Source organism: Mucilaginibacter sp. KACC 22773, assembly GCF_028736215.1.
GTDB lineage: Bacteria > Bacteroidota > Bacteroidia > Sphingobacteriales > Sphingobacteriaceae > Mucilaginibacter.
This window is the reverse complement of sequence record NZ_CP117883.1, coordinates 922745-1038087: the sequence shown is the minus strand read 5'-3', so window position 1 is coordinate 1038087 and position 115343 is coordinate 922745. Positions and strand designations below refer to the sequence as shown.

Sequence of the window (115343 nt, the reverse complement as noted above, 5' to 3'; positions counted from 1 at the left end):
AGCATGTGTTTAAAAACCTGAATAAAATGGTTGTTAAAAAAACCAACGGCAGCGGCGGTTATGGCATGCTGATGGGACACGCGGCATCTGAAGAGGAAATTGAAGAGTATAAAAAAGAAATTCTGAAAGATCCCCGTAATTTTATAGCGCAGCCTACCATCAGCCTTTCGGCAGCGCCATGTTACATGCAGGGCTCATTAAAGCCCCGCCGTATTGATTTAAGGCCCTACGCATTGTACGGACCCGATGGCATTGAGATTGTACCCGGCGGCCTAACCCGTGTGGCTTTAAAAGAGGGCTCATTGGTAGTAAATAGTTCGCAAGGTGGCGGAAGTAAGGATACATGGGTACTGACGTAGGTTAAGACGAAGGAAAAAAGACAAGGGAAAAAGACTATTAACACCGAACATCGAATTTTGAATAATGAACATCGAAGTAAAACCTATCTTCATTAATAATTTAATTCATCATTCGATATTGGACATTCGATATTCATTATTAAAAAATCATTCCCCCTTCAGGGGGTTAGGGGGCTAATATGTTAAGCAGGGTTGCAGCAAGTTTTTATTGGTTAAGCCGTTACATTGAGCGCAGCGATGGTATGCTGCGGATGCTCAAAATTAATTATGCTTCGTCGCAGGATACTGTACAGGAATTTACCTGGGAGCCGGTGATCAGAATTTTTGCCGGAATTAAAGAGGCGGAAATTGATAAGCTGGAAAATGACAGCCGTGCAGTTTTAAAATACATGGTTACGGGTAAAAACAATCCTAACTCGATATTGAACATTATAACCCTGGCAAGGGAGAACGCACGTGGGGTGCAGGAACACATCTCCAAAGATCTTTGGCAATGCCTTAACGAGTATTACCATACCGTAAAAGATCCGCGCCTGGAGCGTTCCTTACAGCGTGAGGACCCTATCGGCGTACTTGATATACTGATAAAACAAGTAATGCTTTACTACGGTACGGCCGAGATCACTATGGAGCGTGGCGAAGGGCGCAGCTTTATGAATATCGGCAAGTACCTGGAGCGGGCCATTCAATCGGTAGATATTTTGGATACCAAATTCAGTTCGGTAAGTGATAATCCGGATCTGCTGACAGACACCACCTATTGGAAACATCTTTTACTTTCATTAGGCGGGTATGAGCTGTACCTGAAAACATACCGCGAGGGATTTGAGGCCGAAAACGTATTGGAGCAGGTTGCTTTGAATAACGACTTTCCCCGCTCGGTTATCTATTCGGTAAATAACATACACCGATATTTTGACAGGTTGAAAAATGACAGCAATGTAGATACCTTCCGCGAAATGTCATTCCAGATAGGCAGGTTGCAAAGCCGGATCAAATACAGTTCGGTAAAAAGCATCCGCGATGAAGGCCTGCATTTGTTTTTAACACAAACCCGGAAAGAGCTTTATGGAATTGGTAACTCATTAAATGAATATTACTTTGCAAACTCATAATCTTAATTTGAGAATTTGAAGATTTGAGAATTTGAAAATTGCTTGTTTAAAAGATTACAAATGATGATTTACATCAAAGTCATTTTCAAATCTTCAAATTCTCAAATTTTCAAATTGTCTCAGTCCTCAAATTAACTAATTCAAAAAAACATGCCCGACTTTAAGATACAGCATATTACCAAATACAGTTACGAAGGGATGGTACGTGACAGTGCCAACCAAATTGTACTATACCCGATAAAGGACGAGTACCAGGAGGTAACACAACATGAGTTATCAATAACCGGCAGCCCTGTTGTTGATACCCATATTGATTATTATGGAAACGAGATAGGTAGTTTCACCTACAGCGAACCGCATTCGGTGATGGTTATCAATTCAAAATTAAATGTAACCACCAGGCAACGACCACTACCTGTTACAGATATTTTTCCCGATCAGCAGTGGGAATATCTTAAACACATCCAATACATGGTGCCCTATATCGACTTTTTGAAGCAGGAATATTTTGAAGGCCTTCCCGAACTACAGGTTATTGTTGAGCAGGAAAGAGCATTGGATGATACCCCGTTCCAGATAGCATTGCGCTTTTGCGGCTATGTGTACCAAAATTTTGAATATATTAAAGGAGTAACCACTGTTGAAACCACACTTGACGAGGTTTGGAAGCTAAAAGCCGGTGTTTGCCAGGATTTTGCGCACATTTTAATGGTGATGCTGCGCCTGCTAAAAATACCGGCACGCTACGTAAGTGGCTATATATGCACCAATAGCAGCACCATGCGCGGTGAAGGTGCCACCCACGCCTGGGCCGAAGCCTATATCCCGGATTATGGCTGGCTGGGTATCGACCCTACCAATAACTGCATCGCTAATGAAACCCATGTGCGTTTGGCAGTTGGCCGTAATTTTTCAGATTGTTCGCCGGTAAAGGGCGTTTATAAAGGCACATCCGGCCATAAACTGGAAGTAGCTGTTAGCGTAGATGATAATGAGAATACGTTCAGAAGCATAGACGATAAAGCCCATCACGACAATTTGTATCAACCAACTACCGGTGGCCCCAAAAATAGCTACCAAAGACATTTGGAGATTATTCAGCAACAACAGCAGCAACAGTAGATGTGCAAATTTCAGATGTGCAGATGATGATCGGGTTTGATAGATGTTTTGATTTTTATAAATGGCTAATTTAAATTTATTATACCTATGCCGTTGACAATAACAAAGCCTTACGAGTTTTAACACTGTAAGGCTTTGTTGTTTGCAGTAGAAGCAGACTTTTCGATATTGAAATCTATCACATCAAAAAATCATCCGCGCATCTGAAATTTGCATATTTGCACATCTAAGTTTACACTTTCTTAATTGCATCCATCAGCACCGGAATTTTTGGCACTTTGTCATAAGCCTGGGCAAGTTTCCCGTTTTTATCATAAATGGCAATGTATGGCGTGGTTTGTACGTGGTAATAACGCTGCACTACGTAAGTATACCCTTCGGTACCTATAATGATATTGTGATATTTAGCCAAATCAAAATCGCGCTGAAATACCTGTATGGCTTTTAGCTGGTTCACAAAGGTTATCATTACAATCTGCACCCCTTTAAGCTTATCCAGTTCGGGTTTTAAATCATACATCAGGTGCTGGCAGTGACTGCAATCGGGCGAGAAATAGATTACCATAACCGGCTTGTTCTTTTTCAGGTCGGCAGGCGTAACATAAACACTGTCAGTAGTTAATATATGGTATGGGGCAATTTTGCTATTTACGGGCATGGTTTGGGCCTGGCTGCAGCCCGCGGCTACAATAAGGCAAAACAACAAACATATTCTTTTCATTATGTTGATATAATATTTCATTAAAGCATAGTTACGATATTTTTAGCTCTCCAGCAATTCCATCTGCCAGGCTATTTGTTCCTCAGTTATCGGGAATAACGCATTTTCACGCACAGTATGATACACGGCATCAAATAAACCATTATAATTACCCTTGTCTGACGGAACCCACTCTACAGTTTTCTCATTGTCAGGCCCCATCAGTACCAATTTACCCTCGCTTCCTTCAGGCTCAACTCCAAAACCTGCTGCATCCGGCATCATTCCGGCATCTAATTGTGCCTCTTGCACATCTGTACGCAACTTTACAAAACTGCCCAATGTGCCATGTACAACAAAGCCCGGCAGATGCTCGGCAATCAACAAGCCCGACGTTAAATACACGTTTAATTGGTTGGGATAACTTAAATGAATGTGAAAATAATCATCAACCTGCGACCCGGGACGATGTGTGGCTGTAGTTTTCACATAACTTAACGGCCGGCCAAAAATACTAATGGCGTTGTCAACCAGGTGCGCGCCCAAATCGTACGTTAAGCCGTTACCCGGCGTTTCTTTAGTTTCCTTAAACTGCTTTGCCCCGATAGCCATACGGTACCTGTCGAGCCTGAAATTCACTTCTATCAGTTCGCCAAGCCGGCCGCTTTCAATAACTTTTTTTACCGAAATGAAACCACTATCGTACCGGCGGTTTTGGTAAATCATTACTTTCAAATCAAGCTGCCTGCCCAAATCAAATAATGTCTTTACTTCTGCCGAAGTAACTGCGGCTGGTTTTTCTATAAGCACATGTTTACCGGCATTAAGCGCCAGCATGGCATAGTCAAAATGGGTATCGTTTGGCGTATTAACAACAATCAATTCAATTTCAGTGTCATTCAGCAATTCGTCTATAGTGTTATAGCTAATTACATCCGGGTATACTTTGCCGGCCTTTTTTTCATGGCGTTCCACAATAGCTTTAAAAGTAAAGCCAGGATTGGTTGATAAAAATGGGGCGTGAAAAATACGGCCCGACATACCGTAGGCCATCAGGCCCGCTACAATTGGTTTTGTTGACATTGAAATTTATTTGCCTTTTGTTATGGAGTAAAAATAAGAAAAATACTCTTGTCATTCTGAGTGTTAAAATTTCGCGAAATTCTGAAGGTGAAATGACATACTTTTGTTAACGCTGTGCAGTGTGGCCGGTCGAGTTATAGTGCTTCGTGCCTGTGTCTGAGTATGGTTCCGAAGATAGAGTCTGAAGGTATGGTACGATCCTGTTTACAGTGATTTGTCCGATGGGTAGCCTGTTTTTCCTTATACTCCTTCGGGCACAGCTTATTTAAAACAAGCTTGATATGGAAAAAATGCGTACACATGCAGCCGGTATAGATATTGGCTCCCGTCATGTTTTCGTTGGCCTGGAAAGCGGCCCTGTCCGTAGCTTTGAAACCTTTACCGGCGATCTGGTAGCACTTAGTAAATATTTACTGGAGAACCGGGTAACTACAGTGGCGATGGAAGCTACAGGTGTTTACTGGTATGTACTTCATGATATCCTGTCAGATGCAGGGTTAGATGTGTGGCTGGTCGACGGCCGCCAAACCAAACAGTTGCCTGGAAGAAAGACAGATGTGAAAGACTGCCAGTGGATCCAGCAGTTACATAGTTATGGTTTACTGAACCGTTGCTACGTTTCTGAGGGGCTGCTCAAGGAGCTACGTAGTTACCAGCGATTACGTGAAGACCACCTCCGGAGTGCCTCGATGCATATTCAGCATATGCAAAAGGCCCTGATCGAAATGAATATCCGTTTACCGGAAGTATTAAGTCAGATACATGGGGCCAGTGGAAAAGCCCTTATAACAGCAATCCTTTCCGGTGAAAGAGACCGTTATAAGCTGCTTGCTCTCTGCCACAAAAAAATCAAAGATAAAAAGAGCGAAGAAGTATTAAAGGCTTTGGAGGGCCATTACACGCCACATGGGCTTTTTGCCCTGGAGCAGGCTTATAAGGCATATCTTTTTTATCAAGGCCAGATCTTGGAGTGTGACCGGAAAATAGATAGCACCTTGCAACAGATTAATAAAGACAAACAACTACCGCCCGGTACAAATACCGGAAATAGAAAACCGATCAGGCACAATAAGCCCCAGGTTAAAGACCTTGGCGGGCATTTGCTGAAAATATTTGGTGGCCGGGATGCCACCAGGCTTCCCGGCTTTACAGATTATAACTGGTTACAGTTATATACAGAAATTGGAGCCGATTTAAGCCAGTGGTCGACGGAAAAACGGTTTGCCAATTGGCTTGGGGTATCTCCCGGTCAGAACCGTTCGGGCAAGAAAAACAAAAGTAAAAGCAAAGGAAAACCTACCGCCGGCCAGATATTCAAGGAAATGGCGTGCGGCTTGCTAAACAGCAAATACATTGGATGGGGAGCATTCGCCAGACGGTTAAGAGGAAGAAAAGGTCCGGCGATAGCCATCAAAGCAACTGCCAGAAAATTGGCTATTCAATATTGGCGTTTAATGGTTAAAGGGAGCGATTTTGTAGAAAAAGGCATAGAGGCATATGATAACATGCTTAAAGAGCAGAAGCAAAGGTATTTACAAAAGCTCGCTATCGAATTTAATGTGGACTTAGTACCTATATAATTCGATATGTCATGGGTAGGTACGAAGAATCTATTCGCGAACTTTCCTATCGGCCGTGCATGGCGTAAAATAGATTCTTCGTACCTCAGAATGACAGGAGGAACAAGATTAAATGATGCACCTCTCGTCATGCTATGAAAGGACAAAAATTATCGCCCAAAAAAGCCCGGCTGAATTTCTTCAACCGGGCCCTTGTATTGTATTTAATTTAACGAAATTTAATATTATTTCTCGTCTTTTACTTCTTCAAAGTCAACATCAGTTACGGTGTCGCCATGATCTTGTGCGCCTGCGTTAGCTTCTGGCTGAGGCTGACCACCATCGGCAGCACCTTTGTACATCTCTTCAGATGCGGTTGCCCATGCAGCGTTCAGTTCAGTTTGAGCGGCTTCAATCGCATCAAAGTTTTTAGCAGCGTAAGCTTCTTTTAACTTAGCTAAACCAGCTTCGATAGGAGCTTTTTTATCAGCGCCAATTTTATCACCGTACTCTTTCAGTTGTTTTTCTGTCGAGAAGATCAAGGCATCGGCACCGTTAAGTTTTTCAACTTCTTCACGTGCTTTTTTGTCGGCATCAGCATTAGCTTCAGCTTCATCCTTCATCTTTTTAATCTCGGCATCAGTTAAACCCGAAGAGGCTTCGATACGGATTTTTTGCTCTTTACCGGTTGCTTTATCTTTAGCAGATACGTGCAATATACCGTTGGCATCAATATCAAATGTTACTTCGATTTGAGGCACGCCCCGAGGTGCTGGTGGAATACCATCCAGGTGGAACCGGCCTATAGTACGGTTACCTGCAGCCATTGGGCGCTCACCCTGTAATATGTGGATCTCAACAGATGGCTGGCTATCGCTGGCAGTTGAGAAAGTTTCAGATTTTTTAGTCGGGATAGTTGTGTTCGACTCAATTAATTTGGTCATTACACCACCCATAGTTTCGATACCTAATGAAAGCGGGGTAACATCTAACAACAACACATCCTTAACTTCGCCTGTCAATACACCACCTTGAATAGCAGCACCGATAGCTACAACCTCATCTGGGTTAACACCTTTTGATGGAGTTTTGCCAAAGAATTTCTGAACAGCTTCCTGAATAGCAGGGATACGGGTTGAACCACCTACCAGGATAACTTCGTCGATATCTGATGTGCTGTAACCTGCATTTTTCAATGCTGTTTTGCAAGGCTCAATAGTACGTTTAATCAGGCTATCTGCCAGTTGCTCAAATTTAGCACGGGTTAAAGTTTTAACCAGGTGTTTAGGCATACCATCGGCAGCTGTAATGTATGGCAGGTTAATTTCTGTTTGTGCAGAACTTGACAACTCAATTTTAGCTTTTTCGGCCGATTCTTTTAAACGTTGCAAAGCCATTGGATCTTTACGCAGATCAATACCTTCGTCGCTTTTAAATTCGTCAGCTAACCAGTCAATAATTACCTGGTCAAAGTCGTCACCACCTAAGTGCGTATCACCATCGGTTGATTTTACTTCAAATACACCATCACCTAATTCAAGGATTGATACGTCATGCGTACCACCACCGCAGTCAAATACCGCAATTTTCATATCCTTGTGTGCTTTATCAAAGCCATAAGCCAAGGCAGCAGCAGTAGGTTCGTTAATAATACGGCGAACTTTTAAACCAGCAATTTCACCGGCTTCTTTAGTTGCCTGGCGTTGTGCATCGTTAAAGTACGCAGGTACTGTAATAACAGCTTCAGTAACTTCAGTTCCTAAAAAGTCTTCGGCAGTTTTCTTCATTTTCTGAAGGATCATGGCCGAAATCTCTTGTGGAGTGTATTTACGGTCGCCAATTTCAACACGTGGGGTGTTGTTATCTCCTTTAACTACCTTATAAGGTACGCGTGCGGCCTCGCTGGTAACTTCGTTAAACTGGTTACCCATAAAGCGTTTGATAGACGAAATGGTTTTTGTAGGGTTAGTGATTGCCTGACGTTTAGCCGGATCACCAACTTTACGCTCGCCGTTATCAATAAAAGCTACAACGGATGGCGTAGTACGTTTTCCCTCGCTATTTGCTATAACTACAGGTTCGTTACCTTCCATTACAGACACGCAGGAGTTTGTTGTTCCTAAGTCGATTCCAATTATTTTAGACATATGATTGTTTTTTCTTGATTTTATTAATTTACTACAACTCCTATTTATCAACGTTTGTGCCAAACCCGTTTGGCAGGGCATATGGTCAGGATGACAATTATTGCGTCAGAAAAGTCATAAACTGTGGTGACAGGTTGGCAGAAATCGCTTCGTTGGAGGTGAAAGGAGAAAGGTAAAAGGCGAAAGGTGGTAAGTGAATAACATTTGAGTGTATAAACAATCCCTCATCATTCAACCAATGGCGTTGCCTACGGCCGGGTCATCCGCTCATACGCACACACGGCCTTAGGCTCGGGGCCGGTATCCGCTACTACCCCTAACGCAAATTCTGCGTCGCCAACAACGTTTCCATTATTAGTTATTTACAAACTAAATTCCCATCTTTATCCCAACAAACAAGACGCCTCTGTTACTCACAAATCAAATCAGGCTAATCACTACGCCTGGAATTGTATAACAAAAGCTTTGCCCGCAAAGCTTAACCTTCACTTTAAAAAAGAGAACCGGTTTACTATTGTTATTTAATTCCTAAACAAATCAAATGTTTTATTTAGAATCTGAACGGTTAACACTGATACCGTTAACACATCAGCAACTTTTATTGCTACGCCAGGACCGCACGCTGATGGAAATTTCCATGGGACTGACACCGTCCTTTATGCTCGTTGATCCATTTTATTATGCCGAAATCATTGATGCATTGGACAACTTCTGGCTGCCCAATACCCTCGCCTATCCCGACAAATACCTATGGTATACCGATTGGGAACTGGTGCTTAAAAGCACAAACACATCCGTCGGTGGCATGGGCTTTGCGGGCTATCCAAACGAAAACGGCGAAGCAGAAATAGGCTACATGATTGATGCCAACCAGCACAACAAGGGCTTCGCTACAGAGGCCATACAGGCGATGATTAAATGGGCATTTACGCATCCGTTTGTAAAAGCCATTATTGTGCATACTTATGCCGATAACCTGCCATCGCGCAGGCTAATGGACAAGTGTGGCCTTGAGCAGATGGAGGAGATAGAAGGATTGCTGACATACAAACTCACCAAACCGCCATCTGGTTTATAAATCCGTCATCCACGCATTCCAATTATCATGTCAAAAAAAAACGCCCTGCTCAAATGAACAGGGCGTTTTTATATCTAAAAAAAAGAATAATTATTCTCCTTTTTCTTCAGTTTCCGGAGCGTCGGCTGCAGGCGCTTCAGCAACTGGTGCTTCTTTAGCTTCTTCAACAACTACTGCTTCTTCAGCTGCAACTGGTGCTGCTGTTTTAGCTTTTGCTGAACCACCACGACGACGTGTTGATTTTTTAGCAGTTGCGGCAGTATCAACACCGTAAACAGTGTTATAATCTACTAACTCGATGATCGCCATTTCGGCGTTGTCACCTAAACGGTTTTCTAACTTGATGATACGGGTGTAACCACCTGGGCGGTTAGCAATCTTCTCAGCAATCTCGCGGAAAAGGATAGTTGTAGCATCTTTATCTTGCAGGTAGCTAAACACTGTACGACGAGAGTGAGTAGTATCGCTTTTTGATTTAGTTAAAAGTGGTTCGATATAACCGCGCAAAACTTTTGCTTTAGCTAATGTTGTAGTAATACGCTTGTGTAGGATAAGCGAAGTTGCCATGTTTGACAGCATCGCCTTGCGATGGCTGGTAGTACGGCCTAAGTGATTGTTTTTGTTTCCGTGTCTCATTGTTTTAAATTATTTCACGTGCATACCGTCCGGCGATTTACTCAAGCCTTCGGAATTATGCCTTCGCTATTTAATAGTATTGAGTTTTAAGTGATGAGTAGTGAGTTTAAAACCCTAAAAAACCAACTACCCTATAAATGACTTGAGTCCCGAGTGACAGAGATAAACTCAACACTCAGAACTCAAGATTTAACGACTTATTCTTCGTCTAACTTAAATTTAGACAGGTTCATACCAAAAGATAAACCTTTTGATTTAACCAGGTCCTGGATTTCAGTCAGTGATTTTTTACCAAAGTTCCTGAACTTTAACATATCAGCAACATCGTACGATACTAAATCGGCCAGGCTGCGGATATCTGCAGCTTTAAGGCAATTTAATGCACGTACAGAAAGGTCAAGATCAACCAATTCAGTTTTAAGAATCTTGCGCATGTGCAAAATTTCCTCGTCAACTTCTTTAGTTTCTTCTTTAGCCTGCGCTTCTAACATCATGTTTTCATCGCTGAACAACATAAAGTGCTGGATAAGGATCTTTGCAGCTTCCTTCAAAGCATCTTCAGGATGAACAGAACCATCGGTAGCAATATCTAATACTAATTTTTCATAGTCGGTTTTTTGCTCAACACGATAGTTTTCGATGGTATATTTAACGTTCTTTATCGGCGTATAGATAGAATCGATAGCGATAACGCCAACATTTGCATCAGGGTTTTTGTTTTCTTCACTCGGCACGTAACCACGGCCTTTACCAACAGTAAGCTCAATTTCAAGCGTTACTGATGAGTCCATGTTACATAAAACCAGATCAGGGTTTAATACTGTAAAGTTGTTGGAGAATTTAGTAATGTCTCCGGCTTTAAAAGCATCCTGGCCATTTATAATAACAAATATTTTCTCGCTGTCGCCAGATTCACCAGTCTTTTTAAAACGAACCTGTTTAAGGTTCAAGATGATCTCGGTTACGTCTTCAACAACACCTTTGATGGTTGAAAACTCATGCGTTACTCCCGAAAAACGTACTGAAGTAATTGCATAACCTTCGAGTGATGAAAGTAAGATACGACGCAGAGCATTACCAATGGTTACACCAAAACCTGGTTCTAACGGACGAAATTCAAACGTACCATCAAAATCATTTGCTTTTTGCATGATAACCTTGTCTGGTTTTTGAAATGCTAAAATTGCCATTTATATCCTTTATTTATTGTTTACTAATTGAAATGATTTTAACCACGAAAATGATTGACAGAATATGCCAACCATCCCATGGATAATTATTTTTATTATTTTGAATACAACTCGACGATTAGGTTCTCCTTAATGTTTTCAGGAATTTCATCGCGGTTAGGATAGTTAAGGAATTTACCTGTTAAGGTATTTGCATCCCACTCCAACCAGCTGTATTTGTTGATTCTTCTACCTGCTACTGATGTAGTAATAGCTTCTAATGATTTAGATTTTTCACGTACAGAGATAACGTCACCAGCTTTTAATGCATATGATGCGATGTTTACAACAGCACCGTTAACATTAATGTGTTTGTGGTTAACCAACTGACGGGCGCCTGAACGTGTAGGTGATATACCTAAACGATAAACAGCGTTATCTAAACGGGCTTCTAAGAATTTCAGCAAGTTTTCACCTGTGATACCTTCTTTAGCCGAAGCGCGGTGAAACAAGTTTTCGAACTGACGCTCTAATACACCATAAGTGTATTTAACTTTTTGTTTCTCCATTAACTGAGTTGAATACTCAGATTGTTTTCCACGACGTTTTGAGGCGCCATGCATTCCCGGTGGATAGTTTTTACGTTCTAACGCTTTATCCGGACCGAAGATCGGCTCACGGAAACGACGTGCAATTTTGGACTTAGGTCCTGTATATCTGGCCATTTTGTGTATTTTTAAAGTATCTTACAGCCTGTAGCTGTAGAATCTTAGCTTTAAAATCTGTTAATTAAACTCTTCTTCTTTTTGACGGACGGCAACCATTGTGTGGAAGCGGTGTAATGTCTTTGATAGTGGTAACTTCGATACCTGCAGTTTGCAAAGTACGGATAGCCGACTCACGACCAGCACCAGGGCCTTTTACAAACACCTCTACTTTACGCAAACCAAAGTCATAAGCAACTTTACCGCAATCGGCAGCAGCCTGACCGGCAGCATAAGGAGTGTTCTTTTTTGAACCTTTGAAACCCATTTTACCTGCAGATGACCATGAAATAGCCTGTCCGGTTTTGTTGGTAAGGGTAATGATGATGTTGTTAAAAGTAGCATTGATGTGTGCTTCGCCAACAGGCTCAACAATCACAATGCGCTTTTTGGTAACTTTTTTACTTTTAGCCATTTTTTTAATTATTGAATTAATGAATTACTGGGTTATAGAATAACCCTGACCCACTAATCGTGATTATAATTTTTATTCCTGGTAAGCTTAAAGTATATAACTACCCGCTGCTAACCAATCGTTATTTACTACTTAGTAGCTTTCTTTTTATTAGCAACTGTTTTACGTTTTCCTTTACGGGTACGTGAGTTGTTTTTAGTACGCTGACCACGTAATGGTAAACCTTTACGGTGACGTGTACCACGGTAGCAACCAATGTCCATCAAACGTTTAATGTTCAATTGCACTTCCGAACGAAGTGAACCTTCCACTTTAATCTGATCGTTGATGATTCCACGGATTGAGGCTAACTGCTCATCGGTCCAGTCCTGTACTTTTGTATTAAAATCGATACCTGCCTCAGTCAAAATCTTTTGAGCTGTTGAGCGGCCTATACCGAAAATGTAAGTAAGTCCGATTTCTCCTCTTTTATTCTTTGGTAAATCAATACCTGATATCCTTGCCATATTCTTTATTTAGTGATTTAGTGATTTAGTGATTGTGCGAGATGATTTTTAATTCAATAACTCACTAATTCACTAATTCAAAATTAATTGTTCTTAGCCCTGGCGTTGTTTGTACTTAGGATTCTTCTTGTTAATAACGTAAAGTTTCCCGTTACGGCGAATGATCTTACAATCTGCGCTGCGTTTTTTAATGGATGCTCTAACTTTCATCTCTTTTTTATTTATATCTATAGGTTATTCTACCCTTACTCAAATCGTACGGACTCATTTCTAATTTTACTCTGTCGCCAGGTAAAATTTTGATATAGTGCATACGCATCTTGCCCGAAATATGGGCTATAATCTCATGACCGTTCTCCAGCTCAACCCTGAACATTGCATTTGACAATGCCTCTCTAATTGTACCGTCCTGTTCGATCGAAGATTGTTTAGCCATATTTTGTTGATTTTTACTTAATTATCCGCCCTAAAACCGGGATGCAAAATTAATAAAAATTATTTAATTATTATTCTTTTCTTTTAAAACATTATCAACATACTCAAACGTTGATAAAATGTCAGGTTTTCCTTTACCTATAGCAACAGTATGCTCATAATGAGCAGATGCTTTCTTATCTACAGTTGATACAGTCCATCCATCATCCCAAAACTTAACACCGGCGCGGCCGGCGTTTATCATCGGTTCAATGGCAATCACCATCCCCTCTTCAAGCTTAATACCCGATCCACGTTTACCGTAATTAGGCACCTCGGGCTTTTCGTGAAGTTTAACCCCCACACCATGCCCTACCAGCTCTTTAACAACTCCAAAGCCATTTTTCTCGGCGTGTTCCTGTATCGCGTAGCCTATATCACCTATCCGCATGCCTGCAACAGCTTTAGCAACTCCAAGGTCCAAACACTCACGGGTTACCCGCATGAGTTTTTTTACTGTGTCGCTTACTTCGCCAATAGCAAAAGTATAAGCCGAGTCGCCTACAAAACCGTTTAATATAGCACCGCAATCAACAGAAACTAAATCACCTTCTACCAGTACATGTTTTCCGGGGAAACCATGAACTACCTGGTCATTTAATGATATGCAGAGGGAGTAGGGAAACCCGCCGTAGTTTAAAAAAGCGGGGATACCGCCGTTATCACGTATAAAGGTTTCAGCAAGTCTGTCGAGTTCGATAGTAGTAACACCCGGGCCTATTACTTTAGCAACCTCTGCATGTGTTCTCGACACCAGCAGCGCGCTTTCCCGGATCAACTCTATTTCCTCGGCAGACTTGTAAATTATTTTTGACATTCCTTATTAGATCGCTGTCGGACTTGTTCCGGCAGCAGCAGGCATTGCTGTACGTCCTTTAATCCGTCCGGTTTTCATTAAACCATCGTAATGGCGCATCAACAGGTGACTTTCTATTTGTTGCAAGGTATCCAACACAACACCTACCAGGATAATTAACGATGTGCCGCCAAAAAATCTTGCGAAGATTGGAGATACACCAACCAAACTGGCAATTGCCGGTATAATTGCTATCATAGCCAGGAAAATAGACCCTGGTAAGGTAATTTTTGATATTACACCATCTATATAATCGGCAGTTGATTTACCTGGTTTAACACCCGGAATAAACCCGCCGTTCTTCTTCATATCGTCAGCCATCTGGTTAGGGTTAACCGTAATAGCAGTATAGAAGTAAGTAAACAGGATGATCAACACGCCAAACAGCGTATTATGCTGCCATGAATTATAATTTGATAACGCAATTAGTATACCGTTTGATGAAATGCTTGGCATGAACTGTTGTACAGTTTGCGGTATAAACATTAATGCCTGCGCAAATATAATAGGCATTACACCGGCAGCATTTACCTTTAACGGTATATACTGGCGCACGCCACCATATTGTTTATTGCCCACTATACGCTTAGCATACTGCACCGCAATTTTACGGGTACCCTGTACAATAAGGATAGTAAACATTACAACACCAATTAAACCCACAATTTCAACAATGAATGTAATTAAACCGCCTGTACCACTGGTACGCGAGTTAAATTCTGTTAAAAATGCGCCGGGCAACTGGGCAATGATACCCACCATGATGATAAGCGATATACCGTTACCAATACCTTTGTCTGTAATTTTTTCGCCCAGCCACATTACAAATAATGTACCTGCCGTTAAAACAAACATGTTAAGAACAGTAAAGAATGGGTTACTGATCATCATCGCATCAGCAGAGATCTGCGATTTTAAATAACCTATAGCCTGCAGGGCAGTTATACCTATGGTTAGGTAACGTGTCCACTGGTTTAGCTTATTACGGCCGCTTTCGCCCTCTTTTTGCAATTTGGTAAAATAAGGTACCGCGATGCCTAATAATTGCACCACAATTGAAGCCGAGATATAAGGCATTACACCCAATGCAAAAATAGACGAATGTGAAAACGCCCCTCCTGCAAACATATTCAGCAATCCTACTAATCCTTCTGCTTTCTGGTTAGCTACTAATGCAGGATTAACCCCTGGCAAAACAACGAAAGTACCAACGCGATATATTGCAAGAAATAAGAGTGTGTTTATAATACGCACTCTTAAATCTTCGATTTTCCAGATATTGGATAATGTGGTGAAAAATTTCTTCATCCTAAAATTATAGCTTAACTATGGTACCACCAGCTGCTTCAATAGCTTTTTGAGCTGTAGCAGTAAATGCATGTGCCTTAACTTCTAATTTGGCAGTTAATTCGCCACGGCCCAGAATTTTAACCAGGTCGTTACGTGATACCAAACCATGTAATTTCAAAGTATCAAAATCAACAACATCAAGTGTGTATTTTGTTACTAATTCTTGCAATACATCAAGGTTTACACCAGTATACTCTACGCGGTTAGGGTTTTTAAAACCAACCTTAGGCACACGGCGTTGTAAAGGCATCTGACCGCCTTCAAAACCTACCTTGCTGCTTGTACCTGAACGTGAACCGGCGCCTTTGTGGCCACGGGTTGACGTACCGCCACGGCCAGAACCTGTACCACGGCCAATTCTTTTCCTATTTTTAGTAGAACCTTCTGCAGGTTTTAAATTACTTAAATTCATGATATTAAATATTTTCTACCGCTACCAGGTGGTTAACTTTTCTAACCATACCAATTATAGCTGCAGTTGCCTCAACTTCCACACTGTGGTTAATTTTACGCAAGCCTAATGCTTCGATAGTCTTTTTTTGGCGCTCACTTCTGTCGATCACGCTCTTAATCTGTGTTATTTTGATTTTGGCCATGACTGATTATCCGTTAAATACTTTACCTAAACTAACGCCACGTTGCTGTGCTACGGTATGGGCATCACGTAATTGTGATAACGCAGATACAGTTGCTTTAACCACGTTGTGCGGATTTGATGAACCTTTTGATTTAGCTAACACGTTGTGGATACCTGCAGACTCTAACACTGCACGCATTGCACCACCCGCGATAACACCGGTACCGTTTGCTGCTGGTTTCAGGAAAACGAAACCACCGCTGAATTTGCCAATTTGCTCGTGAGGGATTGTGTTGTTGATAATAGGAACTTTAACTAAGTTCTTTTTAGCATCATCAATACCTTTTGCAATGGCTTCGGTAACCTCTTTTGCTTTGCCTAATCCGTAACCTACAACACCGTTTTCGTCGCCTACTACCACAATGGCAGAAAAGCTGAAAGTACGGCCACCTTTGGTTACTTTGGCAACACGCTGTATGCTTACCAAGCGGTCTTTTAATTCGATCTCGCTTGTTTTTACTCTTTTTATGTTGATTGTTGACATTTCTCTGTTCGATTAAAAGTTTAAACCACCTTCACGTGCACCTTCGGCCAGTGACTTAACACGACCATGGTACAAATAACCGTTCCTGTCGAAAACCACATCTTTAATACCTGCTGCGATAGCTTTCTGAGCTACCAGTTTGCCTACGGCTACTGATTGATCAGATTTTGTGCCATCAGCGGTAAAATCTTTTGACAAAGATGATGCTGATACGATAGTTTTACCGGTTAAATCGTCAATGATCTGCGCGTAAATACCTTTATTGCTCCTGTATACTGACAGGCGAGGACGCTCTGTTGATCCTGAAAGGCGTTTTCTGATACCTTTTTTAATCCTGTCTCTTCTTGATAATTTAGCTCCCATGACGATTATTTTTTAGATGCTGATTTACCTGCTTTTCTTCTCAATATCTCGCCTACAAACTTAATACCTTTACCTTTGTAAGGCTCTGGAGTACGTAACGAACGTATTTTTGCAGCTACCTGGCCAATTAACTGTTTGTCAATTGATTCAAGTATGATAGTTGGGTTTTTACCCTTATCAGCAGTGGTTGTAACTTTAATTTCTGTTGGCAATTCAAATACATAGTGGTGAGAGTAACCCAACACTAAATCTAATGTATTACCGGTATTGGTAGCACGGTAACCTACACCAACCAATTCCTGTTGGATTTTGTAACCTTCGGTTACGCCTACTACCATGTTGTTGATAAGCGCACGGTATAAACCATGTAATGCTTTGTGACGTTTTTGATCAGACGGGCGTTGAACCAGTAACTGACCATCTTCCTGTGCAATGGTGATATCGCTATCAACTGCTTGCTGCAATTGACCTTTAGGGCCTTTTACTGTAACAACATTATCTGCTGATACGGTAACAGTTACTCCTGCTGGCATTGCTATCGGTGCTTTTCCTACTCTTGACATTGCTTAATTTCTCCTATTAATAAACGTAGCATAAAACTTCGCCACCTACATTTTGCTGACGGGCTTCTTTATCAGACATTACGCCTTTAGAAGTTGACAGGATGGCGATACCTAAACCATTTAATACTCTTGGCATTTTTTCCATGCCTGCGTATTTCCTCAAACCTGGTTTACTGATGCGCGTAATGCTACGGATAGCAGAAATTTTAGTTATCGGGTGGTACTTTAAAGCAACTTTGATGCTGCCTTGCGGACCATTTTCCTCAAACTTGTAATTGGCAATGTAACCTTTGTCGAAAAGCACCTTAGTGATTTCCTTCTTCAGATTTGATGCAGGAATTTCAACAACCCTATGGTTGGCTTTAATAGCATTCCTTACTCTTGTAAGATAATCTGCGATTGGATCTGTATTCATTTTATTGGGTTATGATGGTGGTTTCCTTCCCGTAACATCCGGGGCGACCTTCCATCGGTTAATTCTTTTTTATAGTATCAAGTAGTTAGTATCAAGTATCAAGATTTTGTCTTGTTTTCTGATGCTAACTACCTCTACTCTTCAATACCGTTCGCAAGGTATGTCTTGCTACTTGATACTATATACTTGCTACTGAAATTACCAGCTTGCTTTCTTTACTCCCGGGATTTTGCCATCAAGAGCCATTTCACGGAATGTTACGCGTGAAATACCAAACTGACGCATATAACCACGTGGGCGGCCGGTTAATTTACAACGGTTGTGTAATTTTACCGGAGATGATGCCTTAGGTAATTTATCCAAACCAACGTAATCGCCGGCTTCTTTAAGGGCTGCTCTTTTCTCTGCGTATTTAGCAACCAATTTAGCGCGCTTTACTTCACGAGCTTTTACACCTTCTTTAGCCATTGCTATTTTGATTTTTAAATGGTAATCCAAATTGTTTCAACAACTCCAATGCTTCAACATCGTTTGTTGCGGAGGTTACAAAGGTAATATCCATACCTTGGATTTTATTGATTTTGTCAATATTTATCTCAGGGAATATAATTTGCTCTGTAATACCTAAAGTATAGTTACCTCTGCCGTCAAAACCTTTGTCGTTGATGCCTTTAAAGTCACGGATACGTGGCAGGGCAACAGCGATTAAACGATCCAAAAACTCATACATTGTGTTGTCACGCAAGGTAACACGTACGCCAACCGGCATATTTTTACGCAATTTAAAGTTCGAGATATCTTTTTTAGATTTTGAAGATACTGCCTGCTGGCCAGTGATGGTTGTTAACTCGGTGATGGTGTTCTCGATAAGTTTTTTATCGGTAGTAGCACCGCCAACACCCTGGTTAATGGCAATTTTCTCCAGTTTAGGAACCTGCATTACGCTTTTGTACTGAAATTTATCTTTCAGTGCGGTACGAATTTCGTCCTTGTATTTTGTTTTTAATCTTGGTACGTAAGTCATTACTTAATTTCCTCCCCTGATTTTTTTGCTACCCTTACTAATTTGCCGGCATCGTTCAATTTACGGCCAACACGGGTTGTATTACCTGATTTAGGGTCAACCAGCGCAAGGTTTGAAATATGTATAGCAGCTTCTTGTTTAACAATTCCGCCGTTAGGGTTAGCAGCATTAGGTTTGGTATGTTTTGATACCATATTGGCACCTTCAACAACAGCCCTGTTTTTTGCTATTATCACCTCAACTACTTTACCTTGCGATCCTTTTGAATCGCCGGCTATAACTTTTACCAGGTCGCCTTTGCGAATTTTCAGTTTGCCTGGTGTTGCAACTTTTTTCTTTTCCATGATTACAATACCTCCGGTGCTAATGATACAATTTTCATAAATTGTTTCTCACGCAGTTCTCTTGCAACAGGGCCAAAGATACGTGTGCCTCTTGGCTCATCCTGGTTATTTAACAAAACAGCTGCGTTATCGTCGAAACGGATGTATGAACCATCTTTTCTGCGGATCTCTTTTTTGGTGCGTACTACTACGGCTTTTGATACAGTACCTTTTTTCACGTTACCTGAAGGTAAAGCGCTTTTTACGGTTACTACTATCTTATCGCCTATAGATGCATACCTTTTGCCGGTACCACCTAACACGCGGATCACTAAAACTTCTTTAGCGCCACTGTTATCGGCTACGTTTAATCTTGATTCCTGTTGTACCATCTTATTTAGCCCTTTCTAAAATTTGAACTAATCTCCAGTTTTTGCTCTTGCTCAGCGGGCGGGTTTCCATAATCAATACGGTATCGCCAATGCCACAAGTGTTGGTCTCATCATGAGCCATAAATTTTGTGGTTTTTTTCACGAATTTACCGTAGATAGGGTGTTTCACTTTACGCTCAACAGCCACTACAATAGATTTTTCCATCTTATTGCTAACCACCAGGCCGGTACGTGTTTTTCTTAAATTTCTTTCCATTTTTCTGAATGCTTAAAAAATTAATTCTTTTCAGAAGCCGACGCCGCTTTGCGTTTTGTTAATTCAGTATTTAACTGAGCAATTCCCTTGCGTACCTTTGTTATACGGGATGGATTCTCGATAGCCGACACTGCGTGAGCAAATTTCAATTTGGTAAGGGTTGACCTTTCCTCGCCGATTTTTGCTACCAGTTCTTCTGTAGATAGTCCCAAAATTTCTGAGTTCTTCATCTTCTTGTGTTATTTGTTGTAATAGTAGAAAGTTTCAACGTTGTATTGTTTTGGTTTGATGGTTGAAAGTTCGGCATCTAACTTTACAACTTGTGAAAACTTTACAACTTTTCAACTCTTCCAATTTATGCTTCTACGTAATCCCTACGTACAATAAATCTTGTTTGTACCGGAAGTTTTTGTGCTGCAAGGCGCAAAGCCTCTTTAGCAACTTCCATAGGCACACCTTCGGCCTCAAAAATGATCCTTCCGGGGCGTACTACCGCTACCCAGTACTCAGGAGCACCTTTACCTTTACCCATACGTACCTCTGCTGGTTTCTTGGTTACAGGCTTGTCAGGAAAAATCCTGATCCACACCTGGCCTTCACGTTTCATAAAACGTGTTACAGCAATACGTGCAGCCTCGATCTGGCGGCTGGTAATCCATGCCGCTTCGAGTGATTTTACACCGAAAGATCCGAATGAAAGTTCAGCACCACGAGTGGCTAAACCTTTCATCCTGCCTTTTTGCATCTTTCTGAACTTCGTTCTTTTTGGCTGTAGCATTTTCTTAAGCTTTTATATCGTTACGATATTTGTCTTTCTATTTTATAATTATCTCTTTCCTGGGCCACCTGGACGGTTACCGCCACCTTGACCACCTGGACGGCTGCCACCTTGACCACCCGGACGGCTACCGCCACCACGAGGACCACCTTGACCACCTGCGCCAGGACCGCCTCTGCGATCGCCACCACCTGGTTTCCTGTCATTTCTGCGCTCGCCACCACGTTCGCCACCGCGAGCGTTATCACGACCACCGAATGCCGGGGCACCATCTGGCCTGCCACCTTTACCGCTTGCGCTGCTTGCACCACCAATGTTTGGCGATAAATCGCGTTTGCCGTAAACTTCGCCTTTACAGATCCATACTTTAACACCTATTTTACCATAAGTAGTTAATGCTTCTGCTAATGCGTAGTCAATATCAGCACGGAAAGTGTGCAAAGGAATTCTTCCTTCTTTATATTGTTCGCTACGTGCCATCTCGGCGCCACCTAAACGGCCTGATGTCATGATCTTAATACCTTCGGCACCCATTCTCATGGTTGAAGCTATAGTAGTTTTCATGGCACGGCGGAAAGAGATACGTGCTTCTAATTGTTTTGCAATACCTTCTGCCACTAATTGTGCATCAAGCTCGGGGCGTTTGATTTCGAAGATGTTGATCTGAACTTCCTTTTTGGTAAGTTTTTTCAACTCTTCTTTAATCTTATCAACTTCGGCACCGCCTTTACCAATCACAATACCCGGACGGGCAGTGTGTATAGTTACAGTGATGCGTTTTAATGTGCGTTCGATAACCACTTTTGATACACCACCTTTAGCGATACGTGCTGAAAGGTATTTGCGGATTTTTTCGTCTTCAACTAATTTGTCGGCATAATGATTGCCACCGAACCAATTAGAATCCCAACCTCTGATGATTCCTAATCTGTTACCTATTGGATGTGCTTTCTGTCCCATTTCAAATTAATTGTTTTCGTTTTTACTATCCACAACCAGTGTTACATGGTTTGAGCGTTTACGGATACGGTATCCCCTTCCTTGCGGAGCAGGGCGTAACCTTTTTAGCTGACGGCCACCGCCTACCGAGATTTCTTTAATAAACAAGCCATGATCTTCGGCTTTTTTACCTTCGTTTTTTGCTTCCCAGTTAGTAATTGCCGATACTAATAATTTCTCTACACGGATGGCAGCTTCTTTATTAGTAAACTTTAAGATACTTAAAGCTGAAAATACATTTTTACCACGAACCAGGTCAACTACCAAACGCATCTTGCGTGGTGAAGTTGGGCAGTCCTGTAACTTGGCAACTGCAGGGCCGCCAACGATGGCTTTAGCCGCTTTTTTTTGCTGCTCTACTCGTACAGACTTTTTAATTTTTGTTGTTGCTTCCATTGCCTGTTATTTTTTCTTCTCTGCGTGACCGCGGAATGTACGGGTTGGAGCAAATTCTCCCAACTTGTGACCAACCATGTTTTCTGTTACATACACCGGGATAAACTTGTTACCATTGTGTACTGCGAATGTGTGACCAACGAAATCAGGAGAGATCATGGAACGACGTGACCATGTTTTTACAACTGATTTTTTGCTTGATTCATTCAAGGTCAGAACTTTTCTTTCCAGGTTATGATCAATATAAGGTCCTTTTTTAATTGAACGTGCCATTATTTTTTCCTTCTTTCAATGATATAACGATCCGACCCTTTTTTCTTATCACGAGTTTTGTAGCCTTTAGCTAACAAACCTTTACGTGAACGTGGATGACCACCTGAGGCTCTACCCTCACCACCACCCATAGGGTGATCTACCGGGTTCATGGCAACACCACGAACACGCGGCCTGCGGCCTAACCAACGTTTGCGGCCTGCTTTACCTAACACCGCGTTTGCTCTTTCGCCATTTGAAACGGTACCGATAGTTGCCAAACAAGTTGACAATATCATACGGGTTTCGCCTGAAGGCAATTTGATGATGGCATATTTACCATCGCGCGCCGAAAGCTGGGCATAAGTACCGGCACTGCGGGCAATTACACCACCCTGGCCTGGGTTTAACTCAATGTTGTGGATGATAGAACCTAACGGGATGTTCTTCAAAGGCATGGTGTTACCAACCTCTGGAGTAGCTGTCTCGCCGGCTACAACTACCGTTCCAACTGTTAAGCCTTCCGGAGCTATCATGTATCGTTTTTCACCATCAACAAAATGTAACAGTGCTATACGTGCCGAACGGTTAGGATCGTACTCGATAGTTGCAACTTTTGCAGGGATGTCAAATTTATTACGTTTGAAATCAATCAACCTGTATGCTTGCTTATGACCACCACCTAAGTAGCGCATAGTCATTTTACCGGTGTTGTTACGTCCGCCCGATCTTGTGTTGGATGATACAACCAACGACTTTTCAGGAACGTTTGTTGTAATATCTGAGTTAGATACGTCAACTCTGAAACGGGTACCGGGGGTAACCGGTTTAAATCTCTTTACTGCCATCTCTATAATTATATATTGCTGTAAAAATCAATTGTTTGACCGTCATTCAAAGTAATGATCGCTTTTTTATACGTAGCAGCACGGCCAGAAACGGCGCCTGCCTTAGTATTGCGAGTTTTAAGTTTGCCGACGTATTTCATAGTGTTTACCGCCTTAACGTTAACACCGTACATTGCCTCAATGGCGCCTTTAATCTGAATTTTGTTTGCTCTGTGATCAACTTTGAAAGCATAACGGTTAAGTTTCTCGGTTAATTGAGTTACTTTTTCAGTAAGTAGGGGTTTCTTTAAAATTTCCATAATTACTTAGCTAATGCTTCCTCCAAAGTTTTTACAGCGCCTGTAGTTAATAACAGTTTACCAGCGTTTAACACATCATAAGTGTTTAGCTGCTCAACCGAAATTACTTTCGTTTTCTTCAGGTTTCTGCTTGATAAATACACATTGTTATTTTCGGCGCCTGCTACTACTAATAATGTTTTGTCATTAGTAACATTCAGGTCGGCCTCCATTTTAATGTAGTTTTTAGTTTTGATGCTATCAAAATTAAAATCTTCCAATACTAAAATGTTGTTATCTTTTGCTTTGTATGATAAAGCCGATTTACGGGCCAGTGATTTTAACTTCTTGTTTAATTTGAAGCTGTAATCGCGTGGTTGCGGACCGAAAACGCGACCACCACCATTAAATAATGGAGATTTAACGCTACCTGCACGGGCACCACCTGTACCTTTTTGTTTATATAATTTGCGGGTTGAACCTGCAATTTCGTTACGCTGTTTTGATTTGTGTGTACCCTGACGTTGGTTAGCTAAAAATTGCTTAACATCAAGATAAATCGCGTGATCGTTTGGCTCAATACCGAATACCGACTCAGGAAGCTGCACCTTGGCACCTGTTTCTTTACCTGATACGTTTAATACGTTTACTTCCATCTTATTTATCCACTATTACGAATGAACCCTTAGCTCCGGGGATGGAACCTTTAACAACCAACAGGTTTTGCTCAGCGTAAACCTTAATCACTTGTAAGTTCTGTGTTTTAACACGAACGTTACCGGTTTGACCTGCCATGCGCATGCCTTTAAATACACGCGACGGCCATGATGACGCACCTAAGGAACCTGGCGCACGTAAACGATTGTGCTGACCGTGAGTTTGCATACCCACACCACCAAAACCGTGACGTTTTACCACACCCTGAAATCCTTTACCTTTTGAAGTACCAACCACATCAACAAAATCTCCCGCGGCAAAAATATCAACGGTAACAGTGTCACCTAATGATTTTTCATCCTCGAAAGTTTTGAATTCAACAAGCTTACGCTTTGGAGTTGTACCGGCTTTTTGGAAGTGTCCTTTTAACGGACCGGAGGTGTTTTTTTCCTTTTTGTCGCCATATGCCAGCTGTACAGCTGCATATCCGTCTGTATCAACAGACTTAACTTGTGTTACCACGCAAGGGCCAGCTTCGATTACGGTGCAAGGAATATTTTTCCCTGTTTCGTCGAAAATGCTGGTCATTCCTACTTTTTTACCAATAATTCCTGACATTTCTTTAATTTATTTGTGTCCATCGAAGCAGTAGGGCTTCGTTCAAGACATATTATTCCCCCCGAAAGGGACGGCAAAGATAGAAACTTTACAGTAATAATCAAATAGTTAGTGAGTTATTTTTTTATAAATTTTATATACTTGTTTTAACGGAAGGTTTCGGGGTATTTAGCTGGGGGTTAAGCGATTTAATTGGGGAGTTACTTCCATCTCCGAAACGCCAATGCAGAGCGCAGGAAAATGACCGTTTAACAGCCGGCGTAAAATTTCATGAGCCTGATTTTTTGTTAGGGAATTTCTCCCCAGCGAGGGAAAAGCTTTGTAGTAAAAAACCCGGGATGAAGCTCCGTGCCAGAGGTACGTCACCTAAGGTTCCGTACCTCTGGCACGCAAAAACGTTAATCCATTTATGCTACAAAGCTTTTGCTCCTCTGGAGCATCCTGTCAATTGCTTAGCTTAAAGCGATTTCTCCATTGGCAAAATAAGTTCTGTTGCTAAGCCCATTTTCTTTCCCTATATTCATCCATCTAACAATTAAGCAGTTAAACACGATGAAACAATTTGCTCAAACACTTTCTATCATCTTTATCACCACCCTATTATTTGCCTGCAAGCAAAAAACCACAGAAAAAACAACCGTAGTACATGACCGCATGGGCAAAGCCTCCCGCGAAGACAAAAACGGATGGATTTACGTGCACCTGGCGGGTTCGCCGGCCGATATTGGCTATCAGCATGGTTACCTGCTATCTAAAGAAATAGATACCTTAATAAAGGTGATGCAGTATTACCTGCCCTATACCAGTAAAAAAGACTGGGCTTTTTACCGCAAGGCATCGGCCCGGTTTATGTGGGGCAAAATTGGTAAAGAATACCAGGACGAGATACGTGGCATAACCGAAGGTTTGAAAGCCAAAGGCCTGAAATACGATACCCTGGATATCACCGCGCTTAATGCCAACATCGAGCTGGCCCAATATTATGTACCCGGTTTGATGAACAAAGTAAAACCCGGTAGCGGCGATAATAAAGCGCCCGGCAACTGCAGCGCCTTTATAGCCACCGGAAAATATACCAAAGATGGCAAAATAGTGATTGGCCATAATAACTGGACAGATTATATTGTGGGCGAACGCTGGAATGTAATTGCCGATATCGTACCCGAAAAAGGCAATCATATACTGATGGATACCGCGCCGGGCTTTATCCACAGCGGCGATGATTTTGTAGAAACCAGCAGCGGCATAGTGATAACCGAAACTACCATAACCGGCTTTAAAGGCTTTGACACCACCCGCACGCCCGAATTTGTACGAGCACGCAAAGCCGCCCAATACAGTAATAGCATTGACGATGTAATTAAAATAATGACTACCGATAACAACGGCGGCTATGCTAACGACTGGCTCATTGGCGATACCAAAACCAACGAAGTGGCCAAACTGGAGCTGGGCCTTAAAACCATGAAAGTATGGCGATCAAAAGATACCGCCATGATAGGCTCCAACTTCCCGGCCGATCCCAACCTAATAAAACAGGAAACCACATTTGATGTAAATGATAAAACCAACTCGCCCAACGCACGTAAGTTGAGGATGGAAAAACTGGTTTGTGTTAACTACAAAGGCAAACTTGATGCCGATAACGGTAAAACAATTGAAGGCGATACCTTTGATGCGCTTAACAATAAAACCGCGCTAAACCGCTGCGTTATTGACGGCCATATTGACAAAGACCCTAAAGGCTGCCCCGAGTGGAGCGAGGGCCCCTACTACCCCATGGGCGCCGTACAAGGCAAAGTTGCCACTGCCGATATGGTTAGTAAACTCCAGCTATGGGCACATATGGGCCACCCAAGCGGCGATGATTTCCTGGCAGCACCCTTCCTGAAGCAACATCCCGAATATAACTACCAGGCCAAATATTTGCGCGATATGAAAGCCTACCCGTGGACGTTGTTTGCGGCTAAATAAAATCAGAATTTGTAGAATTGAAAATTACTAAACACAAAAAAGCCTTGTAGGTTTGAAATTTTGAAGGCCTTTTTGTTTTAAATTTGATAATGGTATCGGCATTGCAAAATATGCAATCGGCCGTCTTTAACTTTATAAATCAAACGGTGTTCGTCGGTTATCCTGCGGCTCCAGCAGCCTGCAAAATTTCCTTTTAAGGGTTCGGGTTTACCAATGCCTTTAAATGGTGAACGTAAGCATTCTTTAATAAGGGCGTTAATTCGCTCCATCACCTTTTTATCGGCTTGCTGCCAATGTAAGTAATCGTCCCAGCCTTGGGTTTGCCAAACCAATTCCAAGTTAATCCTCTATTAATTTGTGCTGATAAAAGGCTCCGCTATCCATTTCGTCAATAGCATCCTGCAAACGTTTCCTGTTAGCTTCACTTTTAACAATATGCAATGTTTCGGTTATGGCATTATATTCATCCAAACCAATCACCACAACGTTTTTTCCTTTGCTGCGCGATACAATAACAACTTCGGCATCGTCATTCACTTTATCCAAATTTCGGGCAAGGTTTTTCCGAAATTCCGTATAATTTAAAACCTCCATATTTTAAGTACTTAATTAAGTACAAATTTAAGTATTTTTAATTGAATTTACCAGCCATTTACATCACTGTAATAACACACGAGTTAAGTCCATAAATAAATAGTACTATGTTATAAATAGTACTATACAATATCATATATTTGTTCGTATCAAATCGAATGAATATGAAAAAGCTTTTTGTAACCTTGCTGTTTTGCGCCGGTTTGGCTAACGTTGGCGCTTTTAACCGGGTATTTGCCCAGGAAAAGTCTGCAAACCCAATAGCAAATACCTACCAGGAAACCCCGGCTAAGATCAATGACCTGGTACATACCAAACTGGCGGTAAGTTTTGATTATAAAAAACGCTACCTATACGGTAAAGAGTGGCTTACGCTAAAACCTCACTTTTACCCAACCGATACCTTAAGGCTGGATGCCAAAGGCATGGACCTGAAAAATATTTCCGTTGCAAAAAATGGCAAAAATTATCCTCTTAAATTTAGTTACGACAGCCTTACCGTTGCCATTAAATTAGATAGGGTTTATCACAATAATGAAAGCTATACACTATTCATAGACTACACCGCTAAACCCAACGAGTTAAAAACCTCGCGTAAACACGGGAAAGGCCTGTACTTTATTAACCCCGATGGAACAGAAAAAAATAAGCCAACCCAGATCTGGACAGAAGGCGAGCCGGAAAGTTCATCGGCCTGGTTCCCTACCATTGATAAACCCAATCAAAAAACAACCAGCGAAATAGCCATGACCGTTCCTGCAAAATATGTCACCCTATCCAATGGCAGGCTTGCATCACAAAAAATCAACGCCGACAATACCCGCACCGATACCTGGAAAATGGAGCTGCCCAATGCCCCCTACCTGTTTATAATGGCCGTGGGTGATTTCGCGATTTATAAGGATAGTTGGCATGGCAAAGAGGTAAGCTACTATGTTGAGCCCAAGTATGCGCCTTACGCAAAAGATATATTTGGTTTTACACCAGATGCCATGAGCTTTTTTTCGAAAATTACCGGGGTGGATTATCCCTGGAATAAATACGCGCAAATTACCGTGCGCGACTATGTAAGCGGAGCCATGGAAAACACAACGGCAATGGTGACCGGCGAAGGCGCCCAGGCCACCAGGCGCGAACTGGTTGACAGGATTCATAACGATTTTGGCAGCATCCACGAACTGTTTCACCAATGGTTTGGCGATTATGTAACTACCGAAAGCTGGAGCAACCTCACCCTTAATGAATCATTTGCCGACCTGGGCGAAATACTTTGGGCCGAACACCGCTACGGACAGGATGCTGCCGACGAACATATCCAGGAGGGTTTACAGGGCTACCTGGGCAGCGCACAAAATGCAACAAAAAACCTGGTTCGTTTTTATTATAACGATAGCCAGGATGTATTTGATGGCGTTACTTACCAAAAAGGCGGCCGCATACTGAATATGCTGCGCCATTATTTAGGGAACGATGCTTTTTACAAAGGATTGAATATTTACCTGACAACAAATGCATTTAAAAGTGCAGAAGCCCAACAACTTCGCCTGGCTATGGAGGAGGCGAGCGGACTTGATTTGAACTGGTTTTTTAACCAATGGTATTACGGCGCCGGGCACCCCGAACTAAACATTAACTATAGTTGGGATGAAAGCAGTAAAAAGCAAACTATATACCTGCAACAAACCCAAAGCGGGCAAATTTTCACATTTCCGTTTGCGGTAGATATTTACGTAGCTGGCAAAAAAGAACGTCACCAGGTTTGGATGCACAGTAAGGCAGATACCTTAACTTTCACCCTGCCGTCAAAACCCGAACTGGTAAACGTTGATGGCGACAAGCTGTTACTTGCCAAAAAAACCGATCATAAAACACTGGAAGAGTATGCATTTCAATACGAGCAGGCACCTTTATATCTTGATCGTTACGAGGCTATTGAAGCAGCAACATCGTCACAAAAAACGCCGTTAGGCCAAAGGATATTACTTAGTGCTTTAAAAGACAAATACTTTGGTTTACGCCTGAAAGCCCTGCGTGCTATAAACATGGACAACGATACCATCCGCACTGCGGCGTACCTATTGATTGCTGACATTGCCCGAAAAGACGACAATCCGTTGGCGCAGGCACAAGCCATTGTGCTTTTGGGGAAATATAGAAAACCCACCGACCTTGAACTATTAAAGCAAGCTTTAAAAAGCCAGTCGTACACCGTACAGGGTGCCGCTTTGTGGGCGATAAACCAGATAAACCCCGCCGAGGCTATGACGTTGGCAACACTGTATGAAAAAGATAATGAAGGAGATTTAACCAACGCCCTGTTCACCGTTTATACAGCAAATGCCGGGGACGACAAATGGGACTATATATTCACGTTTTATATGAGCCGTTTCCAGGAATCACGGTATAAGCTTACCGACAAATTTGCTGCCTATATAGGCAGAATAAAAAGCCAGGAACATGCACTGCAAGGGATTACCGAGATAAAAAAACTGGGCGTTGAATTTAAAAAGTACGTTGGCCCTCAAATTATAGCTGTATTAACCAAGTTAAAAACACAAAGGGCTGGGTTAAACGATACAGCATCGGCAAGCGCAATTGATGATGCAATTGCCGAAATTAATAAGGCAAAGTAATTGGTTATACTCTGTTTTAGATACTTTTAAGTTAATAGTACTAAGTCTTGAGTCAAAAGTTAAATTCCTTCTCTTTTTGACTTGGAACTTGAGACTAAGTACTTGTGACTCTATTTTGTAGGGTCATTTATAACCCCCGTAAACAATATCAGTCCGGTTTTCATTTCGCGGATAGCAAAAATAAAGGGATGATCTAATTTAAAGTTGTAAGGCAAAACAGCAGTAGGGCCAATAGTTACCGAAGTTACGGCAGCAGCAGTTGTGCCTTCTTCATCTACTTCAATATAAGCTTTATGCTTTACTTCGGTAATGGTGAGGCCACCGCCGGCATTTATCCGGGTAAAATCGGCAAGGTCGCTAAATGCATTGGCCATACCCAGCGTTGATAAAACACCTTTTAATTCTGTATCATAACTAAACTTAAATTTGGGCATACTAACATCAACATAGCTTTTCGATAAACCGGCCATCAGGCTTTGCCATTTGGCCGAATCGAGGCCGGCGGCATATTCCTGCACCGATTTACCCGCCGGTGTTAATATCACCATACTGAACTTATTATTGTTATAGGGCAACTCCAGCACCCGGGCATCACTGGCAATACTAATATTTAACGGAGTATATGTTAGATTCATAAAATTGGCCTGCATTGTACCGCCTGAAGGCAGGTAGAAAGTACCTTTCTGAGTTTTAGCAGCATCAAATTTATTTGCCCAGCTGCTTTTAAAATAGATGGCATTAATGAGGTACATTATTGCACCGTCAGTCGAATCGTCTATAATCTTAGCTATCTTACCGTCGGTGGCGTTACTTACCCAATTATTGATAATATCTTTTGTGCCTGCATTCTTAAAATCGACAGACTCTATCCTGGCGTTGTAATTAGCAGAATTTGTTTGCAAAAATGCAGGCAACGGGGTAAAGTTATTGGCATACCAAATGGAGTTGGCAAATTTCAATGTGGTTTTTGAGTCGAGTTGCGGCAGCTCGGTTATCATTTTGTGGTAATAACTATTTACTTGGTCTTCCGTAAAATTGTTAAAATCCATAGTGTTGCGGATATCATGCAGGGTTTGACCAGCTGCGCCGTTACTGGTCATACCTATGGCCATGCTCACGCTTAAAGGAGATATAAAAAGGTTATCATTGCCGTTAATATTTAAAGCAGCCTTAAATAATTTAAGAGTAAAAGCATTATCCGCAGCAACTTTTTGCTGCTCTGTAGTGGTCAATACAAGATCTTTACCGTTGTCGGGTTTGCTGTCAATTTTCTTACACGCAGTAATTACAACGAGTGATAAACTTAGGATGGTAATGGCTTTACGGATCATAAAGATAGGTTTATATCTACATTACGATAAACTATCCACTAAACGTTACACCTGTTTTATTTTTTTGGCGATTGAATAATGGCTACCTCCATATCGTATAATTCCTTATCGCGGGTGCCCTTGTTTAAAAATGCAGGAGCCAGGTGGGTAATTGCATAGCTTTTGAAGATTTTTAGCGGCTTTACATAAAACCCTTTTTTTACATACTCCTGCAACACGCCTGCGTCGGCATAAAGCATTACCTGGCCGGGCAGGTTAGCCATGTCATCAGGCGTGGTTTCTTTAAAAGAAGCGTCCAGGTAAAAGTTGAAATCATCATGAAACTGGCCGGCAGCTACATATACGGGCAGTTTGTCCAGGTTATTATGGTTGATGTAGATAGCCGCCTCGCTGCCGCCCTGGTAAAGCAGTAAGGCAGGGTAAAAGCACAGGTTTAAAAATAGGTTTACGATAAATGATGCCAGTGCTGTTTTAAAAATGGTTTGCTGCATGCCTGTGGAAATGCGGCCGGGCAAAAACAACAGTAACAGCACAAACATCAAAATAATAGCCCCAGTTAGCCAGTTAAAGGCCGATGGCCTAAAAAAGTAGCCTAAAGCGCTTATAATAATCAGCATGATTGTTATAACCACCGTTTGGGTGACTTGTACAGCCTTAATGTTTTTAGGTGATGCGAGGCCATAAAGATATTGGGCGGTAATGATGGCAAAAAAAGGGAATACAATATTCAGGTAATGCGGCAGTTGGAATTGTGATGCCGAAAATAGTAAAAACGTAAGTAAAGCCCCGCAGATGCAATACCACTCGTGTGCCTGCACATTTTTTGCCCCCTTTTTGATGAACTGGAATACAGCTACAAACAGCAAAAGCGACCAGGGCAAAAAAGCCCAAAGGGTTGTATGAATAAAAAACGATGGATCGCCGCTGCCTTTAATTGGGCCGGTGTTAAAAAAACGACCAAACTGGCTATCCCAAAAAAAGAATTTAACCCCCAATACACCCGTATGCCCAAATACAACCTTTTCGGGATGTAGGTCAAACTGTTGGTACAGGCACCAAATCTCGGGCAAAATAAAAATAAGTACCAGCACTACAGCCAGCAACCATCGCCAGTGAAACAGCTGTTTCCATTGCCGGGTAATAAGCAGATGCCCAACAATAGCGCCACCAATGGTGATGAGGGCAAACATTCCTTTTGTCATCACCGCGCAGGCTGTAAACACACAGGCCAGCACCAGGTGCCAGATGCTAATGCCGGTTTGTGCTTTATAAAAATGATATACAGCTGCTATAATGAGCCCTGTTAAATAAGCTTCGGCCCGTACATCGGTATTGGATAGGATGATATGCTGCGCGGTAAGCAATATTAGCACGGCCCACAAGGCTATCTGTTTATTGTATAATGCTTTTGCCAAATAGTAGGTATAAACTGCTCCCATCATCATAAACAATATGGCAGGTAGCTTATAGACCCATGTTTTAAAACCAAAACATTTAAAAAAAAGAGCAATTATCCAAAATGGAAAATGAGGTTTATCGAGCCAGTCGGAGCCCCAGGCATACAGGTCAACGTAATCATTGCGCAGCACCATATTTTTGGCGATGGTTGCATAAAGGCTTGGGTCGGGGCCCATGATAGTGGTAAACAGCCCGGTAAAATTCATAGCAACTGCTGTACCTATAAACAGGTAAAGCCATTTTGTTTGGGTTGTGCTATTGCGGGGGTTCATTGATGACGTAAAGGTAAAGAAAAAGGCAATTGTACCATGCCAGGCGTTTATGTTAAGCCAAAACATAACAATTTATTAACTCAGCGGTTTTTTCTTCATCTTAGCTTAGCACATCAATATATTATAATGCAAAAGCGTACTCCATTATTATTATTCTTTAGCCTGCTTTGCCTGGCGACCGTTACCCTAAACGCCCAAACGCGTGTAAAAAAAGCTGTATTTATTATTGCCGACGGCATTCCCGCCGATGTTATCGAAAAACTAAATACGCCCAATCTTAAACTAATAGCCGCCCAGGGTACTTATTTACGGGCTCATGTTGGAGGCGAAAAAGGCGGCTACTCACAAACACCTACTATATCTGCCAACGGCTACAACAGTTTGCTTACCGCTACATGGGTTAATAAGCACAACGTTTGGGGCAACGACATTAAAGCGCCTAACTACAATTACTGGAACATTTTCCGGATGTTTAAAAATGCCTATCCCAATAAAAAGACTGCCATATTTTCAAGCTGGACAGATAACCGCACCAAACTCATTGGCGATAACCTGCCCGAAGCCGGCAACATCCACCCGGATTATGCTTACGATGGCTACGAATTGGATACCGTTAAATTCCCGCACGATAAAGCCGGTAATTACATGCACCTGATAGACGAGCAGGTAGCATCATCGGCAGCAACTTGTATAAAAGATAAAGCGCCCGATTTGTCATGGGTATACCTGGAATACACCGATGATATGGGCCACCGTTATGGCGATAGCCCGCAATATTATGACGCGATAGAAAAAATGGATGCCCAGGTTGGCCGCATTTGGCAGGCTATGCAATATCGCCAAAAAAACTTTAAAGAGGACTGGGTGATATTTGTAACTACCGACCATGGCCGCGATGAGCAAACCGGTAAAGGCCATGGCGGCCAAAGCACCCGCCAGCGCAGCACCTGGATGGTAACCAGCTACAGGCCTTTAAACAATTACGCTAAGTATTATACACCCGGTATTGTGGATATTACCCCATCCATCAATAGCTTTTTAAATGTAAAAGTCCCTGAAGCACAATTGCGCGAGGTAGATGGAATTTCGCTCATTGGCGCGGTATCTGTGGCCCAGCCCGAAGCCAATTTAGTTCAGGGTTTGCTTGATGTAAGCTGGAAGGCCATGGACGGCAAAGGCAAAGTAAAAATATGGGTAGCCGCCGCCAATAATTATAAAGAAGGCAAAGCCGATGAATATAAATTATTGGCTGAAGTCCCGGTTACCACCGAACATGCTTTAATCGATGTAAAAAACATGCCATCTAACTTCTACAAGGTTGTTATTGAAGGCGAATTGAATACGCTTAACCGCTGGGTGATTGTGAAATAAATTAAAGGGGGAACATCATTATCTAAAAATTTTCAAATTCAACATTCATTAAATGAGCACACGCAGAAACTTCATAGGCACAAGCCTTACCGGCATGGCGGCTTTAACTTTATTACCGGCCGTTAACTCATTCGCCAATACAGACAACGGCTATCTGCGCAAGCGTAATAGCAAACTTAAACTGCGCTTCGCTCTCGTGTCCGACATTCACTACGGCCAGCCCGGCACTGATTTTGCCGCCAACACGGGCAATATGGTTAGATGGCTAAACCAGGATCACGATAAAAATCATTTGGATATGGTGATTATAAACGGCGATTTGGTACATAACCGACCCGATCTGCTGCCCGAAATTAAATCACAATATTTTGATAAATTGAGTGTGCCCTATCATACCATCCCGGGCAACCATGACTTTGCCGATGCCTCGGTTTGGAAAAACAGTTTTGGTTACGAAGATAAGTACATCGTTGAGTTTGGCGACATCGGTTTTGTACTGGCCAATACTGCCGATACCAAGGGAACCTACATTTGCCCCGACAATGTATTTATAAAAGCTGCCCTTGATAAGTTTACCGATAAAAAAATTGTATTAGTTGTGCTGCACATCCCGCCGATAAATTGGAATAAAAACGATGTGTTTGTGGATTGCCCCGAAACTATCGAATTACTTCATAAATATCCCAACGTAAAAGCCGCTTTTCACGGGCACGACCATTTACTGGATGGCGTGCGTTACACGGGCAACAAATTCCCGCATTTTTTCGACTCCCATATTGGCGGCAACTGGGGTACCGACTATAAGGGATACCGGATAGTGGAGATTGATGAGCAAAACGCTATTTATACCTACCAGGTAAATGCCAGCCAAAACCCGGTGCTGAATTCAAATAAATTTTAATCTCCCGCGAGGTTAGCGCAGCGTAACTCGTGGGTAAATCTGGCCGAAGCCTGTGGCTTCGCGGTTGAGCTGAAAGCTGAAACAATCTTGGTCACGGGTTACCCCCCACGACAGTTAGCGCTAACGGAATAAGCTTATAGCGTCGGGAATATATAAGCATCAAACGATCCATTGTTTTTATTGCATGATACTTGTTAAATGATTGAGGTATCAAACGTACCCGTGTTGGCCAACAACCCGCACAAATAGTTGGATGCGCCTAAGTTGCGCAATCAGTACAGTGTTAACCATGATAAAATACAAAATATTGATTATCAATTATTTATAAAAAATACATCTAAAATGTGTTAAGTTATGTTAACCTTATCTCCCGCGAGGTTAGCGTAGCGTAACTCGTGGGTAAACCTGGCCGAAGCCTGTGGCTTCGCGGTTCAGCTGAAAGCTGAAACCAAGTTGGTCACGGTTTAAAACCCCGCGACAGTTGGGACACGGCTTAAAGTCTTGATTCTTAACTCTTGACTCTATTTTTCACAAGGATATTTCAACCCCACCTGCGCCCGTGCCCTATCTATCATATCAATCATCTGGCGCGACACTTGATGTGGGATGATCGGGCTTTCTGTTAGTCCGCTCCGTATCAAACTACAAAAGTGTTCCAGTTCGTAGTTCAAACCTCCCGCAGTAAAAGGTTCATTAATTTCAACCGAACGGCCATCCAAATAATCAATGGTAGCCCTCGCCGGGTTCCACCAGTTTTTGTGAATTGTAACATGCCCAAGCGGACCAGCTATCAGCGCATCGCCCTTACCATGCAAATCGAAACCCGCGTATAACTGTGAATACCCACCCTTGTGCATCGTCTGGAATATGGCAAACATATCAATACCCGTTTGCCCAAATCGGCCCATTGTTTGTACTTCCTGCAAATCGCCAAGCCAGTCTATCGCCAAAAAAGCTTCATAAATACCTATACCCATCAAACTGCCGCCAACAAGTTCAAGGCTATAATTTGGATGATCGGGCGGGCAATCGGCAACAGCCGACCCGGCACGTACGTAACCGGCAGATCCGATGGGATCTGTTGCCAGGTATTCTTTAAGTTTGGTATATAAAGGATAGAAGGGCGGTTTCATTCCCTCCATAAATAGTAAGCCTGTCGCCTTAACCACTTCCAAAACCTCATCAAGTTCGGCTAAGTTTACCGTTGTCGGTTTCTCGCAAAGCACGTGCTTCCCCGCCTTAAGGGCAGCAATGCTGTATGCGGCGTGGCTGTCTGGTAGGGTTGCAATATAAACGGCATCAATATCACTTGCCAGCAAATCGTCAATGCTATAGCAGGCAATCCCCCCATACTTGCTTACAAAATCATCAACCGTAACGGCACGCCTTGAGTACGATGCCACCAACGCCACACCATCAACCGCCGCAAAGCCCTGCATAAACCGTTGGGCTATCCTCCCGCAGCCAATAATGCCCCATTTTATCATAATAGTTTAATAAGTAAAAAGTTGTACGTTTTATGTTGTACGTCGTACGTTATTAACAGCAAATATATATAATACAAAACCCGTAAACTGATGGGTTTACGGGTTTTGTATTGCTTACTGTGAAACGCGTACAACGTAAAACGTCATACTTACAACCTACTGATATTGAATATAAATAGGATACGGTTTGTATCTTGATAAAACCTCCTCTGGTGTTAACATGTGGTGAGGGGCTTTTTTGATATCGTTTTTGTAAAACAATTTAAAGCCTGTAAACTGTACTGGCTCCTGGTTAATGAAATAACGGTAGGTACCGGTTTTCAAATCAGGTTCGCCCCAGCCGTCCATATCCATTACCAGCTGTACTTCTGGATGTAACTTGATATTTTTGTAATTAGTTACCATCTTTTTGGTAAAGCGGTGAACTATTAAAATTTTTGCAGGCAGGCCGTTTTTCTTCACAATTTTTGCCAGGTGGTCTGATACGAAGTTGATATCTGCCGCATCATAAGTCCCGATTTTACGACCAGGCTTACTACCATCTTTCATCGAAAACTCAGGGTCCATACCAAAATGTACCTGTGGCATTGCCAGGTATTTATCTAATAAAGGCAACTCGGCCTGTATGTTGCTCAAAGCAACCTGAACGTCCAAAAATACAATGGCATGCGCTTTTTTTGCTAATACCAACACACTATCAATTTGTTTAAACGGCATCCGGTAGCGGAATTTACCATCTTTACCTCCATCGCCTTGTGCTACTACTGCAATATAGTGTAAAGCCGGTTGCACCGGGGTTTTAGGATCGGCCTTTTCCCAATGTTTTACTTCACCTTTTAATTTGGCAAGCATTTCATTTGGCGGTAATTCGCCCAAAATACCCATTTTTTTGCTGTATAAGTTGCCATAAAAAGCTACTACACGTTTAAATGGCAAAATAGCACCGCCTATAGGGTATGGTGTGTTTTTTACCGGCCACCTGCCTGTAGTATCGCCATGAGCATTGAATTTCATTAGCGAATCGTACAATTTTTTATCAATCGGCGGATAATCTGATTTTTTTATGCTGAGGGTATCCGCAGCCTCGGCTTTGGCCGCATCGGTTTTAGCGGCGGTTTTCTTACTATCGGTTTTTCCGGTTTTGTCGTTTTGCGAACAGCCCGGTAATAGTATAATAGACGATAAGAGCAGGGTGGCAGATAGTAGGACGTTTTTTAATTTCATGTGTCTTTTGAAGTTCGGTAAATGGCAGGTGTATGTAAGATGTATTGTAAATGCAAACTAATTTTCAGCTACTTATAAAGCAATAAAAGCCGCTTTAGTTTGCGGCAAATATAAATATTGATAATTAATTACCTTTAAGTTTATGAAACTTTCCAAAAACTCCAAGTGGTAGTTTTGCCCCAGCGGTGGCCTGCAGGTAAAGCTCGCCAATTTCAAGGTTTTGAACTTTGGGAAAAGCACTTTTTATCAGGTTTTCTATAATTACTGATGAAAAACCAAGCGAATAAGTATTGAGGATCAGGAAATGCTCTTCATGATCAAGTAACTGCATCACATCGGCCATCATCTCATTTATGTTATCTTCCAGTTTCCACTTTTCGCCGTTAGGGCCATTGCCGTAAGCAGGCGGGTCAAGGATAATGCCATTGTATTTTTTGCCACGTTTTAACTCGCGCTTTACAAATTTAAGTGCATCCTCAACCACCCAGCGGATATTGCTCAAGCCCGATATTTCCTGGTTTTCATTTGCCCAGGTAACTACCTGTTTAATTGAGTCCACGTGTGTAGTATCCGCACCGGCAGCCTGCGCTATCAGCGAAGCCCCGCCTGTATAAGCAAACAGGTTAAGTACTTTGGGCTGCGGGGTTTTAAAACGCTTAATGTTTTGGGTTATGTAATCCCAGTTAACCGCCTGCTCAGGAAAAATACCCAAATGTTTAAACGAGGTTAAACCCAGGCGGAACTTGATGGCTGCATCGTTGTTTTTGTATTCAATTTGCCATCGGTCGGGCGTTTTCTGGTCTTTTTTTAACCAGTCGCCTGCGGTGGCCGACCGTCCTTTAAATTTTATATGATGTAAGCGCTGCCACTCAGATGCGGGTAAGCCTTTGCTCCAAACCGCCTGCGGCTCGGGGCGTATTAATATAATATTCCCAAAACGCTCCAGCTTTTCAAAATCGCCGCAATCAATCAGCTCGTAATCTTTCCAGTGCGTTGGGGTAAGTAGTTGAATCATTCTTTTTTAGTATCAAGTAGTTAGTATCAAGTATCAAGACCGCTGCACTTGTGTGGCGCAAATTATCTTTTTTAGTATCAAGTAGTTAGTATCAAGTATCAAGACTACTGCACTCGTCTGGCGCAAATTACTTTTTTAGTATCAAGACAGCTACACTTGTTTGGCGCAAATTTAGTATCTTTTTTTGGATAAGAGATTTGAATACTGAATCGCTTCATGGCCAATCCGATCAAAATCTTGTACTTGCGGCTCGATACTAACTAAACGTTGAGGCTTTTTTGAAAACCGTATATCATCTTTTGAATCTCGGTGATCTGAATACAGACAGCATCTAATGTTTCTTGGGTGATATAACCAAATTCTTTGGCAACTATAAATTGTGTTTCCAATTCAAAGGATGAACCTAAGGCAATACTTAAAAACTGATATAATTCCTTATTTGATTTTCTGCCGCATCCTTCGGCAATATTTGAGGGGATAGAAATGCCTGCACGAACCATTTGTGAAATCAACCCATATTTTTCTTCGGATGGAAACGCTCTACACAATTGAAAGGTAATCTTCGATATCTCTATGCCTGCTTTCCAAACCTTTAGTTCTTTAAAATTGTGCATATCTTTTCTATTATCAAGTATCAACGCACCTGCGCTTGTATCGTTTTTAAAGATTGTATATTGGCAATTAATTCGAACTAACCATCAAAAAATCTTGATACTTGATACTAACTACTTGATACTCGCTTATAATTTCGCTTTCGCTGCCCGCATAAACCGGCTGGCAAATACAAAGTCGTTAAGTTCTTTGTTGTCGGTGTGGGCAATTTCTTTGTTGCTGCCTTCCCACCATTTTTTGCCCTGGTGCAGGAAGACGATGTGGTCGCCTATACCCATTACCGAGTTCATATCGTGGGTTACTACAACGGTGGTCATGTTATACTCTACGGTAAGCTCGCTTATCAGGTCATCTATCAGGATAGAAGTAACCGGGTCGAGGCCCGAGTTTGGCTCATCAACAAAAAGGTATTTGGGTTGCATGGATATGGCGCGGGCAATACCCACACGCTTTTTCATACCGCCCGAAAGTTCGGATGGGTAAAGCTTGTTTTTACCGGCAAGATTAACACGCTCCAGGCAAAAATTGGCGCGGTCGCGTTTTTCGGCCTTTGATTGATTGGTGAACAGATTAAGGGGGAACATGATGTTTTGCTCCACAGTCATACTATCAAACAAGGCCGAGTTTTGAAAAAGCATGCCTATGTGTGTGCGGATTGGCACACGCTGCTCAAAACCCATATCGGTAAAGTTTTCGCCGTTAAAAAGCACATCGCCCTTGCTTGGTTCGTGCAGACCGACTATACATTTCAATAGTGTTGTTTTCCCCGATCCCGATCCGCCTATTATAAGGTTATTAATGCCAGGTTCAAAAGTGGAGCTGATGCCTTTAAGTACTTCATTTTCTCCGAATTTTTTATAGATGTCTTGTATTTCTATCATAAGAAGAGGCGGGAGATAATTAAATCGAACATGAGTATCATTACGCAGCTAAATACAACCCCGCGAGTTGCAGCCTGGCCTACCTCAAGCGCGCCGCCCGATGTATAAAAGCCCTGGTAACTGCATATGGTAGTAATAATAAAGCCAAACACAACTGCCTTAACCATGCATACGGTAATAATTACCGTGTTAAAGCCATCAGGCAAACCAATCAGGAAATCATCAGTAGTCACCTCGCTTGATGTAAAGCAGGCAACGTAACCACCAATAAAGCCCAATAATATAGATACAATTACCAATAATGGAAACATGGTAACACCCGCAATTACCTTGGGCGATATCAGATAACCGGGAGCATTTACCCCCATGATCTCTAAAGCGTCTATCTGTTCGGTAACGCGCATGGTACCTATTTGCGATGCCATGCTTGAGCCAATGCGGCCGGCCAGTACCAGCGATGATATAGTAGGGCTAAATTCCAAAATCATACTATCGCGGGTGATACCCCCCACAACCGATTTGGGGATTAAAGGGCTGATTAATTGAAAAGCAGTTTGAATAGTTACAGCTGCACCAATAAAAACCGAGATGATCATGATGATGCCCAAAGAACCGATGCCGGCCGAAACCATTTCGCGCATTACTTCGGCCCAGTACACCGAAAATTTTTCGGGTTTTCGAAAACTTAAACGTAATAAAAGTATATATCTGCCTAAACTTTGAATCATAGGTATATGTTAAAAATTGGATAAAATTACATTTTTAAATTTAGCATCCCAGCCGCTATTGTTTAATTGCCTAAAATAGGCGCTTTTTGCAAGCTATTAATATGGCTTACGTAAATTAGCGCCGTAAAGCTTTAACAAAAGCAAATAAAAGCGGTGCCACTAACCCGGACGCTGCAATAACGAACATTTAACTAAAAAAATATAGTACGCCATCATGAAAAATGCCCTCATCACCGGTTCAACAAAAGGCATGGGCCGCGCCATTGCCGTAGCCTTCGCCAATGAAGGATTAAACGTGGCAATTTGTTCACGAAATGAAAAAGAATTATTTGAATTCGCAGACCTGCTTAACAGGTCAAACCCTGGTATTAAAGTTTTTGCAAAGGTTGCAGATGGAAGCAATAAGGCCCAATTATTAGCCTTCGCCACCGCCGCGCAGCAGGAACTCGGTTTTATTGATGTGGTGGTAAACAACCTGGGCACTTTTATCCCATCGAGCATATTGGACGATGCAGATGACACATTTGATAAACAGCTAAAAACCAACCTGATGCCAACTTATGAACTTTATCGTTTTTTTGGCAAAACCATGATAACGGCACATAAGGGACATTTTTTTAACATCTGCTCGGTAGCTGCATTAAACCCCGTTGTACAGGCCGGCAGCTATAGCATAACCAAATACGCGCTACTGGGTTTAACAAAAATAATGAGGCTTGAAACGCAGGAGCATGGCGTAAAAGTAACGGCAATAATTCCCGGATCAACCCTGACAGATTCATGGAAGGATGCCGTGGTGGATAAAAATACCATGGTTTTGCCCGAAGACATATCATCGGCAATCATCAATATTTACAGGATGAGCCCCGGGGCCAATGTGGATGAGATTATCATTAAACCTGCGCCAGGCCAATTGTAGCTCTTAAGTCTGAAGTTCTGAGTCTGAAGTTTTGAGTTGAAGGTTAAAAGTTCTTCTCCCTGATTTAAGACTTAGAGCTTGAGACTTACGACTCAAGACTTCGGACTTAGAACTTTTTCACCGCTGAAACACGGCAGTTCACCGACTTGTTGACCCTGCTAACCTATAATATATAGGCGTTTTGAGCCACCATATATACCTTTATATCATCAAACAATCACAACTGAACGATATTTAAATAAAATTATGGAAAAGAAACTTTACCGGGATGAATACCGGAAGAAAATAGGCGGCGTTTGCGCCGGCCTGGCCGAGTACTTTGATATGGATGTTGCTATTATACGCGCACTATTTGTACTCACCTTTATATTTATGGGAACCGGCTTTATGGCTTATATTGTATTGTGGATAGTTATACCGAACAAAGGTGCAGGCTACTTTAACCCCAATGTTGATTATCGGGTACCGCCGCAACAGCCTTTTACCCCTTTTGACGCCAACGCACCTGCAAATCCGGGCACTCCTTTTGAACCTGCGTTCCCTAAAAAAACGTCAACACCAGCCGGTATCATTTTTGGCTGCATCCTTATATTTTTTGGGGCAGTTTTCCTGTTTCATGAATTGGGCATCTTTCGTTTCTGGCACGTGGCAAGGCTATGGCCCGCAATCCTGGTAGTTGGCGGCTTAGCGATGATAGTATCCGGACAAAAAAGGCAGCCATGGGAAAAAGAAGGCTGGCAGAATACAACTGCTGAGCCCGAAGTAAATGCAACTGAACAACCGCTGAATACAGAAGAGAAAAAAGACGATAATTTTAATAACACTCCTCCAACTATATAACCATGAAAACCGACAGACTTATTCCCGGAACAATCCTGGTATGCATAGGAGCTATATTCCTGCTCCATAACTTCCATATCTTCCATTTTCAATGGATGAATATACTTTACCTATGGCCTATATTTTTAATTATAGGCGGCGTAAACCTGGTATTTGCAGGTAACCGGTCGCCTTTGGCGACTGTAGTAAAACTGGCCGTAATAATTGGTGGATTCTCGCTGCTACTGTTTGGCAACTTTGGTAACCGCTATCATTTTTGGCCCAGCACTTTTATCAACTTTGACGACGACCATGATAACGACAACAACGACAGTAACGATGACAGCGACAGCACCAACACCGATCATGGCGTGACAAAAATTGAAGGCAGCAGTGTTTTTAATAAAGATTACACCGCCGATGCTAAATTTGCCCGCTTGAATATCAATGGAGGTGCTACTACTTATACTTTAAATGATACCACCAGCCAGCTATTTAAAGCAGAAACAAAAGAATTTTACGGCAAATATGAATTTAATGCCAACAAAGAAGATTCTGTGTATGTGTTGAACTTTAAAATGAAGGGCAATAAGGGCTGGCATTTTGACTCTGATAACAACAAATCGAACCTGGCAGATATCAAACTAAACCCGAACCCCATCTGGGACATTTATGTTGAAACAGGTGCAACAAAATTAGATTTCGATTTAAGTAAATTTAAAATAAAAAGTGTAACTTTAAAAGGTGGTGCAGCCTCATTTGAAGTAAAGCTTGGCGCACCGCTGGCAAGCACCAACGTAGAGGTATCTACAGGTGTATCAGAGGTTATTATTAATGTGCCTAAAGATGCCGCTTGCAGTATAAATGCCAACACAGGTTTATCATCAAATGAATTTGAGGGCTTTACCAAAAAGAATGATAACAGCTATGAAACCCCAGGTTTTGATGCTGCCAAAAACAAGATATACATCCACATGAATGGTGGCATATCTGATTTTAAAGTGAACCGTTATTAAACCTGCCCAACCATTACCGGGACAGAACTAATATATATTCTATTAACCGCTTCATGAAAATGAGGCGGTTTTTTTTTGGCAGAAATTTTTAAGCGACCTGCGGATGCCAAAAAACAGTAACCTTTTTTATGTCGAACTTTTTGCGGGCCTGGGCCAGATCATAATTTTCCTGCGCGTGCAGCCAAAACTCAGGTGTTGTATTAAAGGCTGCGCTCAGGCGCAATGCCATATCTGAACTAATACTCTGTTTGCCATTAATTATAGCCGACAATGTTTTACGGGTTGTTCCCAGGCCGGTGGCAACCTGCTCAACTGTTAATTTTTTTCCTGTTTCTTCCCTTATCCCTTCAAGGGTTTCACGGATTAATTCGCCCGGGTGGGCTGGGTCAAACATCTGCATTTTTTTTCTCCTTGTTAATGATAATCTAAATAATCAACTTCAAAAGCGTCTTCAGCAATAAACTGAAATATAATCCGGTAATTTTTATCAACTTTTACAGCCCAAAAGCCTTTCAATTCGCCGCTTAGCTGATGTAGTCCATATCCCGGAACATTCATATCGGCTATAGTTTTTGCAGCGTTTAAACGGGTAAGGATTAATCTGATCTTACTTACGTGTTGAGCATTTAACCTTGATGCATCCCCTTTTTCAAAAAATAGCCGCAACCCTTTATGCTGAATGCTAATAATCATTTACAAATGTAACGAGAAACGTTTCAGGTGTCAATATTTTGATAATAAATATTTATCTCTCACCCCTTTGTCATTAAACCACCATCCATATTTAAATATGTTAAATTGAAAACCATATGCTCAAAAAATAAGTTTATTTTACGGCATAATTCAACTACCATGAAACCGAACTACCTAATATTGATAATTGGCCTATTTGTATCTGCACATATACAAGCCCAGGATGTGTTAAAAGGATCGGTTTACGAAAAAAGCAAAAATGAAAAACTGGCTAACGTTTTTGTAAAAGATGTCACCAACAAACAGATCACAATTACTGATAACAACGGCAATTTCAGCATCCGCACGGCAACGGGCCATACACTGATATTTAATGCACCTGGCTATGTATCAGACACTTTGTACATTACAGATATGAGACCAAAACGGATAGATATGATATCGCAAACCATATCTTTAAGGCAGGTAAATGTAAGTGCCACCAGGGAAGCTTTCGATCCGCGTAAAGAATACCCCGAGGTTTACACCAAAAGCAGGGTATCTGTAATGTCTCCGTCAACCTGGTTCAGTAAAGAGGGTAAAGATGCGCGACGTTTAAAAAGATATTTTAAACGCGAAGAAGAAGAAAGGCAAATTGATGAAGCATTTAATGTAGATTATGTAAAAAGCGTAATACCGCTACGGGGTGCCGAGTTGGAAAACTTCATGTCGTTATATCGCCCAAGCTATGCTTTCCTTAAAAACAACAATGCCCCAAGCATGACGGCTTACATTAATGACGCTTATAAAAAATACCAGGCTTTGCCTGCTAACAAAAAGGTTTTACCTAAACTGGCACCGGCACCGGGCAGTTTGCAGTAAGCGGTTTGCAGTCGGCAGTTTATAGTCGATCATAGACTTACGAAGTTTTTGAAACTTCGTAAGTCTTAATAATCCGGAATCAATCAACCTCCGCCGCCAAATCCCCGTTGATGATCTTTTGATAAAGCAATTCTATCTGGCTTTTCAATATCCTGTCTTCTGACAGTTCGGGTAAGTTATCGACGTCAAAATATTCAACATCCAGCATGTCGAATCCTTGTTTTACGGCATTGGTTACCGCTTTGCAATGAAACACCATTTTGTAAACGTAAAAGGGCTGCGGTGGGTGAGGGTGCATTTTTTTGTCAAATACGGCCAATAATCTATCGGCAACTACCGTTAAGCCAGTTTCTTCTTCAAATTCTTTAACAATTACCTCTTTGGCGCTATAGCCTACATCGGCCCAGCCACCCGGCAGGCTCCACTTGCCGTCGGCGCTTTCCTTAGCCAGCAATATTTTACCCTCGGCATTTAATAACATCCCGCGTACATCAACCTTAGCTGTAGGGTAATCATCCGGCATCGGGAAGTTAAACTTAATATCATCTTCGCCCCAACCGGTAACATTATCCAGCATTTCAATTGCTATATGCTGTAACTCGGCATAGCGTTCAATATCATATTCGTTTTTGGCATACAGCAAGCCCACATCGGCCACCGACCGCAGGCGGGTGATAAGTGTTAAAAGTTGGGTATTGTTCATCAAAGGAAATTATAAGAGAAAAAAAGTCATGCATTTATTTCAGCATCTCATATGAAAGGTAGCCTACTTAATGAGTGCTTAGCACGTGGGACGCCAAAACAACTCCGACATAATAATCAGAAGACATCTGCACATCTGAAACGGCACAGCCCTCAACGCAGTTAATTTGAAATCTGCACATCTAAAAGCCTACCCTCTTCCCAACAACTCATCCAGCTTATTGCGTTCGGTTTGCAGCTCGCGAGCCAGTTTCTTTTCTTTTTCGTTGGATTTTACTTTGTAGGCTTTGTATTCCTCGTCAAGTTCGTTGTACAATTTTATGCGGTACTTTGCTTCGCGGCTGTGCGCACCCGACCGGGCTATTACGATGGCTGCCGTTAGCCCAAAAACAATTACCAGGCCCCACATCATTAAATTATAGGTGGCTTTGGTAAAGCTTATGCCCGCGAGTTTTATCTCATCGCGTTTGGCGTTTGATTCGGAAAGGGTTTGGCTTTTAGTTGCCACATCGGTTTTAAGGCCGGTAATATCCTGTGTTTGCGCGGCCAATTTAGCCTGGGCTTCTTTCAGGTTACGGCGTTCCGTTTTTAAAGTATCCTGTAAGTTTTTCCATAAAGCCGATACCAATGGCTGTTGGTAATGGTATAATTTACTTAACAGGTATTGATATTGTCCGTTCAGGCTTTTGTCTTTAGCCAGGGCCGAATCGGCAGCTGTGGGGCGGGGTTGATAGTTATATTTGGGAGGAGTTACGGCGGGCTTAGCGGTACCGGCAGGTGTAGCACCATATTTCACCACCGGCTTTACAACAGCAGTTTTGGCGGCAGGCGGTTTAGCAGCATCTTTTTTAACAGTATCCTGGGCAAAGCCCACACCGCAGATGCTTAAAATAATGACCATTAAAACAGAGATACGGAATATAGAATGCTTGTTCATCATGTAAAATTAGGTACCTGTTATTAACAAAACAGGATTTTAATGGTTTTTATTTTATTATCCTGTACGTTTCTGATCGCTAATGTAAGGTTTCATACGGAATTTTGCTACTCATACTTATATTAGCAGCATGAATATAGGTATCATTGGGTTGGGCGATATGGGGCGTTTGTACGCAAAGGCTTTTGCAAAAGCAGGTTACACCGTTTGCGGCTGCGATTTACCCGAAAACCGCGACAAGCTGGAACAGGAACTTAGCCCCTTTGGCATCACGGTAATGGATAGCGCGCGCGACGTATCCCGCACAAACGACCTGGTTATTTACTCGGTTGAGGCCGACAAACTGGAACAGGTAGTAGCCGAGTGCGGTCCGCTTACCAAGTACGGGGCCATTGTTGCCGGCCAAACATCCGTTAAGCACCCCGAGATAGCCATATTTGAAAAATACCTGCCCGCCGATGTGCAAATCATTACTTTTCATGCCATGCACGGGCCGGGTTTTGAACCCAAAAGGCAAACACTTATCCTGATTCCGCACCGGGCCAAAGCGGATGCGTACCAGCGTATGTACGATTTATTTACAGCTATTGGGAGCGACATTGTAGAGATTGCCGATTACCACGAGCACGATAAAATTGTAGCCGATACCCAGGCCGTTACCCACGTAGGTTTTGAAAGCATGGGCACCGCCTGGAAAGCTGCGGGCTTTTTCCCCTGGGAAAACGCATCGTACCTGGGCGGTATAGACAATGTGAAGATACTGACCACCCTGCGTATTTTTAGCTATAAGGCGCACGTATACGCAGGCCTGGCCATTTTAAACCCGTACGCCCGCCAGCAGGTAAAACGCTACTCGGAGTCAGAGTCGGAATTATTTAAGTTGATGATCAAAGAAGAAGCGCAAACCTTCAGGGAGCGGCTGTATAAGGCACGCGATTTTGTTTTTCATGAAAGCCGCAAACCTATTATGCTGAGTGATACCGTGATGAAAGAGTTTTCGCTATCGCAACATGCTGATCACCAGAAACCCAACTCACACCTGAGCATCCTGAGCATGGTTGATGCCTGGTATCACCTGGGGGTAAACCCTTATGATAACCTCATTTGCCAAACCCCGCCCTTCCGGCTGAGGCTTGGCATTGCCGAATACCTGTTTAAAAACGAAGAACTGTTAGAAGAATCCATCGAAACCGCCCTTTACGATAAAACCATCCGCGGCGATGACCTGGAGTTCCACTCGGCAGTAAGGGAATGGTCGGCCATTATTGGTTACGGCGATATGGAGGGCTACAAAAAGCACTTCAACGAAGTACAATCCTTTTTCAGTCACAGGCTGGAAGAAGGTAAAGCCCAAAGTGCCGAATTGATCAGAAGACTGATGATGGAGTAGGTTTAGCTTCGTTGGTCCTTTGCCGTTATGGCTATCACGATGCCCGCGTCCAGGTAACTATTCACGAAATGTCACGTATAAAAACTTTCTTTTGAAAGCCAGGAATGCCTGAAATAGGATGATTCTTTGAATCTGGTATATTTTAAGCCCCATTATTAATTTATACATGAAAAGTAAAAGTTACCTGATACATGCCATCGCCGGTATGTTAGTTGTGTCATCGTTCGCGATGTGCACCAAAAATAAAATTAACGGGCCGCTGAGCACGCCTTCGGTTACTAACGCCAAATTTTCGTCTTTAGCTATTTCCGACTGCACCTATACCGTTCAGCCCTCTGAATGGATGGTTGACGGCACTAACATACCAGCGGGATCAACCGTGTGTATCCCCGCCGGTAAAAGAGGCGCTTTGCTGCTTAAAAACTTTAAAGGAACTGCAGCTGCCCCCATCGTTATTATTAATAAGGGCGGTAAAGTAACTTTTTCGACGGCTGTTACCGCTTCATATGGTTTTAAAACGCAAAATTGCCAGTATTTTAAAATACTGGGAAATGGCGATCCCGATACCGAGTATGGGTTTGACATCAATGGCGGCAACATCGGCATGACGATGGATAACCTGAGCTCAGATTTTGAAATTGCAAATGTGGAGGTGCGTAATAGTGGCTTTGCAGGCATTATGGCCAAAACAGATCCATCTTGTGATGAAACAACATGGCGCGGCCATTTCACTATGCAAAACGTAATTCTTCATGACAATTATGTTCACAAAACAGGTGGCGAAGGATTTTATGTGGGCAATTCGTTTTATGCCAACGGCGTTTCGCTTTCCTGCGGTAAGGTTTGGCCGGGCGATGTGGTGAATGTTAAGTTATACAAAAACATCACCGATTCTACCGGTGCCGAAGGAATCCAGGTTGGCAGCGCTATTTTAGGCTGCGAAATTTATAACAATACGGTTAAAACACCCGGGATAAGCCCTTTTGCCTCCTATCAAAATAACGGCATACAAATAGGCGAAGGTACCGGTGGAAAATGTTATAACAACGTGATTAAGGATGCACCCGGCAACGGAATTATTGTACTGGGGCTTGGGGATAACCTGGTGTTTAATAACTACATCATCAATTCAAAAGCTTATGGCATTTTTGCAGATTCCAGATACACGCCGGGGCCCAATTTCCAGTTTATTAATAATACCATCATTGGTTCGGCGTTGGGTGGTATAAAATTAAATTCCGAAACTATCCCGATGAACACCGTAATCAACAACGCAATTATCCAGTCGGACCTGGTACTTCCAATAATTAAAAAAAGCAGCTATGTTAAGCTTACGGCTTCAAATAATTATGTAGCCAACGATGTAAGCGCATGTCAATTTGTAAATTACGCTGACGATGATTTCCATTTACTGTCATCCTCTCCGCTTATTAATGCCGGGGCAAACGTTTTATCGTATGGCGTAGAATTTGATTATTATGGCACCCAACGCCCATCTGCCGATGCTTTTGCCATTGGGGCCACTGAGTATTGATATATTCCGCGATAAACTAAAGGGATTTACTATCGCCTATAAGGCCTGCCGTACACCTGTTTGCCGGGCTTATCCCAAAAGGAGATAGTTTGGCGTGGGGCATATTTTGGTGGCATATGCGAATACAGCATATTACCTGCAGTAAAAACAAGCGGGAAGGATTGGGGGCGTTTTTTTTAGCAGCAAGGTGTGTGTACCGGTACGGGATGAAACACCCTGGTACGGGATGAAACACCCTGGTACGCCCTGAAACACCCTGAAACGCCCTGGTACACCCTGGTACGGGGTGGTACACAACTGGTAGTTAATATTTTTTAAGTAAAACAAAATATTACAGCAATAAGTCGACAGTACTAAGTGGTAAATGTAAAGTTGTTGTTTTTTTCTTTTTTTGACTTAGAACTTAAGACTTTGGGCTAAAGACTACCCGTCAATTTATCGTTGACACGAACGCCTGGTTAGCAGCAAATTAATCTTAACTCTTGATTCCTGGCTATTGGTTCTTTTCCGGAAAGGATAACCTGTCAAAACAAATCCCGCCCCTGGTTTTCAGCCCGAGTTTTTGCTCGCGGATAAGAATTGGCGCCTGCCTTACATATTGTTTAAAGCCTGCCGACTTGAAAGTCATCTCCCCGTTAATCATCACCATATCCCAATCATATTCAAATTCCCTGCCCAGGTATTCGGCGGCTATGGTTGCTTGCGGGTTTTCCCTTTGGATAAAATCTATAATGGGCTGTCCGCCGTCCAATTCAAACTCAACCTGTTGAACGTTTTCGAAGATTAAGGTGCAGGGAGCAATCCAAAACTTATAATATTTACTTCCCTTTTTTGGTTGTACCCATTCAAACATATAGTCGATATCCAGCAATAGTTCATCATCGTCATTGAAACAAAATGATTGGATATGGCAGTCGTGCCAGTTCATGGTGTCGAAGTCGGCATCTGTGTATAGGTATTTTTCTAATTGATAGGCTCCCGGCATAGTTGAATAAGGTTGGTGCAACATGATGATTGATGTTTGCCAAGATAAGCAATAAGTTGGTTATGAATTTAAAGAGCTTCCTTAGTATAAGCCATGCACCTTTTATTTGTATTTATGACAGTCTGCCTCGTAGAGGCTACCTGTTTGTAGCAAAATATATCGAAATTCTTTTATGCCCCGTAGGGGTTACCCATCTCAGCGAAAAAACCATTACATGAGGTAAAAGACTTAAAAGGGATTTCCCTGGCTGTTATATAAGTTCGAAAGAATGGGCCGCCGTTGAAAATAAACACTCCATGTAACCGCGTTTTTTTACATTATTTAGTGGTAATCGACAACATCGGCCCGCTGTCTTGTCCTAAACAAGTCACAAGTCATCCGAACACAGGCGACCGCTAACACTTGCGCTAAGGGGCGGGAATATCCAATTTCGAACAATGAAGGAAAACTTCGGTGTTGGATATTCGAAATTCAGTGTTCGATATTATTTTTCATTCAGTTTCTGTTAACTTAATAGCTGTATATTGGCATAACAAACCCAACCTTTACATCCAAAACTGTATCACCCAATATGAGTTACGATTTATTTTTCTATAAACAAAAAGGCAAAGAAATTTCAACCGATAAAATTTCTGATTATTTATCAAACAATTTAGTTGCGGCAGGTGAAGGGAACACGCAATGGTTTTTTGAAAATAAAGACACCGAGGTATATTTTTCATTTGATTATAACGAGCCCGATGCAGATAATCAGCCGGAAGAAGAGGACATTACACCTATTGATGATTTTGACGATACGAATTTTTCATTCAACCTCAATTTTATGCGGCCGGCATTTTTTGGGACTGAAGCTTTCAAATTTGTTGAAAAGTTTTGTGCGGACCTGGATTTATTTGTTTTAAATCCTCAAGCCGATTCTGACCCATATAAACCAAATGCGCATGAAGAAATCAGTATTTGGAATAAAACAAACTTATGGGCAAGTAAAGATCATTTTGACCCCATGCAAACCTGCTACCTGAGCGAGGAAGAATGTTATAAGGTTTGGGAATACAATTTTAACAGGCGGCAGCTGCAGGAAAAACTTGGCGATGGCTATTTTGTTCCAAAGATCTTCTTTTTCAAAAAGAAACAAAATAATGAACCGTTTACGTTAACTATCTGGACCGAGCATTTACCCATTGTGCTGCCAGCTACAGATTATATTTTGTTAACCAGGCAATACAAAAAGTTTTTCAGGAATATTAAAGACACCGTTTTGGTTTCGCGGGAAAAACTGTTAAATGAATTTGGCAACTACTTTGTTGAATTTGATTTTCCGGATTGCAAAATCATACATCCAAACAACGCCAACCAAGCTAAAAACAAATTCAATGCTATAAAGCCGGAAAAAGAATTTGCTGAATTTGCTGAAAGATTGGCCGTGGAAAATTTATTCAATGCAAAACCTATTTAAAAGCAAATGATCAGCGATACTGAACAGATGGGTTACGATTTTGATTGGTTTTTTACCAATGGCGAACATATTGGTCACGTGGCGTCGGGTGGTGGGCCATTACCGGCATCGGTAGCTATGTCTGCCGAAAATTTGGCGAAGCTTTGGGATTACTTCAGCGGCCTATTTTACAGATGTGCCGTAAACTTAAACCCCGAATTAAAAACCATAGAAAACCTAAAAACCAATCCTGATGTAACCGATCCATCCATATCCTCCTTCACCGGAATGGCCAGCCGGGGACTGTTTTCTTTTGATAAAACCACGGTTAACAATTTTAATAACCCTTATTACCATTTGGTAGCGTCACCGGTTGAACCTTCGACAATTGCGGAACTACCCGCCGAAATCCGGGATATTCTATCTGCTACTAAGTATGATGGTGAAATTAGCGGATTTGGAAACGTTGGGGAGGTGCGGTAGGTGATTTTCTGAATAAATCACTGAACCGTATGCGCTTGTGGGCATCGCTCAACATTTCCGCTAAAAGGGGAGTGAGGAAATATGATTTCAGTTTAACCGACAAACATAACGATAATGAGTTTGTCTGAGACAACTCCGACAAAGTGCGGGCGAACATATTGGTCACGCGGCTTAATTTGATTTCAATTATAAATCTTTACTTATTCTATTTGCCACGAAAATACTATCTGCCTTTTTACTGCTGATTGTATCCGTATGATCACCTATCTGGAAAATAAATACCGTTGAATCTTTGCCGCGATTTCGATTAACGTATTTGTAGTACGCGGTAAGTACCGTATCCTGCATTTTCTTCGAACTAAAATAGTAATGGTCCTCCTCAGCGTCTAAATCACAACCGTTATATACCACAACTTTTAAACTGTGGCCCCTGCTAACCCTGCGGGCTTGCCATGCAGTTGCATATTTATCCTTAAAATAAACTTCCCACGCCGGAGGAATTATTGGAATATGCAGTTCCTTGCGTTTTTTATTAAATTCCGGTCCGAAGCTATTCGCACAACTAAATTCTATGTATTTCGACACTCCCGAAAAGATCAACAATCCTCCGATTAAACAGAGAGCAGTGATAACGACAATTTTCTGCGTTTTCATAACCAATTAATTGATAAGGTAATTTTTGTAGAAGTTAGGCTGCTTGTACCTTGCTAAAATAGCATTTTTTACACGCTAACTTTGTATGAATATTAAGGACGCAAACACACTGTCCTTTACCGCTTTTGTAAAGGGCGGTGGATGGCCAACTTGTGACCGGCGGATGTTCGCTAAAGGGAAGAATTCATCAAATACATGCACCGTACCTACGGCACTCAAAAGCTATTGTGTATTCATCCAACGGGTTAAAACCCGTTGCTACAACATGTTGCGAGCCTACGGCTCTTAGCCGCAATGATGATTTCATTTACCCAGCCACAATAGGTATCGTCCCGGCAATATTGCAACAATTGCTTAAATCCCTCCTAAACAAACAGCCAATAAAAAAGAGCCGTATTCTCGGCCAATATTGTAGCCATGGGTTTTAACCCGTGGTAAAATAAACAGCAGGTAAAAGAGTGCCGTAGGTACGACCCATATATTGCCTATCCGTCAGCAGATCGCCCAGGTCTTACACCAAAAGTCTTAACGCTTGATTCTAATCTCTTGACTCTTTCCCCGGGCGTTTCCCCAACCGGTAGAAGTTGGGGCCGGGTCATCCGCTCATACTACACTGGCATTAGGCGCGGGCAGGTATCCGCTACTACCCCTAACGTGGGCTGTGGGCTGGGCCGGGTGCTTTGCAACAGAATCGTGATTTGCATGCGGACGCACAGTCTCGGAGGGTTGAGGCAGCGGGGAACACCAACAAGGGCGAAGCTGTATTAAGGTAACTGTATTCCACGGCCAAATTGTATATTTGTGCAAACCTTAATGCATTGAATAAACTTCTACCGGCGTTATTATTATTTTTCTTTTTTTTGCTGGCAGGTGTTTTTACATTGGCACAAACCAATCAGGTTATTACCAATGGCGATGCTACAAAGCCAGCAAATTTCCCGTCTACGGGATGTACTTATAGCTGGGTTAACAGTAACCCCGGTATTGGCCTGGCCGCAAGCGGTACCGGCGATATTGCATCATTTAAAGCTGTAAATAACGGTAATACACCCACTGTTGCCACCATTACGGCTACCCCTGTTTCAACCGGCTTTGCTTACGTAACCAATTTTGGCGAAGCCAACATCACCATAATCAATACCGCAACCAACGCAATAGTTAAAACCCTTGGTGTAAATTCAACACCTTTAGGAATAGCCGTAAGCCCCGACGGTAAAAGGGTTTATGTAACTAACGAGGGTATAAACCAAGTTACCGTTATTGATGGGGTAACTAACAGCGTGGTTACCAGTGTAGCAACCGGTATTACGCCCTGGGGTATGTGCATAAGCCCCGATGGCAGCCGTGTATATGTAGCCAATAAAGGCGATAACACCCTGTCGGTTATCAACACCGCTACCAACAGCGTAATTGCTACCGTTGCTACGGGTAACGCTCCATGGGACGTATCTGTAAGTCCTAACGGTAAGTTTGCTTACATAACTTATGGGATAAATGGGGTGGCCGTGGTTAATACGGCCACCAACAAGATTTCGGCAGATATCGCGCTTGATGCCGGTTCGGCACCGCGCAGTTCATGTGTGAGCCCGGATGGCAGCAAATTGTATGTAGCCAATGGCAACCTGCAAAGTATTTCGGTTGTTGATTTGACTACCAATAAGATAACGACGGATATTCCGGTCGGTTCGTTCCCCTATGGTATGTGCCTTAGTCCCGATGGCAAGCGTTTATATGTGGCCAATAATAACTCAAGTGAAGTTTCGGTGATCGACCTATCTGCCAATAACGTAACAAGCATACCTGTAGGTGGGCCCTCTGGCTTGTCCCTTAATGCCGACGGCAGTAAACTTTATGTAACCTGCGGGGCTACAGATGAATTATTTGTGATTAATACGGCAACCAACGTTGTAGAATCAAAAATACCAACGGGCTTATATCCAACTTCGTTAGGTAATTTTGTAAGCACTAATACGTCCTGTACCAGCCCGGCTATCAGTTTTACTTTCACCGTTAACCCATCATCAACAGCGCCGGTAATTACCATGGGTACAGTAACGGGCAGTATAAGCGCCTGTGTTGGTTCGGCATCGGCAAGCCCCAATATACAGCAGTTTGTGGTATCGGCCAAAAACCTCAGCGGCAGCGTTACGGTTACCGCGCCTAAGGATTTCGAAGCATCGCTTAGTGCAGGCAACAATTATGGAACTGTAATAACCATTCCGCAGTTGGGTGGGGCAGTAAATGGTACATTGGTATATGTGCGGTCGGCATCCACAGCAAAGGCAGGTAATATTACAGGTAACATTAGCCTTACCTCTCCCGGGGCGGCCAACCAGTTGGCGGCGGTTAGCGGCACTGTCAACGCATTACCTGCGGTAAACCACGTGGATAACCTGATTGTATTATCGGGCGATGATACCCAGCCTGTAAATTTTTCGGGCACGGGCAACACTTTTACCTGGACAAATAACACGCCCGGCATAGGCCTGCCTGCAAGCGGTACCGGCAATATACCCGCTTTTACGGCCGTAAACACCGGCAGCGCACCGGTAACAGCCACCATAACGGTAACCCCGGCATCGGCAGGGGCGGTTTACATGGTAAATACTTATTTAAACCGGCTGGAAGTAATTAATGAGGCATCCAATGCCATTATGAACACCGTCCCTTTGGGCATTTACCCTGTAGGCGTAACTTTAAGTCCTGACGGGAGTAAGGTATATATCACGAACGAAAATCCTGTTGGGCTGGGGAGCGTATCTGTTGTAAGCACGGCCACAAATTCTGTTATAGCCACCATCCCGATGGGCGATCACCCCTGGGGCATAGTTGCCAGCCCGAACGGCAAATGGGTATATGTTGCCAACGAATTATCGGGTGATGTGTACGTGATAAACACAGCAAATAATACCGTATTAACCCGCATACCCATACCTATGGGCGCGGTGGGTATAGCCATAAGCCCTGATGGCAGCAAGGTGTATGCAGTTGCCAGCTACGAAAAGGATACGTATATAGTAGTTATAGATGCCGCCACAAACACTGTTGCGGCCAATATCCCTGTTACCGGCAGCCCCTGGGGCCTTGCCGTGAGCCCCGACGGCAGCCGGGTGTATGTTGCCAACGCGGGTGAAAACAATGTGCTGGTGCTTAATACCGTAACAAACAAGGTTATCGCTACAATTCCTGTCGACAATTTTCCGTCAGGTGTTGTGGTAAGCCCCGATGGCAGCCGGGTATACGTATCCAATTTTTATGGCAACACTGTTTCGGTTATTGACGCGGCAACAAATAAGGAGGCAGACAGGATACCGTCCGGGCAAAATCCCGAAGGGGTATCTGTAAGCCCGGATGGAAAAAAACTGTACGTGGTCAATGTAAACTCCAGCACGGTAAACGTATTTGACACGCAAACCAATGCGCTGGTAAACACGCTAAACACAGGCAGCCCCGGTAACCCGCAAACCTTAGGGGATTTTTACAGGCCGGGTACCGGCTGCACGGGCGCGCCCATTACTTTTAACATTACCGTTAACCCATCAACACCTACTATTACAACCACGGCAGTTGCGGGAGCCATCACGGCCTGCGCGGGTTCGGCAGCGGCCAGCCCCGATATTCAGCAATTTACCGTATATGGCAGCGGCCTTATCGACGACATAAACATTACCGTGCCCAACGGACTTGAAATAGCTACAGCCCCCGGCAGCGGGTATGTAACTGCCATGAAGCTGGCCCGTAACAAAGGAAAGGTTGCTGCCACCATTATTTATGTACGCTCGGCAGCCTCAGATCCTGCCGGAAGCATATCGGGAAACCTGTTCCTGAACTCTGCAGGGGCACCCACGCAAATTGTGCCTGTAGCCGGGGTGATAAAAGCTTTGCCAATTGTAAGTCCGGTTGACAATCAAACACTAACCAGCAATTCAAAAACAAAAGCCATAAACTTTAGCGGCACAGGCACGGCTTATTCATGGGTTAACAATAATCCCGGCATAGGCTTACCCGCAACCGGCAGTGGCAACATCCCGTCATTTACGGTCATAAACACTACCGGCACCGCCATGGTGGCCACTATTACCGTAACGCCCTTGTCGGCAGGTGCAGGTTGCAACGGCACACCCGTAACGTTTGATATTACGGTAAACCCGCCGCCGCCACCGCAGATAAGTTATTCGGGCGTCTTGCCGCCGCTCACAACGGTTTACGGAACGGCATCGCAATCGTTTGGCTTCAACGTATCGGGCACCAACCTCACTGCCGACATTCTAATTACCCCGCCCAACGGGTTTGAAGTTAGTGCCGATAACGCCAGCTTTTCCAAAACTATAACTGTAGGCACCGCCGGGGCCACTGTTTCGGGCAATGTATATTTTAGGCTGACGGCATCGGCGCCTGTGGACAGCTATTCCGGGCAGTTTATTTTTAGTACCGATGGCATCCCTGGTGTAAATGGTCCGCAGGCCGGGGGCACGGTAATCCCGGCCCCGCTTAGTATCGTTGTAGGCAATACCACAAAAACATACGGGGAAGTGCTATACAGCCCGCTGGAATCAACCGACTTTACGCCGATGGGCTTAAAAAATAACGAAACCGTAGGCGGTGTTACGCTGAGCTTTGGTACAGGCGGTTCCGGTCCCGACGGGGTGGGTGTTTACAAAGGCAAGGCCATTGGCAGTACCGCCACTGGTGGCACTTTCACTGCCGGCAATTACATTATCACCTACCTGCCCGGCGATATCATCGTGAATAAAGCGCTGCTTACTATAAAAGCGGATGATAAAACAAAAAAACAGGGTGCCGAAAATCCTACATTGACAGCCACATACACCGGCTTTGTAAATGGCGACCAGCCCGCGCAGTTAACCGTGTTGCCCCTTTTGAACACTACGGCCGCCACGACATCGCCCGATGGACTTTACCCTATAACTGTAAGCGGAGGCTCATCGCAAAATTATGATATAACTACTGTAGATGGTACGCTGACCGTTTTTTCGACCATTACCATACCCAATGCGTTCACACCTAACGACGATGGGGTTAATGATACTTGGGTGATAACTGCCATTGCCAACTACCCACATTGCCAGGTGTCTGTTTTTAACAGGTATGGCGTGTTGCTTTTTCAATCGAGGGGCTATGCAAAACCATGGAATGGCAACTATAACGGTAAGGAACTACCCGAAGGTACTTATTATTACATCATCCACCTGGACAACGGCACGGCGCCCTTGTCTGGCCCGGTTACCATTTTAAGATAAGTGTTAGGTAGTAAGACTGAACGGATCAGGGGTATCCTTTAATCCTGAAAATCAAGATTCAGACAGTGTGGCGGTAAACAAAAAACCTCCCGGAGTTTTTGGTTTCGGGAGGCTTTGATATTTTGGGGTAAGCAACTGGCTTGAACGGCATGCGAGGCGGTTGCTTCGTGCCAAGCAATGACATGGTGGGATTGGCATGGCGGCCAGGCCTTTGCCCGCGTGCTTCGACAGGCTCAGCATGACCGGCCCGTTTCACTACTCACTACTCACTACTCACTACTCACTACTCACTACTCACTACTCACTACTCACTACTCACTACTCACCTAAACAAGGTACTCAAACAGCGTTTGATCTTTATTCAGCTCGATAACGTCGAAACGGTGGGCGGCCATGCGGTTGAGCAGGGCGGGGTAGTCGCTGGCGGTTTTTAGTTCGATGCCTACCAGGGCGGGGCCGTTTTCTTTTTCGGTTTTTTTGATGAACTCGAAACGGGTAATATCATCGTGAGGGCCTAATACATTGTTCACAAACAGTTTCAAGGCTCCCGGGCGTTGCGGGAAGCGTACGATGAAGTAATGCTTCAAACCTTCGTACAGGAGGGATTTTTCTTTGATCTCCTGCATGCGGGCAATATCGTTGTTGCCCCCGCTGATAACGCAAACTACTTTTTTGCCTTTTATTTTATCCTTGCAGGCATCAAGCACGGCTACAGACAGGGCACCGGCGGGTTCAACCACAATGGCGTCCTCGTTGTATAGCTTGAGTATGGTGGTGCACACTTTGCCTTCGGGTACCAGCAGCATTTCGTCTAATACCTGCTGGCAAAGGTTGTAGGTGAGTTTGCCTACGCATTTCACGGCGGCACCGTCAACAAAGCGGTTAATCTCTTTTAAGGTGGTTGGTCCGCCATGTTCAAAAGCTTCCAGCATAGATGGGGCGCCTTCGGGCTCTACCCCTACCAGATAAATGCCTGGTACGTGTTGCTTAAGGTAGGTGCCTGTGCCGGCCGCTAAGCCGCCACCGCCTATGGGCATAATGATGGCTTCGATATCGGGCAGGTCCTGCAGTATCTCTACCCCTACTGTTCCCTGGCCTTCAATGATGCGGTAATTATCAAAAGGCGGGATAAACGTCATCTGGTGGGCTTCGGTGTATATCAAAGCCTCGCGCAGGCAATCGTCAAAGGTATCGCCGGTTAAAATGATCTCGATATTGCCCTTGCCGTGCATTTCGGTTTGGGTAACTTTTTGCTTGGGGGTAATTTCGGGCATAAAAATTACGCCTTTGGTACCTAAGCGGCTGCAGCTAAAGGCTACGCCCTGCGCGTGGTTGCCCGCGCTGGCGCATACTACGCCACGGTCAAGCTCGTCTTGCGTAAGCTGGCTTATCATGTTATAAGCGCCACGCAGTTTGTATGAGCGTACTATTTGTAAGTCTTCGCGTTTTAAATATAGTTCGCACTCGTATTTGGCCGATAAGCCGGCATTATACTCCAGTGGAGTGCGTTTAACAACCCCTTTCAATCGTTCGTAAGCCGAATCGAAATCGAGCAGGTTTTTAGTTTCGGTTTCCATTATTAATTTTTTACCAGCCTGTGGGCCATTAAGCCCTGCAGGTCTTCGTCATTTATATCCAGCTTGACATCGGCAAGCGTTAAAAACTTGTTGTATACCTGGGCAAGTTCCTCTTTATCCAAACTAAAGCCAAGGCGTTCCAGGTGGAACTTCAGAGCATGCCTGCCGCTGCGCGCGGTTAGCACTATTGTGGCGCTCGGAAAGCCTACATCTTCAGGGCGAATGATCTCGTAATTTTCGCGCATTTTCAGGAAACCATCCTGGTGAATGCCCGAGCTGTGCGCAAAGGCGTTGCTGCCTACAATAGCCTTATTAGGCTGTACCGGCATGCGCATTTGCGTGCGGATCATCTGGCTTAGTTCATAAAACCTTTTGGAATCGATATTGGTTTTTAAGCCCAATACCTGGTGCACTTTCAGGATCATGACCACTTCCTCGATAGAAGTATTGCCGGCGCGTTCGCCAATGCCGTTGATGGTGCCTTCTATCTGGCGGGCACCGTTTTGTAAGCCGGCTATGGAGTTGGCGGTGGCCAAACCCAAATCGTTATGGCAATGTACCGAGATGATGGCTTTATCTATGTTTTTAACGTTCTCTTTCAGGAATTTGATCTTGGCACCATACTGATCGGGCAGGCAGTAGCCATTGGTATCGGGGATGTTAACCACGGTAGCACCGGCAGCAATAACAGCCTCGACCATCTGAGCCAGGTAAACCACATCGGCACGGCCGGCATCTTCGGCATAAAACTCGATATCTTCTACCGCGCGTTTGGCATATTTTACGGCTTCAACGGCGCGCTCCAAAATCTCCTCGCGGGTGCTGTTAAATTTATGCTTGATGTGCATATCCGACGAGCCTATACCGGTATGGATACGCGGATGTTTGGCATATTTTAGTGATTCGATAGCAGCATCAATATCGCCCTTGTTGGCACGGGTAAGCGCGCAAACCGTAGGGTTGGTTACTGCCTTCGAGATCTCGACAACACTCTGAAAATCTCCCGGACTTGAAACCGGGAAACCGGCTTCAATAATATCCACGCCCAGTAGTTCCAGTTCTTTTGCTATCTCAATCTTTTCGGGGGTGGTTAACTGGCACCCTGGTACCTGCTCGCCATCGCGAAGCGTGGTATCAAAAACATAAACGCGGTTGGGATCGTGTAACATATTCTTCTTTTTAGTAGTAAGTAGTTGTTTTAGTACATAGTAGCAAGTATCAAGTATCAAGATTTTTTGCTCCGTGTGCCTATATAACTACCCTTCGTGTGTTTAATTAATCTATAAATATCGTTAATTCAAGAATCAATTAAAAGTCTTGATACTTGATACTAACTACTTGCTACTGTTCTTTAACTGCCACAAACCTTAGCCTTTTATAATCGGCGTACCATTGGCCGCCTTCGTTGTAGTAGGGTTCCAGCTTGTGGGTTATTTCTTTTAGTATTTGTTCTTTTTCTTCTTCGGGGATGCCTTCTAAAAACTGGGCGCCAAACATGGTTACCCATTTAGCTACACCCTGGTCGCCGTCCTGTAACGGCGTTTTACGGTCGTAGTGGGCGGTGAAGGTTACGCGAAAACCGTGATTTTCCAGCAACGTGGCATATTCGGCAGTCGACGGGAAAAACCAAACTTTGGTTTCGGCCTGGTCATGATAGTCATGATTTTGCAGAACCAGGCGGATGGCTTCCAATAGTTTTGCTACGTTGCCTTTGCCGCCCATTTCGGCCACAAAACGGCCGCCGGGTTTAAGGGCATTGTAAACACTTTTGATAGCGCCATTGGCATCCAAAACCCAATGCAGGGCCGCGTTGCTAAAAACGGCATCGTACTTTTCCTCAGTATAAAAATCGGCAGCATTCTCTACCGCGAAATCAACACCGGGGAACAGTTTTTTGGCCTGTGCAATCATATCCGGCGAATAGTCGGTACCTTTTACAATGGCACCCTTATCCTGTATCTGCTTGGTTAAGTGGCCTGTGCCGCAACCAATATCCAGGATATGTTCGCCGGGTTTAACATCCAGCAGAGCCAAAACATCCTCGCCAAATTGAAATACAAAGGCATGTTTCTGGTCGTATAAATCAGCGTTCCACTTCATTTTATTAGTCATTAGTCATTTCGCTTCGCTGTCATTAGTCATTAGTCTTAGCAGGTTTTTCTGCCTTTCGCCTTTGACCTTTTGCCTTTAACCTAAATACTCAAGCACTTTTTGCCCCATTGCTTTGGTGCCTAAAATTTTGCTCTTGTCGGTTTTTGCATCGGCAATATCGCCGGTGCGGTAGCCTTCTTTCAGCGTTTTATCGATGGCCGATGTGATGAGTTTGGCTTCGTCTTTAAGGCCGAAGCTAATTTCTAACATCAAAGCTACTGATAATATAGATGCCAGTGGGTTGGCTTTATCCATGCCGGCAATGTCATGTGCCGAACCGTGGATAGGCTCAAAAAATCCGGTACCATCACCAATTGATGCCGATGCCAGCATACCCATTGAGCCTGCAATCTGCGATGCTTCGTCGGTTAAAATATCGCCAAAAAGGTTGGCGGTTAATACCACATCAAACTTTTTAGGGTTTTTAACCAGTTGCATGGCGGCATTATCAATAAACATGTGCTCGGTTTCAACCTCGGGATAGTTTTTGGCTATCTCCTGCACCACCTCGCGCCACAGGCGTGAAGCCTCCAGCACGTTGGCTTTATCAACCGAACATAATCTTTTGCCACGAACCATAGCGGCTTCGTATGCTTTAATGGCGATGCGCTCAACCTCGTAACGCGAATAGATCATCAGGTCGGAAGCGGTATTGCGATCTTCACTGCGTTTTTTCTCGCCGAAGTAAACGTCGCCGGTAAGTTCCCGGAAGAAAAGAATGTCGGTTCCTTTCAAAATTTCCGGTTTCAGGCTTGAAGCATCCAGCAGCTCATCAAATAACATGATGGGGCGCAGGTTGGCATACAAACCCAGTTCTTTACGGATCTTTAATAATCCCTGCTCGGGGCGAACCTTGGCAGATGGATCATTATCATATTTTATATGACCGATGGCGCCAAATAAGATGGCATCACTGGCTTTTGCTTTTGCTAAAGTTTCGTCGGGCAGGGGATTGCCTGTAGCCTCGATACCCGCGTGACCCATCAGGCCCTCGTCGAAAGTAAACTCATGACCAAAATCCTGGCCGATTTTCTCTAAAACTGCTTTACCCCAGGTGGTAACCTCGGGGCCTATCCCGTCGCCGGGTATTACTAAAATGTGTTTCTGAATTCCCATAAGCCCCCTACCCCCCTGAAGGGGGAATTTTTTGAGTTAATTATTACTTAGTTCCTCTTATTTCTTTTAGTTTCATTGTCATGCGCTCGGCATCGGTTGCTACCCATTCGGTGTATTCATCAATGGCCAGCAGGCGCAATTCGTCGTCAATATAACCTTCCTCTACCATTTGTTTAGACTGTGCTACACTTGCCCAGATGCCTGCTTTGCGTATAAAGTTTTCCTCGCCTTTTTGGTAAACCTCGTCGGCGTTAAACACCTCAATATCTTTGAAGCCGGCCTCGGTAAAATAAGCTGGCAGGTCTTCGGCTATGTGGTTGTTCATGCCGGCATCACCGCGCCATCTTAAAAAGGTAGCATAAAACCGCAGCATACTTGGCGGCGGTTGCGGCTGCCATTCCAGCGCTTCGTGGTTATAATCCAATATGGACACCATGCCACCCGGTTTTAAAAGCGAGTACATTTTCTTTAAAGCTTCCACCGGATTATTTAGCCACTGTAAAACCCTTGCGGCTACAATCAGATCGAACTGTTCTTCCGGTTCGTAGGCAAACAGATCGGTATAAATCAAATCAAGGTTTTTTACCGAAGCATAAGTTTTCTTTCCGCTTTGGATAAAGAACTCCGTATTATCAATGCCCGTAACATGACCTGTTGAACCAACTTTAGCGGCTATATCTTTACTGATAGCCCCGGTACCGCAACCCACATCCAAAACCCGCAAACCAAGTTTTAGGGCAGACGCGAGCGTTGCATAATCATTCGCCAAACTACGTTCGTCAAATAACTTTGCGGTGCCTTTGCCTTCTCGTTGGATTACTTTGTTCATTGGTTCACTGGTTCATTAGTTCATTGGTCTTTGCAGCTGGCATGGTTTTTCTGACCTTTCACCTTTTGCCTTTCGCCTTTTACCTCTGGTCTTCAAATTCCTGGATCAATTCCTTTTTGCTCAGGATGTAGTCTATGTCATCGTAGCCGTTGGTCATGCAGGCTTTTTTGTAGGGGTTAACCTCAAAGCTTTCCTGCTCGCCGGTAGTTACCAGGCGGATGAACTGGTCTACCAGGTCGATTTCAACTACAGTGTGCTCATCGGCATAAACCGCATCGAAGATCTTCTTTAAAAAATCTTCGCTCACCTGTACCGGCAGCAAGCCATTGTTAAGGGCGTTGCCTTTAAAAATATCGGCAAAAAAGCTGCTTACCACTGCATCAAAGCCATAATCGGCAATGGCCCAGGCAGCATGCTCGCGGCTACTGCCGCAACCAAAGTTTTTGCCTGCAACCAGGATCTTGCCGCTATAGTTTGGGTTGTTGAGCACGAAATCCTGCTTAGGGTTATCATTCTCATCAAAACGCCAATCGCGAAATAAGTTATTGCCAAAGCCCTCGCGGGTAGTGGCTTTCAAAAACCGCGCAGGGATAATCTGGTCTGTATCGATGTTCTCGATAGGCAGGGGCACCACGCTGGTTTGTATGTGCTTGAATATTTTGGTACTCATAATGTTTCTTTTTTCTGAACCGGAATTTGTCGAATTTTTAGAATTACACGAATTTTAGAATTTATTGAATTTGGATTTTAAAATTCTGTTATTCTTTAGTTCGATGAATTCCGGTTGACATTATCCGGATTATGTTTTTTATTCAGTAATCTTTTAAACTGCAGGCTTTTACTTCCGAAATTTATAAGTAAACCTGTTTTTATATTGTACGCTTCGAGATAATTAATGCCTTGTGCAAGGTGAACATCTTCTAATAAAATAATTGCCTTTAACTCAACCATTATTTCACCTTCTACAAAGAAATCAACCCGCCTTGTGCCAATCTGTTCATTTCTATAAAAGATTGGCATTTCCATCTCTCTTGTAAACACCAGACCTTCTAAAGCCATCTCAATCTCCAATGCTCTTTGGTAGATAGTTTCCTGAAAACCATTCCCTAAAAAAGAGTGAACCCGCATCGCACAACCAATAATTTGGCTTGTGCAATCTTTAAATTCTTCGGGCGTCTTTTTAAAGGTGTCCATTGTATTTTTTCTGAACCGGAATTGAATTTTTAGAATTACACGAATTTTTGAAGTACCATTCTAAAATTCTGTTAATCCAATGAATTCGTTTAATTCCGGTTCAGACATCTTTTAGAATTTCTTGAAGCGGCATTTTAAAATTCTGTTAATTCTATAAATTCGTTTAATTCCGGTTCAGACAACTTCTTCAGACAGAAACTCCCGTATATCCGTCACCTTCCCTGTAATGGCACTTGCTGCCGCGGTTAGCGGGCTGGCCAGGAAGGTGCGGGAGTTAGGTCCCTGTCTTCCTTCGAAGTTACGGTTAGATGTGGATACGCAGTATTTACCTGCCGGGATCTTGTCCTCATTCATGCCCAGGCATGCGCTGCAGCCAGGTTCGCGAAGCGGGAAGCCCGCTGCATCAAATATTTTGTCCAGCCCTTCGCGGATGGCTTGTTCCTGTACCTGTTTAGAGCCGGGGACTACCCATACCACTACGTTATCTGCTTTGTGTTTGCCTTTTACAAATTCGGCCACCTGGCGCAGGTCTTCAATGCGCGAGTTGGTGCAGCTGCCGATGAAAACGTAATCAATAGGTTTACCCAATAATTGTTCATCATCATGCAGCCCCATGTATTCAAGGGCTTTTTTGTACGATCCCTGTTCTTTTGCTTCAAACGAAGCAGTTTCGGGAACGTGTTGTGTTACGCCAATGCCCATGCCGGGGTTTGTTCCGTAGGTAATCATTGGCTCAATATCTTCGGCTTTAAAGGATAATACTTCATCAAAGGCTGCATCCGCATCTGAGTATAAAGTTTTCCAGTAAGCTACTGCTTTGTCCCACTCTTCGCCTTTAGGGGCAAATTCGCGGCCCTTTACATATTCAATTGTGGTGTCATCGGGGGCTATCAATCCGCAACGGGCACCCATTTCGATGCTCATGTTACAGATGGTCATGCGGCCTTCCATGCTTAAAGCGCGGATGGTATCGCCTGCATACTCCACTGCATAACCTGTACCGCCGGCGGCCGAGATTTTGGAGATGATATACAGGATAATATCTTTGGCGCCAACACCTTTTTGCAGCTTGCCGTTTACTTCAATTTTCATGCGTTTTGGGCGCGATTGCAGTAAACACTGGGTGGCCATTACCTGCTCAACCTGTGAGGTGCCTATACCAAACGCTATGGCACCAAAGGCGCCGTGTGTTGAAGTATGGCTATCGCCGCAAACATAAGTACCACCGGGACGGGTGATGCCCAGCTCGGGCCCTATTACGTGCACTATCCCCTGGAAAGGGTGACCTAAACCATAAAGCTCGATACCAAACTCTTTGCAGTTTTTGGTGAGCATATCAACCTGGTAACGGGAAAGTTCTTCTTTTATGGGGAGGTGCTGATTAATTGTAGGAACGTTATGATCAGCAGTGGCCACTGTTTGTTTTGGCCTGAAAACAGGTAAACCCCTGGTGCGCAAACCATCAAATGCCTGCGGACTGGTTACCTCGTGTATGAAGTGTGTGTCGATGTATAAGATATCAGGAAAACCCTCGTTGCTACTGACGACGTGCGCATCCCATATCTTATCAAATAATGTTTGTCCCATGGTGTTATAGTATCAAGTAGTAAGTATCAAGTATCAAGACCGCTGCGTAAGCTGTCAGCTTGATTTTGATACGGCATATAGTATCGAGTAGTAAGTATCAAGTATCAAGACAGGTACACGAGAGTCGTTGAGTTGATTTTGTTTGACACAGTACTGGTATTATAACAAGTAGTTAGTACCTGCTGCAAATCAAAAATCTTGCTACCTGATACTAACTACTTGATACATATCTTACGCTTCTACAACCTGGTTTTCAGGGCGTAAGCTGCGTACAGTTTTACCTGCAAGCCATAATTCGCTTTCGCGTAATTCTTTCAGTTCGGCATCTAATTTTTCGCGATAATCAGGCTGGCTGTTCAAATCAATTGAACGTTGTGATTCTTTGCCGGTTGCAACGCTTTTGTATAATTCTTCAAATACCGGTTTAGTGGCATCACGGAATTTTTTCCACCAATCTAAAGCACCGCGTTGTGCTGTAGTTGAGCAATTGGCGTACATCCAATCCATACCATTTTCTGCAACTAATGGCATTAATGATTGGGTTAACTCTTCAACAGTTTCGTTAAAAGCCTCAGATGGTGAGTGACCATTTGCACGCAATACATCGTACTGAGCGGCAAAAATACCCTGGATACAACCCATCAGCGTACCACGCTCGCCGGTTAAATCGCTAAATACTTCTTTTTTGAAGTTGGTTTCAAATAAGTAACCGCTACCTACAGCAATACCTAATGAAATTACACGATCAAACGCTTTGCCTGTAGCATCCTGGAAAATAGCGTAGCTTGAGTTTAAGCCACGGCCTTGCAGGAACATACGGCGTAATGAAGTACCCGAACCTTTAGGGGCAACCAAAAATACGTCAACATCTGCAGGCGGAACGATGCCTGTCTGCTCGTTAAAAGTAATACCAAACCCATGAGAGAAGTATAATGCTTTACCCGGAGTAAGGTGTTTTTTTACAGTTGGCCACAAAGCAATTTGTGCAGCATCGCTTAATAAGTAGCAAATTACAGTTCCTCTTTGTAAAGCTTCTTCAATTTCAAAAAGGGTTTCGCCCGGTACAAAGCCATCGCTTACAGCTTTATCCCATGTTTTTGTGCCTTTACGCTGACCAACAATAACATTGATGCCATTGTCTTTTTGGTTAAGCGCCTGGCCCGGACCTTGAACGCCATAGCCAATTACTGCTACAACTTCATCTTTTAGTACTTCCTGAGCTTTTGATAAAGGGAACTCATCGCGGGTAACCACATTTTCTTCGGTACCGCCGAAATTTAATTTTGCCATTGTTTTATTGTTTGTTTTTTGGGATATCACCGATTTATAGATGATTTCACCGATTTTGATTTTATATTAATTTTAGGTTATCTAATTTAATCGTCACTGCCAGGTACGAAGCAGTCCCCGATTAGCATATCCGCCCTGTATAGTTCGGGATTGCTTCGTGCCTCGCAATGACGGTCTTTTTTTACAGGAGTCCGGCCTTTTGCCTTTAAGCTTTGACCTTTCGCCTTTTCAATTACATCGTAAATACTTTTTGTCCCTGGTTTAAATATTCGTTCTCAATAACGTCTTCGCCCGGTTCAAGGCGCTCAAACTCGCGCAATTTACGGTTAAATCCGTCACTATCTTTAATAATTGCAACGCGGGCGCTGCGTACAAACTCAATCAGGCCGTAAGGCTGCAAAATACTGATCAGGTTATCTGTTTCCTCGCGGTGGCCGGTAGTTTCAAACACCGTATAATCTTTACGGATCACTACAGCGCGGGCGCCATTTTCGCGCAATAAACGCTCAACACTTACCTTCTCGGCAATTACGTCTGTCGATACTTTATATAACGCCATTTCCTGCCAAATCACATCTTCGTTGGTATGGTAGTATACTTTTAATACCTCTACCTGTTTTTCAATCTGGCGGGTAAGTTTGCGTACCACATCTTCCGATTCGGTGATCACAATATTGAAACGGTGAATATGCTCTATCTCTGATGGAGACGTATTCAAACTATCAATATTAATTTTACGGCGTGTAAATATAATAGCTATCCGGTTTAATAAACCAATCTGGTTTTCCGTATAAACCGTGATATTAAATTCCTGTTTTTCTGTATCCTGGGTCATGATTTTAATTTTTAAGTCCTCTCCTTTGGAGAGGATTTAGGTGAGGCTTCGTTTACTTTAACCTGATCTCGCTTACACTGCAACCTTGCGGTACCATCGGGAATACGTTATTCTCCTTGGTAACCATTACTTCTAAAAGGAATGATCCTTTGTTGCTCAGCATTTCATTTAATGCCGATGGAAGATCCTTACGGTCATCAATACACTTGCCGGGGATGCGGTATGCTGCTGCCAGCGCCACAAAATCGGGGCTTTGGATATCGACAAACGAGTAACGGCGCGAGTTAAACAATTCCTGCCATTGCCTTACCATGCCCAGGAAACGGTTGTTCAGGATGATAATTTTTACATCGATACCGCTTTGCATGATCGTACCTAATTCCTGGCAGGTCATCTGGAAACCGCCGTCGCCGATGATAGCTACCACAGTACGGTGCTGCGCACCAAATTTAGCGCCTATGGCTGCCGGCAGGGCAAAGCCCATGGTGCCTAAACCACCGCTGGTAACGTTGCTGCGGGTATTGTTAAATTGAGCATAACGGCAGGCCACCATTTGGTGCTGACCTACGTCGGTAACTATTACTGCTTCGCCTTTGGTAATTTCGTTAAGTTGTTTAATTACTTCGCCCATCGTCATTTCAACTGTAGTTGGGTTAAGTTCTTTTTCAATTACCTGCTCCACTTCCTGGCGGGTGTATTCATTGAATTTAGCAAGCCATTCGGTATGCTGTTTTTCATCTACCAAGGCGGTAAGCAACGGCAGCGTTTCTTTACAATCGCCCCAAACAGGTACGGTCGATTTTACGTTTTTGTCAATCTCGGCCGGATCAATATCCAGGTGGATAACCTTTGCCTGTTTGGCATATTTATCAAGGCGGCCGGTTACACGGTCGTCAAAACGCATACCTATGGCAATTAACACATCGCATTCGTTAGTTAATACATTTGGCCCGTAGTTGCCGTGCATGCCCAGCATACCCACATTTAAAGGGTGATCTGTTGGGATAGCGCCTGCACCTAAAACAGTCCATGCTGCCGGAATCCCGCTTTTTTCAACAAAAGCTTTAAATTCCTGCTCGGCACTGCCCAAAATTACGCCCTGGCCAAAAAGGATAAATGGTTTTTTTGCTTCATTAATTAAAGCGGCAGCTTCCTGGATATACTGCTGGCGAACTATAGGTTTTGGCCTGTAGCTGCGGATATGGTTGCAGGGTGTATAACCTTTATAGTTAAACAGCTGGATCTGCGCGTTTTTTGTAATATCGATCAATACCGGTCCGGGGCGGCCGCTTTTGGCAATGTAAAATGCCTTGGCAATCACTTCAGGGATCTCGTTGGCATCTGTTACCTGGTAGTTCCATTTGGTTACCGGGGTAGTAATGTTAATTACATCGGTTTCCTGGAAAGCATCGGTACCTAAAAGATGCGCGAAAACCTGGCCGGTGATACATACCAATGGTGTGCTATCAATTTGCGCATCAGCCAGGCCTGTTACCAGGTTAGTTGCACCAGGGCCACTGGTTGCAAACACAACACCCACTTTACCGGACGTACGCGCATAACCCTGCCCCGCATGGATACCACCCTGCTCATGGCGGACCAGGATATGGTTCAGCTTATCATTGTAATCAAACAAAGCATCATAAATGGGCATAATTGCACCACCCGGATAGCCGAAGATGGTATCAACACCTTCAACAATCAATGCTTCCAATAATGCTACCGATCCTGAAACTTCAACTACAGGTGTTTTTGCGGCTTCTTCTGCTGTTTCACCTATTTCCTGAACTATTGTCTGCGTCTCCATATTTTTTGACCTCTATCCCCCCTAAAAGGGGAGTGTTAAGTGTATATTTTAATTATCTATCTTTTTCCCTTGTTCCTGTTCCCCCTTCAGGGGGTTAGGGGGCTACTACATTTCGTCTGTTACGCAACCTTCAGCAGCCGAGCTAACTGTTTTGGCGTAACGGTATAATAAACCTTTGGTTGCTTTTAAAGCGGGCTGTTTCCAGGCGGCTTTACGTGCTGCCATTTCTTCGTCTGATAGTATTACATTGATGGTATTTGTCGTTGCATCAATAATAATTTTATCATCGTCGTTAATTAAGCCAATGGCGCCCCCGTCAAAAGCTTCGGGGGTGATGTGGCCTACCACAAAACCGTGTGTACCGCCGCTAAAGCGTCCGTCGGTAATCAATGCTACCGAGCTACCTAAACCAGCACCAAAAATGGCCGATGTTGGCTTAAGCATTTCGGGCATACCGGGTGCGCCTTTAGGGCCTACGTTGCGGATAACCACCACATCACCTTTTTTGACTCGGCCGCTCTGGATGCCGGCAATCAGTTCAAACTCGCCATCAAACACGCGGGCAGGGCCTTCAAAATGAGTACCCTCTTTACCTGTAATTTTGGCTACGCTACCACCCTCGGCAATATTGCCGTAAAGTATCTGTAAGTGGCCGGTAGCTTTAACAGGCTTTTCAACCGGCCATATAATTTTTTGTGTATCAAACTCCAGTTCGGGTACATCTGCTAAGTTTTCGGTAATTGTTTTACCGGTAACGGTAAGGCAATCGCCATGTAACCAGCCTTGCGCCAAACAATACTTCATCACAGCCGGAACGCCGCCAATGTTGTGTAAATCCTCCATCATGTATTTACCGCTTGGTTTCATATCGGCCAATACCGGGATGCGGTTACTTACTGTTTGGAAATCGTCCTGGGTTAATTTAACATCAACGCTTTTGGCCATCGCAATCAGGTGCAATACCGCGTTGGTTGAGCCACCCAATACCATGATCACAACCATAGCATTTTCAAATGCTTCGCGTGTCATGATGTCTGATGGTTTGATGTCTTTCTCTAACAATATTTTGATAGCCTTTCCTGCTGCCAGGCACTCGGCTTTTTTATCTTCGCTTAGCGCCGGGTTTGATGATGAGTAAGGCAAGCTCATACCCAAAGCCTCAATAGCTGCGGCCATCGTATTAGCTGTATAAATACCACCGCATGCACCCGCGCTTGGGCAGGCATTTTTAATGATGCCCATAAAATCAACATCCTCAATAGTACCGGCCATCCTTTTACCTAAAGCCTCAAATGCCGATACAATGTTCAGGTCTTCGCCTTTCCAATGCCCGGGTTTAATAGTGCCCCCGTATACCATAATTGACGGACGGTTTAAACGCCCCATGGCCATAATAGAACCGGGCATGTTTTTATCGCAACCAGGCAAAGTAATTAAACCATCATAATATTGCGCACCTGTAACAGCTTCAATCGAGTCGGCAATAATATCGCGGCTCACTAAAGAATAACGCATCCCTTCTGTACCGTTGCTCATGCCATCACTTACGCCAATGGTATGAAATATCAGGCCTACCATATCCTCATCCCAGATACCTTGTTTAACTATCTTAGCCAAATCGTTCAGGTGCATGTTACAAGTGTTACCATCGTAACCCATACTTGCCACACCAACCTGGGCTTTGCGCATATCATCGTCTGTTAAACCAATACCATAAAGCATGGCCTGTGCAGCCGGCTGTGTTGGATCCTGGGTAAAAGTTTTGCTATACTTATTCAATTCTATAGCCGCCGTGGTATCTGATGATGAACTCATTTTATTTTTTTAGTAGACTAACTTTATAAATTATTCTTGTTGTTGACCAGGTTTATTTGATTGCTTGAATCAATAAACGTAAGGTAGATATAGCAACCGCGAATAACAATAGTCAGGATTTATTTTTTCAAAAAGTATAATATATCTAAATATATCAATTAAACAATATAAAATTACGCATTTATAACATTTAAAGGAACATAATTTTTAACAAAATAGACCAAAGTTCAAAACGGTATTCGGTACATATTTTATGCATGCATAGTAAATTGCCAATTTTCTTCCTAAAATGGGGTTGGTGGCTAAAAAAGTTTGTTAAATGTGCAGATTCCAGATGTGCAGATATGCAGATGATGATACTGCATTATTTTTTGAATTTGCCAATTGACATAAATATTCCTGCCTTTTTACTCCCTATAATTCATTCTCTAAAAACCCTATTAAAAAAACAATTAAAAAAAAACGTCCGGGTGCTATACCCGGACGTTTTTTCTGAAAAATAAGGGTATAGTTTATTTATGCAGAATTCCTTCGGCTAAAATAATGACCTTATTGTTTAATGCTTCAACTACGCCGCCTTTGATAAAAAACACTTCTTCTTTACCGGCGTTACCCCCACGTACAACCAGCTTACCATCCTGTAAGGTTGATATGATAGGCGCGTGGTGGTTTAATATCTCAAATAATCCCAAAGTACCAGGTACGGTAACCGATGTGGCTTCGCCCTCGTAGATCTTTTTATCGGGAGTAAGAATTTCTAAAGTCATTTCTTTATAGTATCAAGTAGTTAGTATCAAGTATCAAGTACATTTATGAAGATCAAGTAGCAAGATTAAAATAAGTCTTGCTACTTGATACTATATACTTGCTACTAATTATTAGCTTCTGCCAATAATTTTTTACCTTTTTCAATGGCATCTTCAATGCTTCCAACCAAGTTGAATGCACCTTCAGGGTACTCGTCAACTTCGCCGTCCATGATCATATTGAAACCTTTGATGGTATCTTTAATATCAACCAATACACCTTTTAAACCGGTGAACTGCTCGGCAACGTGGAACGGCTGAGAAAGGAAACGCTGAACACGACGGGCGCGTGATACAACCAGTTTATCTTCTTCAGATAACTCGTCCATACCTAAGATGGCGATGATATCCTGAAGTTCTTTGTAACGTTGTAAAGTTTCTTTAACACGTTGAGCGGTATTGTAATGCTCGTCGCCCAAAATTGCCGGGCTTAAGATACGTGATGTAGAATCTAAAGGATCCACAGCGGGGTAAATACCAAGCTCTGCAATTTTACGTGAAAGTACTGTTGTAGCATCCAAGTGGGCAAATGTTGTTGCCGGTGCAGGGTCGGTCAAGTCATCCGCAGGTACGTAAACGGCCTGAACAGATGTGATTGAACCACGTTTGGTTGAAGTAATACGCTCCTGCATGGTACCCATCTCAGTTGCCAGTGTTGGCTGGTAACCTACCGCAGATGGCATACGGCCTAATAACGCCGATACTTCGGAACCTGCTTGTGTAAAGCGGAAAATGTTGTCGATAAAGAAAAGGATATCGCGGCCTTTACCATCCTCATCACCATCGCGGAAATACTCGGCAATAGTTAGGCCCGATAAAGCTACACGTGCACGTGCACCAGGAGGCTCGTTCATTTGACCGAACACGAAGGTTGCTTTTGAATCTTTCATCATTTCGGTATCTACTTTAGATAGATCCCAGCCACCTTCTTCCATTGAATGCATAAATGCATCGCCGTATTTTATAATGCCTGCTTCAAGCATCTCGCGCAAAAGGTCATTACCTTCACGTGTACGCTCGCCAACACCTGCAAATACAGATAAACCTGCATAAGCTTTAGCGATGTTGTTGATAAGCTCCTGAATTAATACTGTTTTACCTACACCGGCACCACCAAACAATCCAATTTTACCACCTTTTACATAAGGCTCTAACAAATCGATTACTTTGATACCTGTAAACAATACTTCAGTTTCGGTAGACAAGTCTTCGAAACGCGGAGGAGTATTGTGAATAGGGCGGCCATTGGTTTTGTCAAGATCGGGTATACCATCGATAGCATCGCCTACTACGTTAAATACACGGCCTTTAATATTTTCTCCAATTGGCATTTTGATAGCCGATTCCAAATCCAAAACTTTCATGCCACGTAGCAATCCGTCTGTTGAATCCATCGCAATCGCGCGTACACGATCTTCACCTAAATGCTGCTGAACTTCTAAAATGATTTTTTGGCCATTATCTTTCGTGATCTCTAACGCGTCATAAATTTTGGGGAGATGAGCGTCATCAGCGAAACTTACGTCAACTACCGGACCGATGATCCGTGATATTTTTCCAATGTTTGGCATATATAACCTGGTGTTTAAGAATTTTTCTATTTAATAGTATCCTGCTTGTAAAATATAAGATGCTATTTCAGAGGCGCAAAGTTATGATTTCTATCCAAATATTTAAATAGCAAAGGCAACATTTTTGCACGATAATTTATGTCGGCTTTAATTATAGTTACCGATCGCCAAAATCAAGCATTATTTTGCCAATATGCCCGTTGCTTTCCATAAGCTCGTGGGCTTTTGCGGCTTCGGCAGCAGGAAAAACAGCATGAACAACAGGTTTGATTCGGCCAGATGCCAATAGTGGCCAGATAACCGTTTTTAATTTGTGTGCAATAGCACCTTTAAATTCTACCTCGCGCGAGCGCAGCGCAGAGCCGGTAATAGTCAATCTCTTTCGCATCACCTGTGCCAAATCAATTTGAACATTATTGCCGTTCATCGTATTAATAAGCACCAACCGGCCCTCAACAGCCAGCGATTTAATGTTGCCGGTTGTATAGTCGCCACCTATCATATCCAATATTACATCAACGCCTTTGCCTGCGGTTACATCATTAATAACATCGGCAAAGTTTTCTGTTTTATAGTTGATAGCTTTTGCCGCGCCTAAAGCCTCACAAAACCGGCATTTATCTTCCGATCCGGCTGTTACATAAACCGTATGCCCCAACGCTTTGGCCATTTGGATAGCGGCAACGCCAATACCGCTTGAGCCCCCATGAACCAGTAATGTTTCGCCGTCCTTTAAACCTGCACGATCAAACACATTGCTCCAAACGGTAAAAAACGTTTCGGGCAACGAGGCTGCTTCTGTAAATGAAAGATTTTCGGGTATCGGCAGACATTGTTCTTCGGGAGCATTACAATATTCGGCATAACCGCCGCCTGCAACCAGGGCGCAAACTTTATCGCCAACCATCAGATGGGTTACCGTTGTACCAATAGCTACAACGATACCGGCAATTTCTAAGCCCGGGATATCCTGTGGTGCGCCGGCGGGAGGCGGATAATTACCCTTGCGCTGAAAAACATCCGGCCGGTTAATACCCGCGGCCATAACCTTAACTAATACTTCGTTATCGGCATAAGCTGGCTGGAGCCGTTCCTGTACCTGTAAAACCGATGGTTCGCCGGGGCGGGTTATAATAACTGCTTTCATTTTGGCTCGGTGGGTGTGTTCAAAGGTAGCCAATACAATCGAGTTAATATCGAACACCCAATGTCCAATATCGAATAATGAAAGAAAAGCTTCGATGTTTGACATTCGGAATTCAGTGTTCGATATTAATTTACTTGCGTTTTTTTAACTTACCACATTATTATCGCACACTTAACCGTCATATTGTTGCAATCAGAAAAAATTCGTGGTGTTGTTGTACCTTTTCATGCTGATAAAAAATTAAATTTGCAGCTGCAAACAATCATTCTTTTGGACAGAAAACTGATAATAGGAACACGTGGCAGCGAATTGGCGCTGTGGCAGGCCAATTTTGTAAAAGATAGCCTTGCCGCCATCAACATTACCGCCGAGTTAAAGATCATTAAAACACAGGGCGACCGTATCCTCAACCTCAGCTTTGATAAGCTGGAAGGCAAAGGTTTTTTCACCAAAGAATTAGAAGAAGAATTATTAGCCGGCACTATTGACCTTGCGGTACACTCGCATAAAGATTTGCCGACCGAAAACCCTCCGGGACTCATCATCGCAGCAGTTTCAGAACGGGAAGATCCATCTGAACTGTTGCTGATATTGAAAGATTGTGTAGATGTGCATCAAAAGCTATCTGTTAAATACGGAGCTATTGTTGGCACATCATCAAACAGGCGCAAGGCCCAGTTACTGGCCTACCGCCCCGACCTGGAGATAGCAGAATTACGTGGCAACGTACCTACCCGCATAGGTAAACTACGCGACGAAAAGTATGATGCTATTATGCTGGCCAAGGCCGGTGTAAGCCGCTTGAATATCGATTTAAGCGAATTTCACGTAGAGGAATTAACCCCTGCCGAGCTGATCCCTGCACCTGCACAGGGCGCTTTGGCCATACAGATACGTGAAGCCGACCAGGAACTTTTTGAAGTCCTGCAAGCACTGCACCACCCGGATGTAGCCGAAGAATTAGCTGTTGAACGTACCGTGCTGAAGCTGTTTGGCGGTGGCTGTCACCTGCCCCTGGGCTGCTATTGCCGCAAGGAGGATGACGTGTACCAGGTATTTACCTCAAAAGCCGATGAAGGTGATGAATTCCCGGATAGGGTATTCCTGAAATCGGATACAACTGATGGCCTTGCCCAAAAGGTTGTAGCCATGTTTGATACCAACCGTAAACTGGCCCAAAGCGTATTTATCACCCGCGATCTTTCGGAGCAAAGCTACTTCCGCAAGGCGATGGAAAAACATGGCATCAATATAGATGCCCGTTCGCTTATCCGCACGGTACCCGTCATCAATAAACTTGATCCTTATATTTTAAGAGATATCAACTGGATATTTTTCAGCAGTAAAAATGCGGTAGAGTATTTCTTTGCACTAAAGCCGCAATTATCCAATAAAGTAAAATTTGGTGTAATGGGCTCTGGATCTGAAGATACCTTGCGCCGTAACGGCCACTTTGCAGCCTACGTTGGCGAGAGCGGCGATACAGCCGAAGTTGCGGCCGATTTTGCAACATTAGCCAACGGCACTAAAGTATTGTTTCCCGGCGCCGAGGGTTCTTTACGCAGCATACAACAAGGCTTATCTGCCGAAACCAAAATAATCGACCTTACTGTTTACGAAACTGTAATTGAAGAGCAGGTAGAAGGGACCGGTGCTGATGTACTGGTTTTTACCAGCCCATCTAACGTAGAGGCCTATTTCCAGGATAACCTGTTAGAGCCCAACCAGCAGGTAATAGCCATTGGTAAATCAACTGGCAAAAAATTCGACGAAATGGGCACCAGGTACACATTACCCTTTTCGCCCGACGAAGTAGGCTTAGCCGAAGCCGTTTTTGGAACAACCTGTTTAACCAACAGGTGTTAAAAGCTTAATATGTTTCACTGGCAATGTAGGTAGTGTCATGCATGAATTGACAAATGGTATTGCAGCAGCAACTTTAAGTTTATATCGGAAGAATACGAAAAACGCAAAAAATCATGGTTAACATGTGTTAACCATGATTTTTTGTTAAAATGCTAATTATAAGATATTTAAGTAAAAATAAATCAAAATTGTGTTAACCTTTGTTAACCATGTTTGCTTACATGACCCGTCCTGAAATAACTATACAGATTTGTGAGTTAATCCTGTAAACACTATACAGGTTCTTTTTTTAAAGATAAAGTTAAATAACTTGTTGTTTGTTTGTTGTGTTGGAATGTGGGAAACTCCTTCAGTTTTCCATATTTCAACACGTTTTTCTTTTTTTGCTTCTTTTTTTCTTTTTGCTGAACCTCCTCTTTTTGTTGATAACTCATCTGTCAGGCGGGTATGGCCAGCGGCTTTTCCTTCTCCCATTTGCCCGGGTATTCCTTCCAGCGTTTTTTCAGTACATCACCTTGTTCATGCGCCTGGCAAGGCGTCAGGTAGTCACAGCTTCCATGGGGCCTCAATTCGTTGTATGCCTTAATACTGCTATCGATCTTTTTATAAGTCTGCTCAAAGTTAACCGGGCTGATGTACAGGTCGAACTCCCCCTTGATGATGCCATTCATTCGTTCGGCCAGTGCATTCTCATACGGGTCACCCCGTTCAGTCATACTGATGGAAATAGTTTCGTTCCCAAGCAATTCCACATAATCCTTAGAGCAGTATTGGGACCCTCTGTCAGAGTGATGGGTAAGGGTTTGCCCGCTGTAACTGCGGACATCCAGGGCCATCTGTAAGGCCGCTATAGGCCCCAGCGCCAGCATATCCAGGCGGAAACAATAACCCATGATCTTACGTGAAAATGCATCTGTTATCAGTGACAGGTAGCCCCATTGGTTTTGCACCCGAATGTAAGTTATATCGCTTACCCAAAGTTCCTCCGGCCGTATAATATGCATTTCCTTTACCAGGTTGGCGTACTTATGCATCCAGTGCCGGGAATCGGTGGTGATTGCTTTTCGTTTACGCTGCCTGATCAGCAGCTTATGAGCGTCAAGCAAGTCAAACAGGTAGTCCCTGCCGATTTCTATATGATGAGAAGCCAGTTGCGGCTTAAGCAGATAAAGCATCTTTCTTGTCCCTAACCGGGGTAAAGGCTTCCTTATTTCATGAACAAGCTGCAGGATAATTTCCTCTTTGATAGAGTCATCCTGGTTTCTCCATAAGTGATCATAGTGCGCATGGCGGGTTTTGCCAAACAGTCCGCATAGAAACGCCCAGCTTAAATGCGCGTAATCCTGCTTCATTATCATGACTGCCTGGCCCCAGCTTTTTTTCTGATCTTGATCTTAAACTGATCCTCTGCTACATCAATAAGGGTATTTAAGGCACTGATCTTTAGCTGTGCATATTCCAAAGCCTTTTTTAAAGCTTCCGTTTCCGGGTCCGGCACACCAGACTGCCCTTCAGCTTTATCCTTCATCTCAAACTTTTCATGAACCGCAAGTTCGGCATTTTCTTTCAACGAGGCCTTAAGCCATTTATTTAACGTTTCTCCACTTAGTCCGTATGACTTCCTCGCTGCATAAGGTTTCAGAATGCCTTGCTCAACCTGGCGGACGACGGATCTTTTTTCTATGTCGCTTAAATGATATCCCCGCTGTTTTTCCTGGTACTCTTTCGAGCCGCGGTCGCGCATCCATTTACTCAGAGATGCCCGCGACATGCCATACTGATAGGCTATCACGCTCCGCGGAGTCCCTGATTCTATCAATTTTATGATCTCATTCCGTAGGCTGCTTTCAAAGTGACATCGCTTAGTAAGGCGAATCTGACTCGCTTTTTGTTCCGATTCTTCTTTCATACACTTTCTTTTAGTGTATAGTTATTTCAGGACGAGTCAACACTCCCGCTCATCTTAATAGTATGTTTTCATTGTCAATTTATACATGACACAACACTAATGTGTTTAAACACACCGCCGTGAAGCCGGAGCAGAATTTCCGGCTACTAACACTATTGTCATCATCAATTTATGGGTTTCCATTGCTTATCAAACAGTTAGATGAAATGAAGCCCTGAATATTTTGTTTGTATTATACAATTCTGTAAAATCATCCTTACGCCATAAATTACCTTTAATAGGTTTAGAGGGGCCATAATTGTTTGGGTTTATATAACTTTGCGTGCCTCCGGCGATAAAGGCAATTCCCGAAACCGGAGCATTAGCTATAACATGTTACAACGACCACGTAGAAACCGTAAGAGTGAAATAATCCGCCAAATGGTGCAGGAAACGCATATAAGTGCGGCCAATTTGATATTCCCCCTGTTTATTATTGATGGCGAGAATCAGAAAAGCGAAGTATCATCTATGCCGGGTATTTACCGGTATTCTGTAGATAATTTATTGCGCGAAATTGAAAGCTGCATGAAGCTGGGTTTAAAATCATTTGATTTGTTCCCCAATATTGACGAAGCCCTGAAGGATACCATGGCGACCGAAAGCTACCGCGAAGAAAGCTTGTACCTGCGCGCTATCCGCGAGGTAAAAAAGAACTTTCCCGAGGCATGCGTTGTTACCGATGTAGCGATGGATCCTTATAGCAGCGATGGCCATGATGGCATTGTTAAAAACGGCGAAATATTGAATGACGAAACGCTGGAAGTTTTAGGTAAAATGGCGCTGGCACACGCACAATGCGGTGCCGATATTATTGCCCCATCAGACATGATGGATGGCCGGGTAAGATATATCAGGAATGTATTGGACCAAAATGGCTTTACCAACGTTTCTATCATGTCGTATTCGGCCAAGTATGCAAGCGCTTTTTATGGGCCGTTCAGAGATGCTTTAAATTCGGCGCCCAAGTTTGGTGATAAAAAAACTTACCAGATGAACCCGGCCAACCAGCGCGAGGCATTGATAGAGGCTAACTTAGACGAGTTGGAAGGCGCCGACTTTTTAATGGTAAAACCGGCCCTGCCCTACCTGGATGTGATAAAACTAATAAAAGATAATACCGAACTACCCGTAGCCGCTTACAATGTAAGCGGCGAATACGCCATGATAAAAGCCGCTGTGCAACGCGGCTGGCTCAATGAGCAGCGCGCCATAACCGAGGTGCTTACCAGCATCCGCCGGGCAGGCGCAACCGCGATATTGACGTATCATGCCAAGGAAGTTTTGGAGAATAAATGGCTTTAACAGAGGTAAAAGATTAAAGGCGAAAGCTGAAAGGTAAAAAATACTATAAAACGCCGTCATTGCGAGGCACGAAGCAATCCCAAACTATACAGGGTGGATTTGCAAATCGGGGATTGCTTCGTACCTCGCAATGACGGTTGGAAAAATATAAAAATGTTAGATTCAATAAAAAAGATGTTTTCGGGCGAGGCTAATGAACCGGTGAATACTACGGGGAAGCCTGATATTAGCAGGGAGAAAAGTGCCGAGCTTTATGCCAAGGCTAAAACTTACTTTCCGGGTGGGGTTAACTCGCCGGTAAGGGCATTTAAATCGGTATATGGTACGCCATTGTTTATTCAAAAAGGCGATGGCAGTCACATTTGGGATGCCGACGGCAACGAGTTTATTGACTACTGCTGCTCCTGGGGCCCGCTCATCCTTGGTCATAACAATACCAAAGTACGGGAGAAGGTTATAGAGGTAATGCAAAACGGCATGTCGTTTGGTGCACCAACCGCCCTCGAAAATGAACTTGCCGAACTGATTCTGAAGAACAATAAATTTATTGAAAAACTACGCTTTGTAAGCTCGGGTACCGAAGCGGTTATGTCGGCCATCAGGTTGGCAAGGGGTTATACCAAACGCGATAAGATCCTGAAATTTGAAGGTTGTTATCACGGCCATACCGATGCTTTATTGGTAAAGGCGGGATCGGGCCTGGTTACCTTTGGCGAAACCTCATCTGCAGGCGTACCAAAGGCCTTTGTTGACGAAACCATCGTAGTATCCCTGAACGATAAAGAAGCCCTTACCCTGGCTTTTAATGAATTTAAAGACCAGATTGCAGCCATCATCATCGAACCTATCCCGGCCAATAACGGTTTGCTGTTACAGGAAAAAGAATACCTGCAGTTTTTGCGCGACATATGTACCCAAAACGGCACGCTGCTTATATTTGATGAAGTAATCTCGGGTTTCCGCGTTGGTTTCGAAGGCGCGGCAGGCTATTACCAGATTAAGCCGGATATTATTACCTATGGCAAAATCATTGGCGGTGGTTTGCCTGTTGGCTGTTATGGCGCATCGGCCGAAATTATGGGCAATGTATCGCCCGATGGCGGCGTTTACCAGGCCGGTACATTATCTGGCAACCCGGTAGCCATGGCTGCAGGTATCGCCCAACTGACCGAGCTTTTGCGCATGGGTTTTTACCGCGACCTGAATAATAAAAGAGAAGAATTTACCGAGGCCATCCAGCGTTTTGCTACGGCTCGTAATTATAAATTTAAGGTGTTTGGTATCGGATCGATATTCTGGTTTGCTTTTACAGATAAAGAGTATATTCGTAAAGCCGAAGATATTGATGCAGCAAGCATGGAAAAATTCAAAAAATTCCACCGCGAACTGATAAACCGGGGTATTTACCTGGGGCCATCAGGTTACGAAGTTGGCTTTATATCATCGGCACATACAAAAATTGATTTAGAAAAAACCAAACGCGCTATTTTTGATAGCTTAGATTTGGTATTTAACGGAAAATAAGTTGGCAGTTTTTAGTTGACAGTTAGCATTAAAAAAAAGCATAACTGCAAACTTACAACCGCCCAAGTTTAAACTGATAACTGCAAACTGGCAACTGCCCACTGATAACTGAAATGAAAAGGACATTTGTAATTTTTTACGCGCTCATCATCTATGCCGTTGCTCAACTGGTATGGTGGGGGTATATGCTGGTAACGCCTCACGCAAGGCCTATCAGTATGGTATTATGCGAGGGATCGATGTTTATATTGGTATTTACGTTGGGGGCCGTTAGTCTGCATAAAACCATTAATAAGGAACGTAAGCTGCAGGAGCAAAAAAAGAATTTTTTACTATCGGTGACACATGAGTTGAAATCGCCGTTGGCTTCTATCAAAATATTACTGCAAACTATCCAGAAACGTAGCCTGACCAGAGAACAGGTGTTGGATTTTATCGATAAATCGCTTAACGATGTTGAGCGGCTGGATGATATGGTTGAGAATATGTTGCTGGCCTCCAAAATAGAAAACCAGTCGTACACGTTCCCTAAAGCCAGCTTCAACCTTTCGGTTTTGGTAGATAGCATTGTAAACCGTTTGCAAATCAGCAAATGCGATTGCAACCAAATGATTATCGATGCCGAGATTGAACCCAAAATTGAAATCACCGGCGATAAGTTTGCGCTTACATCTGTGGTAACCAATTTAATCGAGAATGCTGTAAAATATTCCAGCCCGTGCTCGGCAGTGGTTGTTAAGTTATTTTCAAAAGATGATAAGGTATACCTGGAGGTAGCCGACCAGGGCATTGGCATAGCCGATAACGAAAAAGCCCGTATTTTTGACCGTTTTTACCGTGTAGGCAGCGAGGAAACCCGCAATACCAAAGGAACCGGCCTGGGCCTGTATATAGTAAAAGAGGTGCTGGATAAGCACCATGCCAGTATTAAGGTGAAAGACAACCGCCCCGCTGGTAGTATTTTTGAAGTTGTATTTGGATAATAAATAACACGAATTTAAATAGCACGAATTTCACGAATATGACTAATTTTCACCAACCTGCTTATATATTTTGAATGAGAAATTTGTGTGATTCGATTAATTAGTGAGATTCGTGTTTAATTAAAATTCGTGTAATTCGAGTTAATTCGTGACCATTCGTGTTTATTAAAATTAGTGTATTAAAATTATGAGTCAGACGATGCCTAACAAAAAAAGAATTCTATTAGCCGAAGACGAAGAGCATTTGTTGGAAGCCATTAAACTTAACCTGGAGCTGGAGGGTTATAAAGTTTCGACAGCTAAAAATGGTAAAAAGGCTTTGCAATTATTTAAAGAAGAGCGCTTTAACCTGGTTATATTAGATGTAATGATGCCCGAAATTGACGGCTTCGTGGTTGCAGAAACCATCCGCCTTGAAAATACCGAGGTACCTATCATGTTCCTGACAGCCAAAAACACCAATGAGGATAAAATTTCGGGCCTTAAAAAAGGTGCCGACGATTATTTAACCAAACCCTTTAACCTGGAAGAGCTTATTTTACGGGTGAACAACCTGGTAAAACGCAGCCTGAAAGGCGATGACCTTAAGGAGTTTAACAGCTACAAAATAGGCGAAAAAACCATCCACTTTAACTCGTTTGAGCTGGTGAATGAAGATGGTTCTATTACTCCGCTTACCAAAAAAGAAACCATGTTACTGAAGCTTTTAATTGAGCGCCGTAACGATGCGGTATCGCGCGAGCAGATACTGGAAACTGTTTGGAACTATGATGTATACCCATCAACCCGTACTATCGATAACTTTATCCTAACCTTCCGTAAGTATTTTGAACCAGATCCTAAAAACCCGGTTTATTTTCACTCCATCCGCGGTGTAGGCTATAAATTTACCGATAATCAGCACTAATTAATGTTCAGTAACCGGGTGCGCATATTTATTGCATTTGTTTTCCTGCTATCGTTAGGCTTGTTATTGTACCTGCGCATTTATGAGCTTGCGGCTGTTGCTGTTTTGATGATTTTGTTACTAATATGGGATTACTTTAAACAGGGCACCCTGGTTGTTGCAGCCAAATATTTTCACCATAAAGAATTTGATAAGGCAGAAGCCTCGTTAAAAGAAATCAGTAAGCCCGAATGGCTCAGTAAAAAGCGCCGGGGTTATTATGAATTTATTTACGGCGGTATTTGTGTGCAAAAACAGGATTTTAAAGCAGCCGAAAAACATTATGAGATTGCAGCCCAATACCCGCTGCGATCTGTAAATGACCATGTGGCCGCGTTGGTGACGGTGGCCAATATAAGTATAAGGCATAATGATTATGATAAAGCCCAAGCCTACCTGCAATTGGCCGAGCAGCATGCCGATAAAATTACCGCCAAAATGAAGGATGTTATAAACAAACTTCACAAGGAGATTAAAACAAAAAAATAGAGTCAAGAGTCAAGAATCAAGAATCAAGACAAGAACCTTGCACATGGCATCTAACTCTGCTATCTGCAATTCAAAAAGTCTTAACTCTTGACTCTTGATTCTTGACTCTCCTATAAGATATGAGAGATTCGTTATTAATAAAAGCAGCTTTTTCCGAAAAAACAGAACGACCACCGGTATGGATGATGCGCCAGGCCGGCCGTTTCATGAAAGAATATTGGGATATTAAAAACAAGTATTCCTTTTTGGAAATGTGCAAAACACCGGAACTTGCTGCCGATGTTACCATGTTGCCGGTTAATTTATTAGGTATTGACGGTGCCATCCTGTTTTCGGACATACTGGTTACCGGCGAGGCTATGGGCGGCGATTTGAGTTTCAACGCAGGCACCGGCCCTAAGTTTGCTAACCCGGTACGTACCCAAAAAGATATTGATAACCTGCAAACCGATGTAGGCGATAAATTACAATATGTTGCGGATGCCATAAAAGTGATTCAGCAGCGTTTGAATGGCAGCATTCCGCTGATTGGTTTTGCAGGAGCGCCATTTACAGTGATGAGCTACCTGGTTGAAGGCGGATCGTCGAAAGATTTTAAGCTCACCAAACTGATGCTGCACAATGAGCCGGCAATGGCGCATCAGTTGTTATCAAAAATAGCAACCGTTACTGCCGATTATTTAAACCTGCAGATTGAAGCAGGCGTTAACGCTGTTCAGATCTTCGATAGCTGGGCACAGGCTTTGGCGTGGGATGATTATAAAGAGTTTAGCCACTATTACATCCAGCAGATTATCAGCAAGCTTAACCGTAAGGATATCCCGGTGATATCGTTCTGTAAGGGCAGCTCGGTTTTTGCGCCGCTAATGGCCGAGGCTAAGCCTGATGTGGTATCGATAGACTGGAATGTTGATTTGCTGGATATCAAAAAACGTTTACCTGCCGGTGTAGCCGTACAGGGTAACCTTGATCCGCATATACTTTATGCTGATAAAAAAGTAATTAAAGACCGTATATACCGCCTGTTCGACCGGATGAAGGACGAGCCCGGCTTCATTTTCAACCTGGGCCACGGCATTATGCCTGATATCCCATTTGATAATGTGAAATACGCGGTAGAAATTATAAAGGAATACAGAAACTAAAAACAAGTATGTCATTGCGAGCGATAGCGTGGCAATCTCGTAGCCATGCTATGTCAGCCTCGCACAGTCCGCGATTGCTTCGTTCCTCGCAATGACATACTGAAACGCCATCATGTACGAATACGTTCTCGCCATACACATCATTTTTGTAGTCTGCTGGATGGCGGGGCTTTTTTATATGGTGCGCCTGTTTATTTACCATACCGAGGCACAAGCCAAGCCCGAGCCTGACCGCAGTATCCTATCGGCCCAGTTCGAGATTATGGAGAAAAAGCTATGGTATATTATAACTGTGCCCTCCATGTTCCTGGTACTGGCCGCAGGGATAACCATGGTTTATATAAAGCCTGGCTTTATGCTGATGGCGTGGCTTCCAATAAAACTTGGTTTTGTTACCGGGCTTATAATTTACCACTACATCTGCCAGCACAAAATGAAGCAAATGCGTAAAGGTATTTTTAAATGGACATCAACCCAATTACGCCTGTGGAATGAGTTGGCCACCATTTTACTTTTCGCAATAGTTTTTCTTGCAGTAAAAAAAGATGGCTTAAGCTGGATATTTGGAGTTGTGGGAATAGTATCGCTGGGGGTGATCCTGATGATCGCGGTGAAAATTTATAAGCGGTTTAGGGAGAAGAAGTAACTTAAACAACTTCTATTCATGTGAATCGTCATTGAATTTGACCTTACCCCACAAATTCAATAATCCTTTTTGGTTTTCAAGGGTGATAAACAATTGTAAAGCATTTTCAACCATCACCTTATCAGATTTTAGCCCGGTAACTTTTCGGGCTTTTTTCAGTAATTCTGTATCTACTTTAACTTTCATAGTTAATCAAAAATACGGCGAATAATTTAATATTTTTACTTAAGCTTCAACGCTTTCTTCAGCATCTTCTCCTAAAACAAAAGGACGGGTCATAGCGCAATGATAGCCTACAACAAACAATGCCATCAATCCGGCACCTAAAATACTTTCTGCAATAAAATGTGATGTTTTTGAATCAAACAGGCATAGTAACAATTCAAAAACACAAGTCCTCACTAACGATATCACTAAAAAGGTCATCTCGTTAAAAAAATACAATGTGATAAACAGGAAAACAATGTTCCTGGCATTAAACTTTGCCCCGGAAGTACAAATTTGGATGGTTAAGGCAAATAACACTAAAGGCACGTAAAGCCTTAAAATATAAATGACCGCACTACTCCATCTTTCCAAATACCGGTTGTCTATGCCGTGGTGAAGTTGTCCTTTTAACTGGAAAAATGACAGGTCTAACAAACAACATATAAACAATATCGCTGCTAAACAGGCTATATTCTTAAACGTTACCTTGCCAACCTGGCTAATTGAAAAGATGGACACAAAAAAAATAAAAATGGCCTTAGCATTATCAACTATGCTATAAGTTTCATTGAAACTAAAACGGAGACTGAAAAAACTCAATAAACTTACGGGGATGTTTTTTGCACTTTGATCATACTGGGTATAATTTGAAATTACCGCCGTTATTATAAAGCTAATGCTTGTCAATAAAACAGCCTGCCAGATAGTTTTTGTGAAACGCTCCTGGTAAATATCGATAAGAGCTGCTGATTGCTTTTTAAAAAAGGTTGAATATTGCATGTGATATGGTTGTACGTAAAAATATCAATTATTCTTTTACAACCAACCCATCCTTTACCACCAGCTTCACCAATTTCAAAACTTTCATATCCTCAACCGGATTACCATTAACGGCAACCAAATCTGCCAGGTATCCCGTCTTGATATTCCCCAAATCCTTCAATCCAAACACGGCGGCGTTAACCGATGTTGCCGAGCGCAGTACCACTAAGGGTTTCATGCCGTATTCGGCCATTAATATCATTTCCTGGGCATTATCGCCGTGGCTGAATACACCAACATCGCCGCCCATACAAATGGTAACACCGGCCTTTAATGCTTCGGTAAAAATGTAATGCTTTTGCTTTACTACTGCGGGGTCCGGGTCGATGCCCTTCTTCCAGCCTTTGTAGCCCGAAATTGATTCGGTGGCGTTGAGGGTTGGGCATAAAGCTATGCCTTTTTCTTTCATCAGCTTAAACAGTTCTGGTGTGCCGCCGTCGCCATGCTCAATGGTAGTTACACCTGCCGCTATGGCCCGGCGCATGCCTTCGGTAGTTGACGCATGTACAGCAACCGTGCGGCCGCTGCTCTTGGCTACCTGTACAGCTACCTTCAACTCTTCTTCAGTAAAGGTGGGAGCTGCGGTACCGTTTAGTCCCCATCGATAGTCCACATAAATTTTCACTACATCTGCACCATGGCCAATTTGTGACCGCACCACCCTGGTTATACCATCAATGCCATCAGCTTCTTCGCCACCTTTAATTATGCTGGCTTCGGCAACTTCTGTTTTAGGGCCATAACTGCCGGTGGCTACAATTGCCCGGGTGGCCATCAACATCCTGGGGCCGGGGATTATGCCTTTTTCAATCGCAGTTTTTAAGCCAGCATCATCATAGGCGGCGCCTTCGGTTCCCAGGTCGCGCACTGTGGTAAATCCCGCCATCAAAGTCGCGCGGGCATGGTTAACTGCACGGGCGGTACGCTCGGCACGGCTTTCACCAAGTACCTGGTCGTTCCAGGCAGTCTCGTTATACGGATGCAGGAAAAGGTGCGAGTGCCCTTCAATTAGTCCGGGCATCAGGGTTGTGCCCTTCAGGTCAATCACCTTAGTATTGTCGGGTATTTTTATGGTAGCGGGCTCCCCTGCCGCTTCGATGTGATTACCTTTTACCAGTACCCACCAACCAGGGTGCATCTGCTCACCGTCGAAAACACGGTCGGGTTTAAGTAATATATAGGCTTCTGTTTTTTGGGCAAATATGGGCAGGCAAAAAATGAGGAGTATTATTGTGGCTATTGTTTTCTTCATTATAAATAAAGATAGCTTACTTTATAGGAGATAAAAAGCCGTAAATCGATAATTGAAAAATATTTCAAACCCCATGCAACCATTTGCCCCAGGTTACCATCTTACTTTTAAATGATGTTTTTGGAACCTAAATATACTATCGAACAATTGGTTGAACGCTGCAAAGCGGGCGAACGTAAGGCACAGGAATTGTTATACAAACAATTGGCCGGTAAAATGCTGGCCGTGTGTATGCGATACGCTACCGATAGAATGGAGGCCGAAGACATGCTGCAAAACGGGTTTATAAAAGTTTTTGGCAAAATGGCTGATTACCGGGCAGATGGATCATTTGAAGGTTGGGTAAGGCGCATTATGGTACATAGTTCTATTGAATACTATCGCAAGCACCATAAAATGATGCAGGTGGTTGATATAGACGATGCAGGCACCGAACCATCGGTTAACCCGATAGCTGCCGCCAACCTTGATGCCAAAGTGCTGATGGGGCTGATACAGCAACTGGCACCGGGTTATCGCATCGTATTTAACCTGTATGCTTTAGAGGGTTATGCACACAAAGAAATTGCCGAAATTGTAGGCATTACCGAAGGGGCATCAAAATCGCAGCTATCAAGGGCCAGAACGATATTAAAAGAACAAATTGCAAAAATGGAGAGCAAAAGCTATGGATATGCAGGATAAGGATCTGGACAAGCTATTTCAATCGGCATTAAACGATTACGAGATAGAACCATCTGCAAACGTGTGGACAGGGATTACCGGCGAATTGGATGCAGGCAAACGCAAAAAGGTATGGCTGCCATACCTGAGTATTGCTGCAGCCGCAGTTTTATTAATAACCGCCGGTGTTTTATTTATCCCTAAAGAAGTAAAAACGATCAGCCCTAAAAAAGATGGGCTGGCAGGTGTTAGCCATCCGATAAAGCCCAAAACGGCTGCCGGGCCAACCCAGGCAACACAGCCTGAAACTTCTGCCGATAAACAGCCGGAAAAAGCGATGGCAGCGCCTGCTAACAGTTTAGCAGCTGCCAGCATACACAAAGGGAATAAAAAAGCGATTATAGCAGCCCCGGTTGCAGCCCCGCCTACCCAGGATATTGCAAAGCCTGACGATCAGCAGCCGGTATTAGCATCGGCAACTAATAAGCAGGAAGTAAAAATTGCGGTACAGCCAGACACAGTTACCAGGCCATTCTCAAAACATATTGGCGAAACCCCGGTTTTTGCAAGTATTAAATCGCCCGTCGCCCCAACAGAAGCGACAACTATTAAGCCAGCGACACCAGCAAAAAAGCATAAAATTCGCAGTTTAGGTGATGTATTTAATGTGATGATTGCCGCTGTTGATAAACGTAAGGATAAGATCATTGAATTTAGCAATACCGATGAGGACGATGCCACCATTACCGGCGTAAACCTGGGCATTATTAAAGTGAAAAAAGAAAAATAAAATCTAAAGAAAAAATATATACCCGATAATATGAAACGTTTAATTTTAACGGCAATGCTATGCGTTGCAGCAAGCTACGGCTTTGCCCAAACCACCACAACTACCACAACCACTATAGTCGACTCGACCAAAACCGGTACAGATACCACTATTGTAACCAAAAAACATATCAAAGTTAAATTAGGGCTTGGCCATGATGCACCATATGTATCGCCGTACACCAACGATACTACCAAAGTTCGACGGACTAAGGCCCCTGGTTTTTCTTTCGGCATTACTTTTTCAAGGATCGACCTTGGTTTTGCCACTTTGCTTGACCATGGCAGCTTTACCCTGTCGCCCAATAACCAGTTTCTGAGTTATCGCCAGGCCAAAACAGCCAACTTTGGTTTTGATGTGGTGCAGTTTGGTTACCGTTTTAACAGCGCCTTCAAAATATATGTTTCGGGTGGGTTTGATTGGACCAACATCCGTTTGCGCCAGGATATTACCATACAACGCAATGCACCCGTGTTAACGTATGTGCCGGATAGCATCCACTTCAGCAAAAACCGGTTTTCGTCAAGCTACCTGCGCATACCATTATCGTTTTACTACCGCAGTCATGAGGATAGCCGTGGCAATTACTTTCGCCTGGTTGTTGGCCCCGAGGTTGGCATCCTGCTTAACGGACGCGTAAAACAAATAAGTGAAGAACGCGGCAAGCAAAAATTTGACGACGATTATCACTTTGCTAAACTACGCAAAGGCGCATTCATCCGCATGGGTTACGGCATTATGGGCATCTACGCCAAGTACTACTTTAACGATATGTTTGAAAACAGCCCCGCCCAGGAAGGGTTGAGGAACTTTAGCTTTGGATTGACGCTGGGATTTTAATGAAGTGGTGAGTGGTTGATTGAGTTGGATTGGGTTGATTGGGTTTTAGAAACTTACTCAACTCAATCAACCGCTTAACCTAACCAACCATTCACCAAATCCTACTATCTTTGCCTCAATGTCAGACACTCCTTTTTTGCAGGCCATTGCAGTAAGTAAAATATATCCCGGTAAACAGGCGGCCGGTGTTAAAACTACAGATATTTCTATCCAGCCCGGAAAAATAACGGCTATTATTGGCGAAAGCGGCAGCGGAAAAAGCACCCTGCTGCGATTATTATACGGATTGCTTTCTCCTGATGAAGGCATTGTTAAATTTAAAGGCGAACGCATCTGGGGGCCTGAAGAAAAACTGATTCCCGGCCACGATGCCATGAAAATGGTTACCCAACACACAGATGACCTGAACCTGTTTGCCAAAGTTTGGGATAACGTAGCGGCCATGCTGCCGGCAACCGACCTAAAAGCCAAAAAGGAAAAAACCGAGCAAATTTTAACACAGCTTAACATGTTCCACATGGCCGACAAACGGGTGGCCGACCTGAGTGGCGGCGAGAAGCAGCGTGTAGCCATTGCAAGGGCCATAATTACCCGCCCGCAGGTTTTATTACTCGATGAGCCCTTTAACCAGGTGGACACTTCGTTCCGCGAGGGCTTGCAGCAGGACATCAGGCAAATTGTAAAAGAGCTTGGCATTACGGTGATCATGGTATCGCATGACCCGGCCGAGGTGCTATCTATGGCCGATGAACTGGTGGTGATAAAAAACGGGCAAATTGTGGAGCAGGGGCATCCAAAAACGTTGTATCAACACCCGCAACATTTGTATACAGCCCAACTGTTAAGCAACTGTAACGTACTTAGCGCTGCCAACGCGCAGATTTGCGGTATCGAAACCATAAAAGACCATGTGGTAATTTACCCCGACTGGATAAGGATAAAACTGATCTCATCAACCAAAAGCTGGGCAATAAAACAAATCCTTTTCCGTGGGTTTTATGAAGACCTGATAATCGAAAAAGAAGGCGTACAGCTCCGCGTATCCAACGGCGAACCCGATAGTTATAAAGAAGGCGATATGGTATCTGTAAGGTTTTGGAAGTGGTTAGAGTATTAGTGAACATCATGTGAGTCATCAAATTCATCATATTCAATAAACCGTTCCTGAAGCTGGATCCATTTCTTTTTGTCGGCAGCTGACCAAATCTCCGTTTTTTCCCAAATGCTACCATCGGGCCAAATTAGCTTTCCCTTTATTGCCCTATATTTTAAATCGTACACATCGTCAACATTCTTGAATGCCCACAATTTCCATTTTGTAATTTTAAAACTCCAATAAAGCCAGGCTCCCGTAAATCCTGATAAGAAAACAATCAAAGCTATCCACTGAGGAAGAGTGGGAAATGTTGTTAAATAATACGCAGCTCCAAATCCGACTATCTGTATTGCGATAACAGGGTAATTTATCATACGTTGACCCTTTTTTAACGCTTCATCAACAGTAACGGTTTCAGACATAGAATGACTTGGTTTAGGTTGGGAAATTAGTAATAATCGGCCAAAAATTAAAATAAATTTGCTGCCGGGAATGTCACGAAGTATAACTCGCGGCGGCTATCAAACGTCAATTATGAAGCGTTCTTGGTGAAAAGAAAATGGAACTGTAAATTTGAATAGAGGAGGTAATTATGGCAACAGAAAAAAAAGCGAGTACCCAAAAAGGTTACAGAGGTGCGATTTTAAGCAACAATATTAAAAGTCATGCTAATGATCCTTTTTTTGTAAAAAAAGCGGAAGAGGCTAAGATAGCCGTTAGTAAAATAGTATTACCTGAGAGTAAAAAATAATGACATTTTAGATCGATAAATAAAAGGCTGGATTTATCCGGCTTTTATTATGAATATCAATTTGATTTGATGCTTATTGATTTTTCTATAAAAAATCGAGTAAAATTAAGCTGGAAGCTTAATTTATGATTACAACAGGTTGCACTTCGTTAAACCAGCGGCAGCAATGAAAAAATTAAATCAATTTTCATTAATCAATATATCCTTAGCCATAACCATGGGCACACTGATATATTTCTTCTCCATGTAGTTAATCACTTTTTCCAGGATGTCGCGCGATTGCTGATCCATGCTTTGTACTTCATCAGCAAAAACAGAATTGATGGCCGTGTTGCGGATCTCTTTTATCTTTTCGGGCACCTGGCGCATGGCCACTTCAATACGGCGTTGTTTCAGTTGGGTTAAAAACTCGGCTATATTTTGTTCAATAATACCTTCGGCGTGTACCAGTTCGTGATAGCGCTCCTGAAGGTTACGTTTGGCAACTTCGTTTAATGAATGTACTTCGATAAAGTTAACCGGGAATTGCTCTAAAACTTCGGGAGCGGTATCATTAGGGATGGCAAGATCGACGATAGTTTTCTTGCCGGTTTCGCCGTTGAGCAGCGATTGGTAAATTTCGGTGGTGATGATAGGCTCAACTGCCGACGTACAGGTGATAATAGCGTCAAAGCCCTTATTGTATGTCTTAAGCGCTTCCAGGTCAAATGCCTCGCCGCCCAGGTCTCTGGCCAGTTCAGCCGCCTTCGAAACAGTCCGGTTAAAAACCGCGAAGTTACTGAACTTATGCTTTTGCAGGTATTTAGATAAATTTCGGTTGGTTTCGCCGGCGCCGATAATCAACACACGGGCGTTTGAGCAAAGGTTTAAATCTTTAAGCTTACGATAAGCTAACGAGACAACCGAAATAGGGTTTTTTGAAATATTGGTATGGGTATAAACTTCCTTGGCTGTTTTAACCACACAGTTCATAATCATACGCAGGCCGTCACCGGTAAGTCCGGCTTCTTTACAGTGTTCATATGCTTTGCGCAACTGGGCCAGTATCTCCTTTTCACCAACTATCAAACTCTCTAACGAGCATGAAGTACGCAGCAGGTGCACCATAGCTTCCTGGTCTTCATAAATAGAAGCGCCATCCATGAAGGTACTCAGGGAGTGTTCACAAAGTTCGGTGTTAAACGCTTCGATGAAACGTTTGGCAAAGTCCTTATCAACTACTTGCGGAGTAGTCATAACAAATTCCACACGGTTACATGTAGCCAGATAGAATATTTCCGGTATTCCAAATTGAGTTTTAACCTGTTGAAGCTTTTCAGTCAGATTTTCCTGGCAAACCACCAATCTTCCTATTTCCTTCAGTTCAATCTGTTTGTGTGTAAAAGCAATAACCTTTAAATACTTCAAAGCAGTTTTAAATTTGACCGAACAAAAATATCACTATAAAAGGGATGCAATGTCAACACTTTGTCAAACAGAGGTATTTAGAATGGTTATAAATTAGCCGAAATACCCCAAAAACCACATAAAAACTGCTTAAAACAATAGCTGGCAAAATTATGTATATTAACATGCGTTTATTAAAAACGGTTAGCCTGTTCATATTGGTGGTTGGTTATGCATTTGCGGGCATAAATCATTTCCTAAATCCCGCATCTTACATCCATATCATTCCGCATTATATACCCTTCCCCGTTTTAATGAATATTATTGCCGGGGTAGCAGAAATATCATTCGCGCTTATGCTGATACGGTCTCAGACAAGGCCCTGGGCGGTATATGGCGTTGTACTGATGCTGGCAGCGTTTTTACCGGTTCATATCCAAATGCTTTTTGATGCTCCTTTTAAATTAGGTAACATAACCGTAACACCACTTATTGCCTGGCTTCGCTTAATTTTACAACCGGTATTGATGCTGTGGGTATGGTGGCACAGGAAGAATTAACATCAAAGGCTTATTTAAGGGCAAAACAAATCACCGGGTTTTTTATTTAAGGATACAGCATCTTAAAAGTACAATATGGATTTGCAAAGTGTTGAAATGCGTAACCTGGAAGTACAGGATTACCAGGAATTAAAAAAGTCGATGAAATCGGCATACATGGATATGGACGAGGATTATTGGGATGCCAATTCCATTAAAAAGCTCATCAAAATATTCCCCGAAGGGCAAATTTGTGTAACCGTGAACGATGTGGTGGTAGGTTGTGCGTTGGCCATTATAGTCGACTATCAAAAATTTGGCGATAACCATACCTACAAACAAATTACCGGCGATAGTACCTTTAAAACCCACACAGATAAAGGTGATGTTTTATACGGAATAGATGTATTTATTCACCCAAACTACCGCGGCTTGCGCCTGGCCCGTCGCCTTTATGATGCCCGCAAGGCCTTGTGCGAAAAACTGAACCTGAAAAGTATTATTGCAGGTGGCCGGATACCCAATTATCAAAAATTCCAGAATGATCTTACCCCCCGCCAATATATTGATAAGGTTAAGTATAAAGAGATATATGACCCTACCCTATCTTTCCAGCTGGCCAATGATTTTCACGTGCGTAAAGTGCTGCGTAATTACCTGCCCGAAGACAGCCGCAGCAAGGGCTTTGCTACGTTAATAGAGTGGAACAATGTGTATTACGAGGAAATCAGCAGCGCTATCAACCAAAAAACTGTAGTGCGCATTGGCCTGGTACAGTGGCAGATGCGCCCGTACAATAACATCAGCGAACTATTAAAGCATGCAGAATACTTTGTAGATGCTGTAAGCGATTACCAGGCAGATTTTATACTGTTCCCAGAGTTATTTGGCACTCCTTTAATGGCCGATTACAACCACATGGACAGCGCCAAAGCCATGCGTGAACTGGCTAAATATACCCAGCCTATCATCGAAGAATTTTCAAAGCTGGCGGTATCATATAATGTGAACATCATAGCCGGCAGTATGCCTACCATTTTTGAAGATTCGTTATACAATGTATCGTACCTCTTCAGGCGCAATGGCAGTATGGAAGAGGTTTATAAGATTCACCCTACTCCATCCGAGATCAGCTCATGGGGTATCCGCGGCGGCGATGAGGTTAGGGTATTTGAAACCGACGCCGGTAAAATAGGCATCCTGATTTGCTACGATGTGGAATTCCCGGAGTTATCACGGATACTGGCCAGCCAGGATATGCAGATCCTGTTTGTACCATTTTTAACCGATACCCAAAATGGCTATAACCGGGTTAAGTTTTGTTCGCAGGCACGGGCGGTTGAGAATGAATGTTATGTGGCCATCGCGGGCTGCGTGGGCAACCTGCCCAATGTAAATAATATGGGCATCAGCTATGCGCAGTCGGCGGTATTTACACCGTCGGATTTTGGCTTCCCTACCAACGGCATTCAATCAGAAGCTACACCAAACAGCGAAATGATTGTAATAGCCGATGTTGACCTTTCACTGCTGGACGAGCTGCATGAATACGGCAGCGTACAAAATTTGAAAGACCGCAGGACTGATTTGTATAATATTACTTTTAACGGGAAAAAAGTGTAGTATTGAATAATGAAAGTAACTACGGTTATTCCCCGGGCCTATATCAAATTACGCATATTTGCTACTTTAATTGACTACAGCATTTATGGCATTTTTTACTTTGGATACATTTATGCTTTCGATGAATCTACCCGGCCCGGCAATATGACCGTTACCGGATTGATGGCCCTGCCTATATTCCTGGTTTGGTTTTTATATTTTGTAGTCATTGAAGCCTTGAACGGAACACCGGGCCATGATATATGCAAACTTAAAGTTGTTACAAGCGGCGGGGCTAAAATAACAATTATAGATGCACTTAAACGCCGCATTTGCGACCCGATAGATATCATGATGTACGGAATACCGGCAATAATCTGCATTTCAAAAACAGAAAAGCACCAGCGCATAGGCGACCTTTTAGCAAATACCCTGGTAGTAAAAGCAAGCGATATAACTGTAACCGAGGTGATATTTTAACCCCCATGATCCGTAAAGATACTTACACCCTCCCAGGCGCTAAAGGCCGCCCCATGCTGATAGACGTAACTTACAATAACGCTTTTAAAGACGCACCTATAGTTATCTTCGCACATGGCTTTAAAGGTTTTAAAGACTGGGGCACTCATAATTTAGTAGCTGGCTACTTTGCCAACGCTGGTTTCAAATACCTGAAGTTCAATTTTTCGCACAACGGCACCACGCCCGATAACCCGCTTGATTTTACCGACCTGATAGCCTTTAGCGACAATACATTTTCGATAGAGCTGGAAGATCTGGATACCATTATTGATTTTGCCTGTAGCGGATCGGGCATGGCGGCAGCCCGTGGGGTTTACCTTATTGGCCACAGCATGGGTGGCGGTATCAGTATCATTAAATCAGCCGAGGATAGCCGGATAAAAAAGCTGGTTACTATGGCTTCCATATCAAGCTTTTATAACCTTTGGCCCGAAGAAATTGAGATACAATGGCGACTACAGGGCATTATTTACATGCCCAATAAGCGCACAGGCCAACAAATGCCCTTAAAATCTACTTTGCTGGGCGATCTGGATAAGCATCCTAAACGCCTCGACATATTGGCGCAGGCAGCAAAAGTTAAGCAACCCTAGCTATTGATGCATGGCGATGCAGACCCTACTGTTCCGCTAAACCACGCCGAAGAACTATATGGCGCGCATCCCGACGCTGAATTTTTTATTTTGCCTGGCGGAGATCATACCTTTGGCGGTGCCCACCCTTATTTAAGCGATGTTTTGCCGGCATCGCTGGTTACATTTTGTGATACAGCAATATCATTTTTAAGTAAATAAAACCGACGGCAACAATCTATCGTAACTTTTTTGTGTTAAAGCTGTCACACACCCAGTATAAGTACTATTATTGTTTAGATGAGTTTAGAAGGATCCCGCAAAAAAGCAAAAAAATATATCAACGTTATTCCTACCGACGAGGCCGGTTTTGGAAAAATGATTCCCATTTTACGCGAATATATAGGCAATAAAGCCGAAAACTCGCCCAGAAAACCGATTGGCCCCTTTAAAACCGACGTTACTATTTTTAATGACGCGCCCAAAAGTGGCCTGCGCATTACCTGGGTTGGCCACTCCAGCATATTAATTGAAATTGATGGCAAACGCATCCTTACCGATCCGGTTTGGGGCGATAGGGTATCTTTCTCCAAACATTTCGGCCCGAAGCGCTTTTTTAAACCGGCTATTGCTTTACAAGATTTGCCACCGCTGGATGCTGTGCTGCTATCGCATGACCATTACGATCACCTGGATAAGGATACTATTAAATTTTTTGCAGGCTCATCAATTCCTTTTTACTGCTCGGTTGGTGTAGGCCAGTATCTTGAAAAATGGGGAATACTTAAAAATTTTGTATTTGAGATGGACTGGGGCGATAGTGTGCTGATAGGTAACCAGGTTGTTATTACCTCCACCCCGTCAAGGCATTTTTCGGGCCGCGGCGTGGTAAACCGTAACGAAACCCTTTGGGCAAGCTTTGTAATAAAAGGCCCAAAACATAATATTTATTTTGGCGCCGACTCTGGCTGGTCGCCCAGTTTTGCCGAGATTGGCAAAGCCTTTGGCCCGTTTGATTTAACTATGCTTGAGGTGGGCGCCTACGGAAAATACTGGCCGGATATCCATATGGGCCCCGATCATGCTTCTAATGCCCATATTGCCCTTAAAGGCAAATTGATGATGCCTATACACTACGGCACTTTTAACCTGGCCCCGCACGCCTGGTACGAGCCGGTTGAACGTTTGGAGCAGTTTGCCAAAAATAAAAAGATAGATCTTTTTGTACCTGAACCCGGTAAGCCCACCGAAGTTAAAGGCGCTTACAACTCAGCCTGGTGGAAGAAATTTATGTAGGTTACAGCCCACGAAAAAAAATATCCTGATATCGGCCAAAAAGTAATTGAACCACGTATTGTTCATGCGGTTTATTGCGCTATCTTTAAGTTTAATTACCTGCCTAAACTTACGGATACAATCCTATGCAAGCTACAACCATCGATCAAATAATAACCGAATTGGAAACCATCATTGCCGATGCCATACAAACCGGCAGCCGGGCGGGATATTTTGCGGCTTTATACCACAAAGTAACCTGCAAAGTAAAGGAAGGTATATTGGCCGGCGAGTTTGAGGATGGCAAAAGAATGGAGCAACTGGATGTTACTTTTGCAAGCCGTTATATTAAGGCCTATTATCAATGGCAACAAAAGCAGCAACCGTCGGCATCATGGGCATTGGCTTTCAGTATATTTAATAAACCCCGAAAAATGGTACTGCAACACCTGCTTATTGGCATGAACGCGCATATCAACTTTGATTTGGGCGTTGCAGTAGTTGAAACCGCCCGGGCCTTTAACCAGCCATTGGCCCAGGTACATAAGGATTTTAATGCTATCAACACTATTCTGTCGGCCCTCACTTACGAGGTTATCAACGAGCTTAACCAGGTATCGCCCTTAATGTCATTAGCCGGTTTGCACGCGCAAAACAACTCTATCCTAATTCAATTTGCGCTTGGTAACGCCAGGGACGGCGCCTGGTGCTTTGCTGAAGACCTTTACACAAGAACAGGCCAGGATTACCTTAACCTGATAAGCAGCCGCGATGCCGATATCAACAAACTTGGCCTGGGCATTGTTGCCCCGGTAGGTTTATTGAGTTTTACTGTATGGCTTATCCACTTGTTTGAATGGCGAAACCCATCCAGAATAACCCGGGTACTAAATGAATATAAGAAAACGTATTTGAAGGTGAACTAATTTAAAGATTACAATTATCCGGGTATAGATATAAAATACTGAAAATTTCTGGTTATCTACAATTGGGTAAGCAGATTTAAAGATTTTCAAAGCACAGTTCACAATGGCTGGTAAATAGTCGCACCAAATGTGTGTATATTAACAAAAAACCGCATTCTCAACCCCTTCGCTTTAAATTAGATAGTCAGCCAAGATTAGTTTACAACGGACTATTATCGTCATCAATTTTACAAATCCTTTAGCACTACCGGTATTATATATACAATTTCAATAATAAATCCCAACGGATTCTCATCTTAATAACATCCATCACTCCCTTTAAACCATAGCCTGTCCAGTCAATATGAAGCCAACTCTCATCAAAATCGAGATACGTTATGATTAATGCTGATTATGCCTCAAACGGGGAATAACGCCAATCAATGGCAAATATATGTGACATATGAATATTACAGTGATGAGCAGTTAAATCATTTACTACATGCTTAAAATAAAAAGGTAAAAACACTGTTAATATACCGATGACGATGCTAATTTTACAAAAATTGCCATTGCTTGTCATTATTTGTTAATGAAATATAAAATATTGAGGATTATGAAGTATATCGCCCTTATATGTACGGCATTTTGTTTTGCTTACAAGTTCCCTTTCTTTGGTTTGGGAAATCCTGTTTAAAACTCTCATCCAAATCGTAGTTGGTTAAATGCCTCAAAAGGCACCAGGATCATCATTAAAAATGCTTGATTTTATAACGAAACACACCTTAAACGTAGTTGGCAAAATGGTCACATATTTGATTTATAAACATGCAACCCCCTTAGGATCAATAATATTTTGATATAATTGATAGATCACATTTAAATTTATACAATATCTATTTAATAGCCCCGATAATTAACACCGGTAATTATTTAAAGCTTTAAAGAGTTAAATAAAACTCAGGATTGTCAATAAATAATACTTTTGACAATGGACACAAGCTTAGATTTCTAATTATAACAAAACAGAGCAACGGTAAATGCTAAAAATTACTTAGGTTTCACCAACTTAAACATCTCTGTTGAGCAATAGGCACATAAATGCTTAAACTAAACATTCATAATTAATTCATACAAAAACCGTTTATTGTGTCCAAAACAAACCCATTTACTAAAAGAAATATAATTAACAAATAATTAATTTATAGCATGCAAATAAATAAATATCGCTCACACATTTTTATATCGTTACTTACCTTTCTTTTATTATGCCTTTTTATAAATTTCTATTTAAAAGAGCGGGAAGTTCAACAATATAACACAGTAGGCCCCTCAGACGTAAGACCAACAGACAACGATGCCAATTCAAAAGACGATAAGCAGGTTGTTAACATCCCGGAAAAGCGGGCACCCGCTGAACATAAGCATAATGGTAACGCTATTGCAAGCCTTTCAAAAAAAGAGGAGGTTCAGGACAATTCAGATCCTGGTGCATTAAAAAGGCTCCTGCTTAAAAAAGGTATCTATTTTGGTGATTTTTTGGGGAACGAGGATGTGAAAGTGGCAGCACCTCGCCCATCAAACTTTTTGACACAGGTTAACCAATATTTCAATCTTTATACGGTGCCTGCATGGTTTCACCATGTTGAATTTAAAAATGGGCAATATGATTATAGAGGACCTGATGAGGTTGCTGATTTTGCCATTGCCCATGGTGCCAAAATACAAATGCAAAGCCCAGTATGGTGGCATGTACCAGATTGGGTTAAAAATGGAAATTTCTCTCCTGACGAGCTTAAAAACATCTTAAAAAATCACATCCAGGCGATAATGCGTCACTATAAAGCTAAATATCCGGGAGCTGTTATTTCATGGGGCATTGTTAACGAATCAATGAGCGACAGTCCCGATTTAAATCCCAAATATTCATTACCCAACGGTCTTCGAAGTAATATCCCAATTTGGAATGTTATTCATAAGCCAGGCTCAAATGACCCTACAGATTACATTCAATTAGCATTTGAATGGGCACACGAGGCAGATCCTACTGCAAAACTTTATTGGACTGAATTTAATGTGGAATACAAAGGCTATAAAATGGACCGATGGTTTAGCATCGTAAAGCAATTAAAGGCGAAAGGCGTACCCATTGACGGCGTTGGCTTCCAAACGCACTTATACCTGGGTTATAATCATCCGTTTAGCGAATTAACTGAAAACATGGATAGGTTTGCCTCTATTGGCCTTACCAGTGAAATAACGGAGTTGGATGTCATTATGTCAAGCACATCGCCTATTGACCCTCCTCTCTACAGACCAACACCAATGGCTACACCATCCAAAGCCGATTTTGATAAACAGGGAAATCTATTTGCTGGAGTAATTTCAGCCTGTGTTAAAGCAAAAAAGTGCGATGCAATAATTTTATGGGGGGAATGGGATCCGGGAAGTTCTGCAAATACACAATATAAAAACAAATTAACTGGCTCGTCGCTTGGCAATATGTACCCCAACATATTTGATCAAAACATGAAACCAAAGCCGGCGGTTGCGGCAATGGTTAATGCAGCGCAATAAGAGAAAACAGCCACCATTTCTGATTTTTAAATTTTGGGAGAAAGAGCTGCCTTTCCAAAAGAGGCTGTATCATAAATCATGATCAGCCTCTTTTTTATTATTGAGGTTTTAATGCTATAGATTAAACTAGTTATCCATGGTTTTATTTTTTTCAATAATCTGATTTTCAATATTTTATAGATACGAATAGGTTCCACTCTTTGCCTCAGGCTTATAGCAATTATCCCTTAAAGGGCGCTTCTTACATTTTTCAACATCAAAATAATAGGTGTTTTCTGGTTTTTCCAACGTCCTTCTTACCGGTACGCGCCTTTCAATTGGTCATATGCCCGGTCAAGCACGCGAACCTGTCAGCAGCCTTGTTGTTATCAAACTTATCCTCTTCTTTTCCAAGGCTCTGGGTGATGGTTAGCGAACGGGGGTTGATAATCGCTTCCCAGGACGACGTATCAAGGAAATACTTAAAAGACAGGAGGCGTTCAAGCACATCTACATCCGAAACGGTATAGATCATTTTCATAACAGGTATTTGAACATCCGGACAGTACCTTCTGCCATACGCCCCATTATTTGAACTAGGCTTGTCCCAAACCTACTGCTAAATAAAGCTGAAGTCCACCAACTCGTCGATCTTACGAATCGGGTTATCTTTAGGGATAATAGGTAATAAAAACCAGAAAAGGAATTGAATTGAAGGTTTGTTGTAGTTCTAACATTTTTATAGAAGATTTTAAAATCTTCTATAAAGTCAAAAAAGCGAGTGGGAAACATAAGTTTTCTGCTCGCTTTTTTGTAATCCTTAAAGAATTTTCTGTGCCTCCCTTTTTTGGCCCCTTTCTATTTTGTAAAACACATCTTTCAAAATGTAATATTAAATTAGAAAAAAAACATAGAGTTTAACGTTGGGCAAATTCACCCTCTTTACTTAAAAAATCCTGATAAGCAAATTTAATTCCATCTTCCAGATTGGTATGATACTTCCACCCCGCCTCATTCAATTTGGTTACATCCATTAATTTTCTTGGTGTACCGTCTGGTTTAGAAACATCGAAAGTAATTTCGCCCTCATATCTTATGATTTTTTTAACAAGCAATGCCAAATCTTTTATGGATATATCCTCACCTGTGCCGATATTAACAATGCCGGGGGCGTTATAGTTTTCCATCAAATAATAACATGCTTCGGCAAGGTCATCAGCAAACAAAAATTCCCGTTTCGGTGAACCCGTTCCCCAAATAGTTACACTTGGCGCTTCCTGCTCTTTGGCTTCATGAAACCTGCGTATTAGTGCGGGCAAAACATGTGAGTTTTGGGGATGGTAATTATCATTATACCCATACAAATTTGTAGGCATAACTGATATAAAGTTACAACCATATTGAGCCCTATACGCATCACACATTTTTATGCCTGCAATTTTAGCAATGGCATAAGGCTCATTTGTTTCTTCTAATAACCCTGTTAGTAAATAGTCCTCCTTTAAAGGCTGTGGAGCAAGTTTAGGATAAATACAGCTTGAGCCAAGAAACATCAACTTTTTTACGTTATTCAAATATGATTGATGAATGATATTATTTTGTATTTGCAGATTATCATACAAAAATTCTGCACGATAAACATTATTAGCCACAATACCGCCTACTTTTGCTGCGGCCAAAAAAACGTATTCGGGCTTTTCTATATCAAAAAAATCAGCTACTGCTTTTTGGTCTCTTAGGTCGAGTGCAGATGAGCTACGCGTAACAAAATTAGTAAAGCCCTCCTTTTCCAGTTTACGCTGAATGGCCGAGCCAACCATACCTCTGTGGCCGGGAATATATATCTTGCTTGACTTATCCATATTATTCGAACTGGTTTTTAATGCTGTAGCCCGATTCCTTCAATAATTTTTCTCTTCTGAACAAATCCACATCAGCCGCAACCATCTCCTTAACCAATCCCTGAAGATCGTATTTAGGAGCCCAGCCTAATTTTGTTTTAGATTTTGTTGGGTCACCTATAAGCAAATCAACTTCTGTAGGGCGGAAATATGCTTTATCTACCGCTACTACTTCCTTACCTATTTCTACCTGAAAATCAGGATTATTGCAGCTAACTACATATCCAATCTCGTCAACACCTTCGCCTTTAAATCTAATCTCGATACCAACTTCAGCAAAAGCAAGTCTTACAAATTCCCTAACCCTCGTAGTTACACCTGTGGCAATAACATAATCTTCGGCAACTTCCTGCTGTAATATAAGATACATAGCCTCAACATAATCCTTAGCGTGCCCCCAATCTCTTTGCGCATCAAGGTTACCTAAAAATAATTTGTCCTGCAAACCCATAGCAATTTTTGCAGTTGCGCGTGTAATTTTGCGGGTTACAAATGTTTCACCACGTAAAGGACTTTCATGGTTAAATAGAATACCGTTGCAAGCGTAAATACCATAAGCTTCCCTATAATTTACAGTTATCCAATATGCATACATTTTTGCTACGGCATATGGAGAACGTGGATAAAATGGCGTGGTTTCTGATTGAGGAACGGCTTGTACCAAGCCATAAAGTTCAGATGTTGAAGCTTGATATATCTTAGTTTTCTTTTCAAGTCCTAATATCCGGATTGCTTCAAGTAGCCTTAATGTACCAATACCATCTGCATTAGCTGTATATTCAGGAGTATCAAAGCTAACTTTAACATGCGACATAGCTCCAAGATTATAAATTTCGTCGGGTTGAACTTGCTGAATGATACGGATAAGGTTAGTGCTGTCGCTAAGATCGCCATAATGCAGGATCATATTTTTTTCATCATCATGCGGATCCTGATATAAATGATCAATCCTATCAGTATTAAATAGCGAGCTGCGGCGTTTTATACCATGTACTACGTATCCTTTTGACAATAGAAGTTCGGTTAGATAGGCGCCGTCCTGACCGGTTATACCTGTGATTAAAGCAATTTTCTTCATTATATTTTCTTTTATTAAGTACTACAAGCTGAGCCTTTATCTCAATTAAGTAACTTATTACTTAAAATTAAATAAGTAAAAAAGCCCAATTATGAAGGAATAGCCCTTCTTTTAAATTTGATTAAAAATATTTCGTACAAAAAAATGGGCCCATAATATAAGTATCGTCTCCATAGGCGTCGCGGCTCCCTTAATAATCTCAGCAGCCATTCCATTCCCAGATTAATTGCAAACTTACTTGGCCGCTTTACCGTACCGGCATAAAAATCAAATACCGCACCTATCGAACAAATTATATTGGCATCAATTTGATCTTTTAAAGCGTAAGCCCATTTTTCCTGTTTCGGGGCTGTCATCCCAACAAATAATACATCAGGCTTAAAATCGTTTATAGCTTTAAGTATTTCTTTGTTGTCGTTATCGCTAAACTCCGGTTTATATGGAGGCGAATATGACCCAATTTTAATATTGGGATATTCGGCATTTACTCGGTTGACAATTTCGCTTAGGGTTTCATCTGTTGAGCCCAGATAAAAACACGAGCCGCTACTTAAATTCGTTTCGTTTAACAAGTAACTATGAACATCAGCTCCTGCAATTTTCTCTATTCTTTTTCCTGTTAGCAATCTTGTAGCCCAAACAATAGCAATACCATCGGGCAATAATATTTCAGATCTTTTAAGCGACTCTTTAAAATCAACATCCTCTTTAGCTATACAATATGAATATTGATTAATGGTTGAAATTAAGGCTTTCCGTTTTATAGAAATCTTATCTAATGAGTCTGCGTAGACGGTATAGCCAAGGCAACTTATAGTTTTGAATATATTTTTCATATTGTATTTATTGATGTAGCTAGTATCTTATTTAATACAGCTGCTTTAATTAATAAAACATTAACAATATTAGTTTCAAACAAGGCAAATATTAAAATTAAAACACTGTAATTTACGATAAATTATCTTTTTTGCAATTACTAATATAATAAATCAAATATTACCCACTAATTGACGGTGATTTTCTATGCCTCATTTTTTGTTGGAAACAATGAATAAAAGTCTACCTTTTCAAATATTTGCAAGTTCCCCCCAATTGTTGCATCCTTGATCACTCTCCCATCCAGCTCAAAAGCTTTGCGGGCTAACTTATAGGCGAATTCTTCACTTTGTAAATCGGGTGCAAACCATGTCATTCCGGGTTTATAATAGCCCTTTATAAAATGATTGTCTTCTTTACCTGTACTTTTGATAGTTGTTCCCGATTTTGCGTTGGTGTTGTATGAGTGATCTTTTCCTATAATGTACACCTCACTAAATCCCATATAAAAAGCAAGCTGCATTGCCATATAAGTAACTGATTGACCAGTACCATATCCTTGCTTCGCAATATTTGTAGAAAATTCAGGTGTTAACTTATCTTTTAAAAAGTATTGATTTTTTCTTTTTGAAAATTTGTGTCTATAGTCCCAGTTAAAAAAACATGGTAACTCTAAATTATCATAATCATCAATAAATTGGGATAATTGAGCTTCTATGTCAATACATCCTAAGTATGTAGGCAAAAAACCCGTATCTTTTTCCATTAAATATATCCGATTTAGCCCAATGGTGTATTCGTTTTTCAACAACGAAAAATCAACATGCTTTAAACTTGGCCCATTGGCAATTAAAAAACATCGTTTGCCAGCATGCATGTTTTTAAACTGCTCAATGCCTTTCCTGTTCTCTTTTGTAAAAGGGAAAGGAGCAGACCAAATAACTTTTTGGGGTATATCGACTATTCTTCTCCAAACAGCTTTACCTATCCTTGATAATGTAACGTCGCTCCTTTTTAGGGTTAATAAGCGTTTAATATTTCCTAATGCCATAATGTTTTATCAAGCTGTAATTTTTTTTTCAGTGTTAAAGCTCACGCTTTTTTGCCAAAACTGTTACGGCACCACCATTTCCATCTTCAACAAATAAAGGAGCCACAACTACCCATTCAAATTCATGATAAGCTTCGTTTAATGCCATATCTTCTATTACAAGAATACTTTTTTTATCGCCGCCGGGGCAAAGGAACTGCCGGTGACTTTCTCTTCCTTGCGGCCGGAATTTCCATGAGGTAAGAGATATAAAATCAAAGCCCACACATCTTAATCTAGGGTATTCGGTCCTGAAGTAATCTGCCAACTCAGGAGCCAACCCTGGATTATTATTCCAGTACTTATCATCATTCCGGTAATTTTCAAATCCGGTTCGTATAAGCAAAAGCTCAACATTGTCGTCAATTGACGACAATTTGTCAAAATCACCAACGTCTATCAATTTTGCTTCACTGCAAGGTATATCTACCGTAGCAACCTTTTTGTAAAAATACTCTTCTAATGGTATTTCAAAGGTCTTTTTTCCATCCTGACAAAAATGAAAAGATGAATCAATATGGGTGCCTATGTGATTGTTTGAAAACACCCAACAAGTTGTGTTTGCTGTTTCGCCTTTTAAAATAGAAGAATTGTCTCTTATAAATACCCGATCCTTATTTCCATAAGATGGCGTATTTTGTGAAATAATATGAGAAAGACGAATAATCATAGGCAATAATCTAATTTAAATTGAGAGCATCAAATAATATTGGTAAATTTAGCAAGCTCGACGAGCCAATAACGCATTAAATAGCCACCTTTATTGTTATTTTCTTAATAAATTCAGGTTGGTTAACGTAATGCTGCGGGCCGTGCCCATCTTCCGGAAACATGATAGCAAATATTCCGTTTCCAATATCAACATGTGTACCCTGACTTGAAGGATCTTTGTAAAATGTGCGATCATGCTCTTCACTATATGGGATATTTACAGTCATTCCTTCAATTGGCGACCATTTAACTCTTTCAAGGCCCCTTATAGGATATTGGATATCAATAACATGTTTATGAGCCTCATACCCTCTTTCAAAATTCTCGACAGTATTATACTCGCTAACAATAGCCTTCACATTCTCGTTAATCTTGTAAACACCAACTTCGATATCAGCAACGGCGTTTTGTAAGTATTGCAAACCGGCATATATATCGTCAGAAATGCCTTTGTAAGTGTCTATATTCTTTAATTTGTCAACTATCATTGTATCTCTTAGTTTAATTCGTTTGTAAAATATTCGTTCATCCATCCAATAAACTGCTCATCCATCGGCCTCATATCCCTGAATATTTTGCCATACCCTTTATTAAGGATCAGACCCAGTGTTTTACCTACATTCTTTTTGTCTTTGCTTAGCGCCGATGTAAATTTATCAAGCGAGATATCAGTAATAGACGTTCCTTCCCATATCTGATGTAACAACTCCCTGATGTTTTGACGAACCGCAGGATCAATGTATCCTAACTTTACCGAAACAAAATTGGCCATATCCATGCCATAACTTACAGCAATGCCATGGGGTATCCGATAATTAGTAAGTGATTCTATAGCGTGCCCAAACGAATGTCCGTAATTAAATACAAGACGTTCGTTTTTATCAAACTCATCCCTCTCAATATAGCTCTTCTTTATTTCGAGACTTCTGTTGATGATACCGGCTAAAACTTTTTTATCAACAAGGGCTTGCGCATATTCATTTTTGAACCGCATAAAGTCCTCTTCCCCCGATACTATAAAATAATGGCACATTTCGCCCATTCCCGACTTCAGGTCCCACATAGAAAGGGTGTCCAAAAATTCAAGGTTAATGAATATTTGGTTAGGCGGATAAAAGCCCCCCAGCTGATTTTTGTATTTATTAAAATTAATAGATGTTTTACTTCCGATACAACTATCGCCCTGGGCAAGTAGTGAAGTGGGGAAAAAATACCAGTCAACACCACGGTACATGATTGACGCTATAAAAGCAGTAGCATCTTGAGTTATACCCCCTCCTATGGCTACCAGTCTGTGATTTTTCCTGAAACCATTATCTATCAGGCTCTCAATAATAGACATTACCCCCTGATAACTCTTCACGTTTTCGGAAGCATCAATACCAATATGCCAATACAAATCAAGTACGGGCTGAAGCAGCTCTTTATATAGTTCTTTTATTTTATTATCGATGATAATTACGTCACCTTCTTTAAGCTCCTGAAATAGTACAGTTCGCGTATCATCAATAAACTGCACACCGTAATCGTGAACAATCGATTTAATTTTAAAATTATACATTAGTATATCCTCCATCAACAATTATATTTTGACCAGTTAAATAACTATTTAAATCGCTGCTTAAAAAAAGTATAACATTGGCAATCTCAACCGGCTGAGCCATTCTGTTCATTGGAATAATCTCTGTTAATTTTTGCAAATCTTCGGCAGAGTTTGTAGCTGCCGTAAGCTCAGTGAGCGTAAAACCAGGCGCCACTGCATTTACCAATATATTATCTTTCCCCAACTCTACCGCCAGCGTTTTAGTAAGCCCAACAATTGCATTTTTATTCGTAGCGTAAACAGAACGTCCGGGCCTGGTGATAGTACTCCAAATAGATGTAATATTAACAATTCGGCCGTAACCATTTCTTTTCATAAGCTTACTAACTTCTCTGCAAAGTATATATGGTCCCTTTACATTAACGTTATGGAGCAAATCAAAATCAGCATCCGTAGTATCTATATTAAGCGCAACTTTGTTAATTCCTGCATTATTTATTAGCACATCTACCCTATCAAATTTACTCAGCTTCAGTAAAAATCGTTCAACCGATTCCTTATCTGTAAAATCGAGTTGTAAATAACTGATCCGTTCAATAGCATTTTCCTTGTTTAGCTGCTCAATCTCAGATAAATTGGTTCCCGTTAAAATTACAGAAGAGCCGGCCTCTAGAAAACGTGCGGCAATAGCCCTCCCAATACCTCTGGTGCCGCCAGTTATGAGTGCTATTTTACCGGTAAAATCAATCCTTATGTTAGATATGCTATCCATAACGATTAATTATTTAGCCGTAAGTGATAAAAACTCATCATCGGTTGAAAGGTAATTAACGATTATATGATTTAATATCATATGCACATCTTCAATTGGGCCATAATCGCCTTTAGGGTTTGGCGTATATAGCGATATTGATGATATTTCATTCAATTTGCCTCCCAGAAATCCAACGAATGAAATAGAAGTACCGCCTAGTTCATTTGCATATTCAGCGGCCTTAACAAGGTTTGGTGAATTTCCGCTTGCTGATATCGCTATTAAAACATCCCCGGGGACAAACTGTCCACGCATTTGCTCAACAAAAACATCATCAAAGTTGTTGTCGTTACCAATAGCGGTAATCATGGGTACGTTGTCAGTTAAAGCGATGATTTTTGGGCGAAATTTTGAAAAATAGCGAACAAAAAACCTGAAATCGGCCTGCATATGCGATGCTGTAGCAGCGCTGCCGCCGTTACCAACAACATAAATGGTGTTACCTTTTTTAAAGGCAGTAATCATAGCGGTAATTACCTGCTCAAGTTTTGCAACTTCAATTTTATTTAAAATATCAGTCAACCTGGTGATATAGTCACCCAAATAGCTTTTAACTTTTTCTTGTCTTTCCATTGTAATAGATTTTTTATTTTTAATAGAGTATTGATTAGAATTCTTTTTGTTCGTATACTTTATCTATAATACGCATAAGCTTGTAGGCATCATCCGAATTACCGATGGTGATAGCGGTATCTGTATCGATGGAGTCAAAAAAATGATCCATTTCATAACGCCAGCTGTTATTATCAACATATTTAGTTACAACTTCGTCCTTCCAGGTAGCAGCAGGTGCGGTCGATCTGTTTTTGGCAATTGAAAGTGTTTCTTCACCATATGACATTGATGACGTTATCAGGCCATTTAATACCATATACCCCTTTTCAAGAAATATCTCTAATGAAAACAAGTGGCGCCATTGTGACATAGTAGAGTGTAATGAGGCCACTTTTCCGGTTGCAGATTCTTTGAGGATTACGAAAGCGTTATCTTCAACATCCATATGCCAGTAAAGATTTGAAACTTCTGCTTTAACTACATCAAAATCGCCAGAAAGGTATAAGAACAGGTCGAGCATATGAATACCTTGGTCCATCAGAATACCGCCACCTGCTAATTCCTTCTTGGCCCTCCACTGGTTAAAATAATCACTTGTTACACTTTTACCATAGCGGCCACGGAGCCACAATACTTTTCCGTACTCACCACTATCTATCAATCGTTTGATATTCATAACGCTATCATGATGGCGATGGTTAAAACCGTACATCAGCTTTTTACCGCTCGCTGTTTCAGCTTTTTGTATCTCCAGTATATCCGCACCAGTAAAGGCAGGTGGTTTTTCACAAAAAACATGCTTTCCTGCATTTAACGCTCGTATCGTTAAATCTTTGTTTAAAAAATTTGGTGTACAAACAATAATCACATCTATATCGGCATGCTTTATTATTTCCTCATGGCTGATATTAGGAATGCCTTTAACTTCTTTTTCTGCGTTTGGTTCAGATATGGCTATAACTTCGCCTTTTTTAATTTCATCAATAGCCTGGTGCCTGATTCTTCCCATTACACCATAACCTATTATACCAACTTTATAATTCATAGATGTATTATTTTAGTGCGTTAATTAAATTTTTAACAGCGTCAACCTCCATAAGTAGCTTTCCTTCTTCGGCATATGACCCAAGGTGAGGGGTAAGTACAACATTATCCAGATCGCATAATGGTCCGGCATAAGGCTCTGTCGAAAAAACGTCGATTGCCGCTCCGGTTAATTTCTTAGTTGAAAGCGCATTATACAAAGCATCTTCATCAACAATACCACCACGGGATATATTTACCAGAAAGGCACCTCTTTTCATTAAATCAATTTCTTTAGCCCCTATTACTGCAGATCCATCTTCATTTCCCGGAACATGGATTGTAACAATATCAGCTTTGGATAACACAGCGTCAAAATCAAGCAATTCAACTCCGTTATTTGTTGCCCAGGCAGCATCCGCATACGGATCATAACCAATTACAGGGTTTCCTATGCCTCTAAATAATTGAGATACCAATTTACCTATACGCCCTAAACCTACAACACCTACAACTTTGTCGAGGGCAAGGTTGCCCACTTGTTTTTTCCAAACTTTATTTTTAAGATCATAATGGGCCTGCGGAATTTTCCTTAGCAACGAAAGCGTCATCGCCAAGGTTAGTTCCGCCACCGCACGGGTTGGTCCATCGGGGGTATTTGTTACAATAATCCCTTTTTGGGATGCATAATTTAAATCCACACTATCCATGCCTATGCCAACCCTGCTAATGCATTTCAACGTAGGCAAAGCATCCATCACTTTTGCGGTAAGCGACTCAACGCCAGCAACGATACCTACACAATCTTTAGCCAATTCAATAACCTCATCTTCTGTAAGCTTTCTTCCATGCGGATTATTAATCACCTCATACCCGTTTTGGATAAGTAATTCTACAGGCTCCGGCCCAACTTGCCCAAAAGACGATGGGGACGTTAATACTTTATTCATAGTAAGCTATTTCTTTAGATTTATCACTCAGTTTTGATTTCAAATACAATTCAGCCAGTATAAAATCTTCCTCCGATGACACTTTTATAGATCGTATCGGATCAAATGGATACAAGCCGTAATTACCTACAAAAACAGCATAATTGTGTTTTTCATAATGTTCTTTAAACTTTTTTGCATTCCAGATGCAAACCGTCCAGGCACAAAGCTGTATAGGAACAAGCGATTGTGTCATTGGCAAAGGTCCGTCTGTTCTGAAATTTAAAGGCTTATCAGCAAAAAAGGTCTGCAGTTTTTCTTCTTTTACTGAGATCAAAGAATCAAGCTTATGCTCTTCATAATATCTGATCACATTATCAATATCTTCTGGCAAAACAAGTGGAGACACCGGATTTACCAAAACAAGGTTCTCTGCTTCCACATTGCACAGAAAATCATAATTAAATTCATCCTGTGTAGCAGTGTCTTCTGCCAGCTCAGGTTTTCTTTCATAAAACTCCACACCATAATCAGCACAAAGCTTACGTATTACTTCGGCCTCTGAATTTACATAAACCTTATCAACAAATTTTGAAGCTTTTGCAGCTTCAATTGCATATGCCACCATAGGCTTGCCATTTATTAACCGAAGGTTTTTCTTAGGGACTCTTTTACTACCCAGTCTTACGGGAATTTCTACAACGTATTTCATGTTAAATTGAATCAACTAAATATTTTATATTTTTAACATAGTTATTAAACTCTGCAAATGCACTTACACTTGCTTTAAGCTTGTTCTTATCATATTCCGCATTTAACATGCTATTGATTTTGACAGTCAATATTTCTTTATCGTCAAAGTTGATAAACTCAGCTTCTTTATTTACCTCCCTCAACACCGGAATATCAGAACATAGCACTGGTGTACCAACATATTGGGCCTCTATTGGCGGCAGTCCATATCCCTCAAATGACGAACTATAGATCAAAAGCTTTGACAAGGCCAAATGCTCATACTTTTCTCGCTCGGAAATGCCGGATTTAAAAACCAGCTCAATCCCTTTTTCTTTTGCCTGATTGATTAAAGCCTGGTATATATCTGCATTTAATTTTTCAGGGTTGCCAATCACAAGCAATGTATAATAGGGGGGTAAAGCATTTATAATATCATTAAGAACACTGGAGTTTTTGTGCTTTTCGCCAAATCGTCCAAAATAAATAACTTGTTTTTCCTTTTTGCTGTTCACGAATCTATCTGCAATCCTCGAATTAATGCTAAGGTATACCTGCTTAAAACTTAAACCACTATTATATTTGGTATAATATTGAGCCGCATACTTCATGCCCTCTTGTGTAGTTGACAAAATCACGTCAACAGCTGACAAAATGTTGTTGCTATATTTATAAACTTCTTCTGGCCTGCTTCCAGGAACAAGCTCATTAATCCAATTCGGGCTCTCAAAATCAACATATATTACAGGGCAACCCGAAATTCGCTTTAAAAAAATAAGCTGAGGATAAAACAGCCACTTATCAATTAAATATGACCTTTTTGACGCGAGGTGCGGAATTATTACGATCAGATCGTATTTTTGTAGCGGAAAAAATAAAAAGAACTTGTTGTAAATTTTCTTAAAATTACTACTGTCCGAGTAATCTTTAAGCTCTTCGTCGAATACCGGCTTAGTATTTGTATAGTAATG

At 42.4% G+C, this 115343-nt stretch carries 124 protein-coding genes (2 of these 124 running past the window's edge); 39 read left to right on the top strand and 85 right to left on the bottom strand.

The window, feature by feature from the left end; genetic code table 11:
• From PQ469_RS04555 to PQ469_RS04545, 3 genes are all read left to right on the top strand, one after another.
• A protein-coding gene (locus tag PQ469_RS04555; RefSeq protein ID WP_274211883.1) for a circularly permuted type 2 ATP-grasp protein crosses the window boundary here: on the top strand, positions 1 to 359 show its final stretch. Its footprint begins 1090 nt before the window's first position; only the last 359 of its 1449 coding nucleotides appear in the window; the start codon falls outside the window, past its left edge; the stop codon is at positions 357 to 359.
• A 179-nt stretch (positions 360 to 538) separates the two neighbouring features.
• Positions 539 to 1474, top strand: coding sequence for an alpha-E domain-containing protein (locus PQ469_RS04550; RefSeq protein WP_274211882.1), 936 nt, complete (start codon positions 539 to 541; stop codon positions 1472 to 1474).
• Positions 1475 to 1624: 150 nt separating this feature from the next.
• The gene (locus PQ469_RS04545) at positions 1625 to 2596 is read left to right on the top strand and encodes a transglutaminase family protein (RefSeq protein WP_274211880.1); all 972 of its coding nucleotides are present in this window, start codon (positions 1625 to 1627) and stop codon (positions 2594 to 2596) included.
• Positions 2597 to 2828: 232 nt separating this feature from the next.
• Here the strand turns inward: PQ469_RS04545 and PQ469_RS04540 are convergent, their stop codons facing one another.
• Entirely contained in the window at positions 2829 to 3317 is a 489-nt protein-coding gene (locus PQ469_RS04540; protein WP_274211879.1) for a TlpA family protein disulfide reductase, read from the bottom strand.
• 42 nt (positions 3318 to 3359) lie between these two features.
• Positions 3360 to 4379, bottom strand: a complete 1020-nt coding sequence (locus PQ469_RS04535; protein WP_274211878.1) for a Gfo/Idh/MocA family protein — start codon at positions 4377 to 4379, stop codon at positions 3360 to 3362.
• A gap of 281 nt (positions 4380 to 4660) precedes the next feature.
• Here PQ469_RS04535 and PQ469_RS04530 point away from each other — a divergent pair, with 281 nt between their 5' ends.
• Positions 4661 to 5959, top strand: coding sequence for an IS110 family RNA-guided transposase (locus tag PQ469_RS04530; RefSeq protein WP_274209026.1), 1299 nt, complete (start codon positions 4661 to 4663; stop codon positions 5957 to 5959).
• A gap of 224 nt (positions 5960 to 6183) precedes the next feature.
• Here the strand turns inward: PQ469_RS04530 and dnaK are convergent, their stop codons facing one another.
• Positions 6184 to 8085: a molecular chaperone DnaK gene (dnaK, locus tag PQ469_RS04525; RefSeq protein ID WP_090643479.1), complete on the bottom strand. Its 1902-nt coding sequence runs from the start codon at positions 8083 to 8085 to the stop codon at positions 6184 to 6186.
• Positions 8086 to 8626: 541 nt separating this feature from the next.
• Here dnaK and PQ469_RS04520 point away from each other — a divergent pair.
• Positions 8627 to 9163 carry a GNAT family N-acetyltransferase gene (locus tag PQ469_RS04520; protein WP_274211877.1) on the top strand — a complete coding sequence of 179 codons (537 nt, stop codon included), beginning with the start codon at positions 8627 to 8629 and terminating at the stop codon, positions 9161 to 9163.
• 90 nt (positions 9164 to 9253) lie between these two features.
• Here the strand turns inward: PQ469_RS04520 and rplQ are convergent, their stop codons facing one another.
• The 29 genes from rplQ to rplC form a co-directional block, all read right to left on the bottom strand.
• Positions 9254 to 9799, bottom strand: a complete 546-nt coding sequence (gene rplQ / locus PQ469_RS04515; RefSeq protein WP_090643470.1) for a 50S ribosomal protein L17 — start codon at positions 9797 to 9799, stop codon at positions 9254 to 9256.
• A gap of 197 nt (positions 9800 to 9996) precedes the next feature.
• Positions 9997 to 10989: a DNA-directed RNA polymerase subunit alpha gene (locus PQ469_RS04510; protein WP_090643464.1), complete on the bottom strand. Its 993-nt coding sequence runs from the start codon at positions 10987 to 10989 to the stop codon at positions 9997 to 9999.
• Positions 10990 to 11084: 95 nt separating this feature from the next.
• Positions 11085 to 11693 carry a 30S ribosomal protein S4 gene (gene rpsD / locus PQ469_RS04505; RefSeq protein WP_090643461.1) on the bottom strand — a complete coding sequence of 203 codons (609 nt, stop codon included), beginning with the start codon at positions 11691 to 11693 and terminating at the stop codon, positions 11085 to 11087.
• A gap of 64 nt (positions 11694 to 11757) precedes the next feature.
• Positions 11758 to 12147 carry a 30S ribosomal protein S11 gene (gene rpsK, locus PQ469_RS04500; protein ID WP_090643458.1) on the bottom strand — a complete coding sequence of 130 codons (390 nt, stop codon included), beginning with the start codon at positions 12145 to 12147 and terminating at the stop codon, positions 11758 to 11760.
• 128 nt (positions 12148 to 12275) lie between these two features.
• A complete protein-coding gene (rpsM, locus tag PQ469_RS04495) occupies positions 12276 to 12653 on the bottom strand; it encodes a 30S ribosomal protein S13 (RefSeq protein WP_090643454.1) in 378 nt (125 codons plus the stop codon).
• 93 nt (positions 12654 to 12746) lie between these two features.
• Entirely contained in the window at positions 12747 to 12863 is a 117-nt protein-coding gene (gene rpmJ / locus PQ469_RS04490) for a 50S ribosomal protein L36 (protein WP_074487407.1), read from the bottom strand.
• A 7-nt stretch (positions 12864 to 12870) separates the two neighbouring features.
• Positions 12871 to 13089, bottom strand: a complete 219-nt coding sequence (gene infA, locus PQ469_RS04485; protein WP_090643449.1) for a translation initiation factor IF-1 — start codon at positions 13087 to 13089, stop codon at positions 12871 to 12873.
• Positions 13090 to 13152: 63 nt separating this feature from the next.
• Positions 13153 to 13944 (bottom strand): type I methionyl aminopeptidase, encoded by a 792-nt coding sequence (gene map, locus PQ469_RS04480; protein WP_090643445.1) that lies wholly within the window; start codon positions 13942 to 13944, stop codon positions 13153 to 13155.
• A 6-nt stretch (positions 13945 to 13950) separates the two neighbouring features.
• Positions 13951 to 15291 (bottom strand): preprotein translocase subunit SecY, encoded by a 1341-nt coding sequence (secY, locus tag PQ469_RS04475; protein ID WP_090643441.1) that lies wholly within the window; start codon positions 15289 to 15291, stop codon positions 13951 to 13953.
• Positions 15292 to 15298: 7 nt separating this feature from the next.
• Positions 15299 to 15745 carry a 50S ribosomal protein L15 gene (gene rplO, locus PQ469_RS04470; protein WP_090643436.1) on the bottom strand — a complete coding sequence of 149 codons (447 nt, stop codon included), beginning with the start codon at positions 15743 to 15745 and terminating at the stop codon, positions 15299 to 15301.
• A gap of 4 nt (positions 15746 to 15749) precedes the next feature.
• Complete coding sequence (gene rpmD / locus PQ469_RS04465) at positions 15750 to 15929, bottom strand: 50S ribosomal protein L30 (protein WP_090643431.1); 180 nt, start codon at positions 15927 to 15929, stop codon at positions 15750 to 15752.
• Positions 15930 to 15935: 6 nt separating this feature from the next.
• Complete coding sequence (gene rpsE, locus PQ469_RS04460; protein WP_090643427.1) at positions 15936 to 16454, bottom strand: 30S ribosomal protein S5; 519 nt, start codon at positions 16452 to 16454, stop codon at positions 15936 to 15938.
• Positions 16455 to 16466: 12 nt separating this feature from the next.
• Positions 16467 to 16817 (bottom strand): 50S ribosomal protein L18, encoded by a 351-nt coding sequence (rplR, locus tag PQ469_RS04455; protein ID WP_090643423.1) that lies wholly within the window; start codon positions 16815 to 16817, stop codon positions 16467 to 16469.
• Between the two features lie 5 nt (positions 16818 to 16822).
• The gene (rplF, locus tag PQ469_RS04450; RefSeq protein ID WP_090643419.1) at positions 16823 to 17380 is read right to left on the bottom strand and encodes a 50S ribosomal protein L6; all 558 of its coding nucleotides are present in this window, start codon (positions 17378 to 17380) and stop codon (positions 16823 to 16825) included.
• A gap of 16 nt (positions 17381 to 17396) precedes the next feature.
• Complete coding sequence (gene rpsH / locus PQ469_RS04445) at positions 17397 to 17795, bottom strand: 30S ribosomal protein S8 (protein ID WP_090643415.1); 399 nt, start codon at positions 17793 to 17795, stop codon at positions 17397 to 17399.
• A gap of 198 nt (positions 17796 to 17993) precedes the next feature.
• Positions 17994 to 18263 (bottom strand): 30S ribosomal protein S14, encoded by a 270-nt coding sequence (gene rpsN, locus PQ469_RS04440; protein WP_090643411.1) that lies wholly within the window; start codon positions 18261 to 18263, stop codon positions 17994 to 17996.
• Positions 18256 to 18819, bottom strand: coding sequence for a 50S ribosomal protein L5 (rplE, locus tag PQ469_RS04435; protein WP_090643407.1), 564 nt, complete (start codon positions 18817 to 18819; stop codon positions 18256 to 18258). The genes rpsN and rplE overlap by 8 nt, the downstream gene beginning before the upstream one ends.
• Entirely contained in the window at positions 18819 to 19163 is a 345-nt protein-coding gene (rplX, locus tag PQ469_RS04430; protein WP_147052923.1) for a 50S ribosomal protein L24, read from the bottom strand. Before rplX ends, rplE begins: the two co-directional genes overlap by 1 nt.
• A 2-nt stretch (positions 19164 to 19165) precedes the next feature.
• Positions 19166 to 19534, bottom strand: a complete 369-nt coding sequence (gene rplN, locus PQ469_RS04425) for a 50S ribosomal protein L14 (RefSeq protein ID WP_073405786.1) — start codon at positions 19532 to 19534, stop codon at positions 19166 to 19168.
• Position 19535: 1 nt separating this feature from the next.
• A complete protein-coding gene (rpsQ, locus tag PQ469_RS04420; protein ID WP_008506277.1) occupies positions 19536 to 19790 on the bottom strand; it encodes a 30S ribosomal protein S17 in 255 nt (84 codons plus the stop codon).
• Between the two features lie 20 nt (positions 19791 to 19810).
• Positions 19811 to 20020 carry a 50S ribosomal protein L29 gene (gene rpmC / locus PQ469_RS04415; RefSeq protein ID WP_090643399.1) on the bottom strand — a complete coding sequence of 70 codons (210 nt, stop codon included), beginning with the start codon at positions 20018 to 20020 and terminating at the stop codon, positions 19811 to 19813.
• A 125-nt stretch (positions 20021 to 20145) separates the two neighbouring features.
• Positions 20146 to 20568, bottom strand: coding sequence for a 50S ribosomal protein L16 (gene rplP / locus PQ469_RS04410; RefSeq protein ID WP_090643396.1), 423 nt, complete (start codon positions 20566 to 20568; stop codon positions 20146 to 20148).
• 48 nt (positions 20569 to 20616) lie between these two features.
• Positions 20617 to 21528: a 30S ribosomal protein S3 gene (gene rpsC, locus PQ469_RS04405; RefSeq protein WP_090643390.1), complete on the bottom strand. Its 912-nt coding sequence runs from the start codon at positions 21526 to 21528 to the stop codon at positions 20617 to 20619.
• A gap of 6 nt (positions 21529 to 21534) precedes the next feature.
• Entirely contained in the window at positions 21535 to 21963 is a 429-nt protein-coding gene (gene rplV / locus PQ469_RS04400; protein ID WP_337993755.1) for a 50S ribosomal protein L22, read from the bottom strand.
• A 6-nt stretch (positions 21964 to 21969) separates the two neighbouring features.
• The gene (rpsS, locus tag PQ469_RS04395) at positions 21970 to 22236 is read right to left on the bottom strand and encodes a 30S ribosomal protein S19 (protein WP_076377419.1); all 267 of its coding nucleotides are present in this window, start codon (positions 22234 to 22236) and stop codon (positions 21970 to 21972) included.
• Positions 22236 to 23063 (bottom strand): 50S ribosomal protein L2, encoded by an 828-nt coding sequence (rplB, locus tag PQ469_RS04390; RefSeq protein WP_090643381.1) that lies wholly within the window; start codon positions 23061 to 23063, stop codon positions 22236 to 22238. Before rplB ends, rpsS begins: the two co-directional genes overlap by 1 nt.
• An 8-nt stretch (positions 23064 to 23071) precedes the next feature.
• Positions 23072 to 23362 (bottom strand): 50S ribosomal protein L23, encoded by a 291-nt coding sequence (gene rplW, locus PQ469_RS04385; RefSeq protein WP_090643376.1) that lies wholly within the window; start codon positions 23360 to 23362, stop codon positions 23072 to 23074.
• A 2-nt stretch (positions 23363 to 23364) separates the two neighbouring features.
• Entirely contained in the window at positions 23365 to 23997 is a 633-nt protein-coding gene (gene rplD, locus PQ469_RS04380; RefSeq protein WP_090643371.1) for a 50S ribosomal protein L4, read from the bottom strand.
• Position 23998: 1 nt separating this feature from the next.
• Positions 23999 to 24616, bottom strand: coding sequence for a 50S ribosomal protein L3 (rplC, locus tag PQ469_RS04375; RefSeq protein ID WP_090643368.1), 618 nt, complete (start codon positions 24614 to 24616; stop codon positions 23999 to 24001).
• 552 nt (positions 24617 to 25168) lie between these two features.
• On the opposite strand from rplC, the gene PQ469_RS04370 reads away from it, so the two are divergent.
• Positions 25169 to 26590, top strand: coding sequence for a C45 family autoproteolytic acyltransferase/hydrolase (locus PQ469_RS04370; RefSeq protein WP_274211876.1), 1422 nt, complete (start codon positions 25169 to 25171; stop codon positions 26588 to 26590).
• Between the two features lie 77 nt (positions 26591 to 26667).
• On the opposite strand, the gene PQ469_RS04365 is transcribed toward PQ469_RS04370, so the two are convergent.
• A complete protein-coding gene (locus PQ469_RS04365; RefSeq protein ID WP_274211875.1) occupies positions 26668 to 26928 on the bottom strand; it encodes a Txe/YoeB family addiction module toxin in 261 nt (86 codons plus the stop codon).
• A 1-nt stretch (position 26929) separates the two neighbouring features.
• Positions 26930 to 27184 carry a type II toxin-antitoxin system Phd/YefM family antitoxin gene (locus tag PQ469_RS04360; RefSeq protein ID WP_274211874.1) on the bottom strand — a complete coding sequence of 85 codons (255 nt, stop codon included), beginning with the start codon at positions 27182 to 27184 and terminating at the stop codon, positions 26930 to 26932.
• A 164-nt stretch (positions 27185 to 27348) separates the two neighbouring features.
• Here PQ469_RS04360 and PQ469_RS04355 point away from each other — a divergent pair, with 164 nt between their 5' ends.
• Positions 27349 to 29817 (top strand): M1 family metallopeptidase, encoded by a 2469-nt coding sequence (locus tag PQ469_RS04355; protein WP_274211873.1) that lies wholly within the window; start codon positions 27349 to 27351, stop codon positions 29815 to 29817.
• A gap of 110 nt (positions 29818 to 29927) precedes the next feature.
• Here PQ469_RS04355 and PQ469_RS04350 read toward each other — a convergent pair whose 3' ends face one another.
• Positions 29928 to 31148: a serpin family protein gene (locus PQ469_RS04350; protein ID WP_274211872.1), complete on the bottom strand. Its 1221-nt coding sequence runs from the start codon at positions 31146 to 31148 to the stop codon at positions 29928 to 29930.
• Positions 31149 to 31204: 56 nt separating this feature from the next.
• Positions 31205 to 32944, bottom strand: a complete 1740-nt coding sequence (locus PQ469_RS04345) for an ArnT family glycosyltransferase (protein WP_274211871.1) — start codon at positions 32942 to 32944, stop codon at positions 31205 to 31207.
• A gap of 60 nt (positions 32945 to 33004) precedes the next feature.
• Between PQ469_RS04345 and PQ469_RS04340 the strand changes: the two genes are divergently transcribed.
• Together PQ469_RS04340 and PQ469_RS04335 are read left to right on the top strand one after the other, a co-directional pair.
• Positions 33005 to 34249, top strand: coding sequence for an alkaline phosphatase family protein (locus PQ469_RS04340; protein ID WP_274211870.1), 1245 nt, complete (start codon positions 33005 to 33007; stop codon positions 34247 to 34249).
• 52 nt (positions 34250 to 34301) lie between these two features.
• Positions 34302 to 35150, top strand: a complete 849-nt coding sequence (locus tag PQ469_RS04335) for a metallophosphoesterase family protein (protein ID WP_274211869.1) — start codon at positions 34302 to 34304, stop codon at positions 35148 to 35150.
• 521 nt (positions 35151 to 35671) lie between these two features.
• On the opposite strand, the gene PQ469_RS04330 is transcribed toward PQ469_RS04335, so the two are convergent.
• From PQ469_RS04330 to PQ469_RS04305, 6 genes are all read right to left on the bottom strand, one after another.
• Positions 35672 to 36637 carry a Gfo/Idh/MocA family protein gene (locus tag PQ469_RS04330; RefSeq protein WP_274211868.1) on the bottom strand — a complete coding sequence of 322 codons (966 nt, stop codon included), beginning with the start codon at positions 36635 to 36637 and terminating at the stop codon, positions 35672 to 35674.
• A gap of 156 nt (positions 36638 to 36793) precedes the next feature.
• The gene (locus tag PQ469_RS04325) at positions 36794 to 37861 is read right to left on the bottom strand and encodes a hypothetical protein (protein ID WP_274211867.1); all 1068 of its coding nucleotides are present in this window, start codon (positions 37859 to 37861) and stop codon (positions 36794 to 36796) included.
• A gap of 124 nt (positions 37862 to 37985) precedes the next feature.
• Complete coding sequence (locus PQ469_RS04320) at positions 37986 to 38876, bottom strand: class I SAM-dependent methyltransferase (protein ID WP_274211866.1); 891 nt, start codon at positions 38874 to 38876, stop codon at positions 37986 to 37988.
• Between the two features lie 260 nt (positions 38877 to 39136).
• The gene (locus tag PQ469_RS04315) at positions 39137 to 39490 is read right to left on the bottom strand and encodes a four helix bundle protein (RefSeq protein WP_274211865.1); all 354 of its coding nucleotides are present in this window, start codon (positions 39488 to 39490) and stop codon (positions 39137 to 39139) included.
• 126 nt (positions 39491 to 39616) lie between these two features.
• Positions 39617 to 40369, bottom strand: coding sequence for an ABC transporter ATP-binding protein (locus tag PQ469_RS04310; RefSeq protein ID WP_090643324.1), 753 nt, complete (start codon positions 40367 to 40369; stop codon positions 39617 to 39619).
• On the bottom strand, positions 40366 to 41097 hold the full coding sequence (locus PQ469_RS04305; RefSeq protein ID WP_090643317.1) for an MlaE family ABC transporter permease: 732 nt from the start codon (positions 41095 to 41097) through the stop codon (positions 40366 to 40368). Before PQ469_RS04305 ends, PQ469_RS04310 begins: the two co-directional genes overlap by 4 nt.
• A gap of 214 nt (positions 41098 to 41311) precedes the next feature.
• On the opposite strand from PQ469_RS04305, the gene PQ469_RS04300 reads away from it, so the two are divergent.
• The 3 genes from PQ469_RS04300 to PQ469_RS04290 all read left to right on the top strand — a co-directional run bounded on the left by PQ469_RS04300 (position 41312) and on the right by PQ469_RS04290 (position 43851).
• Positions 41312 to 42016, top strand: a complete 705-nt coding sequence (locus PQ469_RS04300; protein WP_090643312.1) for an SDR family oxidoreductase — start codon at positions 41312 to 41314, stop codon at positions 42014 to 42016.
• Between the two features lie 246 nt (positions 42017 to 42262).
• Entirely contained in the window at positions 42263 to 42856 is a 594-nt protein-coding gene (locus PQ469_RS04295) for a PspC domain-containing protein (RefSeq protein ID WP_274211864.1), read from the top strand.
• A 2-nt stretch (positions 42857 to 42858) separates the two neighbouring features.
• Positions 42859 to 43851, top strand: a complete 993-nt coding sequence (locus tag PQ469_RS04290) for a toast rack family protein (protein ID WP_090643304.1) — start codon at positions 42859 to 42861, stop codon at positions 43849 to 43851.
• 88 nt (positions 43852 to 43939) lie between these two features.
• Here PQ469_RS04290 and PQ469_RS04285 read toward each other — a convergent pair whose 3' ends face one another.
• Together PQ469_RS04285 and PQ469_RS04280 are read right to left on the bottom strand one after the other, a co-directional pair.
• Positions 43940 to 44251, bottom strand: coding sequence for a HigA family addiction module antitoxin (locus PQ469_RS04285; protein WP_090643300.1), 312 nt, complete (start codon positions 44249 to 44251; stop codon positions 43940 to 43942).
• A 14-nt stretch (positions 44252 to 44265) separates the two neighbouring features.
• Positions 44266 to 44544, bottom strand: coding sequence for a type II toxin-antitoxin system RelE/ParE family toxin (locus PQ469_RS04280; protein ID WP_274211863.1), 279 nt, complete (start codon positions 44542 to 44544; stop codon positions 44266 to 44268).
• 159 nt (positions 44545 to 44703) lie between these two features.
• Between PQ469_RS04280 and PQ469_RS04275 the strand changes: the two genes are divergently transcribed.
• Positions 44704 to 45405: a carboxypeptidase-like regulatory domain-containing protein gene (locus PQ469_RS04275; RefSeq protein ID WP_274211862.1), complete on the top strand. Its 702-nt coding sequence runs from the start codon at positions 44704 to 44706 to the stop codon at positions 45403 to 45405.
• 79 nt (positions 45406 to 45484) lie between these two features.
• Here PQ469_RS04275 and PQ469_RS04270 read toward each other — a convergent pair whose 3' ends face one another.
• The gene (locus PQ469_RS04270) at positions 45485 to 46108 is read right to left on the bottom strand and encodes an NUDIX hydrolase (protein WP_274211861.1); all 624 of its coding nucleotides are present in this window, start codon (positions 46106 to 46108) and stop codon (positions 45485 to 45487) included.
• A 189-nt stretch (positions 46109 to 46297) separates the two neighbouring features.
• Positions 46298 to 47047 (bottom strand): hypothetical protein, encoded by a 750-nt coding sequence (locus tag PQ469_RS04265; protein WP_274211860.1) that lies wholly within the window; start codon positions 47045 to 47047, stop codon positions 46298 to 46300.
• Positions 47048 to 47174: 127 nt separating this feature from the next.
• On the opposite strand from PQ469_RS04265, the gene PQ469_RS04260 reads away from it, so the two are divergent.
• Together PQ469_RS04260 and PQ469_RS04255 are read left to right on the top strand one after the other, a co-directional pair.
• Complete coding sequence (locus tag PQ469_RS04260; protein WP_274211859.1) at positions 47175 to 48434, top strand: prephenate dehydrogenase; 1260 nt, start codon at positions 47175 to 47177, stop codon at positions 48432 to 48434.
• Between the two features lie 166 nt (positions 48435 to 48600).
• Positions 48601 to 49968: a right-handed parallel beta-helix repeat-containing protein gene (locus tag PQ469_RS04255; RefSeq protein WP_274211858.1), complete on the top strand. Its 1368-nt coding sequence runs from the start codon at positions 48601 to 48603 to the stop codon at positions 49966 to 49968.
• A gap of 493 nt (positions 49969 to 50461) precedes the next feature.
• Here PQ469_RS04255 and PQ469_RS04250 read toward each other — a convergent pair whose 3' ends face one another.
• On the bottom strand, positions 50462 to 50977 hold the full coding sequence (locus tag PQ469_RS04250) for a hypothetical protein (protein WP_274211857.1): 516 nt from the start codon (positions 50975 to 50977) through the stop codon (positions 50462 to 50464).
• A 547-nt stretch (positions 50978 to 51524) separates the two neighbouring features.
• Between PQ469_RS04250 and PQ469_RS04245 the strand changes: the two genes are divergently transcribed.
• Positions 51525 to 52409, top strand: a complete 885-nt coding sequence (locus PQ469_RS04245) for a hypothetical protein (RefSeq protein ID WP_274211856.1) — start codon at positions 51525 to 51527, stop codon at positions 52407 to 52409.
• A gap of 6 nt (positions 52410 to 52415) precedes the next feature.
• Complete coding sequence (locus PQ469_RS04240; RefSeq protein ID WP_274211855.1) at positions 52416 to 52871, top strand: hypothetical protein; 456 nt, start codon at positions 52416 to 52418, stop codon at positions 52869 to 52871.
• 186 nt (positions 52872 to 53057) lie between these two features.
• On the opposite strand, the gene PQ469_RS04235 is transcribed toward PQ469_RS04240, so the two are convergent.
• The gene (locus PQ469_RS04235; RefSeq protein WP_274211854.1) at positions 53058 to 53525 is read right to left on the bottom strand and encodes a hypothetical protein; all 468 of its coding nucleotides are present in this window, start codon (positions 53523 to 53525) and stop codon (positions 53058 to 53060) included.
• Between the two features lie 818 nt (positions 53526 to 54343).
• Between PQ469_RS04235 and PQ469_RS04230 the strand changes: the two genes are divergently transcribed.
• Positions 54344 to 58786, top strand: a complete 4443-nt coding sequence (locus PQ469_RS04230) for a beta-propeller fold lactonase family protein (protein WP_274211853.1) — start codon at positions 54344 to 54346, stop codon at positions 58784 to 58786.
• Between the two features lie 326 nt (positions 58787 to 59112).
• Here PQ469_RS04230 and ilvA read toward each other — a convergent pair whose 3' ends face one another.
• The 15 genes from ilvA to PQ469_RS04155 form a co-directional block, all read right to left on the bottom strand.
• A complete protein-coding gene (ilvA, locus tag PQ469_RS04225; protein ID WP_090643225.1) occupies positions 59113 to 60363 on the bottom strand; it encodes a threonine ammonia-lyase IlvA in 1251 nt (416 codons plus the stop codon).
• Positions 60364 to 60365: 2 nt separating this feature from the next.
• Positions 60366 to 61532, bottom strand: coding sequence for a 2-isopropylmalate synthase (locus PQ469_RS04220; protein WP_274211852.1), 1167 nt, complete (start codon positions 61530 to 61532; stop codon positions 60366 to 60368).
• A 172-nt stretch (positions 61533 to 61704) separates the two neighbouring features.
• On the bottom strand, positions 61705 to 62463 hold the full coding sequence (locus PQ469_RS04215; RefSeq protein ID WP_274211851.1) for a class I SAM-dependent methyltransferase: 759 nt from the start codon (positions 62461 to 62463) through the stop codon (positions 61705 to 61707).
• Between the two features lie 87 nt (positions 62464 to 62550).
• Positions 62551 to 63624, bottom strand: a complete 1074-nt coding sequence (gene leuB / locus PQ469_RS04210) for a 3-isopropylmalate dehydrogenase (RefSeq protein WP_337993764.1) — start codon at positions 63622 to 63624, stop codon at positions 62551 to 62553.
• A gap of 49 nt (positions 63625 to 63673) precedes the next feature.
• A complete protein-coding gene (locus PQ469_RS04205; RefSeq protein WP_274211849.1) occupies positions 63674 to 64459 on the bottom strand; it encodes a methyltransferase domain-containing protein in 786 nt (261 codons plus the stop codon).
• A gap of 79 nt (positions 64460 to 64538) precedes the next feature.
• Positions 64539 to 65129, bottom strand: a complete 591-nt coding sequence (gene leuD, locus PQ469_RS04200) for a 3-isopropylmalate dehydratase small subunit (RefSeq protein ID WP_274211848.1) — start codon at positions 65127 to 65129, stop codon at positions 64539 to 64541.
• 95 nt (positions 65130 to 65224) lie between these two features.
• Positions 65225 to 65653, bottom strand: coding sequence for a GxxExxY protein (locus PQ469_RS04195; protein WP_274211847.1), 429 nt, complete (start codon positions 65651 to 65653; stop codon positions 65225 to 65227).
• A 174-nt stretch (positions 65654 to 65827) separates the two neighbouring features.
• Positions 65828 to 67240 carry a 3-isopropylmalate dehydratase large subunit gene (leuC, locus tag PQ469_RS04190; RefSeq protein WP_274211846.1) on the bottom strand — a complete coding sequence of 471 codons (1413 nt, stop codon included), beginning with the start codon at positions 67238 to 67240 and terminating at the stop codon, positions 65828 to 65830.
• 231 nt (positions 67241 to 67471) lie between these two features.
• Complete coding sequence (gene ilvC, locus PQ469_RS04185) at positions 67472 to 68530, bottom strand: ketol-acid reductoisomerase (protein ID WP_274211845.1); 1059 nt, start codon at positions 68528 to 68530, stop codon at positions 67472 to 67474.
• Positions 68531 to 68762: 232 nt separating this feature from the next.
• Positions 68763 to 69365, bottom strand: a complete 603-nt coding sequence (ilvN, locus tag PQ469_RS04180) for an acetolactate synthase small subunit (protein WP_090643201.1) — start codon at positions 69363 to 69365, stop codon at positions 68763 to 68765.
• A 52-nt stretch (positions 69366 to 69417) separates the two neighbouring features.
• Positions 69418 to 71172 (bottom strand): biosynthetic-type acetolactate synthase large subunit, encoded by a 1755-nt coding sequence (gene ilvB, locus PQ469_RS04175; RefSeq protein ID WP_274211844.1) that lies wholly within the window; start codon positions 71170 to 71172, stop codon positions 69418 to 69420.
• A 105-nt stretch (positions 71173 to 71277) separates the two neighbouring features.
• A complete protein-coding gene (gene ilvD / locus PQ469_RS04170; protein ID WP_274211843.1) occupies positions 71278 to 72987 on the bottom strand; it encodes a dihydroxy-acid dehydratase in 1710 nt (569 codons plus the stop codon).
• 512 nt (positions 72988 to 73499) lie between these two features.
• The gene (gene atpC, locus PQ469_RS04165) at positions 73500 to 73754 is read right to left on the bottom strand and encodes an ATP synthase F1 subunit epsilon (RefSeq protein ID WP_090643187.1); all 255 of its coding nucleotides are present in this window, start codon (positions 73752 to 73754) and stop codon (positions 73500 to 73502) included.
• A 104-nt stretch (positions 73755 to 73858) separates the two neighbouring features.
• A complete protein-coding gene (atpD, locus tag PQ469_RS04160; RefSeq protein ID WP_090643183.1) occupies positions 73859 to 75364 on the bottom strand; it encodes a F0F1 ATP synthase subunit beta in 1506 nt (501 codons plus the stop codon).
• 157 nt (positions 75365 to 75521) lie between these two features.
• A complete protein-coding gene (locus PQ469_RS04155) occupies positions 75522 to 76511 on the bottom strand; it encodes an NAD(P)H-quinone oxidoreductase (RefSeq protein ID WP_274211842.1) in 990 nt (329 codons plus the stop codon).
• A 270-nt stretch (positions 76512 to 76781) separates the two neighbouring features.
• On the opposite strand from PQ469_RS04155, the gene hemC reads away from it, so the two are divergent.
• Entirely contained in the window at positions 76782 to 78377 is a 1596-nt protein-coding gene (gene hemC / locus PQ469_RS04150) for a hydroxymethylbilane synthase (RefSeq protein WP_274213809.1), read from the top strand.
• 240 nt (positions 78378 to 78617) lie between these two features.
• Here hemC and PQ469_RS04145 read toward each other — a convergent pair whose 3' ends face one another.
• Genes PQ469_RS04145 through PQ469_RS04135 form a run of 3 tightly spaced genes read right to left on the bottom strand, consistent with a single transcriptional unit; the run spans position 78618 to position 80286 of the window.
• The gene (locus tag PQ469_RS04145; protein WP_274209700.1) at positions 78618 to 78851 is read right to left on the bottom strand and encodes a hypothetical protein; all 234 of its coding nucleotides are present in this window, start codon (positions 78849 to 78851) and stop codon (positions 78618 to 78620) included.
• Positions 78815 to 79729 carry an IS3 family transposase gene (locus tag PQ469_RS04140; RefSeq protein WP_274209701.1) on the bottom strand — a complete coding sequence of 305 codons (915 nt, stop codon included), beginning with the start codon at positions 79727 to 79729 and terminating at the stop codon, positions 78815 to 78817. Before PQ469_RS04140 ends, PQ469_RS04145 begins: the two co-directional genes overlap by 37 nt.
• Before the next feature lie 2 nt (positions 79730 to 79731).
• Complete coding sequence (locus PQ469_RS04135; protein ID WP_274209702.1) at positions 79732 to 80286, bottom strand: hypothetical protein; 555 nt, start codon at positions 80284 to 80286, stop codon at positions 79732 to 79734.
• Between the two features lie 372 nt (positions 80287 to 80658).
• Here PQ469_RS04135 and hemB point away from each other — a divergent pair, with 372 nt between their 5' ends.
• The 7 genes from hemB (at position 80659) to PQ469_RS04100 (ending at position 87363) form a co-directional block, all read left to right on the top strand.
• Positions 80659 to 81630 carry a porphobilinogen synthase gene (gene hemB / locus PQ469_RS04130; RefSeq protein WP_274211841.1) on the top strand — a complete coding sequence of 324 codons (972 nt, stop codon included), beginning with the start codon at positions 80659 to 80661 and terminating at the stop codon, positions 81628 to 81630.
• 153 nt (positions 81631 to 81783) lie between these two features.
• The gene (gene hemL / locus PQ469_RS04125) at positions 81784 to 83154 is read left to right on the top strand and encodes a glutamate-1-semialdehyde 2,1-aminomutase (protein WP_274211840.1); all 1371 of its coding nucleotides are present in this window, start codon (positions 81784 to 81786) and stop codon (positions 83152 to 83154) included.
• Between the two features lie 113 nt (positions 83155 to 83267).
• A complete protein-coding gene (locus tag PQ469_RS04120; RefSeq protein WP_090643168.1) occupies positions 83268 to 84137 on the top strand; it encodes a sensor histidine kinase in 870 nt (289 codons plus the stop codon).
• Positions 84138 to 84336: 199 nt separating this feature from the next.
• Positions 84337 to 85044, top strand: a complete 708-nt coding sequence (locus PQ469_RS04115; RefSeq protein WP_090643161.1) for a response regulator transcription factor — start codon at positions 84337 to 84339, stop codon at positions 85042 to 85044.
• 3 nt (positions 85045 to 85047) lie between these two features.
• Entirely contained in the window at positions 85048 to 85572 is a 525-nt protein-coding gene (locus PQ469_RS04110; RefSeq protein WP_090643156.1) for a tetratricopeptide repeat protein, read from the top strand.
• Positions 85573 to 85691: 119 nt separating this feature from the next.
• Positions 85692 to 86717, top strand: a complete 1026-nt coding sequence (hemE, locus tag PQ469_RS04105) for a uroporphyrinogen decarboxylase (RefSeq protein ID WP_274211839.1) — start codon at positions 85692 to 85694, stop codon at positions 86715 to 86717.
• Between the two features lie 112 nt (positions 86718 to 86829).
• Positions 86830 to 87363, top strand: a complete 534-nt coding sequence (locus PQ469_RS04100; RefSeq protein ID WP_274211838.1) for a CopD family protein — start codon at positions 86830 to 86832, stop codon at positions 87361 to 87363.
• A 12-nt stretch (positions 87364 to 87375) separates the two neighbouring features.
• On the opposite strand, the gene PQ469_RS04095 is transcribed toward PQ469_RS04100, so the two are convergent.
• Genes PQ469_RS04095 through PQ469_RS04085 form a run of 3 tightly spaced genes read right to left on the bottom strand, consistent with a single transcriptional unit; the run spans position 87376 to position 89644 of the window.
• Positions 87376 to 87549: a hypothetical protein gene (locus tag PQ469_RS04095; RefSeq protein WP_274211837.1), complete on the bottom strand. Its 174-nt coding sequence runs from the start codon at positions 87547 to 87549 to the stop codon at positions 87376 to 87378.
• A 39-nt stretch (positions 87550 to 87588) separates the two neighbouring features.
• Positions 87589 to 88350 carry a hypothetical protein gene (locus PQ469_RS04090; RefSeq protein ID WP_274211836.1) on the bottom strand — a complete coding sequence of 254 codons (762 nt, stop codon included), beginning with the start codon at positions 88348 to 88350 and terminating at the stop codon, positions 87589 to 87591.
• 28 nt (positions 88351 to 88378) lie between these two features.
• Positions 88379 to 89644, bottom strand: coding sequence for a metal-dependent hydrolase family protein (locus PQ469_RS04085; RefSeq protein WP_274211835.1), 1266 nt, complete (start codon positions 89642 to 89644; stop codon positions 88379 to 88381).
• 111 nt (positions 89645 to 89755) lie between these two features.
• Here PQ469_RS04085 and PQ469_RS04080 point away from each other — a divergent pair, with 111 nt between their 5' ends.
• The 4 genes from PQ469_RS04080 to PQ469_RS04065 all read left to right on the top strand — a co-directional run bounded on the left by PQ469_RS04080 (position 89756) and on the right by PQ469_RS04065 (position 93093).
• The gene (locus PQ469_RS04080; protein ID WP_443192800.1) at positions 89756 to 90328 is read left to right on the top strand and encodes an RNA polymerase sigma factor; all 573 of its coding nucleotides are present in this window, start codon (positions 89756 to 89758) and stop codon (positions 90326 to 90328) included.
• Positions 90288 to 91097 carry a hypothetical protein gene (locus PQ469_RS04075; protein WP_274211834.1) on the top strand — a complete coding sequence of 270 codons (810 nt, stop codon included), beginning with the start codon at positions 90288 to 90290 and terminating at the stop codon, positions 91095 to 91097. Before PQ469_RS04080 ends, PQ469_RS04075 begins: the two co-directional genes overlap by 41 nt.
• 30 nt (positions 91098 to 91127) lie before the next feature.
• Complete coding sequence (locus PQ469_RS04070; RefSeq protein ID WP_274211833.1) at positions 91128 to 91976, top strand: outer membrane beta-barrel protein; 849 nt, start codon at positions 91128 to 91130, stop codon at positions 91974 to 91976.
• A gap of 118 nt (positions 91977 to 92094) precedes the next feature.
• Positions 92095 to 93093, top strand: a complete 999-nt coding sequence (locus PQ469_RS04065) for an ABC transporter ATP-binding protein (RefSeq protein ID WP_274211832.1) — start codon at positions 92095 to 92097, stop codon at positions 93091 to 93093.
• On the opposite strand, the gene PQ469_RS04060 is transcribed toward PQ469_RS04065, so the two are convergent.
• Entirely contained in the window at positions 93090 to 93494 is a 405-nt protein-coding gene (locus PQ469_RS04060; RefSeq protein ID WP_090643122.1) for a hypothetical protein, read from the bottom strand. The two genes, PQ469_RS04065 and PQ469_RS04060, sit on opposite strands and share 4 nt — an antisense overlap.
• Before the next feature lie 170 nt (positions 93495 to 93664).
• Here PQ469_RS04060 and PQ469_RS04055 point away from each other — a divergent pair, with 170 nt between their 5' ends.
• The gene (locus tag PQ469_RS04055) at positions 93665 to 93823 is read left to right on the top strand and encodes a hypothetical protein (RefSeq protein ID WP_177183738.1); all 159 of its coding nucleotides are present in this window, start codon (positions 93665 to 93667) and stop codon (positions 93821 to 93823) included.
• A 180-nt stretch (positions 93824 to 94003) separates the two neighbouring features.
• On the opposite strand, the gene hemA is transcribed toward PQ469_RS04055, so the two are convergent.
• A complete protein-coding gene (gene hemA, locus PQ469_RS04050) occupies positions 94004 to 95230 on the bottom strand; it encodes a glutamyl-tRNA reductase (protein ID WP_090643117.1) in 1227 nt (408 codons plus the stop codon).
• A gap of 164 nt (positions 95231 to 95394) precedes the next feature.
• Between hemA and PQ469_RS04045 the strand changes: the two genes are divergently transcribed.
• The 8 genes from PQ469_RS04045 to PQ469_RS04010 all read left to right on the top strand — a co-directional run bounded on the left by PQ469_RS04045 (position 95395) and on the right by PQ469_RS04010 (position 103201).
• The gene (locus PQ469_RS04045) at positions 95395 to 95769 is read left to right on the top strand and encodes a DoxX family protein (RefSeq protein WP_274211831.1); all 375 of its coding nucleotides are present in this window, start codon (positions 95395 to 95397) and stop codon (positions 95767 to 95769) included.
• Positions 95770 to 95844: 75 nt separating this feature from the next.
• Complete coding sequence (locus tag PQ469_RS04040; protein WP_090643108.1) at positions 95845 to 97371, top strand: carbon-nitrogen hydrolase family protein; 1527 nt, start codon at positions 95845 to 95847, stop codon at positions 97369 to 97371.
• 9 nt (positions 97372 to 97380) lie between these two features.
• Positions 97381 to 97830, top strand: coding sequence for an RDD family protein (locus PQ469_RS04035; RefSeq protein WP_274211830.1), 450 nt, complete (start codon positions 97381 to 97383; stop codon positions 97828 to 97830).
• A gap of 5 nt (positions 97831 to 97835) precedes the next feature.
• Positions 97836 to 98465, top strand: coding sequence for an alpha/beta hydrolase family protein (locus PQ469_RS04030; protein WP_274211829.1), 630 nt, complete (start codon positions 97836 to 97838; stop codon positions 98463 to 98465).
• A 6-nt stretch (positions 98466 to 98471) separates the two neighbouring features.
• Complete coding sequence (locus tag PQ469_RS04025; RefSeq protein ID WP_274211828.1) at positions 98472 to 98666, top strand: alpha/beta hydrolase family protein; 195 nt, start codon at positions 98472 to 98474, stop codon at positions 98664 to 98666.
• Positions 98667 to 98744: 78 nt separating this feature from the next.
• Entirely contained in the window at positions 98745 to 99740 is a 996-nt protein-coding gene (locus PQ469_RS04020; protein WP_274211827.1) for an MBL fold metallo-hydrolase, read from the top strand.
• A gap of 125 nt (positions 99741 to 99865) precedes the next feature.
• Positions 99866 to 100645: a DUF5995 family protein gene (locus tag PQ469_RS04015; protein WP_274211826.1), complete on the top strand. Its 780-nt coding sequence runs from the start codon at positions 99866 to 99868 to the stop codon at positions 100643 to 100645.
• A gap of 1188 nt (positions 100646 to 101833) precedes the next feature.
• Complete coding sequence (locus PQ469_RS04010; RefSeq protein WP_274211825.1) at positions 101834 to 103201, top strand: endo-1,4-beta-xylanase; 1368 nt, start codon at positions 101834 to 101836, stop codon at positions 103199 to 103201.
• 313 nt (positions 103202 to 103514) lie between these two features.
• Here the strand turns inward: PQ469_RS04010 and PQ469_RS04005 are convergent, their stop codons facing one another.
• The 14 genes from PQ469_RS04005 to PQ469_RS03940 all read right to left on the bottom strand — a co-directional run.
• A complete protein-coding gene (locus PQ469_RS04005) occupies positions 103515 to 103721 on the bottom strand; it encodes a hypothetical protein (protein ID WP_274211824.1) in 207 nt (68 codons plus the stop codon).
• 376 nt (positions 103722 to 104097) lie between these two features.
• Positions 104098 to 105042, bottom strand: coding sequence for a GDP-L-fucose synthase family protein (locus PQ469_RS04000; RefSeq protein WP_274211823.1), 945 nt, complete (start codon positions 105040 to 105042; stop codon positions 104098 to 104100).
• Between the two features lies 1 nt (position 105043).
• Entirely contained in the window at positions 105044 to 106159 is a 1116-nt protein-coding gene (gmd, locus tag PQ469_RS03995; protein WP_274211822.1) for a GDP-mannose 4,6-dehydratase, read from the bottom strand.
• Between the two features lie 89 nt (positions 106160 to 106248).
• Complete coding sequence (locus tag PQ469_RS03990; protein ID WP_274211821.1) at positions 106249 to 106995, bottom strand: WecB/TagA/CpsF family glycosyltransferase; 747 nt, start codon at positions 106993 to 106995, stop codon at positions 106249 to 106251.
• Between the two features lie 185 nt (positions 106996 to 107180).
• A complete protein-coding gene (locus PQ469_RS03985) occupies positions 107181 to 108026 on the bottom strand; it encodes a 6-hydroxymethylpterin diphosphokinase MptE-like protein (protein ID WP_274211820.1) in 846 nt (281 codons plus the stop codon).
• Between the two features lie 34 nt (positions 108027 to 108060).
• The gene (locus PQ469_RS03980) at positions 108061 to 108735 is read right to left on the bottom strand and encodes a cyclase family protein (protein WP_274211819.1); all 675 of its coding nucleotides are present in this window, start codon (positions 108733 to 108735) and stop codon (positions 108061 to 108063) included.
• 76 nt (positions 108736 to 108811) lie between these two features.
• Positions 108812 to 109264 (bottom strand): NanQ anomerase/TabA/YiaL family protein, encoded by a 453-nt coding sequence (locus tag PQ469_RS03975; protein ID WP_274211818.1) that lies wholly within the window; start codon positions 109262 to 109264, stop codon positions 108812 to 108814.
• Positions 109265 to 109272: 8 nt separating this feature from the next.
• Positions 109273 to 110352: an AroB-related putative sugar phosphate phospholyase (cyclizing) gene (locus tag PQ469_RS03970; protein WP_274211817.1), complete on the bottom strand. Its 1080-nt coding sequence runs from the start codon at positions 110350 to 110352 to the stop codon at positions 109273 to 109275.
• Positions 110330 to 111091 (bottom strand): SDR family NAD(P)-dependent oxidoreductase, encoded by a 762-nt coding sequence (locus tag PQ469_RS03965; protein ID WP_274211816.1) that lies wholly within the window; start codon positions 111089 to 111091, stop codon positions 110330 to 110332. The genes PQ469_RS03970 and PQ469_RS03965 overlap by 23 nt, the downstream gene beginning before the upstream one ends.
• Positions 111092 to 111100: 9 nt before the next feature.
• Complete coding sequence (locus PQ469_RS03960) at positions 111101 to 111706, bottom strand: D-sedoheptulose-7-phosphate isomerase (RefSeq protein WP_274211815.1); 606 nt, start codon at positions 111704 to 111706, stop codon at positions 111101 to 111103.
• A 34-nt stretch (positions 111707 to 111740) separates the two neighbouring features.
• On the bottom strand, positions 111741 to 112733 hold the full coding sequence (locus PQ469_RS03955; protein WP_274211814.1) for a Gfo/Idh/MocA family protein: 993 nt from the start codon (positions 112731 to 112733) through the stop codon (positions 111741 to 111743).
• Positions 112734 to 112740: 7 nt separating this feature from the next.
• On the bottom strand, positions 112741 to 113661 hold the full coding sequence (locus PQ469_RS03950) for a phosphoglycerate dehydrogenase (RefSeq protein ID WP_274211813.1): 921 nt from the start codon (positions 113659 to 113661) through the stop codon (positions 112741 to 112743).
• Positions 113654 to 114352, bottom strand: coding sequence for an acylneuraminate cytidylyltransferase family protein (locus tag PQ469_RS03945; protein ID WP_274211812.1), 699 nt, complete (start codon positions 114350 to 114352; stop codon positions 113654 to 113656). Before PQ469_RS03945 ends, PQ469_RS03950 begins: the two co-directional genes overlap by 8 nt.
• Before the next feature lies 1 nt (position 114353).
• On the bottom strand, positions 114354 to 115343 hold the 3' portion of the coding sequence (locus tag PQ469_RS03940) for a glycosyltransferase family 4 protein (RefSeq protein WP_274211811.1). 105 nt of this gene lie beyond the right edge of the window; the window shows 990 of its 1095 coding nt (coding positions 106–1095); the start codon falls outside the window, past its right edge; its stop codon occupies positions 114354 to 114356.

Bases quoted from the DNA above. Each gene is read 5' to 3' on its own strand.
- rplO (WP_090643436.1), bottom strand. From the start codon at position 15,745: ATGAATTTAAGTAATTTAAAACCTGCAGAAGGTTCTACTAAAAATAGG.
- PQ469_RS04285 (WP_090643300.1), bottom strand. From the start codon at position 44,251: ATGCAGATGTTTGACCCAGCCCACCCGGGCGAATTAATCCGTGAAACC.
- PQ469_RS04060 (WP_090643122.1), bottom strand. From the start codon at position 93,494: ATGTCTGAAACCGTTACTGTTGATGAAGCGTTAAAAAAGGGTCAACGT.
- PQ469_RS04305 (WP_090643317.1), bottom strand. From the start codon at position 41,097: ATGATTCAAAGTTTAGGCAGATATATACTTTTATTACGTTTAAGTTTT.
- hemB (WP_274211841.1), top strand. From the start codon at position 80,659: ATGTTACAACGACCACGTAGAAACCGTAAGAGTGAAATAATCCGCCAA.
- leuC (WP_274211846.1), bottom strand. From the start codon at position 67,240: ATGGGACAAACATTATTTGATAAGATATGGGATGCGCACGTCGTCAGT.
- PQ469_RS04275 (WP_274211862.1), top strand. From the start codon at position 44,704: ATGAAACCGAACTACCTAATATTGATAATTGGCCTATTTGTATCTGCA.
- PQ469_RS04540 (WP_274211879.1), bottom strand. From the start codon at position 3,317: ATGAAAAGAATATGTTTGTTGTTTTGCCTTATTGTAGCCGCGGGCTGC.
- PQ469_RS04010 (WP_274211825.1), top strand. From the start codon at position 101,834: ATGCAAATAAATAAATATCGCTCACACATTTTTATATCGTTACTTACC.
- PQ469_RS04085 (WP_274211835.1), bottom strand. From the start codon at position 89,644: ATGAAGAAAACAATAGCCACAATAATACTCCTCATTTTTTGCCTGCCC.
- rpsK (WP_090643458.1), bottom strand. From the start codon at position 12,147: ATGGCTAAAAGTAAAAAAGTTACCAAAAAGCGCATTGTGATTGTTGAG.
- PQ469_RS04545 (WP_274211880.1), top strand. From the start codon at position 1,625: ATGCCCGACTTTAAGATACAGCATATTACCAAATACAGTTACGAAGGG.
- PQ469_RS04250 (WP_274211857.1), bottom strand. From the start codon at position 50,977: ATGTTGCACCAACCTTATTCAACTATGCCGGGAGCCTATCAATTAGAA.
- atpD (WP_090643183.1), bottom strand. From the start codon at position 75,364: ATGCCAAACATTGGAAAAATATCACGGATCATCGGTCCGGTAGTTGAC.
- PQ469_RS04520 (WP_274211877.1), top strand. From the start codon at position 8,627: ATGTTTTATTTAGAATCTGAACGGTTAACACTGATACCGTTAACACAT.
- PQ469_RS04300 (WP_090643312.1), top strand. From the start codon at position 41,312: ATGAAAAATGCCCTCATCACCGGTTCAACAAAAGGCATGGGCCGCGCC.
- ilvA (WP_090643225.1), bottom strand. From the start codon at position 60,363: ATGGAAACCGAAACTAAAAACCTGCTCGATTTCGATTCGGCTTACGAA.
- gmd (WP_274211822.1), bottom strand. From the start codon at position 106,159: ATGAAGAAAATTGCTTTAATCACAGGTATAACCGGTCAGGACGGCGCC.
- PQ469_RS04265 (WP_274211860.1), bottom strand. From the start codon at position 47,047: ATGATGAACAAGCATTCTATATTCCGTATCTCTGTTTTAATGGTCATT.
- rplR (WP_090643423.1), bottom strand. From the start codon at position 16,817: ATGGGAGCTAAATTATCAAGAAGAGACAGGATTAAAAAAGGTATCAGA.
- PQ469_RS03980 (WP_274211819.1), bottom strand. From the start codon at position 108,735: ATGATTATTCGTCTTTCTCATATTATTTCACAAAATACGCCATCTTAT.
- rplQ (WP_090643470.1), bottom strand. From the start codon at position 9,799: ATGAGACACGGAAACAAAAACAATCACTTAGGCCGTACTACCAGCCAT.
- PQ469_RS03950 (WP_274211813.1), bottom strand. From the start codon at position 113,661: ATGAATAAAGTATTAACGTCCCCATCGTCTTTTGGGCAAGTTGGGCCG.
- rpmC (WP_090643399.1), bottom strand. From the start codon at position 20,020: ATGAAGAACTCAGAAATTTTGGGACTATCTACAGAAGAACTGGTAGCA.
- PQ469_RS04370 (WP_274211876.1), top strand. From the start codon at position 25,169: ATGAAACAATTTGCTCAAACACTTTCTATCATCTTTATCACCACCCTA.
- PQ469_RS04005 (WP_274211824.1), bottom strand. From the start codon at position 103,721: ATGAAAATGATCTATACCGTTTCGGATGTAGATGTGCTTGAACGCCTC.
- PQ469_RS04335 (WP_274211869.1), top strand. From the start codon at position 34,302: ATGAGCACACGCAGAAACTTCATAGGCACAAGCCTTACCGGCATGGCG.
- ilvD (WP_274211843.1), bottom strand. From the start codon at position 72,987: ATGAGTTCATCATCAGATACCACGGCGGCTATAGAATTGAATAAGTAT.
- ilvB (WP_274211844.1), bottom strand. From the start codon at position 71,172: ATGGAGACGCAGACAATAGTTCAGGAAATAGGTGAAACAGCAGAAGAA.
- rplF (WP_090643419.1), bottom strand. From the start codon at position 17,380: ATGTCAAGAGTAGGAAAAGCACCGATAGCAATGCCAGCAGGAGTAACT.
- PQ469_RS04240 (WP_274211855.1), top strand. From the start codon at position 52,416: ATGATCAGCGATACTGAACAGATGGGTTACGATTTTGATTGGTTTTTT.
- PQ469_RS03985 (WP_274211820.1), bottom strand. From the start codon at position 108,026: ATGGCATTAGGAAATATTAAACGCTTATTAACCCTAAAAAGGAGCGAC.
- PQ469_RS04065 (WP_274211832.1), top strand. From the start codon at position 92,095: ATGTCAGACACTCCTTTTTTGCAGGCCATTGCAGTAAGTAAAATATAT.
- PQ469_RS04345 (WP_274211871.1), bottom strand. From the start codon at position 32,944: ATGTTTTGGCTTAACATAAACGCCTGGCATGGTACAATTGCCTTTTTC.
- PQ469_RS03955 (WP_274211814.1), bottom strand. From the start codon at position 112,733: ATGAATTATAAAGTTGGTATAATAGGTTATGGTGTAATGGGAAGAATC.
- PQ469_RS04100 (WP_274211838.1), top strand. From the start codon at position 86,830: ATGTACGAATACGTTCTCGCCATACACATCATTTTTGTAGTCTGCTGG.
- rpsN (WP_090643411.1), bottom strand. From the start codon at position 18,263: ATGGCTAAAGAAGGTGTAAAAGCTCGTGAAGTAAAGCGCGCTAAATTG.
- PQ469_RS04245 (WP_274211856.1), top strand. From the start codon at position 51,525: ATGAGTTACGATTTATTTTTCTATAAACAAAAAGGCAAAGAAATTTCA.
- rplE (WP_090643407.1), bottom strand. From the start codon at position 18,819: ATGACTTACGTACCAAGATTAAAAACAAAATACAAGGACGAAATTCGT.
- PQ469_RS04195 (WP_274211847.1), bottom strand. From the start codon at position 65,653: ATGGACACCTTTAAAAAGACGCCCGAAGAATTTAAAGATTGCACAAGC.
- PQ469_RS04315 (WP_274211865.1), bottom strand. From the start codon at position 39,490: ATGCACAATTTTAAAGAACTAAAGGTTTGGAAAGCAGGCATAGAGATA.
- PQ469_RS04040 (WP_090643108.1), top strand. From the start codon at position 95,845: ATGGATTTGCAAAGTGTTGAAATGCGTAACCTGGAAGTACAGGATTAC.
- PQ469_RS03970 (WP_274211817.1), bottom strand. From the start codon at position 110,352: ATGGAGGATATACTAATGTATAATTTTAAAATTAAATCGATTGTTCAC.
- rpsQ (WP_008506277.1), bottom strand. From the start codon at position 19,790: ATGGAAAGAAATTTAAGAAAAACACGTACCGGCCTGGTGGTTAGCAAT.
- PQ469_RS04110 (WP_090643156.1), top strand. From the start codon at position 85,048: ATGTTCAGTAACCGGGTGCGCATATTTATTGCATTTGTTTTCCTGCTA.
- rplD (WP_090643371.1), bottom strand. From the start codon at position 23,997: ATGGAAGTAAACGTATTAAACGTATCAGGTAAAGAAACAGGTGCCAAG.
- PQ469_RS03965 (WP_274211816.1), bottom strand. From the start codon at position 111,091: ATGGATAGCATATCTAACATAAGGATTGATTTTACCGGTAAAATAGCA.
- PQ469_RS04325 (WP_274211867.1), bottom strand. From the start codon at position 37,861: ATGAAATTAAAAAACGTCCTACTATCTGCCACCCTGCTCTTATCGTCT.
- PQ469_RS04535 (WP_274211878.1), bottom strand. From the start codon at position 4,379: ATGTCAACAAAACCAATTGTAGCGGGCCTGATGGCCTACGGTATGTCG.
- PQ469_RS04260 (WP_274211859.1), top strand. From the start codon at position 47,175: ATGAATATAGGTATCATTGGGTTGGGCGATATGGGGCGTTTGTACGCA.
- PQ469_RS03975 (WP_274211818.1), bottom strand. From the start codon at position 109,264: ATGATAGTTGACAAATTAAAGAATATAGACACTTACAAAGGCATTTCT.
- PQ469_RS04045 (WP_274211831.1), top strand. From the start codon at position 95,395: ATGCGTTTATTAAAAACGGTTAGCCTGTTCATATTGGTGGTTGGTTAT.
- ilvC (WP_274211845.1), bottom strand. From the start codon at position 68,530: ATGGCAAAATTAAATTTCGGCGGTACCGAAGAAAATGTGGTTACCCGC.
- rpmD (WP_090643431.1), bottom strand. From the start codon at position 15,929: ATGGCCAAAATCAAAATAACACAGATTAAGAGCGTGATCGACAGAAGT.
- PQ469_RS04270 (WP_274211861.1), bottom strand. From the start codon at position 46,108: ATGAACAATACCCAACTTTTAACACTTATCACCCGCCTGCGGTCGGTG.
- PQ469_RS04355 (WP_274211873.1), top strand. From the start codon at position 27,349: ATGAAAAAGCTTTTTGTAACCTTGCTGTTTTGCGCCGGTTTGGCTAAC.
- PQ469_RS04510 (WP_090643464.1), bottom strand. From the start codon at position 10,989: ATGGCAATTTTAGCATTTCAAAAACCAGACAAGGTTATCATGCAAAAA.
- rpsD (WP_090643461.1), bottom strand. From the start codon at position 11,693: ATGGCCAGATATACAGGACCTAAGTCCAAAATTGCACGTCGTTTCCGT.
- infA (WP_090643449.1), bottom strand. From the start codon at position 13,089: ATGGCTAAACAATCTTCGATCGAACAGGACGGTACAATTAGAGAGGCA.
- PQ469_RS03990 (WP_274211821.1), bottom strand. From the start codon at position 106,995: ATGAAAAATATATTCAAAACTATAAGTTGCCTTGGCTATACCGTCTAC.
- PQ469_RS04280 (WP_274211863.1), bottom strand. From the start codon at position 44,544: ATGATTATTAGCATTCAGCATAAAGGGTTGCGGCTATTTTTTGAAAAA.
- PQ469_RS04330 (WP_274211868.1), bottom strand. From the start codon at position 36,637: ATGATAAAATGGGGCATTATTGGCTGCGGGAGGATAGCCCAACGGTTT.
- PQ469_RS04155 (WP_274211842.1), bottom strand. From the start codon at position 76,511: ATGAAAGCAGTTATTATAACCCGCCCCGGCGAACCATCGGTTTTACAG.
- hemL (WP_274211840.1), top strand. From the start codon at position 81,784: ATGTTAGATTCAATAAAAAAGATGTTTTCGGGCGAGGCTAATGAACCG.
- dnaK (WP_090643479.1), bottom strand. From the start codon at position 8,085: ATGTCTAAAATAATTGGAATCGACTTAGGAACAACAAACTCCTGCGTG.
- PQ469_RS04020 (WP_274211827.1), top strand. From the start codon at position 98,745: ATGAGTTTAGAAGGATCCCGCAAAAAAGCAAAAAAATATATCAACGTT.
- PQ469_RS04235 (WP_274211854.1), bottom strand. From the start codon at position 53,525: ATGAAAACGCAGAAAATTGTCGTTATCACTGCTCTCTGTTTAATCGGA.
- PQ469_RS04350 (WP_274211872.1), bottom strand. From the start codon at position 31,148: ATGATCCGTAAAGCCATTACCATCCTAAGTTTATCACTCGTTGTAATT.
- PQ469_RS04095 (WP_274211837.1), bottom strand. From the start codon at position 87,549: ATGAAAGTTAAAGTAGATACAGAATTACTGAAAAAAGCCCGAAAAGTT.
- PQ469_RS04340 (WP_274211870.1), top strand. From the start codon at position 33,005: ATGCAAAAGCGTACTCCATTATTATTATTCTTTAGCCTGCTTTGCCTG.
- PQ469_RS04000 (WP_274211823.1), bottom strand. From the start codon at position 105,042: ATGGATAAGTCAAGCAAGATATATATTCCCGGCCACAGAGGTATGGTT.
- rpsC (WP_090643390.1), bottom strand. From the start codon at position 21,528: ATGGGACAGAAAGCACATCCAATAGGTAACAGATTAGGAATCATCAGA.
- PQ469_RS03945 (WP_274211812.1), bottom strand. From the start codon at position 114,352: ATGAAATACGTTGTAGAAATTCCCGTAAGACTGGGTAGTAAAAGAGTC.
- PQ469_RS04070 (WP_274211833.1), top strand. From the start codon at position 91,128: ATGAAACGTTTAATTTTAACGGCAATGCTATGCGTTGCAGCAAGCTAC.
- rpsH (WP_090643415.1), bottom strand. From the start codon at position 17,795: ATGAATACAGATCCAATCGCAGATTATCTTACAAGAGTAAGGAATGCT.
- rplV (WP_337993755.1), bottom strand. From the start codon at position 21,963: ATGGAAGCAACAACAAAAATTAAAAAGTCTGTACGAGTAGAGCAGCAA.
- PQ469_RS04120 (WP_090643168.1), top strand. From the start codon at position 83,268: ATGAAAAGGACATTTGTAATTTTTTACGCGCTCATCATCTATGCCGTT.
- rplP (WP_090643396.1), bottom strand. From the start codon at position 20,568: ATGCTACAGCCAAAAAGAACGAAGTTCAGAAAGATGCAAAAAGGCAGG.
- PQ469_RS04530 (WP_274209026.1), top strand. From the start codon at position 4,661: ATGGAAAAAATGCGTACACATGCAGCCGGTATAGATATTGGCTCCCGT.
- PQ469_RS04090 (WP_274211836.1), bottom strand. From the start codon at position 88,350: ATGCAATATTCAACCTTTTTTAAAAAGCAATCAGCAGCTCTTATCGAT.
- PQ469_RS04115 (WP_090643161.1), top strand. From the start codon at position 84,337: ATGCCTAACAAAAAAAGAATTCTATTAGCCGAAGACGAAGAGCATTTG.
- PQ469_RS04550 (WP_274211882.1), top strand. From the start codon at position 539: ATGTTAAGCAGGGTTGCAGCAAGTTTTTATTGGTTAAGCCGTTACATT.
- PQ469_RS04140 (WP_274209701.1), bottom strand. From the start codon at position 79,729: ATGAAGCAGGATTACGCGCATTTAAGCTGGGCGTTTCTATGCGGACTG.
- atpC (WP_090643187.1), bottom strand. From the start codon at position 73,754: ATGACTTTAGAAATTCTTACTCCCGATAAAAAGATCTACGAGGGCGAA.
- leuD (WP_274211848.1), bottom strand. From the start codon at position 65,129: ATGAGTACCAAAATATTCAAGCACATACAAACCAGCGTGGTGCCCCTG.
- PQ469_RS04220 (WP_274211852.1), bottom strand. From the start codon at position 61,532: ATGTTACACGATCCCAACCGCGTTTATGTTTTTGATACCACGCTTCGC.
- PQ469_RS04215 (WP_274211851.1), bottom strand. From the start codon at position 62,463: ATGAAGTGGAACGCTGATTTATACGACCAGAAACATGCCTTTGTATTT.
- PQ469_RS03960 (WP_274211815.1), bottom strand. From the start codon at position 111,706: ATGGAAAGACAAGAAAAAGTTAAAAGCTATTTGGGTGACTATATCACC.
- PQ469_RS04135 (WP_274209702.1), bottom strand. From the start codon at position 80,286: ATGAAAGAAGAATCGGAACAAAAAGCGAGTCAGATTCGCCTTACTAAG.
- PQ469_RS04025 (WP_274211828.1), top strand. From the start codon at position 98,472: ATGCATGGCGATGCAGACCCTACTGTTCCGCTAAACCACGCCGAAGAA.
- PQ469_RS04320 (WP_274211866.1), bottom strand. From the start codon at position 38,876: ATGATTCAACTACTTACCCCAACGCACTGGAAAGATTACGAGCTGATT.
- PQ469_RS04255 (WP_274211858.1), top strand. From the start codon at position 48,601: ATGAAAAGTAAAAGTTACCTGATACATGCCATCGCCGGTATGTTAGTT.
- rplB (WP_090643381.1), bottom strand. From the start codon at position 23,063: ATGGCAGTAAAGAGATTTAAACCGGTTACCCCCGGTACCCGTTTCAGA.
- PQ469_RS04145 (WP_274209700.1), bottom strand. From the start codon at position 78,851: ATGGGAGAAGGAAAAGCCGCTGGCCATACCCGCCTGACAGATGAGTTA.
- rplX (WP_147052923.1), bottom strand. From the start codon at position 19,163: ATGGAAAAGAAAAAAGTTGCAACACCAGGCAAACTGAAAATTCGCAAA.
- PQ469_RS04295 (WP_274211864.1), top strand. From the start codon at position 42,263: ATGGAAAAGAAACTTTACCGGGATGAATACCGGAAGAAAATAGGCGGC.
- rplC (WP_090643368.1), bottom strand. From the start codon at position 24,616: ATGTCAGGAATTATTGGTAAAAAAGTAGGAATGACCAGCATTTTCGAC.
- secY (WP_090643441.1), bottom strand. From the start codon at position 15,291: ATGAAGAAATTTTTCACCACATTATCCAATATCTGGAAAATCGAAGAT.
- PQ469_RS04290 (WP_090643304.1), top strand. From the start codon at position 42,859: ATGAAAACCGACAGACTTATTCCCGGAACAATCCTGGTATGCATAGGA.
- rpsE (WP_090643427.1), bottom strand. From the start codon at position 16,454: ATGTCAACAATCAACATAAAAAGAGTAAAAACAAGCGAGATCGAATTA.
- PQ469_RS04205 (WP_274211849.1), bottom strand. From the start codon at position 64,459: ATGAACAAAGTAATCCAACGAGAAGGCAAAGGCACCGCAAAGTTATTT.
- rpmJ (WP_074487407.1), bottom strand. From the start codon at position 12,863: ATGAAAGTTAGAGCATCCATTAAAAAACGCAGCGCAGATTGTAAGATC.
- PQ469_RS04055 (WP_177183738.1), top strand. From the start codon at position 93,665: ATGGCAACAGAAAAAAAAGCGAGTACCCAAAAAGGTTACAGAGGTGCG.
- PQ469_RS04360 (WP_274211874.1), bottom strand. From the start codon at position 27,184: ATGGAGGTTTTAAATTATACGGAATTTCGGAAAAACCTTGCCCGAAAT.
- PQ469_RS04310 (WP_090643324.1), bottom strand. From the start codon at position 40,369: ATGATAGAAATACAAGACATCTATAAAAAATTCGGAGAAAATGAAGTA.
- ilvN (WP_090643201.1), bottom strand. From the start codon at position 69,365: ATGACCCAGGATACAGAAAAACAGGAATTTAATATCACGGTTTATACG.
- rpsS (WP_076377419.1), bottom strand. From the start codon at position 22,236: ATGGCACGTTCAATTAAAAAAGGACCTTATATTGATCATAACCTGGAA.
- PQ469_RS04080 (WP_443192800.1), top strand. From the start codon at position 89,756: ATGATGTTTTTGGAACCTAAATATACTATCGAACAATTGGTTGAACGC.
- rplW (WP_090643376.1), bottom strand. From the start codon at position 23,362: ATGGAAATTTTAAAGAAACCCCTACTTACTGAAAAAGTAACTCAATTA.
- PQ469_RS04035 (WP_274211830.1), top strand. From the start codon at position 97,381: ATGAAAGTAACTACGGTTATTCCCCGGGCCTATATCAAATTACGCATA.
- rpsM (WP_090643454.1), bottom strand. From the start codon at position 12,653: ATGGCAAGGATATCAGGTATTGATTTACCAAAGAATAAAAGAGGAGAA.
- PQ469_RS04015 (WP_274211826.1), top strand. From the start codon at position 99,866: ATGCAAGCTACAACCATCGATCAAATAATAACCGAATTGGAAACCATC.
- hemE (WP_274211839.1), top strand. From the start codon at position 85,692: ATGAGAGATTCGTTATTAATAAAAGCAGCTTTTTCCGAAAAAACAGAA.
- PQ469_RS04030 (WP_274211829.1), top strand. From the start codon at position 97,836: ATGATCCGTAAAGATACTTACACCCTCCCAGGCGCTAAAGGCCGCCCC.
- rplN (WP_073405786.1), bottom strand. From the start codon at position 19,534: ATGGTACAACAGGAATCAAGATTAAACGTAGCCGATAACAGTGGCGCT.
- map (WP_090643445.1), bottom strand. From the start codon at position 13,944: ATGTCAAAAATAATTTACAAGTCTGCCGAGGAAATAGAGTTGATCCGG.